100 protein-coding genes, 3 tRNA genes and 2 riboswitches (1 of these 105 cut by a window edge) are annotated in these 113,476 nt (G+C 62.0%); of the genes, 54 read left to right on the forward strand and 49 right to left on the reverse strand.

What is annotated here, in order from left to right; genetic code table 11:
• Positions 1 to 157: 157 nt before the first annotated feature.
• A riboswitch (TPP riboswitch) is annotated at positions 158 to 264 on the forward strand.
• 47 nt (positions 265 to 311) lie between these two features.
• From thiD to radC, 11 genes are read left to right on the forward strand one after another with little or no spacing between them, the layout of a single operon-like run.
• Complete coding sequence (gene thiD, locus ACXAG8_RS08985; protein WP_475223530.1) at positions 312 to 1,115, forward strand: bifunctional hydroxymethylpyrimidine kinase/phosphomethylpyrimidine kinase; 804 nt, start codon at positions 312 to 314, stop codon at positions 1,113 to 1,115.
• Positions 1,112 to 2,089, forward strand: coding sequence for a glycine oxidase ThiO (gene thiO, locus ACXAG8_RS08990; protein WP_475223531.1), 978 nt, complete (start codon positions 1,112 to 1,114; stop codon positions 2,087 to 2,089). Before thiD ends, thiO begins: the two co-directional genes overlap by 4 nt.
• Positions 2,073 to 2,267, forward strand: coding sequence for a sulfur carrier protein ThiS (thiS, locus tag ACXAG8_RS08995; protein ID WP_475223532.1), 195 nt, complete (start codon positions 2,073 to 2,075; stop codon positions 2,265 to 2,267). Before thiO ends, thiS begins: the two co-directional genes overlap by 17 nt.
• 2 nt (positions 2,268 to 2,269) lie before the next feature.
• Positions 2,270 to 3,034, forward strand: coding sequence for a thiazole synthase (locus tag ACXAG8_RS09000; RefSeq protein ID WP_475223533.1), 765 nt, complete (start codon positions 2,270 to 2,272; stop codon positions 3,032 to 3,034).
• Positions 3,031 to 3,627, forward strand: coding sequence for a thiamine phosphate synthase (locus ACXAG8_RS09005; RefSeq protein WP_475223534.1), 597 nt, complete (start codon positions 3,031 to 3,033; stop codon positions 3,625 to 3,627). Before ACXAG8_RS09000 ends, ACXAG8_RS09005 begins: the two co-directional genes overlap by 4 nt.
• Positions 3,624 to 4,589, forward strand: coding sequence for a ThiF family adenylyltransferase (locus tag ACXAG8_RS09010; RefSeq protein ID WP_475223535.1), 966 nt, complete (start codon positions 3,624 to 3,626; stop codon positions 4,587 to 4,589). Before ACXAG8_RS09005 ends, ACXAG8_RS09010 begins: the two co-directional genes overlap by 4 nt.
• Positions 4,590 to 4,608: 19 nt before the next feature.
• Positions 4,609 to 5,544, forward strand: a complete 936-nt coding sequence (locus ACXAG8_RS09015) for an ABC transporter substrate-binding protein (RefSeq protein WP_475223536.1) — start codon at positions 4,609 to 4,611, stop codon at positions 5,542 to 5,544.
• A complete protein-coding gene (gene tenA / locus ACXAG8_RS09020; protein ID WP_475223537.1) occupies positions 5,541 to 6,215 on the forward strand; it encodes a thiaminase II in 675 nt (224 codons plus the stop codon). Before ACXAG8_RS09015 ends, tenA begins: the two co-directional genes overlap by 4 nt.
• On the forward strand, positions 6,212 to 6,940 hold the full coding sequence (locus ACXAG8_RS09025; protein ID WP_475223538.1) for an ABC transporter ATP-binding protein: 729 nt from the start codon (positions 6,212 to 6,214) through the stop codon (positions 6,938 to 6,940). Before tenA ends, ACXAG8_RS09025 begins: the two co-directional genes overlap by 4 nt.
• Positions 6,937 to 7,671, forward strand: coding sequence for an ABC transporter permease (locus tag ACXAG8_RS09030; RefSeq protein WP_475223539.1), 735 nt, complete (start codon positions 6,937 to 6,939; stop codon positions 7,669 to 7,671). The genes ACXAG8_RS09025 and ACXAG8_RS09030 overlap by 4 nt, the downstream gene beginning before the upstream one ends.
• A 35-nt stretch (positions 7,672 to 7,706) precedes the next feature.
• Positions 7,707 to 8,462, forward strand: a complete 756-nt coding sequence (gene radC / locus ACXAG8_RS09035; protein WP_475223540.1) for a RadC family protein — start codon at positions 7,707 to 7,709, stop codon at positions 8,460 to 8,462.
• Between the two features lie 3 nt (positions 8,463 to 8,465).
• Here radC and ACXAG8_RS09040 read toward each other — a convergent pair whose 3' ends face one another.
• From ACXAG8_RS09040 to secA, 3 genes are all read right to left on the reverse strand, one after another.
• A complete protein-coding gene (locus ACXAG8_RS09040; RefSeq protein ID WP_475223541.1) occupies positions 8,466 to 10,022 on the reverse strand; it encodes a phosphate ABC transporter substrate-binding/OmpA family protein in 1,557 nt (518 codons plus the stop codon).
• Positions 10,023 to 10,047: 25 nt separating this feature from the next.
• Complete coding sequence (locus tag ACXAG8_RS09045) at positions 10,048 to 10,971, reverse strand: hypothetical protein (RefSeq protein WP_475224128.1); 924 nt, start codon at positions 10,969 to 10,971, stop codon at positions 10,048 to 10,050.
• Between the two features lie 110 nt (positions 10,972 to 11,081).
• On the reverse strand, positions 11,082 to 13,787 hold the full coding sequence (secA, locus tag ACXAG8_RS09050) for a preprotein translocase subunit SecA (protein ID WP_475223542.1): 2,706 nt from the start codon (positions 13,785 to 13,787) through the stop codon (positions 11,082 to 11,084).
• A gap of 176 nt (positions 13,788 to 13,963) precedes the next feature.
• Here secA and ACXAG8_RS09055 point away from each other — a divergent pair, with 176 nt between their 5' ends.
• The 5 genes from ACXAG8_RS09055 (at position 13,964) to ACXAG8_RS09075 (ending at position 20,219) form a co-directional block, all read left to right on the forward strand.
• Positions 13,964 to 14,812, forward strand: a complete 849-nt coding sequence (locus ACXAG8_RS09055) for a peptidylprolyl isomerase (RefSeq protein WP_475223543.1) — start codon at positions 13,964 to 13,966, stop codon at positions 14,810 to 14,812.
• Between the two features lie 5 nt (positions 14,813 to 14,817).
• On the forward strand, positions 14,818 to 16,044 hold the full coding sequence (gene argJ / locus ACXAG8_RS09060) for a bifunctional glutamate N-acetyltransferase/amino-acid acetyltransferase ArgJ (protein WP_475223544.1): 1,227 nt from the start codon (positions 14,818 to 14,820) through the stop codon (positions 16,042 to 16,044).
• Positions 16,041 to 16,439, forward strand: coding sequence for an 8-oxo-dGTP diphosphatase MutT (gene mutT, locus ACXAG8_RS09065; protein ID WP_475223545.1), 399 nt, complete (start codon positions 16,041 to 16,043; stop codon positions 16,437 to 16,439). Before argJ ends, mutT begins: the two co-directional genes overlap by 4 nt.
• Before the next feature lie 117 nt (positions 16,440 to 16,556).
• Positions 16,557 to 18,278, forward strand: coding sequence for a sigma-54-dependent Fis family transcriptional regulator (locus ACXAG8_RS09070; protein WP_475223546.1), 1,722 nt, complete (start codon positions 16,557 to 16,559; stop codon positions 18,276 to 18,278).
• Positions 18,279 to 18,419: 141 nt separating this feature from the next.
• On the forward strand, positions 18,420 to 20,219 hold the full coding sequence (locus ACXAG8_RS09075) for an NAD(P)/FAD-dependent oxidoreductase (protein ID WP_475224130.1): 1,800 nt from the start codon (positions 18,420 to 18,422) through the stop codon (positions 20,217 to 20,219).
• Between the two features lie 110 nt (positions 20,220 to 20,329).
• Here ACXAG8_RS09075 and ACXAG8_RS09080 read toward each other — a convergent pair whose 3' ends face one another.
• Entirely contained in the window at positions 20,330 to 20,695 is a 366-nt protein-coding gene (locus ACXAG8_RS09080; protein ID WP_475223547.1) for a cupin domain-containing protein, read from the reverse strand.
• Between the two features lie 299 nt (positions 20,696 to 20,994).
• Here ACXAG8_RS09080 and ACXAG8_RS09085 point away from each other — a divergent pair, with 299 nt between their 5' ends.
• From ACXAG8_RS09085 to ACXAG8_RS09130, 10 genes are all read left to right on the forward strand, one after another.
• A complete protein-coding gene (locus tag ACXAG8_RS09085) occupies positions 20,995 to 22,938 on the forward strand; it encodes an AMP-binding protein (RefSeq protein WP_475224132.1) in 1,944 nt (647 codons plus the stop codon).
• Between the two features lie 60 nt (positions 22,939 to 22,998).
• A complete protein-coding gene (locus tag ACXAG8_RS09090) occupies positions 22,999 to 23,817 on the forward strand; it encodes an ABC transporter ATP-binding protein (RefSeq protein ID WP_475223548.1) in 819 nt (272 codons plus the stop codon).
• Positions 23,818 to 23,846: 29 nt separating this feature from the next.
• Positions 23,847 to 24,833: a branched-chain amino acid ABC transporter permease gene (locus ACXAG8_RS09095; RefSeq protein ID WP_475223549.1), complete on the forward strand. Its 987-nt coding sequence runs from the start codon at positions 23,847 to 23,849 to the stop codon at positions 24,831 to 24,833.
• 3 nt (positions 24,834 to 24,836) lie between these two features.
• Positions 24,837 to 25,094 carry a hypothetical protein gene (locus ACXAG8_RS09100; protein ID WP_475223550.1) on the forward strand — a complete coding sequence of 86 codons (258 nt, stop codon included), beginning with the start codon at positions 24,837 to 24,839 and terminating at the stop codon, positions 25,092 to 25,094.
• A 3-nt stretch (positions 25,095 to 25,097) separates the two neighbouring features.
• A complete protein-coding gene (locus tag ACXAG8_RS09105; protein ID WP_475223551.1) occupies positions 25,098 to 26,174 on the forward strand; it encodes a branched-chain amino acid ABC transporter permease in 1,077 nt (358 codons plus the stop codon).
• 71 nt (positions 26,175 to 26,245) lie between these two features.
• Positions 26,246 to 27,529: an ABC transporter substrate-binding protein gene (locus ACXAG8_RS09110; RefSeq protein ID WP_475223552.1), complete on the forward strand. Its 1,284-nt coding sequence runs from the start codon at positions 26,246 to 26,248 to the stop codon at positions 27,527 to 27,529.
• 69 nt (positions 27,530 to 27,598) lie between these two features.
• A complete protein-coding gene (locus ACXAG8_RS09115; RefSeq protein WP_475223553.1) occupies positions 27,599 to 28,432 on the forward strand; it encodes an ABC transporter ATP-binding protein in 834 nt (277 codons plus the stop codon).
• A gap of 20 nt (positions 28,433 to 28,452) precedes the next feature.
• Positions 28,453 to 29,670 (forward strand): phenylacetate--CoA ligase family protein, encoded by a 1,218-nt coding sequence (locus tag ACXAG8_RS09120; protein ID WP_475223554.1) that lies wholly within the window; start codon positions 28,453 to 28,455, stop codon positions 29,668 to 29,670.
• Positions 29,671 to 29,792: 122 nt separating this feature from the next.
• Positions 29,793 to 31,460 (forward strand): ABC transporter permease, encoded by a 1,668-nt coding sequence (locus tag ACXAG8_RS09125; RefSeq protein WP_475223555.1) that lies wholly within the window; start codon positions 29,793 to 29,795, stop codon positions 31,458 to 31,460.
• A 76-nt stretch (positions 31,461 to 31,536) separates the two neighbouring features.
• Positions 31,537 to 31,887 carry a DUF2794 domain-containing protein gene (locus tag ACXAG8_RS09130; protein ID WP_475223556.1) on the forward strand — a complete coding sequence of 117 codons (351 nt, stop codon included), beginning with the start codon at positions 31,537 to 31,539 and terminating at the stop codon, positions 31,885 to 31,887.
• Here the strand turns inward: ACXAG8_RS09130 and ACXAG8_RS09135 are convergent.
• From ACXAG8_RS09135 to ACXAG8_RS09145, 3 genes are all read right to left on the reverse strand, one after another.
• Positions 31,884 to 32,621 carry a C40 family peptidase gene (locus tag ACXAG8_RS09135; RefSeq protein ID WP_475223557.1) on the reverse strand — a complete coding sequence of 246 codons (738 nt, stop codon included), beginning with the start codon at positions 32,619 to 32,621 and terminating at the stop codon, positions 31,884 to 31,886. The genes ACXAG8_RS09130 and ACXAG8_RS09135 overlap by 4 nt on opposite strands.
• Complete coding sequence (locus ACXAG8_RS09140) at positions 32,618 to 34,000, reverse strand: leucyl aminopeptidase family protein (protein WP_475223558.1); 1,383 nt, start codon at positions 33,998 to 34,000, stop codon at positions 32,618 to 32,620. Before ACXAG8_RS09140 ends, ACXAG8_RS09135 begins: the two co-directional genes overlap by 4 nt.
• A gap of 63 nt (positions 34,001 to 34,063) precedes the next feature.
• Complete coding sequence (locus ACXAG8_RS09145; RefSeq protein ID WP_475224134.1) at positions 34,064 to 34,453, reverse strand: hypothetical protein; 390 nt, start codon at positions 34,451 to 34,453, stop codon at positions 34,064 to 34,066.
• 141 nt (positions 34,454 to 34,594) lie between these two features.
• On the opposite strand from ACXAG8_RS09145, the gene ACXAG8_RS09150 reads away from it, so the two are divergent.
• Both ACXAG8_RS09150 and ACXAG8_RS09155 read left to right on the forward strand, forming a co-directional pair.
• Positions 34,595 to 35,245 (forward strand): carbonic anhydrase, encoded by a 651-nt coding sequence (locus ACXAG8_RS09150; protein ID WP_475223559.1) that lies wholly within the window; start codon positions 34,595 to 34,597, stop codon positions 35,243 to 35,245.
• A gap of 90 nt (positions 35,246 to 35,335) precedes the next feature.
• The gene (locus ACXAG8_RS09155; protein WP_475223560.1) at positions 35,336 to 35,872 is read left to right on the forward strand and encodes an SRPBCC family protein; all 537 of its coding nucleotides are present in this window, start codon (positions 35,336 to 35,338) and stop codon (positions 35,870 to 35,872) included.
• Positions 35,873 to 35,970: 98 nt separating this feature from the next.
• Here ACXAG8_RS09155 and ACXAG8_RS09160 read toward each other — a convergent pair whose 3' ends face one another.
• The 3 genes from ACXAG8_RS09160 to ACXAG8_RS09170 all read right to left on the reverse strand — a co-directional run bounded on the left by ACXAG8_RS09160 (position 35,971) and on the right by ACXAG8_RS09170 (position 39,325).
• Entirely contained in the window at positions 35,971 to 36,993 is a 1,023-nt protein-coding gene (locus tag ACXAG8_RS09160; RefSeq protein WP_475223561.1) for an aspartate-semialdehyde dehydrogenase, read from the reverse strand.
• 103 nt (positions 36,994 to 37,096) lie between these two features.
• Complete coding sequence (locus ACXAG8_RS09165) at positions 37,097 to 38,128, reverse strand: glycosyltransferase family 4 protein (protein ID WP_475223562.1); 1,032 nt, start codon at positions 38,126 to 38,128, stop codon at positions 37,097 to 37,099.
• Positions 38,129 to 38,152: 24 nt separating this feature from the next.
• Positions 38,153 to 39,325, reverse strand: a complete 1,173-nt coding sequence (locus tag ACXAG8_RS09170; protein ID WP_475223563.1) for an MFS transporter — start codon at positions 39,323 to 39,325, stop codon at positions 38,153 to 38,155.
• A 142-nt stretch (positions 39,326 to 39,467) separates the two neighbouring features.
• Here ACXAG8_RS09170 and ACXAG8_RS09175 point away from each other — a divergent pair, with 142 nt between their 5' ends.
• The gene (locus ACXAG8_RS09175; protein ID WP_475223564.1) at positions 39,468 to 40,610 is read left to right on the forward strand and encodes a DUF3095 domain-containing protein; all 1,143 of its coding nucleotides are present in this window, start codon (positions 39,468 to 39,470) and stop codon (positions 40,608 to 40,610) included.
• Positions 40,611 to 40,616: 6 nt separating this feature from the next.
• Here ACXAG8_RS09175 and ACXAG8_RS09180 read toward each other — a convergent pair whose 3' ends face one another.
• A complete protein-coding gene (locus ACXAG8_RS09180; RefSeq protein WP_475223565.1) occupies positions 40,617 to 41,387 on the reverse strand; it encodes an HpcH/HpaI aldolase family protein in 771 nt (256 codons plus the stop codon).
• A 36-nt stretch (positions 41,388 to 41,423) separates the two neighbouring features.
• On the reverse strand, positions 41,424 to 42,848 hold the full coding sequence (locus tag ACXAG8_RS09185; protein WP_475223566.1) for a pyridoxal phosphate-dependent decarboxylase family protein: 1,425 nt from the start codon (positions 42,846 to 42,848) through the stop codon (positions 41,424 to 41,426).
• 237 nt (positions 42,849 to 43,085) lie between these two features.
• Between ACXAG8_RS09185 and hpaR the strand changes: the two genes are divergently transcribed.
• Positions 43,086 to 43,520: a homoprotocatechuate degradation operon regulator HpaR gene (gene hpaR, locus ACXAG8_RS09190; protein ID WP_475223567.1), complete on the forward strand. Its 435-nt coding sequence runs from the start codon at positions 43,086 to 43,088 to the stop codon at positions 43,518 to 43,520.
• Between the two features lie 705 nt (positions 43,521 to 44,225).
• On the opposite strand, the gene ACXAG8_RS09195 is transcribed toward hpaR, so the two are convergent.
• The gene (locus ACXAG8_RS09195) at positions 44,226 to 45,440 is read right to left on the reverse strand and encodes a winged helix-turn-helix domain-containing protein (protein ID WP_475223568.1); all 1,215 of its coding nucleotides are present in this window, start codon (positions 45,438 to 45,440) and stop codon (positions 44,226 to 44,228) included.
• 4 nt (positions 45,441 to 45,444) lie between these two features.
• A complete protein-coding gene (locus ACXAG8_RS09200; RefSeq protein ID WP_475223569.1) occupies positions 45,445 to 46,470 on the reverse strand; it encodes a LacI family DNA-binding transcriptional regulator in 1,026 nt (341 codons plus the stop codon).
• Between the two features lie 114 nt (positions 46,471 to 46,584).
• Here ACXAG8_RS09200 and ACXAG8_RS09205 point away from each other — a divergent pair.
• Positions 46,585 to 46,661 (forward strand) — tRNA-Arg (locus ACXAG8_RS09205).
• Between the two features lie 91 nt (positions 46,662 to 46,752).
• On the opposite strand, the gene ACXAG8_RS09210 is transcribed toward ACXAG8_RS09205, so the two are convergent.
• Entirely contained in the window at positions 46,753 to 47,667 is a 915-nt protein-coding gene (locus tag ACXAG8_RS09210; protein ID WP_475223570.1) for a LysR family transcriptional regulator, read from the reverse strand.
• Positions 47,668 to 47,867: 200 nt separating this feature from the next.
• Here ACXAG8_RS09210 and ACXAG8_RS09215 point away from each other — a divergent pair, with 200 nt between their 5' ends.
• On the forward strand, positions 47,868 to 49,535 hold the full coding sequence (locus ACXAG8_RS09215; RefSeq protein WP_475223571.1) for a GMC family oxidoreductase: 1,668 nt from the start codon (positions 47,868 to 47,870) through the stop codon (positions 49,533 to 49,535).
• A gap of 152 nt (positions 49,536 to 49,687) precedes the next feature.
• Positions 49,688 to 49,763 (forward strand) — tRNA-Thr (locus tag ACXAG8_RS09220).
• Between the two features lie 32 nt (positions 49,764 to 49,795).
• Here ACXAG8_RS09220 and ACXAG8_RS09225 read toward each other — a convergent pair.
• From ACXAG8_RS09225 to ACXAG8_RS09255, 7 genes are all read right to left on the reverse strand, one after another.
• A complete protein-coding gene (locus tag ACXAG8_RS09225) occupies positions 49,796 to 50,551 on the reverse strand; it encodes an ABC transporter ATP-binding protein (protein WP_475223572.1) in 756 nt (251 codons plus the stop codon).
• Entirely contained in the window at positions 50,548 to 51,405 is an 858-nt protein-coding gene (locus ACXAG8_RS09230; protein WP_475224136.1) for an ABC transporter ATP-binding protein, read from the reverse strand. The genes ACXAG8_RS09225 and ACXAG8_RS09230 overlap by 4 nt, the downstream gene beginning before the upstream one ends.
• Complete coding sequence (locus ACXAG8_RS09235) at positions 51,399 to 52,334, reverse strand: ABC transporter permease (protein ID WP_475223573.1); 936 nt, start codon at positions 52,332 to 52,334, stop codon at positions 51,399 to 51,401. Before ACXAG8_RS09235 ends, ACXAG8_RS09230 begins: the two co-directional genes overlap by 7 nt.
• Positions 52,331 to 53,389, reverse strand: coding sequence for an ABC transporter permease (locus ACXAG8_RS09240; protein ID WP_475223574.1), 1,059 nt, complete (start codon positions 53,387 to 53,389; stop codon positions 52,331 to 52,333). Before ACXAG8_RS09240 ends, ACXAG8_RS09235 begins: the two co-directional genes overlap by 4 nt.
• Positions 53,390 to 54,985, reverse strand: a complete 1,596-nt coding sequence (locus ACXAG8_RS09245) for an ABC transporter substrate-binding protein (protein ID WP_475223575.1) — start codon at positions 54,983 to 54,985, stop codon at positions 53,390 to 53,392.
• Positions 54,986 to 55,039: 54 nt separating this feature from the next.
• On the reverse strand, positions 55,040 to 56,092 hold the full coding sequence (locus ACXAG8_RS09250) for a dipeptidase (RefSeq protein ID WP_475224138.1): 1,053 nt from the start codon (positions 56,090 to 56,092) through the stop codon (positions 55,040 to 55,042).
• A gap of 203 nt (positions 56,093 to 56,295) precedes the next feature.
• The gene (locus ACXAG8_RS09255) at positions 56,296 to 56,673 is read right to left on the reverse strand and encodes a YkgJ family cysteine cluster protein (RefSeq protein ID WP_475223576.1); all 378 of its coding nucleotides are present in this window, start codon (positions 56,671 to 56,673) and stop codon (positions 56,296 to 56,298) included.
• A gap of 143 nt (positions 56,674 to 56,816) precedes the next feature.
• Between ACXAG8_RS09255 and ACXAG8_RS09260 the strand changes: the two genes are divergently transcribed.
• A complete protein-coding gene (locus ACXAG8_RS09260; RefSeq protein ID WP_475223577.1) occupies positions 56,817 to 57,029 on the forward strand; it encodes a hypothetical protein in 213 nt (70 codons plus the stop codon).
• Between the two features lie 30 nt (positions 57,030 to 57,059).
• On the opposite strand, the gene ACXAG8_RS09265 is transcribed toward ACXAG8_RS09260, so the two are convergent.
• From ACXAG8_RS09265 to ACXAG8_RS09300, 8 genes are all read right to left on the reverse strand, one after another.
• Positions 57,060 to 58,160: a hypothetical protein gene (locus ACXAG8_RS09265; protein WP_475223578.1), complete on the reverse strand. Its 1,101-nt coding sequence runs from the start codon at positions 58,158 to 58,160 to the stop codon at positions 57,060 to 57,062.
• Positions 58,150 to 61,494 (reverse strand): ATP-binding protein, encoded by a 3,345-nt coding sequence (locus ACXAG8_RS09270; RefSeq protein WP_475223579.1) that lies wholly within the window; start codon positions 61,492 to 61,494, stop codon positions 58,150 to 58,152. Before ACXAG8_RS09270 ends, ACXAG8_RS09265 begins: the two co-directional genes overlap by 11 nt.
• Positions 61,495 to 61,793: 299 nt before the next feature.
• Positions 61,794 to 63,725 carry a 1-deoxy-D-xylulose-5-phosphate synthase gene (gene dxs, locus ACXAG8_RS09275; RefSeq protein WP_475223580.1) on the reverse strand — a complete coding sequence of 644 codons (1,932 nt, stop codon included), beginning with the start codon at positions 63,723 to 63,725 and terminating at the stop codon, positions 61,794 to 61,796.
• Positions 63,726 to 63,747: 22 nt separating this feature from the next.
• Positions 63,748 to 64,614 (reverse strand): polyprenyl synthetase family protein, encoded by an 867-nt coding sequence (locus ACXAG8_RS09280; protein ID WP_475223583.1) that lies wholly within the window; start codon positions 64,612 to 64,614, stop codon positions 63,748 to 63,750.
• Positions 64,615 to 64,857: an exodeoxyribonuclease VII small subunit gene (locus ACXAG8_RS09285; RefSeq protein WP_475223584.1), complete on the reverse strand. Its 243-nt coding sequence runs from the start codon at positions 64,855 to 64,857 to the stop codon at positions 64,615 to 64,617.
• On the reverse strand, positions 64,854 to 65,780 hold the full coding sequence (locus tag ACXAG8_RS09290; protein WP_475223585.1) for a histone deacetylase family protein: 927 nt from the start codon (positions 65,778 to 65,780) through the stop codon (positions 64,854 to 64,856). The genes ACXAG8_RS09285 and ACXAG8_RS09290 overlap by 4 nt, the downstream gene beginning before the upstream one ends.
• Before the next feature lie 69 nt (positions 65,781 to 65,849).
• On the reverse strand, positions 65,850 to 66,551 hold the full coding sequence (locus tag ACXAG8_RS09295) for a response regulator (RefSeq protein ID WP_475223586.1): 702 nt from the start codon (positions 66,549 to 66,551) through the stop codon (positions 65,850 to 65,852).
• Positions 66,548 to 67,060 (reverse strand): MarR family winged helix-turn-helix transcriptional regulator, encoded by a 513-nt coding sequence (locus tag ACXAG8_RS09300; RefSeq protein WP_475223587.1) that lies wholly within the window; start codon positions 67,058 to 67,060, stop codon positions 66,548 to 66,550. Before ACXAG8_RS09300 ends, ACXAG8_RS09295 begins: the two co-directional genes overlap by 4 nt.
• 157 nt (positions 67,061 to 67,217) lie before the next feature.
• Between ACXAG8_RS09300 and ACXAG8_RS09305 the strand changes: the two genes are divergently transcribed.
• From ACXAG8_RS09305 to ACXAG8_RS09320, 4 genes are all read left to right on the forward strand, one after another.
• Positions 67,218 to 68,084 (forward strand): branched-chain amino acid aminotransferase, encoded by an 867-nt coding sequence (locus tag ACXAG8_RS09305; RefSeq protein ID WP_475223588.1) that lies wholly within the window; start codon positions 67,218 to 67,220, stop codon positions 68,082 to 68,084.
• A 116-nt stretch (positions 68,085 to 68,200) separates the two neighbouring features.
• Positions 68,201 to 69,151 carry an AraC family transcriptional regulator gene (locus tag ACXAG8_RS09310; protein ID WP_475223589.1) on the forward strand — a complete coding sequence of 317 codons (951 nt, stop codon included), beginning with the start codon at positions 68,201 to 68,203 and terminating at the stop codon, positions 69,149 to 69,151.
• Between the two features lie 111 nt (positions 69,152 to 69,262).
• On the forward strand, positions 69,263 to 69,628 hold the full coding sequence (locus ACXAG8_RS09315) for an SPW repeat domain-containing protein (protein ID WP_475223590.1): 366 nt from the start codon (positions 69,263 to 69,265) through the stop codon (positions 69,626 to 69,628).
• Between the two features lie 266 nt (positions 69,629 to 69,894).
• Entirely contained in the window at positions 69,895 to 70,125 is a 231-nt protein-coding gene (locus ACXAG8_RS09320) for a hypothetical protein (protein ID WP_475223591.1), read from the forward strand.
• A gap of 32 nt (positions 70,126 to 70,157) precedes the next feature.
• Here the strand turns inward: ACXAG8_RS09320 and cobO are convergent, their stop codons facing one another.
• The 5 genes from cobO to ACXAG8_RS09345 form a co-directional block, all read right to left on the reverse strand.
• Positions 70,158 to 70,757, reverse strand: coding sequence for a cob(I)yrinic acid a,c-diamide adenosyltransferase (cobO, locus tag ACXAG8_RS09325; protein ID WP_475223592.1), 600 nt, complete (start codon positions 70,755 to 70,757; stop codon positions 70,158 to 70,160).
• 57 nt (positions 70,758 to 70,814) lie between these two features.
• The gene (locus ACXAG8_RS09330; RefSeq protein WP_475223593.1) at positions 70,815 to 71,750 is read right to left on the reverse strand and encodes a DMT family transporter; all 936 of its coding nucleotides are present in this window, start codon (positions 71,748 to 71,750) and stop codon (positions 70,815 to 70,817) included.
• A gap of 54 nt (positions 71,751 to 71,804) precedes the next feature.
• A complete protein-coding gene (locus tag ACXAG8_RS09335; RefSeq protein ID WP_475223594.1) occupies positions 71,805 to 72,413 on the reverse strand; it encodes an HD domain-containing protein in 609 nt (202 codons plus the stop codon).
• Positions 72,414 to 72,450: 37 nt separating this feature from the next.
• Positions 72,451 to 73,551, reverse strand: coding sequence for a chorismate synthase (aroC, locus tag ACXAG8_RS09340; protein ID WP_475223595.1), 1,101 nt, complete (start codon positions 73,549 to 73,551; stop codon positions 72,451 to 72,453).
• Positions 73,552 to 73,672: 121 nt separating this feature from the next.
• Entirely contained in the window at positions 73,673 to 74,113 is a 441-nt protein-coding gene (locus ACXAG8_RS09345; RefSeq protein ID WP_475223596.1) for a 6,7-dimethyl-8-ribityllumazine synthase, read from the reverse strand.
• A 73-nt stretch (positions 74,114 to 74,186) separates the two neighbouring features.
• Positions 74,187 to 74,336: riboswitch (FMN riboswitch) on the reverse strand.
• Positions 74,337 to 74,399: 63 nt separating this feature from the next.
• On the opposite strand from ACXAG8_RS09345, the gene ACXAG8_RS09350 reads away from it, so the two are divergent.
• A complete protein-coding gene (locus ACXAG8_RS09350) occupies positions 74,400 to 75,014 on the forward strand; it encodes an FMN-binding negative transcriptional regulator (RefSeq protein ID WP_475223597.1) in 615 nt (204 codons plus the stop codon).
• A 9-nt stretch (positions 75,015 to 75,023) separates the two neighbouring features.
• Here the strand turns inward: ACXAG8_RS09350 and ACXAG8_RS09355 are convergent, their stop codons facing one another.
• Positions 75,024 to 75,470 (reverse strand): c-type cytochrome, encoded by a 447-nt coding sequence (locus ACXAG8_RS09355; protein WP_475223598.1) that lies wholly within the window; start codon positions 75,468 to 75,470, stop codon positions 75,024 to 75,026.
• 483 nt (positions 75,471 to 75,953) lie between these two features.
• Here ACXAG8_RS09355 and petA point away from each other — a divergent pair, with 483 nt between their 5' ends.
• Genes petA through ACXAG8_RS09370 form a run of 3 tightly spaced genes read left to right on the forward strand, consistent with a single transcriptional unit; the run spans position 75,954 to position 78,696 of the window.
• Positions 75,954 to 76,538: a ubiquinol-cytochrome c reductase iron-sulfur subunit gene (gene petA / locus ACXAG8_RS09360; protein ID WP_475223599.1), complete on the forward strand. Its 585-nt coding sequence runs from the start codon at positions 75,954 to 75,956 to the stop codon at positions 76,536 to 76,538.
• A gap of 11 nt (positions 76,539 to 76,549) precedes the next feature.
• Positions 76,550 to 77,881, forward strand: a complete 1,332-nt coding sequence (gene petB, locus ACXAG8_RS09365) for a cytochrome b (protein ID WP_475223600.1) — start codon at positions 76,550 to 76,552, stop codon at positions 77,879 to 77,881.
• A 17-nt stretch (positions 77,882 to 77,898) separates the two neighbouring features.
• Positions 77,899 to 78,696, forward strand: coding sequence for a cytochrome c1 (locus ACXAG8_RS09370; protein ID WP_475223601.1), 798 nt, complete (start codon positions 77,899 to 77,901; stop codon positions 78,694 to 78,696).
• A 139-nt stretch (positions 78,697 to 78,835) separates the two neighbouring features.
• Here ACXAG8_RS09370 and mtaB read toward each other — a convergent pair whose 3' ends face one another.
• Both mtaB and dapF read right to left on the reverse strand, forming a co-directional pair.
• Entirely contained in the window at positions 78,836 to 80,092 is a 1,257-nt protein-coding gene (gene mtaB, locus ACXAG8_RS09375; protein ID WP_475223602.1) for a tRNA (N(6)-L-threonylcarbamoyladenosine(37)-C(2))-methylthiotransferase MtaB, read from the reverse strand.
• Entirely contained in the window at positions 80,089 to 80,931 is an 843-nt protein-coding gene (gene dapF / locus ACXAG8_RS09380; RefSeq protein ID WP_475224140.1) for a diaminopimelate epimerase, read from the reverse strand. Before dapF ends, mtaB begins: the two co-directional genes overlap by 4 nt.
• Before the next feature lie 208 nt (positions 80,932 to 81,139).
• Here dapF and ACXAG8_RS09385 point away from each other — a divergent pair.
• A tRNA-Lys gene (locus tag ACXAG8_RS09385) sits at positions 81,140 to 81,215 on the forward strand.
• Positions 81,216 to 81,272: 57 nt separating this feature from the next.
• On the opposite strand, the gene ACXAG8_RS09390 is transcribed toward ACXAG8_RS09385, so the two are convergent.
• Positions 81,273 to 82,925 carry a Y-family DNA polymerase gene (locus tag ACXAG8_RS09390; RefSeq protein WP_475223603.1) on the reverse strand — a complete coding sequence of 551 codons (1,653 nt, stop codon included), beginning with the start codon at positions 82,923 to 82,925 and terminating at the stop codon, positions 81,273 to 81,275.
• Between the two features lie 67 nt (positions 82,926 to 82,992).
• Positions 82,993 to 83,286 (reverse strand): I78 family peptidase inhibitor, encoded by a 294-nt coding sequence (locus ACXAG8_RS09395; protein ID WP_475223604.1) that lies wholly within the window; start codon positions 83,284 to 83,286, stop codon positions 82,993 to 82,995.
• A gap of 130 nt (positions 83,287 to 83,416) precedes the next feature.
• Here ACXAG8_RS09395 and ACXAG8_RS09400 point away from each other — a divergent pair, with 130 nt between their 5' ends.
• Both ACXAG8_RS09400 and ACXAG8_RS09405 read left to right on the forward strand, forming a co-directional pair.
• Positions 83,417 to 84,529 (forward strand): S-(hydroxymethyl)glutathione dehydrogenase/class III alcohol dehydrogenase, encoded by a 1,113-nt coding sequence (locus ACXAG8_RS09400; protein ID WP_475223605.1) that lies wholly within the window; start codon positions 83,417 to 83,419, stop codon positions 84,527 to 84,529.
• Between the two features lie 94 nt (positions 84,530 to 84,623).
• Positions 84,624 to 85,349, forward strand: a complete 726-nt coding sequence (locus tag ACXAG8_RS09405; RefSeq protein ID WP_475223606.1) for an NYN domain-containing protein — start codon at positions 84,624 to 84,626, stop codon at positions 85,347 to 85,349.
• Between the two features lies 1 nt (position 85,350).
• Here the strand turns inward: ACXAG8_RS09405 and ACXAG8_RS09410 are convergent, their stop codons facing one another.
• The 3 genes from ACXAG8_RS09410 to ACXAG8_RS09420 form a co-directional block, all read right to left on the reverse strand.
• Positions 85,351 to 86,289 carry a DMT family transporter gene (locus tag ACXAG8_RS09410; protein ID WP_475223607.1) on the reverse strand — a complete coding sequence of 313 codons (939 nt, stop codon included), beginning with the start codon at positions 86,287 to 86,289 and terminating at the stop codon, positions 85,351 to 85,353.
• Between the two features lie 156 nt (positions 86,290 to 86,445).
• Positions 86,446 to 86,859 (reverse strand): group III truncated hemoglobin, encoded by a 414-nt coding sequence (locus ACXAG8_RS09415; protein ID WP_475223608.1) that lies wholly within the window; start codon positions 86,857 to 86,859, stop codon positions 86,446 to 86,448.
• A gap of 50 nt (positions 86,860 to 86,909) precedes the next feature.
• Entirely contained in the window at positions 86,910 to 89,828 is a 2,919-nt protein-coding gene (locus ACXAG8_RS09420) for an error-prone DNA polymerase (RefSeq protein WP_475223609.1), read from the reverse strand.
• 109 nt (positions 89,829 to 89,937) lie between these two features.
• Here ACXAG8_RS09420 and ACXAG8_RS09425 point away from each other — a divergent pair, with 109 nt between their 5' ends.
• Positions 89,938 to 90,402: a DUF1203 domain-containing protein gene (locus ACXAG8_RS09425; protein WP_475223610.1), complete on the forward strand. Its 465-nt coding sequence runs from the start codon at positions 89,938 to 89,940 to the stop codon at positions 90,400 to 90,402.
• Here ACXAG8_RS09425 and ACXAG8_RS09430 read toward each other — a convergent pair.
• Positions 90,399 to 91,391, reverse strand: coding sequence for an ABC transporter ATP-binding protein (locus ACXAG8_RS09430; protein WP_475224142.1), 993 nt, complete (start codon positions 91,389 to 91,391; stop codon positions 90,399 to 90,401). The two genes, ACXAG8_RS09425 and ACXAG8_RS09430, sit on opposite strands and share 4 nt — an antisense overlap.
• 87 nt (positions 91,392 to 91,478) lie before the next feature.
• Here ACXAG8_RS09430 and ACXAG8_RS09435 point away from each other — a divergent pair, with 87 nt between their 5' ends.
• Together ACXAG8_RS09435 and polA are read left to right on the forward strand one after the other, a co-directional pair.
• Positions 91,479 to 91,658: a zinc-finger domain-containing protein gene (locus ACXAG8_RS09435; RefSeq protein ID WP_475223611.1), complete on the forward strand. Its 180-nt coding sequence runs from the start codon at positions 91,479 to 91,481 to the stop codon at positions 91,656 to 91,658.
• Between the two features lie 124 nt (positions 91,659 to 91,782).
• Entirely contained in the window at positions 91,783 to 94,584 is a 2,802-nt protein-coding gene (gene polA, locus ACXAG8_RS09440; RefSeq protein ID WP_475223612.1) for a DNA polymerase I, read from the forward strand.
• A gap of 27 nt (positions 94,585 to 94,611) precedes the next feature.
• On the opposite strand, the gene ACXAG8_RS09445 is transcribed toward polA, so the two are convergent.
• Positions 94,612 to 94,842 carry a DUF2798 domain-containing protein gene (locus ACXAG8_RS09445; protein ID WP_475223613.1) on the reverse strand — a complete coding sequence of 77 codons (231 nt, stop codon included), beginning with the start codon at positions 94,840 to 94,842 and terminating at the stop codon, positions 94,612 to 94,614.
• A 73-nt stretch (positions 94,843 to 94,915) separates the two neighbouring features.
• Positions 94,916 to 95,668 carry a hydroxypyruvate isomerase family protein gene (locus ACXAG8_RS09450; RefSeq protein ID WP_475223614.1) on the reverse strand — a complete coding sequence of 251 codons (753 nt, stop codon included), beginning with the start codon at positions 95,666 to 95,668 and terminating at the stop codon, positions 94,916 to 94,918.
• Between the two features lie 179 nt (positions 95,669 to 95,847).
• Here ACXAG8_RS09450 and ACXAG8_RS09455 point away from each other — a divergent pair, with 179 nt between their 5' ends.
• A complete protein-coding gene (locus ACXAG8_RS09455; protein ID WP_475223615.1) occupies positions 95,848 to 96,783 on the forward strand; it encodes a DMT family transporter in 936 nt (311 codons plus the stop codon).
• Here ACXAG8_RS09455 and ACXAG8_RS09460 read toward each other — a convergent pair.
• Positions 96,780 to 97,361: a DUF1285 domain-containing protein gene (locus ACXAG8_RS09460; RefSeq protein ID WP_475223616.1), complete on the reverse strand. Its 582-nt coding sequence runs from the start codon at positions 97,359 to 97,361 to the stop codon at positions 96,780 to 96,782. The two genes, ACXAG8_RS09455 and ACXAG8_RS09460, sit on opposite strands and share 4 nt — an antisense overlap.
• A gap of 64 nt (positions 97,362 to 97,425) precedes the next feature.
• On the opposite strand from ACXAG8_RS09460, the gene ACXAG8_RS09465 reads away from it, so the two are divergent.
• From ACXAG8_RS09465 to ACXAG8_RS09480, 4 genes are read left to right on the forward strand one after another with little or no spacing between them, the layout of a single operon-like run.
• A complete protein-coding gene (locus tag ACXAG8_RS09465) occupies positions 97,426 to 98,433 on the forward strand; it encodes an AAA family ATPase (protein WP_475223617.1) in 1,008 nt (335 codons plus the stop codon).
• Positions 98,430 to 99,305, forward strand: coding sequence for a DUF58 domain-containing protein (locus ACXAG8_RS09470; protein WP_475223618.1), 876 nt, complete (start codon positions 98,430 to 98,432; stop codon positions 99,303 to 99,305). The genes ACXAG8_RS09465 and ACXAG8_RS09470 overlap by 4 nt, the downstream gene beginning before the upstream one ends.
• Positions 99,302 to 102,064 (forward strand): DUF4159 domain-containing protein, encoded by a 2,763-nt coding sequence (locus tag ACXAG8_RS09475; RefSeq protein WP_475223619.1) that lies wholly within the window; start codon positions 99,302 to 99,304, stop codon positions 102,062 to 102,064. The genes ACXAG8_RS09470 and ACXAG8_RS09475 overlap by 4 nt, the downstream gene beginning before the upstream one ends.
• Positions 102,061 to 104,103 carry a hypothetical protein gene (locus tag ACXAG8_RS09480; protein ID WP_475223620.1) on the forward strand — a complete coding sequence of 681 codons (2,043 nt, stop codon included), beginning with the start codon at positions 102,061 to 102,063 and terminating at the stop codon, positions 104,101 to 104,103. The genes ACXAG8_RS09475 and ACXAG8_RS09480 overlap by 4 nt, the downstream gene beginning before the upstream one ends.
• A 12-nt stretch (positions 104,104 to 104,115) precedes the next feature.
• Here the strand turns inward: ACXAG8_RS09480 and pbpC are convergent, their stop codons facing one another.
• Entirely contained in the window at positions 104,116 to 106,152 is a 2,037-nt protein-coding gene (gene pbpC, locus ACXAG8_RS09485; protein ID WP_475223621.1) for a penicillin-binding protein 1C, read from the reverse strand.
• A 39-nt stretch (positions 106,153 to 106,191) separates the two neighbouring features.
• Complete coding sequence (locus tag ACXAG8_RS09490; RefSeq protein WP_475223622.1) at positions 106,192 to 111,618, reverse strand: alpha-2-macroglobulin family protein; 5,427 nt, start codon at positions 111,616 to 111,618, stop codon at positions 106,192 to 106,194.
• Between the two features lie 113 nt (positions 111,619 to 111,731).
• Here ACXAG8_RS09490 and ACXAG8_RS09495 point away from each other — a divergent pair, with 113 nt between their 5' ends.
• Positions 111,732 to 113,476: the 5' portion of a response regulator gene (locus ACXAG8_RS09495; protein WP_475223623.1), read on the forward strand. Its footprint extends 469 nt past the window's final position; only the first 1,745 of its 2,214 coding nucleotides appear in the window; it begins with the start codon at positions 111,732 to 111,734; its stop codon lies off the right edge, out of view.

Here is a 113,476-nt window from a genome sequence, read left to right on the forward strand (position 1 = left end):
GCTCTGCCCCCGCCGCGGCAAGCCGCGACTCCCCCGGGATATTTAGAGCCAGATGAAGCAGGGGATCCGTTCTTCATCTGGCCAAAAATATCCCGGAGCGCGAGGCAGAGCCTCGCAGATAGGTCTTGATTTTCTTCCGATCGCCTGTGATTGTCCGCGCCAACCGTTGGGGCGCCCCGTCTAAGGGGCTGAGAGGCGCAAGTGTGTCGACCCATCGAACCTGATCCGGGCAATACCGGCGTAGGGAACGGTCATATGAAATGCACACGTTTCCTACATCCGCGTTGCCCCCGTTTTGATGGAGCAACGAAATGGTGTCGATTGCACTGACAATTGCCGGGTCTGACAGTGGCGGCGGGGCCGGCATTCAGGCCGATCTCAAAGCCATGTCGGCGCTTGGCGTTTATGGCGCCAGCGTGATTACAGCCGTAACAGCGCAGAACACGCGGGCGGTTTCGGCTGTGCATGGGATTCCAATCGACGTCATCTCTGCCCAGATCACCGCGGTCTTGGCTGATTTGGATGTACAGGCGATCAAGATCGGGATGCTTGCAACGCCCGAGATTATCCGCACGGTTGCAGACGGCCTTGGCGGGTTCAATGGTCCGGTCGTATTGGACCCGGTCATGGTGGCAAAATCCGGTGATGCATTGCTGGCAAGCGATGCTGTTCAAACATTGCGAACGCACCTGTTGCCCATCGCAACCCTTTTGACCCCGAACCTGCCGGAAGCCGCCCGCCTGTTGGGTGAAACCGAGGCACGGTCCAAGGATGAGATGATCGTGCAGGGCCGTATGCTGTGCCAACTTGGGGCCCGGTTCGTGCTTATGAAGGGGGGGCACGCGAAGGGCGAAACATGTCATGACATTCTGGTTGGGCCATCGGGTGTTCTGGCCGATTACCGGGCGCCGCGGATCAAGACGCGGAACACCCATGGGACCGGGTGCACGTTGTCCTCGGCCATAACGGCCGGATTGGCCGCGGGATTGGCGCTTGAAGCCGCGGTCGCGCAGGCGCACGCCTATTTGCAGGGTGCGATTGCGCAGGCCGATGAACTGGATGTCGGGCAGGGGCATGGCCCCGTTCATCACTTTCATCAGGTGTGGGGCCGGTGACTGTCTGGTCTGTCATTGGTGCGGGTGTGGCAGGTCTTGCCGTCGCAAGCGAACTGACCGCGCGCGGGGCCCAAGTGCAGATGTTTGATCCGGGCGGACCGCCGGGGCCGCATGGTTGTTCGTGGTGGGCCGGCGGCATGTTGGCCCCCTGGTGCGAATACGAAAATGCCGAGGAACCGGTTTTGCGGTTGGGTCAAAAGGCGGCCGGATGGTGGGCAGACCGGACGCGTGTGCAGACCAATGGCACCCTGGTTGTTGCCAATGGGCGCGACTTGCCGGACCTGCGCCGCTTTGCCCGCCGAACCGAAGGTTACGAGCAGGTGGATCAGGCAAAAATCGCCGAATTAGAGCCTGATTTGTCCAACCATCGGTCCGGGTTGTTCTTTCCCGACGAAGCACATCTGAGCCCGCGGGCGGCCTTGTCTGACCTTCACCGCCAATTGCGCGAGCGGGGTGTGGAATTTCACCGCAAGCTCGCGCCATCGGGGTTGGATCACGTGATTGACTGCCGCGGGTTCCATGCGCGCGACTATTTGCACGACCTGAGGGGCGTGAAAGGCGAAATGCTGGTGATCCGTTGCCCGGATATTGGCTTGCGGCGCCCGGTGCGGCTGCTTCACCCGAGGATGCCGCTTTATATCGTGCCGCGCGGGGATGGGGTTTACATGTTGGGTGCCACCTCTATTGAATCCGAGGACAGCAGCCGCATTACCGCGCGCTCGATGCTGGAATTGCTCAGCGCCGCCTATGCGCTGAACCCGGCTTTTGGCGAGGCCGAGGTTCTGGAAATCGGCGTTGATTTGCGGCCCGCCTTTCCCGACAACCTGCCCCGCATCCGACGGTTGGGCCGGACAATCTTTGCCAACGGCCTTTACCGCCACGGATTCCTGCTGGCGCCAGCTTTGGCGCAAGGTGTGGCCGATCTGGCGCTTGAAAACAAACATTCGGAGATGGTCGATGAAGATCGTGCTTAACGGCGAGCCGCGCGAGGTGCGGGCGGCAACTCTTTCAGAGCTGCTGACGGAGTGTGGCTTTTCGGGTCGTGTTGCCACGGCAGTCAATGAAGAATTCGTGCCATCCAGCCTGCGCATCGCCCGCAAACTGGCTGTTGGCGACCGGGTCGAGGTTGTCTCGCCCATGCAGGGGGGCTGACGATGAAGACGTTTTATGGCACCGAGCTTTCCAACCCTTTGATGTTGGGCACCGCGCAGTATCCCAGCCCGGCCATTCTTGAGCAGGCCTTCCGCGAAAGCGGTGCCGGGGTTGCCACGGTTTCGTTGCGCCGCGAATCCGGGGCCGGGCAGACATTCTGGCAGATGATCCGTGATCTGGATGTGCAGGTTCTGCCCAACACCGCCGGGTGTCATACCGTCAAAGAGGCCGTGACCACGGCGCAAATGGCGCGCGAGGTGTTTGACACGCGGTGGATCAAGCTTGAGCTGATCGGCCATACCGACAGTCTGCAGCCGGATGTCTTCCAAATGGTCGAAGCCGCCCGCATCCTGACCGAGGACGGTTTTCAGGTGTTCCCCTATACCACCGATGACCTGATCGTGGGCGAACGGTTGCTTGAGGCCGGGTGCGAGGTCTTGATGCCCTGGGGCGCGCCAATTGGTTCTGGGCGCGGGTTGAACAATGAATACGCGCTGCGCGCGATGCGGGCCGAGTTTCCCGATGTGCCGCTGGTCATTGATGCGGGTATCGGGCTGCCCAGCCACGCCGCCCATGCGATGGAGCTGGGCTATGACGCGGTGTTGTTGAACACCGCCGTCGCGCGCGCCGGTGATCCGGTTCAGATGGCCTGTGCAATGATGCGCGCGATTGAGGCCGGGCTGATGGCGCACCAGGCCGACCCGATCGAGGCGCGCGATATGGCCGAACCCTCGACCCCTGTGATCGGAAAGGCGTTTTTGTCATGAAGCTGGACCGGTTCTATCCTATTTTTGACCATTCGGATTGGGTGCGGCGGATGTTGCCCCTGGGGGTAAAGCTGGTTCAGTTGCGGATCAAGGATCAGCCCGATCCGGCCGTGCGCGAACAGATCGTACTGTCCCGTGATCTTTGCCGGGAATATGGCGCTGTGTTGGTGGTGAATGACTATTGGCAGCAGGCGATAGAGCTGGGCTGTGACTGGATTCACCTGGGACAAGAAGATCTGGACGATGCCGACCTGCCCGCCATCCGCAAGGCTGGGCTGAAACTGGGCGTGTCCACCCATGACGATGATGAGCTTGAGCGCGTGCTGGCGATGGATCCGGATTACGTGGCGCTGGGGCCGGTCTATCCGACAATTCTGAAAAAGATGAAGTGGGAACAGCAGGGCCTGCCGCGTGTCACCGAATGGAAAGCCCGTGTGGGTGACATCCCCCTGGTGGGGATCGGCGGGATGAGCGTCGAGCGGGCGCCGGGCGTGTTGGAGGCAGGGGCGGATATCGTCTCGGCGGTGACCGACATTACCCTGAACGCCGACCCCGAGGCGCGCGTTCGCCAATGGATCGAGGCCACGAGATGAGCCGTTACGCCCGTCAAACCCTGTTGCCCGAGGTTGGGGCCGAAGGTCAGGCGCGACTGGCCGCAGCGCGCGTGCTGGTGGTTGGCGCGGGCGGGTTGGCGGCGCCGGTGCTGCCCTTGTTGGCGGGTGCCGGGGTGGGGCGGATCACCATTGTCGATGGCGATACGGTTGCCCTGTCGAACCTGCATCGCCAGACTTTGTTTACCGAGGCCGATTGTGACCGGCCCAAAGCGGAAATCGCAGCCGAGCGTTGCCGGGCGTTGAATGGTGAAATTGACGTAACCGACCAAAAACAGGCTCTAACAAGCGAAAACGCCAGCGCACTGGTGGCCGGGGTCGATGTGATCCTGGATTGTGCCGACAGCTATGCGGCCAGCTATATCCTGTCGGACACCTGTCTGGCGCAGGGCAAGCCCCTGATCAGCGCCTCGGTGCTTGGGCTTGCGGGATATGTGGGCGGCTTTTGCGGGGGTGCCCCATCGTTGCGGGCTCTGTTTCCGGATGCGCCTGACAGCGGCGCCAGCTGCGCCACCGCAGGCGTTCTGGGCCCGGTCGTTGGCGCGGTTGGGGCGATGCAGGCGCAGATGGCGATGAACCTCATCCTGGGGCTGCAACCGTCGCCTTTGGGCCAGATGATCCAGTATGACGGCCGCACCCTGCGCAGCACGGGATTTCGATTTGACGACGCGCCCGAGCCAAACCGGTGTTTCCGCTTTGTCTCGACAAGACAGCTGACGGCGGACGACCAGATTGTCGACTTGAGGGACGAGAACGAAGTACCCGTCCCGGCGCACCCGGATGCGCGGCGGATCACGCCCGAGAAAATATCCGAAATAGACCCTAATAAGGGTAAAAGGCTGGCACTTTGCTGTGCCAGCGGCCTGCGCGCATGGCGGGCGGCTGAACAAATTCAACCGGATTGGTCGGGCGAGATTGTCCTCGTCGCGGCCTCAACCTCGTGAACAAAAGGAAACGCGAGACATGAAGAAACTGATCGCTGCAATCGCCCTGCTGGCCGCCGCGCCAGCCTGGGCCGAAGACAAGATGACGGTGCTGCTGGACTGGTTCATCAACCCCGACCACGGCCCCATCATCGTGGCGCAGGAAAACGGCTATTTCGCCGAGCAGGGGCTTGAGGTCGAAATCGTACCGCCCGCCGATCCGTCCGCTCCGCCGCGCCTGGTTGCCGCCGGACAGGCGGACCTGGCTGTGTCGTATCAGCCGCAGCTGCACCTTCAGATCCACGAGGGCCTGCCCCTGAAGCGGGTCGGAACGCTGGTGGCAACACCGCTGAACTGCTTGCTGGTGTTGCAGGACGGGCCGATCAAGACGCTGGCTGACCTCAAGGGCAAAAAGGTCGGTTTCTCGGTTGCGGGCGTTGAAGAGGCGGTTCTGACCGCGATGCTGGATGCCCATGGCGTATCGCTGGGTGATATCGAGATGATCAACGTCAACTTCTCGCTGTCGCCGTCGCTGATGACCGGTCAGGTTGACGCGGTGATCGGCGCGTTCCGTAACTTCGAGTTGAACCAGATGGATATCGAAGGCGTCCCCGGCCGTTGCTTTTATATCGAGGAAGAAGGCGTGCCCCCCTATGACGAGCTGATCTATGTCGCCAACCCCGAAACAATGGATGCCGACAAGGTGGCGCGTTTCCTTGCCGCGACTGAGAAAGCCACCCAGTATATCGTCAACAATCCCGAAAAAAGCTGGGAAGTCTTCGCCGCCACTTCGACTGAATTGCAGGACGAGCTGAATGCGCGCGCCTGGGTCGACACGCTGCCCCGTTTCGCGCTGCGCCCTGCCGCCTTTGACGCGGGCCGGTATGCCCGGTTCGAAGAGTTCCTGAAGGACAGCGGCATGATCGACAGCCTCAACCCGGTCAGCGACATTGCCATCGATGTGACCGCGCAATGAGCGATTATGGCCAGGCCTTTGCGCTGATGCGCGCGGCGGCGGCAGAGCCGTGGCGGGATTATACCCGCCACGCCTTTGTCGAAGGGATGAAGGACGGCACCCTGCCGCGCACGGCGTTTCTGCATTACCTGCGGCAGGACTACATATTCCTGGTCCACTTTTCCCGCGCCTGGGCGCTGGCGGTGGTGAAATCCGAAACCCATTCGGAAATGCTGGCGGCCGTCGCGACGGTAAACGCGCTGGTGACCGAGGAAATGCAGTTGCACATTGGCATCTGCGAGGCCGAAGGCATCTCGGGCGAAGAGCTGTTTGCCACGGCAGAACGCGCCGAAAACCTTGCCTATACGCGGTTCGTGATCGAAGCCGGGTACAGCGGCGATCTGGCTGATCTGTTGGCCGCGCTTGCCCCCTGTGTGATGGGGTATGGCGAGATCGGGACACGCCTGGCTGGGGAAGCCACATCCGAGACCTATCGCGACTGGATCGACACCTATGCCGGCGAAGAGTATCAGAGCGCCTGTCGCGCGGTCGGAAAGCTGCTTGATCAGGCTCTAACACGACGCATTGGCGCGGATTTTGCGGCCTCTCCCCGATGGGACCGGCTGTGCCGCACCTTTCGCATCGCAACCGAGCTTGAGGCCAGTTTCTGGCAAATGGGCCTGACCCCATGACCCCGGCCCCCGATCTGACCATCAGCGGTTCGGCCAGCATTGCCGGTGCGCCCTTGTTCGCACCGCTGACCCTGTCGCTTGCGGCGGGGCAATGGACTTGCCTGCTGGGGGGATCGGGGGTTGGAAAGACAACCGTGCTGCGCCTGATTGCCGGGCTGGAAACCGGGGCCGATTTCGCCGGGTCGATCACCGCAAGTGACGCGCAGCCGGTTGCGGACCGCGTTGCGTATATGGCGCAGGATGACTTGTTGCTGCCCTGGGCGACGGTGGCGCAGAATGTCTCGTTGGGCGCGCGGTTGCGCGGCGAGACCGTCGATCAGGACCGCCGCGAACGCCTGATCCGGCGCATGCGTCTGCAAGATCACATGACCAAAAAACCGTCCGAGCTGTCGGGCGGTCAGCGACAGCGCGTGGCGCTGGCCCGCACGCTGATGGAGGATCGGCCCATCGTGCTGCTGGATGAACCTTTTTCGGCGCTGGACGCCCGTACCCGCGCCGATATGCAGGATCTGGCAGCCGAAGCGTTGCAGGGCCGTACCGTATTGCTGGTGACGCATGATCCGGGCGAGGCCGCGCGGTTGGGCCAGTCCATCGTCGTGATGACCCAAGCCGGGCTGACATCTTGTCCGCCGCCCCATGCCCCGGCACCGCGCAAGGTCGACGACCTGGAAACGCTGGAAACCCAGGGCGCCCTGTTGCGCTTGCTGCGCGAGGATGCGGCATGAAATATCTTTCAGCCCTTGCCGCCACCCTGTTTGCCCTTGCCATCTGGCAGGGCATCGTGACCGTGACAGGTCTGCCGAAGTTCATCCTGCCGGGGCCTGCCCTGGTGGCCGAGACCTGGTGGCAGAACCGTTGGCTGATCGCCGAACATACCTGGGTCACTGCCGTCGAAGTGGTGATCGGCCTGTTCTGCGGTACCGTGCTGGGCGTGGTGACCGCGCTGCAACTGGCCAGTTCCCGCGCAGCACGGGTGCTGGTGCAGCCGATGCTTGTCTTTACGCAGGCGCTGCCGGTTTTTGCCCTGGCACCGCTTTTGACCCTGTGGCTGGGCTATGGGCTTTGGTCCAAGGTGGCGATGGCGGTTCTGATCATCTATTTCCCGATCACTTCGTCCTTTTTCGACGGGCTGATGCGCACGCCTGCGGGCTATCTGGACCTTGCGCGGACCATGCAAGCCAGCAAGCGCAGCGTGTTGTGGCACATTCGCATTCCTGCCGCCCTGCCGTCGCTGGCCTCGGGGATGCGGCTGGCCGCGGTTTACGCACCCATCGGGGCGGTGATCGGCGAATGGGTGGGCTCGTCGCAGGGGTTGGGTTACCTGATGCTGCTGGCCAATGGCCGTGCCAAGACCGATCTGATGTTTGCCGCGATGCTGACGCTGGGGGTGTTTTCGATCCTCTTGCACCTGATCGTGCGCCGCGCCACGGCTCGCATGGCGGGTGAGGTTCGTTAACCTTTCAGCAACCGATTCTGCGCCAAGGTAAGCGCATGACACAGGACGCCTTTTCCGAAGCACCCATGCTGTTTGACACGGATGAAGCGCCAGCGCAGCCGCTGCCCTCTGGTCGGTTACCCTCCTACATCAAAGACCATCGCAAGCGGCTGCGCGAACGGTTCATGTCCGGCGGGTCGGCCGCGATGCCGGATTATGAGCTGTTGGAACTGGCCCTGTTCCGCTCGATCCCGCGGCAGGATGTGAAACCGCTGGCGCGGGCGCTGATGGACGCGTTTGGTGACTTCAACCGCGTCCTGACCGCGCCCGAGGAACGGCTGCGTCAGATCAAGGGCGTGCGCGATACGGTGATTACCGACCTGAAGATCATCGAAGCCTGTGCCCATCGCATGGCCCGCGCGCGGGTGATGCAGCGGCACGTGATCTCGGGCTGGGACGCGTTGGTGGATTACTGTCATACAACGATGGCCCACCGCGAAACCGAACAGTTCCGGGTGTTCTATCTGGACCGCAAGAATGTTCTGATCGCGGATGAGGAACAGGCGAAAGGCACCGTTGATCATGTTCCGGTCTACCCGCGTGAAGTCGCCAAACGGGCGCTGGAGCTGAACGCATCGGCACTGATCCTGGTGCATAACCACCCTTCGGGCGACCCGACCCCGTCGCAATCGGATATCGACATGACGGGCCGGATTCAGGATGCCTGCGTCGCGCTGGGGCTGGTGCTGCATGATCACCTGATCATCGGCAAATCGGCCGAGCTCAGCTTTCGCGCGCAGGGTTATCTGTAAGGGTCATTGCACCCAGACTTCGACCCGGCGGTTCGTCTTGCGGCCCCAATCGCTGTCGTCGCAGGCCATGGGCATGGCCTCGCCAAAGCCTTCGACCGTGACTTCGACACTGTCGGGTATCGCTGTTTCTACCGCGGCCAGAACCTCGTTTCGGACGGTCTTGGCCCGGCGCAATGCAATTTGCGCATTGCCGGCGGCGTTGCCATCCCCGTCGCTAAAGCCCGCAAAGGTCAGCCGGTGCGCGTCCAAGGCACCCGATTCCAGCGCCTGTGCCAGGATCTGGATATTTGACCGGGATTGGGCGTCGGGGCGTGAAGAACCTGGTTCGAACCGAAACGACAGTGACAGCCGCGACATCGGTCGCAGGGTGTCGATCATGCGTTGCACCTCGTCGATACCGACCTCAGAGGCGCCGGTTGTTATGGCATTTGCCAGACGGTCGCCCTGTAACCCGATGCGAATGGTCTCGGGTGCCTGATCGACAAAGCCCGCCGCCCGGATCACGTCCTGGGCCTCGTGGCTTTGGGTATAGGCCAGGAATTGGCGCGCAATCTTGGGCAGACGCCGGTCCGGCAGATACAGGAACATGGGTGCCGTCAGCGGATAGTCTTCGGTCTTGATCGACTGACGTGTTGCCGTCAGGGCATGACCGCATCCGCCCGACAGCGGCAACGCGCGCGCGGCACCGATACCTGCATGGCTTGCGATCCCAAGCGCAAACGGGTCCGCGGACACGGCGCGCACCAGGTCGCTGTTGCGTTTGTGACGCGCATAGGCGTGGTCCAGCGGCGCATTCGGGGGCACAAGCAACTGATCTTCGACAATCTGCGCCAGGCCGGACCCGGCATCCGGCAGATAGAGGGCGATTGGCGCATCCGGCCCGCCCAGATCGGACCAGTTGCCCGTTTCGCCGGTCAGAACGCGCGCCAGGTCCTGCACCGAGATCTGCCGGACCGGATTGTCCGGTGCCACGATCGGGACCATCGCGTCCAGCGCCAGAACCCGCGACCGCCGAACGCGGGTCAGATCGCCCAACCCGGCCTCGCGCGCGGCTGCAATCTCGGCCGGACGGACTTCGCGCAGCGCCAGCACGATGTCGGTTTCGTCGACCATCAGATCGGCAAAGCCCTGTTGGGTATCTGCGGTGCGAAAGATCAGCCGCCCCAGCGGTGCCTGTCGGCCCGATTGGTGCAGGGCATAGGCAAACTGCCCGTCCCCAAGATCAGAGCGGCTTGCCGTCAGGTCTTCGTGGTGGGCAAACCCGTCGATCAGGGCGGGCAAAAGTGCCTCGGCCATGACGGATGCGCCGGAGAACCGAATCTCGGCAACGAAATCGGTGAGGCTGGGGCAGGCGGGTCCGTCGCACGTGACGCCCGATCCGTCCACGGTCAGCTCTCCGAACTGGGTATCGACGCGGTAAAATTCGCCGTCATACCCCAGCAAGGTGCCAGTCACTTCGACCTTGCCGTCATGCGAGGTCAGCGCGATATCCTGCGCGTCGGCGGGGGAAATACCTGCCAGGAACGACACCGCCATGGATGCCGCGTATAGAATTCTCATTTGGGACCGTTCGCCTGCCTGCGGGTTACTTTGCGGCGATTGTCAGGTCTTGGAACAGATTATTCAACACCAGAAAGTCATTCCCTGATCCGCAGTCCGGCAGGGTCAGCGTCAGGTCGCGCGACCGCAGTCGCCGGTCGGACCGCAATTCCAGCGACTGAACGCTCAGATCGCGACCGCAATTGGCCTCGGTGATCTCGGCCTCGACGGTCAGGGCGACTGTCCCGGACCGATCTGCGCTGCCTGCGGGAAAGGAATAGAGTTCCACATTCTTGGCCTGCACCGCACCGGCCAGACCAAGATGGACAACCTGCCCGCTGCTGTCGGTATCGGAATTGGCCCAGACATGACCGGCCTGACCATAGCCTGCGCCAAATTCTAGCGCATGCAGTTGCAGGTCCGTATCGCCGTGCCATTGCAGGGCGATACGTTCAAACTCGGCGATGTCGGGGATATGCGTCGTGGCCGCGGTTCCGACCTTGTCGTCGAATGAAACAAGAAAGATGGCATATTCCGACAGGGCGGGAATGGTGACATCCAGATTGCCGCGCGCATCGGTCATGCCGGTAAAGGTCATGCCGCTGTGGTGCAGTTCGACCGCCTGGTCGCTATTGCACGGGGCCTTGACCGTCAGCCGAGCCGAGGCATTCGGCGCCGCAAAAGCGCGCGCGCTGATGGCGCAATTCACCTGTGGCTTGGCCAGCGATTGTTCGGGACGCACGCTGCGCCGTGTCGGCAAGGCCGCGCCATCGCCGCTGTCCCGCGACGGGGAAGAGGACGTCAGCACGATACCCTGAAGGCCAGCGATAACCGCGCCCTCGCCACTGGTGGCAGCCATGGCATGACGGGTTTCACCGGTGTCCGGCTGGGCGGCCGAACCGTTTTGCATCAGGTAACCGATGGCAAGGGCACAAAAGACTGTGCCACCCATGGTCACGTAGTTTCTCACAACAAACAAGACACCCTCCCCAGTTGAAGGAGCGAGTCGCACTCTCGTTAACAATCGCGGCATATATGTGGCCGCGCGACGGAGTCATTATGTCCGAATTAGGATTGACCCTAGGTCAGTCGGCCATGGCAGTGTTTGAACTTCTTGCCCGAGCCGCAGGGACATTTGTCATTGCGGGACGGGTTGCCCCAGGTCGAGGGGTCGTCTTCGACAAATCCGGGGCGCGGATCGCCCGAGGCCTCGGCCTCGGCGATGGCTTCGGCCTTGTCCGCGGCCTTTTGAACCTGGGCTTGCTGGGCCTGCATCTGCGCCAGCATTTCGCGCTGTTCTTCCTCGGTCAGCGGGCGCACGCGCGCCAGTTGCTGGGTCACGGTTTCGCGCAGGGAATCCAGCATGGTTTCGAACAGCTGGAAGCTTTCGTTTTTATATTCATTCAGCGGGTCGCGCTGCGCATAGCCGCGGAACCCCACGACCGAACGCAGATGTTCCAGCGTCAACAGATGCTCGCGCCATTTGCCGTCGATCGTGTTCAGCAGAACCTGCTTTTCGATGTTGCGCATGTTCTCGGGGCCGAAGGCCGCGGCTTTCTGGGCCATCATCTCGTCTGCGGCCTTGATCAGGCGGCTGCGCACCTCGTCGTCATCCACACCTTCTTCGGCGGCCCAGTCCTGAACCGGGACGTCGATATTCAGCTTTTCCCTGACCGCCGCGTGCAGACCCTCGGTATCCCACTGGTCGGCATAGGTTTTGGGCGGCATGAATGCGTCGATCAGGTCGTCGATGACCTGTTCGCGCATATCGGATGCGATGTCCGACAGGTCATCCGCCGACATGATCTCGCGGCGCTGTTCAAAGACAACCTTACGCTGGTCGTTCATCACGTCGTCGAATTTCAGAACGTTCTTGCGCATGTCAAAGTTGCGGCCTTCGACCTTTGCCTGCGCGCGTTCCAGCGACTTGTTCACCCAAGGGTGCACGATGGCTTCGCCCTCTTTCATGCCCAGGGTGGTCAGAACCTTGTCCAGCCGCTCTGATCCGAAGATGCGCATCAGGTCGTCTTCGAGGCTGAGGTAGAACACCGTCCGGCCCGGGTCGCCTTGACGGCCCGAGCGGCCGCGCAGCTGGTTGTCGATGCGGCGGCTTTCGTGCCGCTCCGAGGCCATGACATAGAGCCCGCCGGCCTCAAGCACTTTTTGCTTTTCTTCGGCGTGGCGTTCCGTTTCGGTGGCGCGCAGTTCGGCGGGGTCGGCATCGGGGTTCTCTGCCAGGGCCTGCAGCACTTTCATTTCGACATTGCCGCCCAGCTGGATATCCGTACCGCGCCCGGCCATGTTGGTTGCGATCGTCACGGCCCCCAGACGCCCGGCTTCGGCGACGATCTGGGCTTCTTGTTCATGCTGACGGGCGTTCAGCACGTTGTGCTGCACACCTTCCTTGGTCAAAAGCTGGCTCAGGACTTCGGACTTCTCGATCGAGGTGGTGCCGACAAGGACAGGCTGGCCCTTGGCGCTGGCCTCTTTGGTTTCCTTGATCATGGCGCCATATTTCTCGGCGGCGGTCCGATAGACCTGATCGTCTTCGTCAACGCGGGCAATGGGCCGGTTGGTCGGAACCTCGACCACGCCCAGGCCGTAGATTTCGGCAAATTCCTCGGCCTCGGTCAGTGCGGTGCCGGTCATGCCGCCCAGCTTGTCATACAGGCGGAAATAGTTCTGGAAGGTCACGCTGGCCAGGGTGACGTTTTCGGGCTGAATGGCCACGTCTTCCTTGGCCTCGATGGCCTGGTGCAGACCTTCGGACAGGCGGCGTCCGGGCATCATGCGGCCGGTAAATTCGTCGATCAGCACGACATTGCCGTCGCGCACGATGTAATCCTTGTCGCGCTGGAACAGCTTGTGCGCGCGCAGACCCTGGTTGACATGGTGTACCACGGTGGTGCTTTCGGGATCGTAAAGCGAATGCCCTTCGGGGATCAGCCCGGCCTCGAGCAGCATCTGTTCAAGGAATTCATTGCCCTCATCGGTAAACGTCACGCTGCGCGCCTTTTCGTCCACCGCATAGTGATCGTCCTGCAGCGACGGGATCAGCGCGTCAATCGCGGTATACAGATCCGACCGGTCCTGCGACGGGCCGGAAATGATCAGCGGCGTCCGCGCCTCGTCGATCAGGATCGAATCCACCTCGTCGACAATCGCGAAATTGTGGTATTTCTGATAGACCTCGTTCAGGTCCGACTTCATGTTGTCCCGCAGATAGTCAAAGCCCAGTTCGTTATTGGTGGCATAGGTCACGTCACAGGCATAGGCGGCCTTTTTCTCGGCATCGGGCTGGCCCGACCAGATGACGCCGGTGGTCATGCCCAATGCGCCGAACACCTTGCCCATCCATTCGGCATCGCGCTTGGCCAGGTATTCGTTCACCGTGACCACGTGTACGCCCTTGCCGGTCAGCGCGTTCAGGTAGGCCGGGAAAGTCGCAACCAGCGTCTTGCCTTCACCCGTTTTCATTTCCGAGATATTGCCCTGGTGCAGGAAGATGCCGCCCATCAGCTGCACGTCAAAGCCCCGCAGGCCCAGCGCGCGCTTGGCGCCTTCGCGGACATTGGCAAAGGCCTCGGGCAGCAGGTTGTCCAGGCTTTCGCCATCCAGCGCGCGTTTGCGCAGCTCGGCGGTCTTTTCGATCAGACCTTCATCCGACAGCTTTTCGAACTCTGGCTCCAGCGCATTGATCTTTTCGACCAGCGGGCGGGTCGCCTTGATCTTGCGGTCGTTCGGTGTTCCGAACACCTTTTTGGCGAGCGTTCCGAGTCCCAGCATGTTCACTCCAGCGGATCTGTTCTTGTCTTGGTTGCGACAGGCTTGCCCACCTTGCGCGCAACCCATAGATACGGGGGGAGAAAGGCGGCCCTGTCCAAGGCTTCAAGGCGATGTAAGCGGCAGGTTCTGAAGTGTCAACGCCGCGCCCTGTCGCGGCAAAGAAATAGGATGATTCCATGCCCAAAGGCCTCACTTTTCTGCCATCGCTGGCTCTGGCTGCCGTGATGGCGCTGCCCCTTGCTGCCGAAACCAAGCCCGACGCGGGCACGGTTGTCGCGCGGGTCAACGGGGATGAGATCACATTGGGTCACGTTCTGGCGGCGTCTGCCAACCTGCCGCAGGATTACCTGAACCTGGAAGACGAGGTTCTGTACGAATTCGTTCTGGAACAGCTTATCCAGCAGCAATTGCTGAGCCAGCAGCAACAAGAGCTGAGCGATCTGCACACGCTGATGCTGGACAATGAGACACGCTCGTTGCGCGCGGTTCAGACGGTCAGCGAGATTACGGCGGCCGATGTGACGGACGCGGCGATCAGGGCCGCATATGACTCCGAGTTTGCCGAATTCGAAGGGGCGCCCGAATATGACGCCAGCCATATCCTTGTAGAAAGCGAGGATGAGGCCAAGGCGATCAAGGCCCTGCTGGATGATGGCGCGGATTTCGCCGAGCTGGCCCGCGAAAAATCCACCGGCCCGTCGGGCCCGAATGGCGGTGCGCTGGGATGGTTTGGCGCAGGCCGGATGGTGCCCGAATTCGAAGCCGCCGTCGTGTCGCTGGATGTCGGCGAGGTATCCGAGCCCGTTCAAACCCAGTTTGGCTGGCATGTCGTTACCCTGAATGACACCCGCAAAACACAGGCCCCGGCCTTTGAAGACATTCGCGAGCAACTGGCCCAGAGCGTCCGCCAAAGCGCCGTCCAGGCCCGCATTGACGAGCTTGCCGAACAAGGCCAGGTCGAGCGCCCGGCACCCGAGGGGTTCGGCCCCGAAGTGGTGCGCCAGTTGGACCTTATTCAGGAGTAATCGCGGTGGCGACGATCACGAAGGTATCGCCGCTGGCACCAGCGGCCTTTCCCGAACTGCCTGCAATTGACGGGGTCCGTTTTTCCACTGTCGAGGCGGGGGTCCGTTATCAGGGTCGCACCGATGTCATGCTGGCCGTGCTGGACCCCGGCACCGCCGTGGCGGGTGTTTTCACCCGCTCGGCCACCCGCGCCGCGCCGGTTCTGGATTGTCAGGAAAAGATCGGCGGGCCCAATGATGGCCCGGCGGCGATCCTTGTGAATTCGGGCAATGCCAATGCCTTTACCGGTCACCATGGCCAGACCTCGGTGGCCGAGGTGACGCAAGCCGTGTCCAAGGCCGCCGGCGTGCCGGTCGAACGGGTCTTTACCTCGTCCACGGGTGTGATCGGCGAGCCGCTGTCCCATGACCGCATCATAGCCAGGCTGGAAGACCTGAAATCCGGTCTCAGCCGTCACGCGATCGAAGACGCGGCGCGCGCCATCATGACCACGGACACGTTCCCCAAGGGCGCATCGGCGCAGGTCGAGATCGCGGGAAAAACAGTCTCTATTGCGGGGATTGCAAAGGGATCCGGCATGATTGCGCCCGATATGGCGACGATGCTGGTCTATATCTTCACCGACGCGCAGGTGGACCAAACTGCGCTGCAGGCGCTGCTGGGTGCGCAGACGGACCGGACGTTCAACTGCATCACAGTGGACAGCGATACCTCGACTTCGGATACGCTGCTTTTGTGCGCAACCGGGGCGTCGGGGGTTGATGCAACCGGCAACGCGGCCTTTGCCGAGGCGTTGGAAACCGTCATGCTGGATCTGGCGCATCAAGTGGTCCGTGATGGCGAAGGGGCCACCAAATTTGTCGAGATACGCGTGACCGGGGCCGCGTCAGACGCCGATGCCAAGGTCCATGGTCTGGCCATCGCCAATTCACCGCTGGTCAAGACCGCGATCGCGGGCGAAGACCCCAACTGGGGCCGCGTGGTCATGGCAATCGGCAAATCCGGTGCCGCCGCTGACCGCGACCTTCTGAGTATTTCCTTTGGTGATATTCTGGTTGCGGAAAAAGGCTGGGTCAGCCCCGATTATCGCGAGGAAGACACGGCCGCCTATATGAAAGGCCAAGACCTTGTGATCAGGGTCGATCTTGGGCTTGGTTCCGGGCGTTCCACTGTCTGGACCTGCGATCTGACCCACGGATATATCGAGATCAACGCGGATTACCGGTCGTGAAAACAATCCTTGTCTCTGCCGTAGCCCTGATCGACATCGAGGGCCGCGTCCTGCTGGCGCAACGCCCCGAGGGCAAATCCATGGCTGGTCTGTGGGAGTTTCCCGGCGGCAAGATCGAACCGGGTGAAACCCCCGAGGCCGCATTGATCCGTGAATTGCACGAAGAGCTTGGCATCGACACCTGGGCGTCCTGCCTGGCCCCGCTGACCTTTGCCAGCCACAGCTATGATGATTTCCACCTGCTGATGCCGCTGTTTGCCTGCCGTAAATGGGACGGCATTCCTCAGGCCCGCGAAGGTCAGGCCCTGAAATGGGTCCGCGCAAACGATCTGCGCAATTATCCGATGCCAGCCGCGGATGTGCCGCTGATTCCGATTCTGCGGGATTGGCTGTAAGGCCGGGCGCGCCGATCTGAGGGCGCGCGGTTCCCCATAGCAGGGGGACCAGGCCAAAAGTACGCCTCTCAAAATCTGGGCAATTGTGTTACCGTGCCCGGCGGGAGGATCGACGCCTTGACCGAACGGCGGCACGTCGAGGAGATTGAGCGGGTGCTGGAGGGCACCCAGACCGGGCGCGACAGCCAGGTTTCGGCGTCGTGGCGGCGCTGTGTCGAACTGTACGGCATGGACCCTCTGCGCAACGATCCGGCCCATATCGTGACCGAAAGCGAGCTGCGCGACCACCGGCAGCAGGCAGAGTGGATGATCTCTGCGGCGCGATCGGGCCTGCAAAGCCTGTTTCGCCAGGTTGCGGGGCAGAATTACGTCCTGCTTCTGACCGATGAACAGGGCGTCTGCGTCGACTTTTTCGGCGATGACCTGTTTCTAGATGAGCTTCAGGGCGCGGGGCTTTACCTGGGCTCGAACTGGTCGGAGGACCTGGCCGGTACCTGCGGCGTCGGGGCCTGTATCGTGACCAGGGAACCCGTGACCATCCACCAGGACGATCATTTCGGCAACGCTCATACGGCGCTGTCATGTACGGCCGCGCCCATCTTTGACAGCCTTGGAAAACTGACGGCGGTTCTGGATATTTCGCTTTTGCGGTCCCCAACCGCCAAAAGCAGCCAGAACCTTGCCATGTCTCTTGTGACCACCGCCGCCCGGCGCGTCGAGATGGCCAACCTGATGGCCGAAAGCCGCCGCGACTGGGTGTTGCGCCTGTCGTCCAGCCCCGAATTCCTGGATGTCGACCCCGAGGTTGCGGTGCGGCTGGATGGCACCGGCAAGGTCATCGGGTATACGCGCGGGGTTCGTAAACTGTTTCCCGACGGTGCGCCTATTCTTGGCCAGCGCATCGACGAGGTTCTGGGGCTGACGGTGGACGATCTGCCGGACCTGATGCGCGACCGGCCCACCGAAGAGCGGATTGTCGAAATGCGCGATGGCGGGGCATTATTTGGCCACGCCATTTCCCCGCAGGTGCCACGGCGGCCGGGCGGTGGCCGCCAGCGCAGCGGTGTTCTGGCCGGTTTGGCCGGTAACGACGCCCATATGGAACGGCTTTTGACACAGGCGGAAAAGCTTGCCGGAACCGCCGTGCCGCTGCTGATTACCGGAGAGACCGGCGCAGGCAAGGGACGGCTGGCGCGCGCCATCCACATGGCCGGAAAAACGGACGGTTTCCTGACCATCGACTGCGGCGGCGCGACGCCAGAGGCTTTGCAGGCGATCTGTGACACTGCGACGGGGCCCACGACGCTTGTGCTGCGTCGTCTTGAGGAGCTGTCCGAAAAGACCGCGAATGCCCTGACCGCGATACTTGATCAGAAAACGGACCTTAGACCGGTATCCACGACCTGCCAGGACCCTGCCGAGCTTGCCTTGTCGCGGCCGCTGTTTCATCGGTTGGCCGGGGGAATTCTGGCCTTGCCGCCGCTGCGTCAAAGGCAGGATCTGGGTTGGCTGATCGACCGGTTGCTGCGTCGCCGGGCAACCGACGACATAAGGCTGTCGCCAGCGGCGCGCGTCGATCTGCTGGGGCGGTCCTGGCCGGGCAATTTCCGCGAACTTGAACAGGCGTTGGACATTGCCATTGCGCTGTGCGGCGGGACGGTGATTGATGTGCCGGACTTGCCTTCTCCGGTCGAGGCGGCGGCAGGGCCGGAAGAGTCGCTGGAACAGATACTGGAGGCGTGCGACTGGAACATGTCGCGCGCGGCGCGGCGTCTTGGTGTCAACCGGTCCACGATCCTGCGTCGGATGCGCAAATCCGGGTTGCACCCCCCGGCCTGACATGTTGCGCGGCGTTGCGTATGCAACATGCGGCAGTGCAGCACGCCCTTTTTTCGACAAACGCGGCAAATGCCAATAGCTGAAGCGCAATCCGCGCTGGAATACTCGTTTGTGCAAGACACGCTCAGAGGAGGAGACGCGATGCTTGACGCAACCGTTGTGAATCGCACGCAGGACGTGCTGGACACGTTGAACGCGGCACTGGAGAACACTGACATTGAAGCCGCCAAGGCGCTGTTTGCGACCGATTGCTACTGGCGCGACCTGGTGTCTGTTTCCTGGAACCTGAAAACCGTCGAAGGCCCGCAAGGCGTGGCCGACATGCTGTCCCGGCAGCTGGACAAGACCCGCCCCGGACAATTCGCCCTGCAGGACGGAGAGATGCCGACCGAAGAGGGTGGTATCACGACCGCCTGGATCACCTTTGAAACCAAAGTTGGCCGCGGATGGGGGCTGATCAGGATCAGGGACGGCCAGATCTGGACCTTGCTGACTGCCCTGCAAGAGCTGAAGGGTTTTGAGGAATCGCGCGGCAAGCGGCGCCCGATGGGGGCGGAACACGGCAGCCGCAAGAACCGGTCGACCTGGAAAGAGCGCCGCGATGCGGAAGAAGCCTCGCTTGGATATGATACCCAGCCTTATACGGTGATTATCGGCGGTGGTCAGGGCGGTATCGCGCTGGGCGCGCGGCTGCGCCAGCTTGGTGTTCCGACCATCGTTCTGGACAAGCACAACAAACCCGGAGACCAGTGGCGCAGCCGGTACAAGTCTCTGTGCCTGCATGATCCGATCTGGTACGACCACCTGCCATATATCAAGTTCCCCGACAATTGGCCGGTGTTTACGCCCAAGGACAAGGTCGGTGACTGGCTTGAGATGTACACCAAGGTGATGGAGATCAACTATTGGACCCGGTCCGAGGTGACCAAGGCCGCCTTTGACGCGGATGCGGGTCACTGGACCGTAGAGGTCAACCGCGACGGCGAGAAGGTCACGCTCAATCCCACGCAGCTGGTTCTTGCGACGGGCATGTCAGGCAAGATGAACATGCCCGAGTTTCCGGGTATGGACAGGTTCAAGGGCTCCATCCAGCATTCGTCCCAGCACCAGGGGCCTGATGCCTGGACGGGCAAAAAGGTCGTTGTCGTGGGGTCCAACAACTCGGCCCATGACATCTGTGCTGCCTTGTGGGAAGCCGATGCCGACGTGACGATGGTACAGCGGTCTTCGACCCATATCGTCCGGTCGGATACGCTGATGGATATCGGGCTGGGCGCGCTGTATTCCGAAGATGCCGTGGCCAACGGGGTGACGACGGAAAAGGCCGACATGATCTTTGCCTCTTTGCCCTATCGGATCATGCATGAGTTCCAGATACCGCTTTATGACCAGATGCGCGAGCGGGATGCCGCGTTCTATGACGGGCTTGAGAAGGCCGGGTTCAAGCTGGACTGGGGTGATGACGGGTCGGGCCTGTTCATGAAATACCTGCGCCGCGGGTCGGGATATTACATCGACGTAGGCGCCAGCCAGTTGATCATTGACGGCGAGGTCGGTCTGGTTCAGGGACAGGTCGATCACTTTGACGAAGACGCCGTCGTTCTGGCCGATGGCACGCGGCTTGAGGCTGATCTTGTGGTGATGGCCACGGGCTTTGGCTCGATGAATGGTTGGGCCGCCGACCTCATCAGCCAAGAGGTTGCGGACAAGGTGGGCAAGGTGTGGGGCCTTGGCTCGGACACCACCAAGGACCCCGGACCGTGGGAGGGCGAACAGCGCAACATGTGGAAACCGACCCAGCAGGAAAACCTGTGGTTCCACGGCGGCAACCTGCACCAGTCGCGGCACTATTCGCTGTACCTTGCGCTGCAACTGAAAGCGCGCCTGGAGGGGCTGGATACGCCGGTCTACGGCTTGCAGGACGTGCATCACCTGGCGTGACGGCAAATGGAAACGACGCGCCCGGTCTGGTCAGGCCGGGCGTTTTTTCATCTGGCCTGATGCGGTGTCGCGGATGGCGTATTAAGATGCGCCCGGCGCAAGTCTCGCGTTCATGCGTATTGAATGATTACGGCTTCGAAGTCTTCGGCGCTGGTCACCACCGTGTGGTGGCCCTTGCCTGATTTGTCTTCCATGTGCCACACGTCCCCCGGCCCGATCTCGCGCGTGTCGCCGTCGCTTGCCGTGACCTTCACGGCCCCTTGCAGGCAAACCAGCTTTTGAGTGACCGGGGTCGGGTGGATCGGCTCGTTCCACCCCGCTTTCAGCCGCAGGAACATCATGTTCGTGACGGGCTCTGGGTCCGAGATTTCGATTTTCTCGGCCGGGGGTGCAAAGCGGCGCTCGGTCAGGGTTACATCCACATCGACCCAATGGCTGTCGCCGTCAGGATCGCAAAACAGCTTGTGAAACTTCATTTCGAACGCCCTTCGGTTCAGGTGATATTGACCAACATGATACGCGAGGACCGCACTGGTCCAAATACCAGCGGGATCGCTGGCGCCGTCCCGCGCCTGCTAGGACATCGTTCCCGGGCTGTTACAATTCGTAAGAATTGAGAAAACATCAGGAAAAAATTGACGTTGATCGTGCCCCTGCCCCTTAATCGGGGCAATGGCGTTCGGGCTGTGGCCCATAACCGCCATTTCCGGCCCGGAGGAGGGGCCGGATGGGGAGGAGAAAAAGATTGGCTCAGACGCAGTCAGGTGCCGAAGGGATGATGTCCCTTCCGGCGCTGTTACATCGCAATGCGGCGCAGTTCGGGGATGCCCCGGCCTATCGGGAAAAGGAATTCGGGATCTGGCAATGCTGGACCTGGTCCGAGGCGGCCGCTGAAATCCGCGCCCTAGCGCTTGGTTTTCTGGAAATCGGCGTCGAAAAGGGCGACCATATCGCGGTGATCGGCCGCAACCGTCCGGCCCATTACTGGTCGATGGTTGCCGCGCAGATGGTCGGCGCGATCCCTGTGCCGCTGTATCAGGACGCGGTTGCCGAAGAAATGACCTATGTGATGGAGCATTGCGGGGCGAAATACGTCGTCTGCGGTGATCAGGAACAGGTCGACAAGGTCATCGAAATTCAGGAAAAAGTGCACCAGATCAAGCACATCCTTTATACCGACAAGCGCGGTATGCGGAAATACGACCATTCCCAGATGAACGCGCTGGATGACATCAAGGCCGAGGGCAGCGCCGGTCACGCGCGGTTCGATGCCGAACTGGACAAGCGCATCGCGGCCATCACCTATGACGATACCTGTGTGATGCTTTATACCTCGGGCACCACGGGCAAACCCAAGGGTGTGGTTCTGTCGAACCGCAACGTCATCGAAAGTGCCAAGAATTCCGCGGAATTCGACCACCTGTCGCGGAACGAGGACATCCTGTCCTATCTGCCGATGGCCTGGGTTGGTGATTTCATCTTTTCCATCGGTCAGGCCTATTGGTGCGGCTTCTGCGTCAACTGCCCCGAAAGCGCCGACACGATGATGACCGACCTGCGCGAGATCGGGCCGACCTATTTCTTTGCCCCGCCCCGCGTGTTCGAAACCCAGCTGACCAACGTGATGATCCGGATGGAGGACGCGGGCAAGCTGAAGCAGCGGATGTTCCACCACTTCATGGCACATGCCAAAAAGGTCGGTGGCCTGTTGCTGGACGGCAAGCCGGTGGGCTTTGGCGACCGTATGAAATATGCGCTGGGCAACCTGCTTGTTTACGGCCCGCTCAAGGATACGCTGGGCTATGGCCGGTTTCGCGTGGGTTACACGGCCGGTGAGGCGATCGGGCCGGAAATCTTTGATTTCTATCGCTCGCTGGGCATCAACCTGAAACAGCTTTACGGCCAGACCGAGGCGACGGTTTTCATCACTCAACAGCCGGATGGCGAGGTTCGGGCGGATACGGTTGGCGTTCCGGCCCCTGCGGTCGAGTTGAAGATCGATGACAAGGGCGAGATCCATTATCGCTCGCCGGGTGTGTTTGTCGAATATTACAACAACCCGGACTCTACCGCCTCGACCAAGGATGCCGAAGGCTGGGTGGCCACCGGCGATGCCGGGTTCATCGAGGAAAGCAGCGGCCATCTGCGGATCATCGACCGCGCCAAGGATGTTGGCAAAATGGCCGACGGGTCGATGTTCGCCCCGAAATATGTCGAGAACAAGCTGAAATTCTATCCCGATATTCTTGAAGTGGTCTTGTTCGGCAATGGCAAGGATCGCTGTGTGGCCTTCATAAATATTGACCTGACGGCGGTCGGAAACTGGGCCGAACGCAACAACGTGGCCTATGCATCTTATCAGGAACTGGCGGGGCATCCGCGTGTGTTAGAGACGATCCGGTCGCACGTCGAAGCGGTCAACAAATCGGTTGCGGCGGATGAAATGCTGTCGGGCTGTCAGGTCCATCGCTTTGTGGTTCTGCACAAGGAACTGGATGCCGATGACGGTGAGATGACCCGGACACGGAAAGTGCGGCGCGGGTTTGTTGAGGAGAAATTCCACGACATCATCGCCGCGCTTTATGACGGGTCCGAAACCGTCTCGACCACCACCGAAGTGACCTATGAGGATGGTCGCAAGGGTTCGATCAGCGCCACGCTGCAGATTGTCGATGCGCCGGTTGTGCCAGTGGGCCAGCACAAGGTGGCGGCGGAATGAGGGGCCGTTACGCGCCGCGCGGCCTGCCGTCCTGTATTTGCTCAAGTCAGGGAGTGACTGATGCTGGATAATCCCGAAGGATATGTCACCGAAGACGGTCGCAAGATCGGCGGTGTGGTGATGGAGATGAAGAACATCACCCTGCGCTTTGGCGGCGTGGTGGCGATCAAGGATATCTCGTTCGACATCCGCGAGGGCGAGATCCGCGCCATTATCGGGCCGAACGGCGCGGGCAAATCCTCGATGCTGAACGTGATCTCGGGCTTTTATGTCCCGCAGGAAGGCGAGGTTTGGTTCCACGGCGCCAAGCGCCCGCAGATGCGACCCTTTGAGGTGGCGCAGCAGGGCATCGCGCGGACCTTTCAGAACATTGCCCTGTTCGAAGGCATGAGCGTTCTGGACAATGTCATGACAGGGCGGTTGAGTTTCATGAAGACCAACATCCTTCAGCAGGCGATGTGGAAGGGGAAGGCCGAGGCGGAAGAGGTTGAAAACCGCGAGGCGGTCGAAAAGATCATCGACTTTCTGGAAATTCAGCACATCCGCAAAACGCCGGTGGCGCGTTTGCCCTATGGCCTGAAAAAGCGGGTGGAACTGGCCCGCGCGCTGGCAGCCGAACCCAAGCTGTTGCTGCTGGACGAGCCGATGGCGGGCATGAATGTCGAGGAAAAAGAGGACATGAGCCGCTTTATCCTGGACGTGAATGACGAGTTTGGCACCACCATCGCCCTGATCGAACATGACATGGGCGTGGTGATGGACCTGAGCGACCGCGTGGTCGTGATGGATTACGGCAAAAAGATCGGCGACGGCACACCCGACGAGGTGCGCAACAACCAGGAAGTCATCGACGCCTATCTGGGGGTCAGCCATGACTGACCATCTGACAGACATGAGAGGGGGCGCACATGCCTGATCAGTTGATTTTCGCGATGGAGGTCTTTCTGAACGGCCTCATGGCCGGGGTGCTGTATGCGTTGGTCGCGCTGGGTTTTGTTCTGATCTACAAGGCCAGCGGTATTTTCAACTATGCTCAGGGTGTTATGGCCCTGTTCGCGGCGATGACCCTGGTGGGGATCATGAACGGGCAGGTGCCCTTTGCGCATCTGATCAACGCGATTTTCGGCACCCATGTCCACTATTTCGGTTGGAACGTACCCGCCGTGGTGGCGATTGTCCTGACCATGGGCGTGATGGTGCTGTTGGCCTGGTGCGTGCAACGTTTCGTGATGCGGCACCTGGTCGGGCAGGAACCGATCATCCTGTTCATGGCCACGATCGGCCTGGCTTATTTCCTGGAAGGCGTGGCCGACCTGATGTGGGGGTCCGAGATCAAGACGCTGGATGTGGGCCTGCCGCAGGGCATCAACCTGTGGATCGACGAGTCGACCTTCAACATCTTTGGCTATGGGTTCTTTATCGACAATCTGGACATCGTGGCGACGGTAATTGCCGCGCTGCTGGTGGCGGCGCTGGTGGCGTTCAGCCAGTATACCAAACAGGGCCGGGCGATGCGCGCGGTGGCCGATGACCATCAGGCGGCGCTGTCGGTTGGCATCTCGCTGAACTTCATCTGGGTCATGGTCTGGTCGGTGGCCGGGTTCGTGGCGCTGGTCGCGGGCATCATGTGGGGCACCAAGTCGGGCGTGCAGTTCTCTCTGTCGCTGATCGCGCTCAAGGCGTTGCCGGTTCTGATGCTGGGCGGGTTCACCTCGATCCCCGGCGCCATCGTCGGCGGGCTGATCATCGGTGTGGGCGAAAAACTGTTCGAGTTCGCCATCGGCCCGCTGGTCGGCGGCGCGACCGAGAACTGGTTCGCATATGTGCTGGCGCTGATCTTTCTCGTGTTCCGGCCGCAGGGCCTGTTCGGCGAGAAGATCATTGAAAGGGTGTAGGCCGTGACCAAGCTGATCGCCATCATCAACGTCATCGCTTGGGCGGGGTTCTGGGCCTTTGGGTATATCGCCCTCACCTCGGACGATCTGACCAGCGGTCAGCTGACCATCGCGGCGATCCTGGCCTTTGCAGGGCTGATCATGGGCCTTCTGGCATATTTGAAACTGGTCCGCGCGTCAGAGGCGAGCGGATATGCCAAAGGGTCCAACCAACTGGACGCCGAAGCCCGCAACCGGGCGCAGGAAGAATGGGGAAAGTAAGACATGTTCTATCGTGAGGCAGGAGATTTCAAAACCTCCTACAGGGACGACAACCAGACTTTCCCGATCAAGTTCGACCGGTATCGGTATTACGTCGTGCTGGCCGTGGCGTTCGGGATCATCCCGTTCATTATCAATGATTACTGGGCCAACGCCTTGCTGCTGCCCTTTCTGATCTATGCCATTGCGGCGATCGGGCTGAACATTCTGGTGGGTTATTGCGGGCAGGTCAGTCTGGGGACCGGCGGGTTCATGGCCGTGGGGGCCTATGCCTGCTACAAGCTGATGACCGCCTTTCCCGAGGTGTCGATGTTCGTCCATGTGGTTCTGGCAGGCGGGATCACGGCCATCGTGGGCGTGCTGTTCGGCCTGCCCAGCCTTCGGATCAAGGGCTTTTACCTTGCCGTGGCGACGCTGGCGGCGCAGTTCTTTCTGGTGTGGTTGTTCAACCGGGTGCCGTGGTTCTACAACTACTCGGCCTCGGGGCAGATCAACGCGCCCGAACGCGATGTCTTTGGCATCATCATCACCGGACCGAACGCTCCGGCCTGGGCCACCTATCTGTTCTGCCTGATCTTCCTGACGCTCAGCGCGATCATCGCGCGGAACCTGACGCGGGGCACCACGGGCCGGACATGGATGGCGATCCGCGACATGGATATTGCCGCCGAGATCATCGGCGTGAACCCGTTGCGCGCCAAGCTCAGCGCCTTTGCCGTCAGCTCGTTCTTTGTGGGTTTGTCGGGGGCGCTGTTCTTTGCCATCTACCTGGGCGCGGTCGAGGTGGGCGAGGCCTTTGGCATCCAGAAATCGTTCCTGGTGCTGTTCATGGTGATCATCGGCGGCCTGGGCTCGATCTTCGGGTCCTTTGCCGGGGCGGCCTTCCTGGTTCTGCTGCCGGTGGTGCTCAAGGTTGTGGGGGCCGACTTGCTGGGCTGGCCCACCGATATCGTGGCGCATCTGCAATTGGTGATCGTGGGCGGGCTGATTGTCCTGTTCCTGATCCTCGAACCACATGGGCTGGCGCAATTGTGGCGCGTGGCCAAAGAGAAACTCAGACTATGGCCGTTCCCGCACTAGGGGCAGGCCCAATCAAAAAGCAGGGCGTCAAGCCCGGATCACATCGGACAAACCAAGGGAGGAGACACCCGATGAAGAAACAACTGGCAACCATGGCGCTGGGCGCCCTGATGGCTGCAGGTCCGGCGATGGCCGACCTCGTGTTCCCGTCGCTCAGCTATCGGACCGGGCCATATGCCGCGGGTGGCATCCCGTTCGCGGACGGCTATGCCGACTATTTCACGCTGCTGAACGAGCGTGACGGCGGCATCGGCGGCGTTCCGGCCAAGGTCATCGAATGCGAAACCGGCTATAACACCGAGAAAGGTGTGGAATGTTATGAATCGACCAAGGGCGAAGGCGCGTTGGTCTATCAGCCATTGTCGACCGGCATCACCTATCAGCTGATCCCCAAGACCACGGCCGACAACATCCCGATGCATACGATGGGTTATGGCCGTACCTCGGCCAAGAATGGCGACGTGTTCAGCCACACGTTCAACTATCCCGCCAACTATTGGGACGGTGCGTCGGGCGCGATCAACTATCTGCTGGAAGAAAACGGCGGCGACCTGAGCGGCAAGAAAATCGCGCTGGTCTATCACAACTCGGCCTATGGCAAGGAACCGATCCGCACGCTGGAAGAGCTGTCGGCAAAGCACGGTTTCGAGCTGGTCGCGCTGCCCGTGGATCATCCGGGCCAGGAGCAGAAATCCCAGTGGCTGCAAATCCGCCGCGATCGTCCGGACTATGTCCTGATGTGGGGTTGGGGCGTGATGAACCAGGTCGCGGTGCAAGAGGCCGCCAACATCCGTTTCCCGATGGAGAACTTCATCGGAATCTGGTGGTCTGGTGCCGAACATGACGTGATGCCCGCAGGCGATGCAGCCAATGGGTACAAGGCCCTGACCTTCCACAATGTCGGATCGGACTATCCGCTGTATGACGATCTGCAGAAATACGTCATCGATGCGGGCAAGGCTGCCGGTGCCGGTGATCAGGTGGGTTCGGTTCTGTATAACCGGGGTCTCTATGCTGCGATGTTGGCCGCCGAGGCGGCGAAGAAAGCGCAAGAGATTTCGGGCAAGGCCGACATTACATCGGGTGACATGCGCGACGGAATGGAAGCGCTGGAAATGACCGAAGCGAAGATGACCGAACTGGGCCTGCCGAACTTTGGTCCGACCTTCTCGGTTTCCTGCGACAACCACGGCGGTGATGCTTTGGTGGGCGTGACCCAGTGGGACGCGGCAAGCAAAACCTGGACGCTGATTTCCGAGTTCAAGCCAACCGATGGCGACGTGATCGGCCCGCTCGTTGCGGACGACTCGGCGGCCTATGCGGCAGAAAACAACATCGCTTCGCGCTGCAACTAAGCGCCTATGAAACCGGGGCGGCGGTTTGCTGCCGCCCCGACCCCGACACTCGCACGAGGACACGCGCAGATGCTGGATGCGGCTCAAACCACGGACGTGCAGGCGGAAACCCTGCTTGAGGTCAACAATATCGAGGTGATCTACAATCACGTCATTCTCGTGCTGAAAGGTGTCAGCCTGACTGTACCCAAGGGCGGCATAACCGCTTTGCTGGGCGGCAATGGTGCGGGCAAGACGACGACGCTCAAGGCGGTGTCGAACCTGCTGCATTCGGAACGCGGCGAGGTCACCAAGGGCTCGATCAAGTATCGTGGTAAGAACGTGCATGAAAGCGACCCTGCCGACCTGGTGGAAAAAGGCGTCATCCAGGTGATGGAGGGGCGCCACTGCTTTGAACACCTCACGGTCGAGGAAAACCTGCTGACCGGGGCCTATACCCGCAAGGATGGCAATGCCGCGATCCAGAGCGATCTGGAACTGGTTTACAATTACTTCCCGCGTCTGAAGGAACGTCGCCGCAGCCAGGCGGGCTATACCTCGGGCGGCGAGCAACAGATGGTTGCGATGGGCCGGGCGCTGATGTCGCGGCCCGAAACGATCCTGCTGGATGAACCTTCGATGGGTTTGGCGCCGCAATTGGTCGAAGAGATTTTCGGAATTGTCAGGGACCTGAACGAACAGGAAGGCGTGTCGTTCCTGTTGGCCGAACAGAACACGAATGTGGCTCTGAGATTTGCCCATTACGGTTACATTCTGGAATCCGGCCGCGTCGTGATGGACGGCCCCGCCGCCGAACTGCGCGAAAACCCCGACGTCAAGGAATTCTACCTCGGCATGTCGGATGAGGGCCGCAAAAGCTTTCGCGACGTGCGGTCATACCGCCGCCGCAAACGGTGGTTGTGAGCGGGATGGAGGATTTGCCGATGACCTATTTCGATGCTCTTGAAACCCGCTCGGATGATGAACGGCTGGCCGATCAGGCCGCAGCACTGAAGGCACAGATTGCGCGGGCGAAAACGGCGCCGGGCTTTGCCGCGCATTTCGCCGGGGTCGATACCGACGCGGTCGGTTCGGTTGCGGATCTTGCGGCCCTGCCGGTCCTGCGCAAGTCGGACCTGAGCGCCGCGCAGGCCGAACACCCGCCCTTTGGTGGTTTCACGGTCAAGCCTACGCATGGGTTTGCCCATGTGTTTCAATCGCCGGGCCCGATCTATGAACCGGGCGGAATGGAGCATGACTGGTGGCGTATGGGCCGTTTTCTGCACGCGGCCGGTGTTGGACCGGGCGACACGGTCCACAATTGTTTTGGCTATCACCTGACGCCTGCGGGGATGATCTTTGAAAGCGGTGCGCGTGCCGTGGGCGCATCGGTTCTGCCGGCGGGCACCGGCCAGACGGAATTGCAGGTGACGGCGGCCCGCGACGTGGGGTGCACCGCCTATGCCGGTACGCCGGATTACCTCAAAGTGATCCTGGACAAGGCAGATGAGATGGGCGTCGCGCTGAAATTCAGCAAGGCCGTTGTCGGAGGCGGCGCCCTGTTTCCGTCGCTGCGCCAGGATTATGCAGACCGGGGTATTTCCTGTCTGCAGTGTTATGCCACGGCGGACCTTGGCAATATCGCCTATGAAAGCGCCGCGATGGAAGGGATGATCATTGACGAACAGGTGATCGTCGAGATTGTCACCCCCGGAACCGGAACCCCGGTTTCGCCCGGCGACGTCGGAGAGGTGGTCGTGACCTCGCTCAACCCCGATTATCCGCTGATCCGCTTCGCCACCGGTGACCTGTCGGCGATCCTGCCCGGCACCTCGCCCTGTGGCCGCACCAACATGCGGATCAAGGGATGGATGGGGCGCGCCGATCAAACCACCAAGATCAAGGGCATGTTCGTACGTCCCGAGCAGGTCGCGGCGCTGGTCGACAAGCATGATGAAATCGTCAAGGCCCGTGTCATCGCCGCGCGGCAGGGCGAAATGGACACCATGACGGTTCAGATCGAAAGCCCGGGCGGGGATGACACGGCATATGCCAGATCGGTTGTCGAGGTTCTCAAGCTGAAGGGCGCGATCGAGGTGGTTGCCCCCGGTTCATTGCCCAGGGACGGTTTGGTGATCGAGGACCAGCGCGTCTACGAATAACGGAAAGACCCGGTTGTGCGGCAGTTTGCGCGGCAGAATAATGTCCGCACCTACTGGCGTTTTTGCAGGATTTGGTTGATGAATGGCGGACTTCAGGACACCGCCAGCCAAATGCCGGGATAATGGCCCAGATCGAGTATTCAGAAAACGGATCACGAAGCCGCGGCGCGGTCGGCACCCGGTTGCTGGGTGCGATCGCCTATTTTGTGGCCGCCGCGTGCCTGTTGCCGATGGTTGCCGTCGCACTGGCCGCGGTGACCGGTGGGACCGATACGATCGCGCATTTGCTGGACACGGTCATGCCCAGATATGCGGCGACGACGCTGATCCTTGTCCTGCTGGTGGCGGCGGGCACGTTCGCCATTGGCGTGGGTGCGGCCTGGCTGGTGACGATGACCCGGTTCCCCGGTGTCCGGCTGTTCGAAGTGGCGCTGGTTCTGCCGCTGGCTTTCCCGGCCTATGTGCTGGCCTATGCCTATACGTTTGTCCTGGATCATCCGGGTATCGTACAGACCACCCTGCGGCAGGTAACGGGCTGGGGCCCCCGCGACTATTGGTTCCCCGAGATCCGCTCGACCGAAGGCGCGGCGGCGATGCTTATCTTGGTGCTGTATCCTTATGTTTACCTGCTGGCCCGAGCGGCGTTCCTGCAACAAAGCTCGACCGCGTTCCTGGCGGCGCGCGCGCTGGGAAATACCCCGTGGGAGGCGTTCTGGCGCGTATCCCTGCCTATGGCGCGCCCGGCCATAGCGGGGGGTGTCCTGCTGGCCGTGATGGAAACCATCGCCGATTTCGGAACCGTGGCCTATTTCGGCGTGCAGACCTTTGCCACGGGGATTTACACCAGTTGGTTTTCGTTGGGCGACCGGGCCGCTGCGGCCCAGCTTGCGCTGTGCCTTTTGGGTTTTGCCCTGGTCATGGCCATGGCTGAACGGCGGCAGCGCGGCAAAGCCAAGTATTACCAGTCGGGCAAGAAACAGACCACGCTGCCGCAGGTTCAGCTTAGCGGATGGCGCAGCGGTGCGGCGCTTTTGCTGTGTGCGGTTCCGGTACTGCTGGGGTTTGTCCTGCCCGTTGTGATCCTGTTGGAGATGGGGTTGACCTCGGAACAGAACCTGCTGTCGCAGCGGTACCTGGGGTTTCTGAGCAACTCGCTGACCCTGGCCGGAACCGCGGCGGTCGTGACGGTCAGCGCGGCCATCTGCGTGGGGTTCTTTCAGCGCCTGCGGCCCGGACGCGGCGCGCAGACTGCCGGATATATCGCGCGGCTGGGCTATGCGGTTCCGGGCGGCGTCATCGCTGTTGGCCTGATCGTGCCCTTCGCCGCATTCGACAACGCGGTGGACGCGTGGATGCGCGAGACCTTCGACCTGTCGACCGGGCTGCTGATCACCGGGTCGATCTGGCTGCTTGTCGCCGCCTATATGGTGCGGTTCCTTGCCGCTGCACTCAGCGCCTATGAGGGGGGGCAAAGCACTGTGCATGCCAATATGGATGCGGCCGCGCGGTCGCTTGGGCAATCGCCGCTGGGTACCCTGCGCCGGGTCCACCTGCCGATCCTGACGCCCTCGCTGATGACGGCGCTGCTGATCGTGTTTGTCGACGTGATGAAGGAACTGCCCGCGACGCTGATCATGCGGCCCTTCAATTTCGACACATTGGCCGTTCAGGCCTATCGGCTTGCCTCGGATGAACGGCTTGAGGGGGCGGCGGTGCCGTCACTGGTCATCCTAGCGGTGGGGCTGTTGCCGGTCATCCTGATCTGCCGCCAGGTTGGGCGCCGGAATTAGGGCAGCACGGTCGCGAAATCGTGTAACCTGCTGCGTCAGGCTTGATTTAGTCGCGTTTTCCGGCAAGGCTGAGGGTATGAACATGCAGCCTCCCAGCCGGTTTTCTGCAAACTCGGCCCAGATGCCAGTCGCGTTCGACAGGCGCGAAATGTCCCTGATCCTGTCCGTATATGGCCGAATGGTCGCCGCTGGAGAATGGCGCGACTATGGCATTTCCAACCTGCGGGACATGGCCGTGTTCTCAATCTTCCGCCGAACCGCCGAACACCCTGTTTACCGGGTGGAAAAGCACCCGCGCCTGCGGTTGCGGCAGGGTATGTATTCGGTGGTCGGCATGGACGGGCGTATTCTGAAACGCGGTCACGACCTGCGTGCGGTCCTGCGGGTGCTGGAGCGTAAGCTGATCCGCGCCGTTGACCCGGATTAGAGCCTTTTTCGCGCCGTAACCGGCCCATCGCCTTGTGCGTGAATACGGGCAATGGCCTGATCCATCGGCTCATACGCGACGGCCATGTGAAAGGCGTTTGCGTGCAGCAGCAGATTGTCGCCAGCCACCAGGGCGACATGGCCTTTCCAGAACAAAAGATCGCCGCGTTGCACCGGTGACCCGTTGGGCACCGGGTGGCCCAGGGCGCGTTCCTGGTCGCCGCTGTCGCCGGGGCAGGCGATACCGCAGGCCAGCAATGCGGCCTGAACCAGCCCCGAACAATCCAGCCCAAGCCGGCTGTTGCCGCCCCAAAGATAGGGCGTGCCCAAAAACAGCTGTGCAACCGATACCGGGTCGGACAGCGTCTGCCCGACCGGCGCGGTATGAACCGACGGGACGAAACCCAGATCGGTTTCAAGAAACCCGCCCTGTTCCGACAACACCCGAAGCCTGCTGCCAAGGCTGAGCGTGGCCTGATCGGGGCTTTTTATGTCGGGGCGCGCATAGGCGTGGGTTGCCAATGCACTGACCCAGTGTGTCGTCGCGGCATCGGGGCCCAATTGCCCCTTGTGAACCCATCCCTGATAGCCGTCCTTGGCCGACGTGACCCGGCACCATTCGTCGCGGGTTTCTGAAACGGTCACCGCGTCGCCGAACAGCAATTGCCGGTCGCGTGGCCCGTGCTGGGTCCGCAACAGGTCGATGACCGGATTGGTGACAATGAGGCGGGTCATAGGCCCAGTATCCCGGGCAGAGCGTTTACCAACGCCCTTGGACCCTGGCCCAAACCGCCCTTTCCGCGCCCCGGAGCAGCCGTCGGTTGCCAGGAATAAATGTCGAAATGCACGTATCTGCTGTTGCCGACAAACCGGCGCAGGAACAATGCGGCGGTGATCGACCCGGCAAACCCGCCCGACGGCGCATTGTCCAGATCGGCAATGCCGGGTTCGATCATGGTCTCATACGGAGTGTGAAACGGCATGCGCCAGACCGGATCGGCCGCCTGCCCGCCTGCCTGCGCAACGGCGTCGGCGATGGCGTCGTCATCGGTGTAAAAGGGCGCCAGGTCCGGTCCCAGTGCGACCCGCGCCGCGCCGGTCAGGGTCGCCATCGAGATCACCAGATCGGGCGCGCCCTCATGCGCAAGGGCCAGTGCATCGGCCAAAACCAGCCGCCCCTCGGCGTCGGTATTGTTGATCTCGACCGTCAGCCCGTTGCGCGCGGTCAGAATGTCACCGGGGCGGAAGGCATTTCCGGCGACGGCGTTCTCGACCGCCGGGATCAGGACCCGCAGGCGAACGGGCAGGTTCAGCGACATGATCATCTGGGCCAGTCCCAGCACGTTGGCCGCGCCGCCCATGTCCTTTTTCATCAGCCCCATCGAGGCGCCGGGCTTCAGGTTCAAACCGCCAGTGTCAAAACATACGCCCTTGCCAACCAGCGTCAGCAACGGCCCCTGATCGCCCCAGGTCATTTCGATCAACCGCGGTGCCTGTTCGGCCGCGCGGCCGACCGCGTGGATCATCGGAAAATTCTGGTCCAGCAATTCAGGCCCGGTAAGGGTCGTGCAGGTCGCGCCAAATGCACGCGCCAATGTCTCGACGCTGCTCTGCAGCTGGGCGGGGCCCATATCCGACGCGGGCGTGTTGACCAGATCGCGGGTCAGGGCCTCGGCCCGGGCCATGGCCTCGACCCGTGCGGCGTCCACACTTTCGGGCGCGACCAGCGTAGCTGCGGCCGGGGATTGCGCTGCGTATCGGTCAAAGGCATAGCCGGTCAGCAGCCAGCCCAGACACTCGGTTTCCAGTTGATCTGCCGGAACGCCCGATGCGATGTGGTACTGGCCCGGCGGCAGCGCTTTGGCCGCCGCAGCCAGCGGAAACCGCTTGCGTGCCCGCCCGGATGCCGAGCCATAGCCCGCAAGCGCCATCACCGACGTCGCGTCGTCGTCCGGCACCAGCAGGGTCTGGCCCAGTTCGGCCGTGAACCCGTTGGATGCGACCCAGCGTTGAACGCTGGCGGTCTGACCTTCCAGCCATTGCGCCAGCCTGTCTTTTTCCAAGACCACCAAGGGCATGGCGTGATCGGCGGCTTTGGCAAAGGACAGGGGCATGGATGTCTCGGCTGGTTGGTTCAGCGCCCAGACTAACCCCGCGTGGCCTGTCCGCAACCCCCGTCAGACGGAAAGGTCCTGTTGATCCCAGATTGCAGTCAGAGACCGTTCACCGACCCGGATCAACCGGGCCAGCGTAGCCCCGGTTGCGACCGCATCCCCGGTATCCACCGTTTGCGCAACATCCCCCGCGACGCGGGCCAGCGCCGTCATGCCGACCTGCTCGGAAATCGCAACAAGCGACCGCGCGCATTTGCGAAGCCCGGTCCAATCGCGTTGCCGCCAGTGCCGTTCGCAGTTCGACAGGCGCACGGCCAGCTCTTCAACCGTGCGGCACAGCACGTCCAGCGCGTTGGAATCGCCCAACTGGCGGCAAAGCTCGTTCAAACGTTCCGGATCCAGCCGAACAGATTCCTTTTGTTCAAGTGTTATTACGTTATCCACCACATTCACCCATTCTGTTTGCCCCCACGGCATGGCCGACACTGCCCCAAAGACCCTTTGCATTTCCTTGCCGCAGAACAGGATAATGTCTCGAATTTTGTGCGAATTCGGGTTACAGCACCCGTCAGAGTGAAACACGGGGACATGCGAATGGACTTAGCGAAACCTTTGCCAGCCTATCTGGTTCAGCGCTATCACGGATGGAAAGCCACGACCTATGCCGAAAATCAGGTTTGGTACCGGCGATTGGCAACCGAAGGTCAGCGCCCGCGCGCAATGGTCATTTCATGTTGCGACAGCCGGGTGCATGTGACTTCGATCTTCGGGGCGGATCAGGGCGAGTTCTTCATTCACCGCAATATCGCCAATCTTGTCCCTCCCTATGCGCCGGATGGTGATCACCACGGCACAAGTGCGGCGATCGAATACGCGGTTACGGCGCTGAAAGTCGCGCATCTGATCGTGCTGGGCCATTCGCAATGCGGTGGCGTGCAGGGCTGTATCGACATGTGCAAGGGGCAGGCGCCCCAGCTGGAAGCCAAGGAAAGCTTTGTCGGGCGCTGGATGGACATCCTCAAACCGAAATACGAACTGGTTGCAGATGTGGATGACAGCGCCGAACAGGCGCGGCAGTTCGAACGCCAGGCGGTTGTCGCATCGCTGGAAAACCTGATGACCTTTCCTTTTGTGTCCTCGGCGGTTCAGGACGGATCGCTCAGCTTGCACGGGTTGTGGACCGATATCGGCGAAGGCGGCCTGCAGTGCTATGACCCGAACGACAAGAAATTCGTGATCGTCTGACGCCGATCGCAAAATACGCGGGCCGGGACACTGACCCGCGTATTTTTCTGCTATGGTGGCCCCGGACCAACACCGGAACAGGAGCTTGCCATGAAAGTAATCAAACGCATCGTTCTTGGGCTGATCGTCATAATTCTGGCGGCGGTCGGTGCGTCTTTTCTGTTGCCTGGCACCGCCGTGGTGTCCCGCAGCATCACGATCGACGCTCCGGCGGGCAAGATCTTTCCTTATGTGAACTCCATGCAAGAGACCGAGAAATGGTCGCCATGGTTGTCGCGCGACCCCGAAACCGAACTCAGCTATGGGGGGCCGGATGCGGGGGTCGGCAATACCCTCAGCTGGAGCTCGGACCACAAGCAGGTGGGCAGCGGGACGCAGACAATCACCCAAAGCATCGAGAACCAGCAGGTCACAACCGCGCTGGATTTCGGGGATATGGGCACGGCTTCGGCGTCCTTCACGCTGGAACCCGAAGGCGACCAGACACGGGTCACCTGGGGGTTTTCCTCTGACCTTGGGGCCAACCCGGTGATGCGCTGGATGGGCCTGATGATGGATAAATGGGTTGGCGCCGATTACGAGCGCGGATTGCAGAACCTGAAAACCGTGGTCGAAGGGCAGGGCTGACCCAGACCGGAACGCCGCCCAATGTGCGCGCAGACAAAAAGACCCCGCTGAATGTTCAGCGGGGTCTTTTGTTTCAAAGATCCGGGTGACGGGCCGGATCAGCCTTTCTTGAGAACCTCGCGGCCCAGAAGCTCGGCGATCTGAACCGCGTTCAGCGCCGCGCCCTTGCGCAGGTTGTCCGAAACGCACCACAGGTTCAGACCGTTTTCCACGGTCGAATCCTGACGGATGCGGCTGATGAAGGTGGCGAAATCGCCGACGCATTCAACGGGCGAGACATAGCCACCGGCCTCGCGCTTGTCGATCACCATGATGCCCGGTGCCTCGCGCAGGATATCGCGGGCCTCGTCTTCGTCCAGGAACTCCTCGAACTCGATATTCACGGCCTCGGAATGGCCGACGAATACCGGAACGCGGACACAGGTGGCCGTGACCTTGATCGACGGATCGACGATCTTTTTGGTCTCGACGACCATCTTCCATTCTTCCTTGGTCGAGCCGTCTTCCATGAAGACGTCGATCTGGGGAATGACGTTGAACGCGATCTGTTTCTGGAACTTGTTCGGTTCAACCTCGGTGGTCGGGTTGTAAACGGCCTTGGTCTGATCCCAAAGCTCATCCATGCCGTCCTTGCCCGCGCCCGAAACCGACTGATAGGTCGACACGACAACGCGCTTGATCTTGGCACGGTCATGCAGCGGTTTCAGCGCGACAACCATCTGCGCGGTCGAGCAGTTGGGGTTGGCGATGATGTTCTTGTTCTTGTACTCGTGAATCGCCTGCGGGTTACATTCCGGCACGATCAGCGGAATGTCCGGGTCATAGCGATACAGCGACGAGTTATCGATCACCACGCAGCCAGCGGCCGCCGCCTTGGGGGCATAGACCTTGGTGGCCTCGGAGCCCACGGCGAAAAGCGCCATGTCCCAGCCGGTGAAATCGAACGTGTCCAGGTCTTTGGTTGTGAGGGTCTTGTCGCCAAAAGTCACCTCGGTGCCCAGCGAACGACGGCTTGCCAGGGCGGCAAGTTCATCGACGGGGAATTGGCGTTCCGCCAGGATGTTCAGCATTTCGCGGCCCACGTTACCCGTGGCGCCGACGACGACGACGCGATAGCCCATTTCATGTCTCCAAAGTTAAGGACGCGCGTTCATAGCCGCGCGACCGGAAAGAAAAAAGGGCTTTCAGAGTCAATTTCCGCATTTGGCACCGATTTGCGGCGGTTCAGCCATCCAGAAGCTGCTTGTACAGCGCAACCAGCGCCCGCGCCTCGCCGTCAATGTCGAAATTTGCCTCGACATGGGCGCGCGCCGCATGTCCGCAGGCGGCAAGGGAATCGCGGTCAGCCAACATTTCTGCCGCCGCATCGGCCAGTGCCGGAATGTCGCCGGGCGCAACCACGCGGCCCAGCGACGGGTCGGTGACGATCTCGGAAAACGCGCCCACATCGGTGGCCACGACGGGAACACCGCAGGCCATCGCCTCAAGCGGGGTGAGGCCGAAGCCCTCCCACCGTTGCGGGGCGGTGAACAGGTCCAGAACCTGATACCATTCGGCAATCTGGTCGACCGTCACCTCGGGCATGAACAGGATGCGGTCGGACAGGCCCGCCTTGGCGACCTTGTCTTTCTGCTCGGCCAGAAAAGCTGTGTGTTTTTCCGTCGCGCGGCCCATGACGATGCCCGAAGCGTCGTCGAATCGGCTGCACAGGTCGATCATGGCGTCAACGAAAGCGTCGGTGCCTTTTTGGTGCCGGATGCGGCCGTAGCATCCCAGCAGAAGGCCATCGGGCAGCCCAAGCTGCGCCCGCAGCGCGGTCTTGTCGGCGGGCGGCACGAAATCTTGCAGGTTGATGCCATGCATGATCACCTGCGCGTCGCGGTCAAGATATCCTGCCGTCTTGCGCGAGGTCGCAACCAGCGCGTCCATCTTGCCGATCAGCCATTTGGTGTACCCGGTATGGGCGCGTTGCGAGGCACTGGTGAACAGAAGCTTCAGCTTCAACCGAAACACATTGCGCAGGACCAGACCCAGCAACATCTCGGTATTGCGCCGCGCATGCCAGACCCGCAGCGTACGACGGGACAGAAAGGGCAGGCGGCCCAGCGGTATATGGGGAATGTCGCCCGGCAAACCCGGCCCGGTTGCGGCGATGTCGATCTGTTGCGCCTGCAGCGGCACCAGCCGGGCGATTGTCGCGGTTACGCCCGAAAGCCTGCGTTTCAGATTTGGGGCGATGACAACAGGGTCGTTCACAAGGGTCTCCTGGCGGATCAGGTATCAGTCCATGCTGTCCCGGCTGAACAGGTAAATCACGCAACCGATGGCAACGGTAACGGCGAAAAAGCCGAATATCGCTGTGTAGGGTGCCGCTGGCCCCATGTCCACCGTTGCCGCGTGGATGCGTCCGGTGGCGAATTGCGCCAGCCCCACGCCACCGATCCCGAACAGGTTCAGCAACGTTACACCGCGACCGACCAGGTGGGCCGGAATGAAGGCGCGCCCATGCGCCATGATCACCGGGAAGGACGCGCCCAGAAACCCGATCAGCGCCATCAGCAGAACCGAAAGCCAGACGGCGTTGGCAACCCACATGCCCAGCAGCCCCAGCGCCAGCACCGCCAGCGCGTTGCCGCCAAAGATCACCCATTTGCGTGTGTTCAGCAGCCGGTCCAGCGGGCCATAGGCAAAGGTGCCGGCAATCATCGCGGCCCCCATGACCAGCGTGGCCTGGCCGATCTGGGTGGCGCTCAGCCCGAAGACATCCAGAAAATAGGGCCCCGCCCAAAGCCCCCTCAGCGCCGCCGAGGGCGCATAGGCCACCAGCATGAGCGGCATGATCACAATCAGGGCCGGTTGCCGCAACAGGTCCAGGACCGAACCCTTTTGTTCGGACACCACGCGCGCGGGGTCTTTCACCGTCACCCAGATACCCGCCGCGACAGCCGCCGAAACAGTGGCCAGCCCGATCAGCGTGGCGCGCCAGCCCATCGCCTCGACGGCCAGCGCGGTCGGGTAGGACGCCACCAGGTTTCCGACCGAGCCGACACCCAGCATCACCGCCGCCAGTGTCGCAAACCGGGCCGGTGGGTATTCGCGCGCGAAAATGAAATAAGAGGCCATCAGAACCGGCGAACATCCGACACCGATCAGCGCCATTGCAACCGCGACATGAAGCGGCGTGGTGGAGGCTGCGAAAACGGCGGCCCCTCCGGCCCCGCCAATCATCAGCAAAACGGCGGATGTCCGGCGTGGCCCGACCCGGTCCAGCGCCCAGCCAACCGGGATTTGCATTGCTGCAAAAACCAGGAACCACAGGCCGGACGCAAAGGCCAGGTCTTCGGGCGTTGCGCCGATGTCCCGACCCAGATCAGCGGTCAGAACCGCAAGAAAGGCGCGGAAAAACTGGCTGAGGACATATGCCAGACACAAAACCACCAAGCCTGCGCGCATGTTCCCCCCCTTGCCCGGCTGCCCTGACAGGATGCTTGGCATGTCTGGGGGTCATGCACAAGCGCGTGTGCAATGTTGCAGACTAACCATACCGGGTGTGAATGGTCTATCGTCGACGCATGTCGCACAGACCGGAGGGACAATGACATCTGCACATGCCGCGTTTTATGACTCTGTTCCGGTGTCGCACGACTTTTTGTCCCTGGCCGACCCGGCCAAATTCGTCCCGGTGCCCGAGGGATGGGTCCTGGGTGTTGCGGATATCGTGGATTCGACCGGTGAAATCGCCAGAGGGCGTTACAAGACGGTCAACATGGTGGGGGCGGCCGTTATCTCGGCGATGATCAATGCGCTGGGCGGGCGGGTGTTTCCTTATGTTTTTGGCGGCGACGGCGCAGCTTTTGCCATTGACGGTGGCGAGGCGGGCAAGGCGGAAACGGCGCTGGCGGCGTTGCGAAGCTGGGCGAAGACCGAGTTTGACATCGCATTGCGCGCGGCCTTGGTGCCGGTTGCGGATATCCGCGCCGCTGACCGTGATCTTCGGGTGGCCCGCCATGCCCCGTCCTCGGGTGTTGATTACGCCATGTTTGCAGGGGGCGGGCTGCACTGGGCCGAAGAACAACTTAAGGCAGGTGCTTATGCGGTGACGCCCGCCGGCCCCGGCACGCAGCCCGATCTGACCGGACTGTCGTGCCGCTGGTCCAACAGCCCGGCGCGACATGGCCAGATTGTCTCGTTGGTCATACAGCCCACGCAGAATGCGTCGGAACAGGATTTTGCCGACCTCGCGCAATCGGTCCTGTCTGCGGCCCAGGGGCTTGAACGCGGCGGTCACCCGGTGCCGCGTGATGGGCCGCCGCTGCGGTGGCCTCCGCCGGGGATGCGACTGGATGCCCAGGTATCGCGGGCCGGGCGAAACCTGTTTGTGCAACGTGTCAAAATGCTGGTTCAGAACCTGCTGATCTGGCTGTTGTTCAAATCCGGCAGGAAACTGGGCGAGTTCGAGCCGGACCATTATAAGCGCATGGTTTCCCGCAACGCGGATTTCCGCAAATTCGACGATGGGCTCAAGATGACGCTGGATTGCGATCAGCCGACCCTGCGGCGCATTACGCAGGCACTCGATGCCGCGCGGGCCGGTGGCAAAATCCGCTATGGGATTCACAGCCAGCAAGAGGCAATGATGACCTGTTTCGTCCCCTCGGCCACGCGTGATGACCATGTGCATTTCGTTGACGGCGCTTCGGGCGGGTATGCCCGCGCCGCCGAAACCATGCGCGGCTAGGCCGTTTCAGGCCGTCTTCCACCTGTGCGCCAGGGCGCGGGCGCTGTCCGACAGCAGCTTGACGTCCAGGCCGACCGCCAGGAACTGGGCCCCCATCTCAAGATAGGCCTGGGTTGACTCGTCAGTGGTGGCCAGAATGCCAGGGGCTTTTCCGGCGGCGCGAATGCGGGTCATGGCATCCGCAATGACAGCGCGCACTTCGGGCCTGGTACTGTCGCCCTGAAACCCCATATCCGTTGACAGGTCCGCCGGGCCGACAAAGACGCCATCCACGCCATCGACCTGAAGGATGTCGTCCAGTTCGGCCATGCCTGCGCGGTTCTCCACCTGCACCAAAAGGCAGATCTGCTGATCGGCGGTCTGCATGTAATCGTCAACAATGCCGAACATCGTGGCCCGCGATGCGGATGCCCCGACACCGCGCGTTCCCTCGGGGGGGTAGCGGCAGGCCCGGACAAGCGCCCGCGCCTGGTCGGCGCTTTCGACCATGGGCACCAGAACCGTCTGTGCGCCAGCATCCAGAACCATCTTGATCATCCATGTTTCGCCCACCGGAACCCGAACCACCGGATGCGAGGTGCTGGAGGACAGCGCCAACAGCTGATCCCGGATCGAACGGATGTCGTTTGGTGCATGCTCTCCGTCGATCACCAGCCAATCGAACCCGGCGGTGCCCATGATCTCGGCCGAGACGGCCTCGGCGAAATTCATCCAGCACCCGATCTGGCGATCGCCCCGGGCCAGGGATTGTTTAAAGCGGTTGACGGGTGCGGGCATGGAAAAGGCTCCTTGGGGTCAGGGTCGGGGATTAGGTCAGGCGGTCAGGCTTGCGCCAATTTGGGTGATCACGTCATAGGCCATCATCACGTCGGCGCGGGTCGTTTCAAACTGTCCGGCCTGAAACCGGATCGCCAGTTTCCCACCTGTTCGGGTCTGCGTCAGGTAGATACGGCCATCATCGTTGATGGCATCCACCAAGCGCTGGTTCAGCGCATCCAGGTCCGCGGCGCCGTGCGATCCGGCCGGCACCAGACGGAAGGTCCACAGCGACCACATCGGAGCGGTCACGATGTCGAAATCAGGGTGCGCGGCCAGCTTGTCATGCAACGCCTGCGACCATGCGATATGATTGCGCATCCTGTCGCGCAGACCTTCAAGGCCAAAGGCGCGGATCACGAACCACAGTTTGAGCGCCCGGAACCGGCGACCCAACGGGACGGACCATTCCGAATAGTTGATGATCCCGTCCTTGCCGTGTGTCCTGAGGTATTCGGGGCTGATCGCAAGCGTTTGCACAAGATCATCGGGGTTTTTCAGGAAATGGGCGCAACAGTCGAACTGAACCCCAAGCCATTTGTGCGGATTGAAGACGATACTGTCGGCCTGTTCGACCCCCGTCCAGTAGTGGCGGAATTCGGGGCATATCATGGCCGACCCGGCCCAGGCGGCATCGACATGGCTGAAAAGCCCGTATGCCCGGGCAACCTGCAGGCAGGCATCCACCGGGTCGGTCGCGCCCGTGCTGGTGCTGCCGACACACAATACCACACCCGCGGGCTGAAACCCGGCGTCCAGATCAGCCCGGATCGCATCCTCAAGCGCCGCAGGATCCATCCCGCGCCAGTCGCCGCTGGTGGGAATGCGAACAAGGTTGTCCTGCCCGATACCGGCAACCCAGATCGCGCGGTCCACGGATGTATGGACCTCGGCCGAGCAATAGACGCGCAGCGGCTTCTGCCCGAACAGGCCCTGTTGGTTGCCGCGCCAGTTCAGCGCTTTTTCCCGCATCGTCAGGACAGCGGCCAATGTCGCCGACGAGGCCGAATCCTGAATGACCCCGGCAAAAGGCTGTGGCAGGTCCAGCGCCTGCCGCAACCAGTCCATCATCCGGGTTTCCATCTCGGTGGCGGCGGGCGATGTCTGCCACAGCATGCATTGCGGTGCGATTGCACTGGACAGGAATTCAGCCAGGACCGATGGCGCCGAAGCGTTCGAATTGAAATAGGCGAAAAAGCGGGGGTGTTGCCAATGGGTGATGCCGGGCATGACGATCCGCTCGAAATCGTCAAAGATCTGTTCCATCGCCTCGGCCTTTTGCGGCGGCGAGTCGGGCAGGGCGTTCAGGATCTCGCCGGGTTCGGTGCGGGCGCGAACGGGTCGGTCACCGACCGTCTGGTGATAGTCCTGCGCCCAGTCGGCAACCTTGTGGCCCCACTCCGAGAATTCACCCCACTGCATCCAATCCCTCGCTTGGTCCAAGACCGCAAAACCGGTCGAAACTTTATGGGGCTCAGTGAGGGTCAATGGCCCAGCAAGGTCAATGAGTTTCTGCGCCAGCGGGGCGTGCGAAGGTGTGTTCATGAACCCCTACCCACTGCGATTAGTCTCTAATAAGGCGAATTCCAACGATTTGCGGGGATGGCATGCGAAGCCTTGTCACCTTGCGGAGATGGCGGAATTGCGCGAAGATTCCGCATGACCGACGACATGCCCCTGACTTCGCGATCCCTGCCCATTGCGCTTTTGCGTGCGCGGGAAAAGGTCATGGCGCCCATTCGCACCATCCTGGCCGATGTCGGTGTGACCGAACAGCAGTGGCGTGTTCTGCGCGTCCTGAACGAGGAAGGCCCGCAAGAGCCGACGCGCATCGCCGAACGGGCCTGCCTGTTACTGCCAAGCCTGACCCGAATTCTGCAAAAGCTGGAAGACAAGAAGCTGATCAAGCGTCAGCCGGACCCGAAAGACGGTCGGCGGCAGATCATCGAAATCACGTCAGGGGGCATGACGATCATTCACCAGAACCTGAAGGCCTGCACGCAAGCCAGCGAGAACCTGCGTTCCCGGTTGGGGCAGGACAGGCACGAATTGCTGTTGGATCTGCTGAACGAGGTCGGCGAACCCGGTCAATAACCCATAGGTGTCCCCGCCGGAGAAGAAGGGGGGAATCTCCGGCGGGACGGCCAGACGCGCGTTAACTGGCGTGTCTGACCAAAGACCGAAACCGCCTGACGATTGCAGGGCTTCCGGTCACTTTTCGGAGAATGGGCTGATCTGAAAATGCAGACACACCCAAATGGCCATACGCCTCGGGGGACGGGGCGATGGTCAGGGTCTCCGAAAACCTTTTGTTCTGTTGCAGATGCGCAGGGTCGTTGGCGTGGTGTATTGCCAAGTCACCACAGATGGCAGAGCGGCTGGACATTGCGGATCTGTCGAAATCTTGCGCCTTGGGTGCGCAATTGCGATGCGGTGCATCGGGTTGGGTGGTGCAACTTACATCCCTTGTGACACTTGACCTAGCGCGATCTGGACGGATTCCAAGCCCAGCCGCGGCCCAGCGTATGGCCGTGGTTCGCGTGTGCCGTTGTGATGGCCGCTGTACCGTGCCAGCCATGATCCTGCCCTTTCGGCCCTATTGCCCAGTGGGATTGTGATGCAATTGCGATCATATGGATCAGCTCGCCTGATGATTGAAACGGCAATTTCCGATCCTGCGGGAATTGGGCAGGATTGCGCTTATGAGTTTTGTGCCGGGTGGCGAAAATCAGCGTGACGCGGCGCACTTCTTCCTTGGGCTACGTCTTTGGGCGCGTGGGTGACCCTGCCAGACCAGAGTCAGACGGCATCTTTCATCCAATTATCCGCAAATTCGACCTGATCCAGTTCCGCAAAGCGGCGCACGCGGTCCAGTTCGGCATTCAGACGCCCGGTCCGGGCCTTGGACCAGCGGACCGACCGCTCGGGCCAAAGCGCCTCGACCCGCAGCGCTCCGCGGTCGCGATGGGCCTTCATGTCGATCCGCCCGATCAATCGATCACCTTCGAGCAGCGGAAATACGTAATACCCGAACACGCGTTTGGGCGCGGGTACGAAAATCTCGATCCGGTAATGGTATCCAAACAGGCGTTCGGTTCGGTTGCGATCCCGGATCATCGGGTCAAACGGGCTGAGAACGCGGATGCGTCCGGGCATGGGTCCGATCTGTCCAACCGTGTCGCATGTGCCGGGGCGGGTCAGGACCTTGCGGGTCTTTCCATCGGCCAGTTGCACCTGGATTTCGGTCAAATCGCCCCGAGTCAGAGCCGTTTTTGCCCAGTCCCGGGCCTCGGCCGGGGAGACCGTATCCCAGAACGCGGCCAGCTCGCCATGGGTGGCAAAACCCAACCGGTCCAGGGCTGCATTGCACAGCCAATCGACCGTTTCCGCCGTATCGCAGGGTATCGCGCCGGGGCACAGGGCGGTATCAATGACACGTTCGGTCAGGTCATAGCGTTTCTGGAAACCGCTCCGCCCGGTCACCGTCAAAGCCCCCGAGCGCCACAGATATTCCAACGCCGTTTTCGACGGGTGCCAGTCCCACCAGCCGCCCGGTGATTTCTTTTCGTCCTTGCCGATGTCAGAGGAACTGACCGGCCCGTGGTCACGAATATGATCCAGGACGGTTTGAAATCGCTGTTCATACCCGTCGCGACGCCAGTTCTTCCACCGCGCCTTGAGCACGTCCGCATCGCGGCGGAACCGCAGGTGCCAATGGCGGTAAAACTCCATCGGGATCACGGCCGCATCATGCGTCCAATGCTCGAACAGGGCCTTGTCACGTTCGTACAGCGTCTTGAGGTTGCGCGCGCGGTATCCGGGACTGCGGGAATACAGGATCATGTCATGCGCGCGTGCGACCGTGTTGATGCTGTCCAGCTGCACGAACCCGAGGCTGTGAATCAGGCCCAGCAACCCGCGCCCGCGGGCCGCGCCAACAGGCTGGGCCGCCAATCCGTGGCGCTGCATGAACAGGGCGCGCGCGGCCGTGTTGTCCAGGGTCTGAAGGCTCATGCTGTTAGCGCCGTTTGAGCGTATCCCCATAGCTGATGGTCGGGGTCAGGGTGATGCGCGTTTCCTGATCGGATTCGGGGTTTTTCAACTGTTCCGCGATGATCTCGGCAGCCTTGCGACCGATCTCAAGCCGGCAGGCATCCATCGTCGCCAGTTTGCGCGGCAGACCTTGCAGCAATTCCACATTGTTGAAACCGGCCAGGCCGATCTGACCCGGTATGTCGATCCCCTGATCCAGCAGGTACAACAGCCCCCCGGCGCCGATCATATCGTTGGAATAATACAGAAAATCCAGTTCCGGCGAACGGGTGAGCATGGCCTCGGTCATTTCGCGCCCCTTGGCCAGCGCGGACCCGCCCGAGTAAAACTCGCGGTCTTCAATCTCGATCCCGTGCTTGCCAAGAACCTCGGTAAAGCCCTCAAAGCGTTTGCGGGCGCGATGGTCCAGCGGCATCTTGGTGCCCATGAAACCGATATGCTCGTACCCCGCCTTCAGGATGGCTTGGGCCATTTCGCGCCCGGCGCGGCGGTGCGAGATGCCGACCATCGAATCCACCGGCTTGCCATCGGTATCCATGATCTCAACCACCGGAATCCCGGCCGAATCCAGCATGGCGCGGGCGGCATCCGTGTGTTCCAGACCGGCAATGATTACCCCGGACGGACGCCACGAAAGCATCTCGTACAGCACCTTTTCTTCTTTCTCGGGAAGATAGTCGGTGACGCCGACCACAGGCTGAAGCTCGGTATCCTCAAGCACCTGGTTGACCCCTGTCAGCACTTCGGGAAACACCATGTTGGACAGCGACGGAATGATGACGGCCACAAGGTTGACCCGGCTGCTGGCCAGCGCGCCCGCGATCTTGTTCGGGACATAGCCCAGCTCTTTCGCGGCGGCCAACACGCGGGTGCGCGTGGCGTCGGACACGTCACCCCGGTTGCGCAACACCCGGCTTACGGTCATTTCCGACACTCCCGACGCTTCGGACACATCACGAAGGGTTAGCGGGCGTTTTGTTTCTGTTGTCACCGGGATACCTGCATGGTTGTTTTGCCCGATGGTAGCGTGAACAGGGCGATCTGTTCAACTGTTACGCAAACCCGATGACAAGCCCCGAAAAGCCCGCTACAGAAGGCGGCACGCGGCCCCGTGGCTCAACTGGATAGAGCAGCCCCCTCCTAAGGGGCAGGTTGCAGGTTCGAATCCTGCCGGGGTCGCCATCCGCGCGATGCAACCCGCTGTGTTTCAATCTGATTTGGCCACGCGCCCTGCTTTCACCCTTGGTTGTTCAGGGCCCGCATACGCGGTCGGTCAGGACCATGATTGCCGCAGCAACCCAAGCAGCGCGGCGATGGTGGGGTTGCGCTTGTTCTGGGACAGGGTGACAAAGCTCAGGCAGGCGGGAACAGAGACCGAGTCGCATATGGCCAGGCCGAATGTCTGTCTTTGGTGCAACGCGATCGAGTCCCGGCACAGGCTCAGCCCGATGCCCGAGCGCACCATTTCAAGCATGGACGCCTCTTGGTCAACCAGGGCGACGGCGTTCTGCCTGCATCCGTGTCGTTCGAACTGCCGCGTCAGCAGGCGGTGGTGAACCGAGGTTTCCGGCGTGCCGATCCACGGCAGCGCGGCCAGATCGGGCCAATCGGCATCCTTGATCCTGTTTTGCCACCCCGCAGGCGCAACGACCCGGTAGGAAAACCCCGCCAGCGTAAGGGCGTGCAGGGTTTCATCATCGCTTACCGTTCCCCCGGATACCTCTTCCGGAGCGCTCAGATAGAAACCGCCATCGATCTGGCCCCGTTTCAGCCAGGTCAGAACATCGCCGCTGACACCGTGCACAAGTTCGGTCTCGATACCGGGATAGTCGCTGCGCAATTGCCTGAGAAGCTGGCCCAGCCGAATGAACTCGGGGTCGACAATGGTGCCGATCTTGAGCTTGCCACTGACGCGACCGGCCTGTTGCCGGACGCTGCGGCGAAACTCGGCCATTGCGTCCAGCACCTGCTGCGCCTTGTGCAGCAATGCGGCCCCTTCATGGGTGATCTGTACCCCCGTCGGCGTTCTGGTGAACAGCGTAAGGCCGGTTTCGGTGCTCAGCCGCTTGATCTGGTGGCTGACGGCCGGTTGCGTTAGGTTCAACACCTCGGCCGCGCGGGAAACGCTGCCTTCCCGGGCCACGGTCACGAAGGCCAAGATCGTGTTTATGTTCGAAAATCGGTCCATATAAAAGTTGCTAATATAGCAGAGTGAGATTTGTCATTAGATTTTTCGCGCCAACACGGCAAGGATCGGCGCAGCCCGCATCCAAGGCGGGCGATCCGGGCCGGTTATGGGCGGGGTCTTGCATCAGGCAGATCAGGACACGGTGGATCGGCGACCGCCCCGGTGCGAAAGTGATGACAAAGTGACAGAGGATAGGCCAAATGCCGGAAGGTTCGACCAGGTTCGACTATATCGTGATCGGTGGCGGCTCGGCCGGGTGCCTGATGGCCAACCGGCTGAGCGCTGACCCGAAGAACCGGGTATTGCTGCTGGAGGCTGGCAAGCCCGATACCTATCCCTGGATTCATATCCCGGTCGGCTATCTGTATTGTATCGGCAATCCGCGCGCGGACTGGATGTACAAGACCCAGCCTGCCAAGGGGTTGAACGGGCGCAGCCTGCTGTATCCGCGCGGCAAGACGCTGGGCGGGTGCTCATCAATCAATGGCATGATCTATATGCGGGGGCAGGCCAGGGATTACGACAACTGGGCCGATCTGACCGGCGACCCGGACTGGAGCTGGGAAAACGCGCTGCCAGACTTCAAGGCGCATGAAAACCATTACAAGCTGGACGGGGGGGCCGATCCGGCCACGGGCGACAACAGCCGGTTTTCCGATCTGCACGGGCATGGCGGCGAATGGCGCGTGGAAAAACAGCGCCTGCGCTGGGATGTTCTGGACAGTTTCGCCGAGGCGGCGGTCGAAAACGGCATCCCCAGAACCGATGATTTCAACGACGGTGACAATCTGGGCGTCGGGTATTTCGATGTGAACCAGCGATCGGGGTGGCGTTGGAACACGTCCAAGGCCTTTCTGCGCCCGGCCAAGTCCCGTCCGAACCTTGTCATCTGGACTCAGGCGCAGGTCGAAAAGCTGACCTTTGGCAAGGATGGCGACGGGCGGTTGCTGTGTACCGGGGCGGTCGTTTACCGCAAGGGTCAGCGGATCGAGGCGCAGGCGAGCAAAGAGGTCGTATTGTCGGCCGGCGCCGTGAACTCGCCCCAGATCCTTCAGTTGTCGGGGATCGGTCCGGCCGCCCTGTTAAAGCAGCACGGCCTTGACGTGGTGATGGATGCGCCGTTCGTGGGTGAAAACCTGCAGGACCATCTGCAAATCCGCGCGGTCTACAAGGTCAAGGGCACGCGCACGTTGAACACGCTGGTCAATTCGCTGGCGGGCAAGGCGCGGATCGGTCTTGAATATATGCTCAAGCGTTCAGGCCCGATGAGCATGTCGCCCAGCCAGCTGGGGGCGTTCAGCAGATCGGACCCCTCGCGCCCGCATGCCAACCTTGAATACCATGTTCAGCCGCTGAGCCTTGAGGCCTTTGGCGAAGACCTGCATGATTTCCCGGCCATGACGGTCAGCGTGTGCAATCTGAACCCCACCAGCCGTGGCCATGTGCGGATATCGTCGCCCGATTTCCGCCAGGCCCCCGAGATCACGCCAAACTACCTGGACACCGAAGAAGACCGCAAGATCGCCGCCGAAAGCCTGCGGCAGGTGCGCGAGATCATGGCCCAGCCCGCGATGCGCGCCTACGAGCCCGAGGAATTCAAACCCGGTATTCAATACCAGACCGATGATGAACTGGCCCGATTGGCCGGGGATATCGCCAGCACGATCTTTCACCCGGTCGGTACCGTAAAGATGGGTCACCAAGACGACCCAACCGCCGTGCTTGATCCGCACCTGCGCATGAAAGGCGTGGCGGGCCTGCGCGTGGTTGATGCGTCGATCATGCCCGAGATCACCAGCGGCAATACCAACTCGCCAACGATCATGATCGCCGAAAAAGCCGCGCGCTGGGTGCTGGATGGTCAATAGGGTCCGGTAAGCTGTGCCCCCCATGGACCCCGTGCGGGGCCCACATTGATCCATTGCCATTCATCCGCCACGGGGTGCGGCAAAAGACGGCAATTGCCCAACGAAAGACCCTTGAACGGGTCGATCCTTCAGTTTAAACGAGCGGTCGCATCGCCTCAATAGCTCAGCTGGTAGAGCAGGTCCTTCGTAAGGACAAGGTCGGGGGTTCGAGTCCCTCTTGAGGCACCATTTTCCTTTTCAACGTCCTTTGCCCGGCCCGTTCACGAACTTGCGTAGTTCAGGGAAACATCCAGCAGGTGCTTTGTATAGGCGTTGTCGGGTTCCATGCGCCGCATCTTTTCGATGCCCAAGACCTCGACCACCTCACCGTCGCGCATTACGGCGACGTTGTCGCACATATGGCCAACAACCGACAAATCATGGGAAACCATGACGAAGGTCAGCTTGTGTTCCGCCCGCAGGTCGCTCAGCAGGTTCAGGATTTCGGCCTGAACCGATACGTCCAGGGCCGATGTCGGCTCGTCCAGCAGCAGAATTTCCGGTTCCGGGGCCAGGGCGCGGGCAATCGCCACGCGCTGGCGTTGTCCGCCCGACAGTTGATGGGGATACCGGAACCGGAAGGCGGCCCCAAGCCCGACATCATCAAGCAGGCGGTTCACTCTGGCGTCGATGTCCTTGAACCCGTGCAACTGCAGCGTCTCGGACAGAACCTGATCCACGGAATGGCGCGGGTGGAGCGAGGCATAGGGGTCCTGAAACACCATCTGGAGCATCTTGTAGAACGCGCGGCCCCGCTTGGGAAGAACAGGCGCGCCGTCGATTTCGATGTCGCCGGACCAGGTCGGAACAAGTCCGGTAATGGCGCGCAAAATGGTCGATTTGCCGGACCCCGACTCGCCCACCAGGCCGAAACTGCCGCCGCTGGCCACGTCGAAAGAGGCCGCTTTGACAGCATCGACACGGTCCGGGCCCTCGCCAAACCAGACATTCAGGTTTCTGACGGATAGAGATTTCATAGCAGGCCACTCACGCTGGGTTGTTGACGCCATTCGGGATCGCGCACCAGCGCTTCCAGCCGGGCCTTGGGTTCGTCAAGGCGGGGCAGAGAGTTCAACAGACCCTGGGTATAGGGGTGTTTGGCCTCGTGCAGCTTGTCGGCTTGGCAAACCTCGACGATCCGCCCGGCATACATGATCAGGACACGGTCGCAGAACTCGGCCACCAGGTTCAGGTCATGGCTGATAAAGATCAAACCCATGCCGCGGTCCTGGACCAGTTGGTTCATGATACCAAGAACCTGCCCCTGAACGGATACGTCCAGCGCGGATGTGGGTTCATCCGCAATCAGGATCTGGGGGTTGGGTATCATCATCATCGCAATCATGATCCTTTGCCCCATTCCGCCCGAAACCTCGTGCGGATAGGCGCGCAGCACCCGTTCGGGGTTGCGGATCGAAACCGCTTCGAGCATTTCAATTGCCCGCGCGCGGGCATCGCGCCGGCTTGCCTTGTTGTGCAGCCGGTAAGCCTCGATGATCTGGTCGCCCACCGTCATCACCGGGTTGAGCGAGAATTTCGGGTCCTGCATGACCATCGAAATCCGTGACCCGCGCACCGCCCGCATTTCCTTGTCAGAGGCGTTCAACAGCGGCTGCCCCTGCAGGTCGATCCGTTTGGCCTCGATCCGCCCCGGCGGTCGGATGAGTTGCAGGATCGCCCGGCCTGTCATGGACTTGCCAGACCCGGATTCGCCAACAATTCCCAGACGTTCGCGCCCAAGCGAGAAGGAAATGCCCCGGACCGCGTCAAATACGCCGCTACTGGTTGGAAACCTGACCCACAGGTCTTCGACATCAAGAAGGTTCATGATTTGCCATCCTTGGGGTCCAGTACATCGCGCAGGCCGTCACCCAGCAGGTTGAAGGCAAGCGAGACGGTGAAAATGGCAAGCCCCGGAATCGTGGCAACCCACCAGTGATCCAGCAGGAACCGGCGCCCCTCTGATATCATCGCCCCCCATTCCGGTGAGGGGGGTTGCGCCCCGAGGCCAAGAAAGCCAAGCCCTGCGGCGGTCAGGATGATGCCTGCCATATCAAGCGTCACCCGCACGATCAGGGATGAAATGCACAGGGGCCAAATGTGCCTTGTTATGATCCGGACCGGACCTGCCCCCTGCAGCCGGATCGCACTGATAAAGTCCGATGACCGGATTGTCAGTGTCTCTGCCCGGGCAAGACGCGCATAGGGCGGCCATGCGGTCAGTGAAATCGCCAGCACGGCATTCTCGATACCTGCGCCCAGGGCTGCGACGAAGGCCAGCGCCAGAACGAGCTTGGGGAAGGCCAGAAAAATGTCGGTGATCCGCATCAGGATCGTATCGGTCCAGCCGCCCACATAGCCTGCGATGGTTCCAACCATCAATCCGGCAACCGGGGCGATCAGCGCAACAAGCGTCACGATGTAAAGCGTGATCCGCGACCCATAGATCAGGCGGCTCAGGATATCGCGCCCCAGCGAGTCCGTGCCCAGAAGGTGCCCCTCGCTGCCGATTGGCAGCAGGCGGTCGGACAGAACCTGTGCATAGGGATCATAGGGCGCCAGCCAGGGCGCAATGGCTGCGATAATGACCAGCGCAACCAGAATGCCCAGGCCGAACATTGCCATGTGGTTCCTGCGCAGCCGCAGCCAGCCCTTGAAGGCCGCAGACAGCCTTGCGTGACGCCGCGATGACGGCGTTTCGCTTAGCAGCCATTCCCGAAACGACTGTTCGGCGCGCGAATTGGTTGATTCAGTGGTCATCGCGCCCTCGGGTCAAGGACCTTGTAGAGAAGGTCGCAGAAGATGTTCAGAAGGATGAATACCAGGCCGACAACCACGGTGCCCCCCAGGACGGCGTTCATGTCTGCCGAAAGCAGGGCCGTCGTGATATAGGAACCGATCCCCGGCCAGGAAAAGATGATCTCGGTCAGAACGGACCCTTCCAGCAGGTTGGCATAGCTTAGCGCGAAAACGGTGATCAGTTGCACGCGGATATTGCGGAACGCATGCCCCCAGATCACGGCGCGTTCGGACATGCCCTTGACCCGTGCGGTGGTGATATATTCAGCCGAAAGCTGTTCAAGCATGAAGCTGCGGGTCATGCGGCTGATATAGGCAAGCGAGTAATAGCCCAATATGGATGCGGGCAGGATGATATGGCTGAAGGCATCGCGGAACACGGTCCAGTTTCCGTCAAGCGCCGCGTCGACAAGCATCATGCCGGTAACGGTCGGCACCATGCCTTCGTAAAAGATCGAAACGCGTCCGGGCCCGGCGACCCAGCCGAGGATGCCGTAAAACACCAAAAGCCCCATCAGGCCCATCCAGAATACCGGCATCGAATAGCCGACAAGCGCGACCACGCGGGCAATCTGGTCAATCCATGACCCCCGGTGCACGGCGGCCATCACCCCAAGGGGAACCCCGGCAAAGATGCCGATCAATGTGCCAATGGTTGCCAGCTCGAATGTTGCGGGAAACACGCGCGCGATGTCTTCGCTTACGGGCCGTGCCGTCAGCAGGGAATCTCCGAAATCGCCGTGCAGGACGTCCCAGATGTAATAGCCGAACTGGACCAGCAGGGGCTTATCCAGCCCCATCGCCTTATATGCCGCATCATAGGTTTCCTGTGATGCACGCTCGCCGACCACGGCCAGAACCGGGTCAATCGGCATGACGCGACCGATGATGAAGGTGATGAACAACAGCCCCAGCATCGTGAATGCAACCGAGGCAAGTGTGGTCGCGGTGGTGCGCATCCAACGCGGAAAGGGCGGGCTGACCCGCCCTTTCACTTGTTTTTCAGCCAGTGCCATTTACTTGGTTACCGCCCAATACGAAACTGCCGTGATGGCGCCGCCCAGGCTCAGACCTTCGACGGCTTCGTTCATCCCGGCCTGTTCGGTTTGCTGGAACATGATGGCAAAGGGCGCTGTTTCGCGGAAAGTTGCCTGAATATCGTGATACATCTTCTCACGTTTTGCGGTGTCACCTTCGACGACGGCTGCGGCGGTTTGCTCGGTCAGCCCGCCAGTGTCCCAGCTGTTGCGCCAGGCCAACAGACCGGTTGCGTTCGCTTCGTCCGAGTTGTCGGGGTTATAGGCAAACGTGCCCGCATTGGTTTGCGGGTCGGGGTAATCAGGGCCCCAGGCACCCAGATAGATGTCAAGCTCGCGCGCCCGGTACTTGGCCAGGATCTGCTTGCCGGTGCCCACCTCAAGATTTACCGTGACCCCGGCCTGACCAAAGGTGTTTTGCAACGATTGCGCGATTTCCAGACGCTCTTGCGCCTCGCGCACGCCGATGGTGACTTCGAGGTTTTCAACACCCGCAGAGGCCAGAAGTTCCTTGGCCTTGTCAACGTTCAGCGAGAACGGGTTTTCATCGACCGCACCAAGATATGTGCGCGGCAGGAAGTTCTGATGCGTCACGTACCAGTTCTTCAGAAAGCTGTTCTCCATCCCGTCATAGTCGATCAGGTATTTCAAAGCCTGACGGACTTCGGGTTTGGACAGTTCCGGGTGTTTCTGGTTGAAGGAAACATACATCAGGCGGCCGCGCATTTCGCGCATGATTTTAACGCCTTCCACGCCTTCCAGGCCATCGACATCCGACGGCGTCAGGTCGCGGGCCACATCGATATCACCGCGTTCCAGCATCAGGCGCTGGGTGGCGCTTTCCTGCACATGGCGGACCACCACCCGCTCCATCGCAGGGGCGCCCAGATAGAAATCGGCATTGGCATTCAGCATGACGCTTTCTTTCGGCTGCCAAGCCCCCAGAACATAGGCACCGGATCCGGCCGAGTTGGTCTTGAGCCACTCGTTGCCAAGATCGCCGTCTTTTTCGTTCTCCATCACCAGTTTCTCATCGACGATGCTGCCGAGGGTTGCGGTCAGGCAGTTCAGGACAAACGAGATCGCATAGGGCTTGTCGGTCGTGACCGAGACCGTGTTGCCGTCAACCTTGATGGTGTCGTTGATGTTTTCCGGGGTAAAGCCAAACTGGGTCAGGATGAAGGCCGGTGTCTTGTTCAGCAGGATCACACGCCGCAACGAGAACGCGGCATCTTCGGCGCGCACCGGGTTGCCCGAGGCAAATGTGACCCCCTCGCGCATGGTAAAGGTGATGGTCTTGCCATCTTCGGAAACGACCCAGCTTTCCGCAAGGTCGGGCTGGTATCCCGCTTCGAGGTTTGCCGGGTCAAAATTCACCAGCTTGCCATACATGTTGCGGATTACGTCGGCGCCTGCAAATTCAAAGCTTTCGGCCGGATCAAGGGTCGTGATGTCGTCAATCCGGTTTGCGATCACCAGCATGTTGTCCGGTGTTTCCGCCATGGCGGGCAGCGCGGTCAGCCCCATTGCCACGCCCAGCGCGGCCGAAGTCAAAAGCTTACCTAGATTGGTCATTTTCAAATCTCCTGTTGGTCGATATCTTTGTCGTTCTGTTGGTGGGCTGCCGGGTTATTCATTCCAGCTGGACCGCAGCACCCTGATCCAGTTGCGATTGCAGATTTTCTCGACAAGCGGTTCGTCATACCCGTGACGGCGCATGGCCGCGCGCAGGTTCGTCAGGCCCGAGACATCCTTGATGTCTTTCGGAATCTTCGCCCCGTCGAAATCAGACCCCAGCCCCACACGATCTTCGCCCAGTTTTTCCAGCAGATGGTCCAGATGGCGGATCATCATCTCTAACGGCGTGTTTTCGTCCATGCGCCCATCTACGCGCAGAAAGGCGGTTGCAAAATTCAACCCGACCATGCCGTCCGTTTCGGCAATTGCCGCCAACTGTTTGTCCGTCAGGTTTCGCGCCGATGGTGTCACCGCGTGCGCGTTCGAATGCGTGGCGACAAGCGGCTTGGTGCTGTGGCGGGCGACGTCCCAGAAACCGGCCTCGTTCAGGTGCGACAGGTCCAGCATGATCCCCAATTCATTGCAACGGCGCACCAGCCGCACGCCATCATCGGTCAGGCCGGGGCCTATGTCCCCGTCCGAGGGGAACCGGAATGGCACGCCATGACCAAAAATGGTCGGGCGGCTCCAGACCGGACCAAGCGAACGCAGACCGGCGGCATGAAGCACCTGCAAAGTGTCAAGATCGGGGTCGATCGCCTCGGCGCCCTCCATGTGCAGGATCGCGGCGATCTTGCCGTCTTTCATGGCCGCTTCGATATCTCCGGATTTGCGTGCAATGCGCAGCAGGCCGTCTTCCTCAAGCTTCAGAAGGATCGCCGCCTGAGACAGCGCCACGGGCGCGGCCTCCTGCCAGCCAATCGGGTCGGGAAGAGGCAGGTCAAAAGGCGGGTTCTGCATCTTTTCATCTTCGCCGACATCCGATGTGGAAGAGGGGACAAAAATGGCAAAGAACCCACCGCCGAACCCGCCGCTTTTCGCCTTGGCAAGATCCAGATGACCATCGCTGCCTGATTCGAACATGCCACGCGCCGAAACGCCGCCCGCACGGTAGATCTTGAGAAGCAGATCGTTGTGGCCGTCGAAAACAAGGGGGTTTGTCATGTCCGGCGCTGTGGTGGTGCCCGAGGATTTGGTGTTCATGGGCCGCAGGCTATCAGTGAATAAGAATTAGGCAATCGGGTTCTGTATCCCGTGATCCATAAATCCTGATGGCATAACCGCTTTTCACTGAAGCAAGATGAATTTTTACGCACCGGCCCTGAACCGCTGACCGCTGCGCCTTGTTCGCCTTGCGCGGCAGAATATCAGGTCACGGCGACATAGGTGTCGTCATCCTGCAGCCGCCGTTCGAATTGAAGGAATTCGAAATAGCCGCATTTGGGTCCGTGCGGATAATCGCGACAGGCTGCGGGGCGTGCGGCATAGATCGTGCATCGGCGCAGATCGGTGTCGAAGAACGTGCAGATCGTTCCGAAATGTTTGTCGGCCTTGTGCTTGAGCATCAGCGGATACCTGCTTTTGCCTTTGTACATGCCGTATTTCGTGAAACGCGTTATCACCCCTTCGGCATCGGTCGAGAAGTGTTCGCCCAGCCGCGCCAGGTCTGCATCGGTCAGGAAAATCTCGTCATAGGAACAGCAAAAACCGGGGCAGGTTTCGCAGGAATAGGTTTTTGACGGCACGCGCGCGTCCCCCGGAAATGACAAACCCGCCGAAAATGCCCCTGAATCAGATAAGTGTCGTCAGGCCATTTGATTAACGGTATTAAGAATTTGGCCAGATTGTCGGCCGACTGCAATATGAAATAATTTCTGGGGAGCGTACCATGAGTGATCTAACACTGTTCGTGCTGGAAGCTGATCTTAAGGATCTGTCGACGAAGCAACTGAACAAGATTGAAGAAGTTCTGCTTCGTTCGCAAAACAGCGCGGTGCAGCAGATCGAGGATATTACCTCGGCGTTGAAGGTTCTCAACGACGCCCGTCAGAGCCGCGGTGACGACGGTCCAACGACCAAGAAAAGCCCGCAGCCGAAATAACCGGCAGGCGTATCGCCATGGCCTGTGGTTTCAGGCCGTGGCGTCCGGCCCGCGCATCCTGTCTGCTGCGCGGGCAAGGTCTTGTGTCACCGCGACGCCCGCGCGGGCCGTCCAGTGATCGAAATGTGCAACCGACGCCGGCAGTGCGGCCCATCCGTACCGGGCCTGATCCTGCGCCGGGGCGTTTCTGAGGCGTGTCAGCGCGGCCAGACCGTCCGCCAGCAGGCGGTCTGCCATTTTGGGCGATCCGGGCTCATCCCACAGCGACCCGCGCGCCGTCCACCGCCCCGCCGTATGCAGCAGGTTTGCAAGCGCAACGTAGAAACTGCCGACGCCGATATAGTTTTCCAGCGTATAGACCCGGTGCGTGAACTTGCCCGGCAAAAAGATCGTTTCGCCGGGTTCGACCAGAAACCAGTGGGCGCTGGGCAGGGACAGGAAGGTCTGCAGATCGAACCGGGCCTTTGTGTGGACCGACACCCGTTCAACATCTTCCAGACCGGCCTCCAGCCCCTCATAGGTTTCCCAGGCCAGCCAGAGTTTGCGGCCGTGAAAACAGTGGTTGCAGACCGCCATGTCGTCGGAATGGGAATCCGTCAGTTTCCCGGCGGTGCTGAAGACGGCTGTCAGCACCTCAAGCCGCTGCAATTCAGGCGCCGCGCCCGGCATCAGGTTCCAGGGTGCCAGGAAATCCACATCGAACAGATCGGACAGGTCCTTGTCGCGGACGGGCAGGTCGGTGATACCCAGAACCGCTCCGGGAACCTGCCAGCGCTGCATGATTTCCCGGATCGTCAGGTTGCGCTTGGCGTCGCTGCTTCCGAAGCGCACCGGATAGGTGTCCTGGCCGCGGCTGGCCCGCAACGCGCCGATCAGCGCGTCGGGCGCGGCCAGGTCGTCCCGGCGCAGCGGCGCGGGGAAATCTTTGAACAATATGGGCGATTGCGTCGCGATACTGTCAAACAGGGTTTCGGGCCGAAAGCTGACGGGCCGCAGGCGCGTGTCCTCCAACTGGTTCTGGATGGTGTCGGGGGCGTGCAGGCTGCGGTCGCTGCGTGCAAGCCGCTGAAACATCGCCAGGGGCGAGACCTCTGCGCCCTGTTTGCCGCGTTCAAGAAGGCTAGGCTGCATCTGTCGGCTCCTGCACTGACATGGCCAGCAATTCCCGCGCCAGCCTTTGGTCTTTGGACGGTTCATAGGTCTTTACGCAGGCAACGACCTGTTCCAGCAATTGCACAGTGTCGGCAGTCACCCCGGACGCTATTTCGGACCGGGCCAGGCTGTTCACCGCCTTGAGGCTGAGCGACACCGCGCATTGCGTGTTGGCCAGCTCAAGCGCCTGGAGAAAGCACTGGCGGGCCGCCGTGGGTTGCGGGTCAGGCCCGATCAACAGCAATTCACCGCGAATGCGGCGCGCTTCGGGGGCAAGCCAGGGCTGTTCGCGAATGATATCGTCGACCTCGGACAGGCCCGCATCGCGGCGTCCGATATGCAGGTTGACCTTTGCGATCAGCAGCGCCGAGAACCCCTGTCGCCACTTGTTGGACATCAGCGTCAATCCCTTTTCAGGGTCGCCGTTCTCGCTCAGGGCCCATCCTTTCAGGTTGCGGCCCCATTCGACAAAGAACGGGTAATCCTGCTTTTTGGACAGGCCGACAATGTCGTCCGCGACATCCAGCAATTCGTCGGGATGACGGGACATATGCAACAGGACACCGCGCATCAGAAGCGAATACAGAACCGAGTGCTTGTATGCGATTTCCTGCGCCAGTTTCATCGACCGGTCGGCGGTCTCGATGGCGGATTTCGTATCCCCCAGATACCATTGGTTCAGCGCCAGGTAGGACAGGCTTTCGACGCCGGGGTCCTCGCCCGTACTCAGCGCCAGCGACTGAAACCGCACCGGGTCATAGATTTCGACGGATTTCAGCAGGTGTTCGCGCGCATGTTCATGTTCCCCGCGCAGCGTCGCGGTAACCCCGCACAGGCTGTGGGCCACCAGCCGGGATACGTCATCTTCCTGTTTCTGCGAGAAAGTCAGGCACATATTGGCAAGCGCCTGCGCGCGGTCATAATCCGACCCGACCTGTGCCGAATTCCACATGCCATAGATGATCTCGTGGAAATGGGTGTCCTTGTCGATTGTTTCCGACAATTTCCACGCCGCATCATAGGCGGCGACGGTTTCCGGCGCGGTGTATCCCTTGACGCTGGTCAGAGCCGCGCCATAGGTCGTCAGCAACGCGATTTTCTTGTGATCCGTCTTTTGATCTCGGGGCAGGGCATCCAGCAGGGCCAGGGCCTGGTCCAGATGCGAAAGGGCCTCGGTCGTTGCGGAATGTTCCATCGCCAGCCTGCCGGCCTGTTCCCAGTAATGCAGCGCCTTGTCCTGGTCATTGGCCAGAAAGAAGTGCTGTGCCAGGATTTCGGGCGATTGCTTGACCACCGTTGGAAAAGACGATTCCAGCTTGCAGGCTATGTCGCCATGCAGGTCGCGCCGGGTGTCGCGGGTCATGCTTTCGTATATCGCGTCATGCACCAGCGCGTGCTTGAACATAAAGCTGGCTTCGCCCTTGCGCGGGTTTTCGACAAACAGACCGGCCTTTAACAGGATACGGATGATGCGCCGCGTTTCGGCGGGGTCCATGCCCAGAACGCCAAACAGCAGCGTGTCCGAGAATTCCGAGCCGATCGCGGCGGCGCAACCGGCGACGTTGCGCGCCTCGGGGTACCTGTCCAGCCGGGACAGCAACGAATCATAAAGGGTCGCCGGGATCGGAACATAGGTTCGCGCGCCCGGTCGGTTCGGGTTCTGGGCACCGCTTTCCGAGTAGTTGTTGCAGACCGTCTTGGTCAGTTCCTCCAGAAACAGCGGAATACCGTCCGACTTTTCCAGGATCTGGTCGACAAGACTTACCGGCAGTTCCAGGCCGGGCGACATGTTGCGAACGATCTGAAAGCTTTGCGATTTTGACAGGCGGCTCAGGCGCAGGCTTGAAACATTGGGCAGGCGCTTGATCGGCATCGCGTCGTCATCGCGGGTGGTGATGATCACCAGGACCCGCAGGTCGGCCACTTTTTCGGCCAGCAGTTCCAGCAATTCGATGGATGTCGGGTCTGCCCAATGCGCGTCTTCGAACAGGATGATCGCAGGGTGCTTGTCGGCAGTGCTCAGCAGCAGGCGGGCAATGCAGTTCAGCATCTCTTTTTTCTGCCGTTCCGACGACATCACCGGCATGGACTGATCGCCCGTCCCGATCTGCAACAGGCCGGACATCAGCGCCTGGTCCTTGGCGCCGGTGATCCCGCGGCGGTCCAGGAACCGGCCAAGTTTTTCCAGCTTGGCCTCGGATGTGTCCGTATCGCTCAGCCCGGCGCAGGACTGGACGAATTCGACAAAGGGCCGCAACGAACTGTTGGCGTAATAGGACCAGCATCCCAGCCGGAACCGCACCACAGCCGGGCCCTTGACGCGCTCATAAATCGTGTCGGCCAGCCGGGATTTTCCGATCCCGGCCTCGCCGGACACCAGGATAACGCGGCCGTCACCTTCGCGCGCCGCGTCCCAGCGATCTTCCAGCAGGCCGATCTCGGGGGTGCGCCCGACAACGCCGCGGTCATGTTCGTCATCCTGCCACGGCGTCCGTTCGCCGCCCTTGACCTGTCCGATCACCTCGCAGATGCGCAGGGGCTGTTCGACCCCTTTGACCATGACACCGTCCTGAACGGCAAAATGGAAACGGTGGCGGGCAAGGTCGGCAGTCGTGGAACTGACAACCACCGAATTCGGCTTGGCGACATTCTGCAACCGCGAGGCAAGGTTGGGCGTGTAGCCCAGCACATCGACCTCTTCCAACTGGCCCGACGTCGTGGTGTTGACCAGCACCTTGCCGGTCGCAATCCCGACCCGAACAGACAGGTGTTTGGCGATTTCGCTGGTTGCCGTCCTCGTGAGGCCTTCCATCGCTTCGGTGATATCAAGCCCGGACAGGATCGCGCGTTCGGCGCCGTCCTCATAGGCGTGCTGGTGGCCATAATAGGCCATGACGCCGTCGCCATGGGTGCTGGCGACAAACCCGTCATACCGCTCGATCGCCTGCGACCAGATTTCACGGCATTCGGAAATGGCCTCGCTCAGGTCTTCGGAATCGAACCGGGTCGACAGGGCGGTCCATCCGATAAGGTCGCAAAACAGAACGGTAATCTGCCGATGCTCGGCCTTGGTCACCGGGGCGGGGGCCTGGTCCGCGTCCCCGGACCCCGCACCGGTTTGCGGGGGGGTGGCCTTGAGGTGCTGCCAGAACCGTCGCCGATCGCCCAAGGGCAGACCCAGTTCGACAAGATCGCTTTCGGTCAGATCGCCGATGACATCCAGATCAACCGCAGCGTCGCGAAAAGCGTCCGCATGACGGCCCAGCTTGGCATCTTCGAGCCATGTGTCGAGTTGAGGTTGATCCTGTGACATGTGGGGGGGACGATCCGGGTTCGTGTGTCAGTTCCTTGAGCTTTTGCCACCGATATGGTCGCAGGCATGGCTGGCGTTCAGTCCGTTATACCAGATTCGCGCGTGAAACGCTGAAAATCATCCCGGATGACGGATCGTCTGCGGCTTTGCGCATTGATGGCGAACGAGTCACACCAATCCCGCAAGGATGTCAATTCTTGTTTTCCGCCTAAGCCTTAGCGCGTTTGGCCAGCCCACCCCGGTCACGGCGCGGTGTCAGAACGGCGGCCAAAATGGGCGCGATGCCCCCCCGGGTGCCGCTAGGCGCGTTTTTCCCGGATCGACGCCACACCCAGAACCGACAGGACCTTTGCCTCGATCTGGTCAGCGTTCATCCCGGCCTCGGCATACATGTCCGCCGGGCTGGCCTGGTCGATAAACGTGTCCGGCAACACCATCGACCGGTATTTCAGCCCCGTGTCGAATACGCCCTCATCGGCCAAAAGCTGTGCGACATGGCTGCCGAACCCGCCAATGGCGCCTTCTTCTATGGTAATCAGCGCCTCGTGGTCTTCGGCCAGCGCCAGGATCAGGTCCCGGTCCAGAGGTTTGGCAAAACGGGCATCGGCTATGGTCGGTGTTATGCCCCGCGCCGCCAGCGCCTCGGCCGCCTTGCGGACCTCGGCCAGCCTTGTGCCAAAGGACAAAAGCGCAACCCGGGTTCCGTCCTGGATCATGCGGCCCTTGCCGATTTCCAGAACCTCGCCCTGTTCCGGCAGGTCCACACCCACGCCTTCGCCGCGCGGATAGCGAAAGGCGATGGGCCCGCTGTCATGGGCGGCGGCGGTCGCGACCATATGCATCAGCTCGGCCTCGTCGGCGGCGGCCATGACCACCATTCCGGGCAGGTTCGCCAGATAGGCGATGTCAAACGACCCCGCATGTGTCGCGCCGTCGGCCCCGACCAACCCGGCCCGGTCGATTGCAAAACGCACCGGCAGCCGCTGGATCGCGACATCATGCACGACCTGATCGTAACCGCGCTGTAAAAAGGTCGAATACATCGCACAGAACGGTTTCATCCCCCCGGCCGCCAGCGCGGCGGAAAAGGTGACGCCATGCTGTTCGGCAATGGCCACGTCAAAACACCGCGACGGATAGCGTTCAGCAAAAAGCCCAAGCCCGGTTCCGTCCGGCATGGCCGCGGTCACGGCCACGATCTTGTCGTCCCGTGACGCCGCATCGACCAGCGTTTTCCCAAATACCGACGTATAGGACGGCGCGTTCGACGGCGCCTTTTGCTGTTTGCCGGTCACGACATCGAATTTCGCGGTTGCATGGCCCTTGTCGCGGGCCTGCTCGGCGGGGGCATAGCCCTTGCCCTTTTTGGTCAGGACGTGGATCAGGATCGGCCCGGCGGCGCGCGCCTTGACGGTGCGCAGCACCGGCAGCAGCTGATCCAGGTCGTGCCCGTCCAGCGGCCCGATATAGGAAAACCCAAGCTCTTCGAACAGCGTTCCGCCCATGGCCATGCCCTTGAGCATTTCCTTGGCGCGCTTGGCGCCTTCGCGGAAGGGTTCCGGCAGCAGCGACACCGCCCCCTTGGCGGCTGCCTTCAGGTCGTGAAACGGTTCTTCGGTATAGATGCGCGACAGGTAGCTGGACAGCGCCCCAACCGGCGGAGCGATGCTCATGTCATTGTCGTTCAGGATAACGACCAGGCGCTTTTTCAGGTGCCCGGCATTGTTCATCGCCTCAAAGGCCATGCCGGCCGACATCGACCCGTCACCGATGACGGCAATCGCATCACCCAGCCCCTCGGGCGTGACGCCCCCCAGATCGCGGGCAACAGCGAACCCCAACGCCGCACTGATCGAGGTCGAGCTATGCGCGGCCCCGAACGGGTCATAGGGGCTTTCGCTGCGTTTGGTAAACCCGCTCAGCCCGTCCTTTTGACGCAGAGTGCGAATCCGGTCGCGGCGCCCGGTCAGGATCTTGTGCGGATAACATTGGTGACCGACGTCCCAGATCACCTTGTCGCGCGGCGTGTCAAAGACCGAATGCAAGGCCACCGTCAGTTCAACAACGCCCAGACCCGCGCCCAGGTGACCGCCGGTGACAGACACCGCGGAAATGGTCTCGGCCCGCAATTCAGCGGCCAGTTGATGCAGCTGCGCATCCGAAAACTGCTGCAGGTCCGCGGGGCGGCTTACCAGGTCCAGAAGCGGTGTGTGCGGTCGATCAGACGTCATGGTGTGGCGCGTTCCTTGCGGCTTAGCTGTCCCGGGCAATAACGAAGCGTGCGGCGTCCTTCAAGGTTTCGGCCCCTGTCCCGTACCCATCCAGTGCAGCACAGGCCTGATCCACAAGATCGGCAGCCCGGCGTTTCGCCGCCTCAAGACCCAGAAGCGATACAAAGGTGGCCTTCCCTGCGGCGGCATCTTTTTGCAGGCGCTTACCGGCTTTTTCGGCATCTCCCTCGACATCAAGAATGTCGTCCGCGATCTGAAAAGCAAGCCCCAGCGCGCGGGCATATTGGCGCAATGGCGCGGCGTCGGCCTGGGCAAGCCGTGCCCCGGCGCAAGCCGACCATTCGATCAGCGCGCCGGTCTTGCCCTCCTGCAGCTGGGTGATATCCGCCAGCCCAAGCGGCGCATCTGCGGTTTCGGCGGCAATATCCAAAGCCTGCCCAAGAACCATCCCCTGCGCCCCGCTGGCCCGGGCCAGCGACAGCGCCAGATCGGCGCGCACGTCGCCGCCGCCAAGCTCGGGCCGGGTGCATAATTCGAACGCCAGTGTCTGCAGCGCATCCCCGGCAAGAACGGCCGTTGCCTGATCCCATTTCACATGAACGGTCGGGCGACCCCGTCGCAGGTCGTCGTCATCCATACAGGGCAGATCGTCATGGACCAGGGAATAGGCATGCAACGCCTCGATCCCGGTCGCAGGCCAGATCGCGCGATCGGTCCCGATACCATGCAGCCGCGCGCTCTCCAGCACCAGGAACCCGCGCAGGCGCTTGCCGCCCTGGGTGGCATAGATCATCGCCCGGGTCACATCCAGATGGTCCAGCTCTCCCAGAACCAGGCCGAACTGCTGCTGTATCCGCGCAGCGTCCTGCGCAAGTATTTCCCGGAACATCTACTGGCTTTCGACAGGTTTCGTCCCGGTCGGCTGGCCGCCCGCATCCAAGGTGATCGCGGCCACTTTTTCCTCGGCGCGTTTCAGCTCGCTCTCGCAGCGCTTTTTCAATGCTGCGCCACGTTCGTAAAGGTCAATGGACTGGTCCAGCGCGACATCCCCGCGCTCCAGTTGGCCGACCACGGCCTCCAGCTCCTTCATCGCCTGTTCGAAACTCATCTCTTCAACAGGAGTATCGGTCATCGTGCTGCCTTTATCAGTTGTTCCACATGGGCCCGCGTGGCCCCGGCCAACGCGTTCAGATCATAGCCGCCTTCCAGAGTCGAGACGATACGCCCGCCGCAAACGTCCTCGGCAATGGCACAAAGCTCTGCGGTCAGCCAGGCGAAATCCTCGGTCGACCAGTTCAAATTGGCCAACGGGTCGTCCTGATGCGCATCGAACCCGGCGGAAATGATCAAAAGCTCGGGCCTGAACGCCCGCAACCGGGCAAAGGCCCGCGCCTGATACGCCGCCCGCATCTCGGCCCCGCCGGTCCCGGGGGCCAGTGGAATGTTGACAATTGTATCATGCGCACCGGTTTCATCGGCGCGCCCGCTGCCGGGCCACAGCGGCATCTGCTGGCTTGTAATCACCAATGCCCGGCCTTCATCCCACAGCAGGTCCTGCGTGCCATTGCCGTGATGGACATCGAAATCCACCACGGCAACCCGGTCCAGGCCATGATGATCCAGCGCATGTTTCGCCGCCAGGGCCGCGTTGCCGAACAGGCAAAACCCCATGGCCGTATCGGATTCCGCGTGATGCCCGGGCGGGCGAATGGCACAAAACGCATTGGCCGCAGCGCCGCCCAGAACCATGTCCACCGCGCGCACCGCCGCCCCCGCCGCACGATAGGCGGCGTCCAGTGATCCCGGCGACATGAACGTGTCCCCGTCGATCTGCGCAAAACCCTCAACCGGTAGGCTGGCGCGCAGGGCCCGGACATGGCTTTCCGGATGGATGCGCAACAGGTCGTCATCCGCGGCCATCGGCGCGGTAACCCGGTTCAGGTCCAGCGGTTCAAGCGCGTGCAGCACATGCTCCAGCCGGGCCACCTGTTCCGGGTGTCCCTGCGGCGTCACGTGCCCCAGACAATCCGCATGGGTCAGTAAGGCGGTCTTCATGAAGGTCCCTTGTTCATCTGGCCAGAAATATCCTCGCCGAAGGCAAAAAAACGCCGCGCAGCGGCCCCGTCAGTCGGGCGCCAGCATATAGCCTGCGCCGCGCACCGTCTGCAGATAGCGTGGCTGTTTCGGATCCTGTTCGATCTTCCGCCGCAACCGCGTGATCTGAACGTCGACGGCCCGTTCCTGGGCCTGACCCTTGTCGCGGCCCAGATCCTCGACCAGCTTTGCGCGGGTGATCGGCTCGCCGGGTTGGGCCGAGAAAATCTTCATCAACTGGCTTTCCGTCGCGGTCAGCCGAACCGGGCTCTCGCCCTGCCACATCTCGCCCCGCTCAATGTCATATCGGATCGGCCCCAGGTGCAGGACCTTGGCGATCACGTCCTGCAAGGGCGTATCGGGCATGCGCCGCAATATCGCGTTGATCCGCAACAACAATTCCTTGGGCTCGAACGGCTTGGCCAGGTAATCATCGGCCCCCGCCTCAAGCCCGGCGATGCGGTGCTCGGTTTCGCCCCGCGCCGTCAAAAGAAGTATCGGCGTGGCGTGGGTTTCGCGCAGCGCGCGCGTCAGGCTGACGCCATCTTCGCCCGGCATCATGACATCCAGTACGATCAGATCGAAATCCAGCCCCGACAGGACCCTGCGGGCGTGGGCCGCATCGCGGGCCGCGGTGACCAAAAAACCGCTGCGCATCAGGAATTTCTTGAGAAGATCACGAATGCGCTCGTCATCATCGACGATCAGCAGGTGGGCGTCCATTTCGTTCATGAGGTCGTGTCCCGCAGCTTCGTATAGGCCCGACGCATATCAGCATCCATCATTGCTTCAAGAACTTTGCGAAACCCGGCCACGGCCTCGGGGCCTGCATCCTTGTATGCCGCGCGCATGCGCTCGCGCTGCGCATCCGACAGCCGCGCCTCCAGCAGATTGCCCTTTTCGGTCAGGAACAGATGGCGCTCGCGCTTGTCCACCGTCCCGACCCGGCTTTCGACCAGCCCGTCGGCGATCAGGGTGCGCAGCACCCGGTTCAGCGATTGTTTGGTCACGCCCAGGATGGCCAGCAGGTTGTTCACCGTCGTCCCCGGCGCCCGATTGATAAAGTGAATGGCCCGGTGATGCGCCCGCCCATATGCCATCTGGGACAGAATGCGGTCGGGATCGGCGGTAAACCCGCGATAGGCAAAAAACATGGCCTCGATGCCCTTGCGCAGTTGTTCGTCGGTCAGGAACAACAGGCTTTCGCCATCAAAGACCGGCGCAGGACGGATTTCCGACATTTCAGGCCTCATGCGTTACTTTGGTCGACTTTATGTCAGCGTTATTGACATTCCAAGTGCGGAGGAGTATCGAATCGCAGTTTTTGCGCAATAAAGTATCCACATCGGACCTAATTGGCGCAATATTTGAAAAACTAACCCGGTTCAGGAGGTTCGCATGGCGGGGTATGATGATCGTGATGGTGTCATCTGGTTGGATGGCAAGCTGGTGCCCTGGCGCGAGGCCAATGTTCATATTCTGACCCACGCCATGCACTATGCCAGTTCGGTATTCGAGGGCGAGCGCGCCTATAATGGCAAGATATTCAAAAGCCGCGAGCATTCCGAACGGCTGGTCAAATCGGCCGAGGCGCTGGACATGCCGATGCCCTATTCGATCGACCAGATCGAAGCCGCCAAGGACGAGGCGCTGAAGGCCAGCGGACTGCAGGATGCCTATGTCCGCGTTCTGGTCTGGCGCGGGTCGGGCGAGGATATGGGCGTGGCATCTGCCAAGAACCCCGTTCGTATGGCCGTCGCGGTCTGGCCCTGGGGCGCCTATTACGGGGATGCCAAGATGCAGGGTGCCAAGCTGGACATTGCAGAATGGAAACGCCCCAGCCCGGAAACCATTCCGGTACACGCCAAGGCGGCGGGGCTGTACATGATCTGCACCATCTCAAAGCACAAAGCCGAGGCCAAGGGATGTTCGGACGCCCTGTTCATGGATTATCGCGGCTATGTCGCCGAAGCCACCGGCGCCAACGTGTTTTTCGTCAAGGACGGCGAGGTTCATACGCCCCTGCCTGACTGTTTCCTGAACGGGATCACGCGCCAGACGGTCGTCCAGATGCTTAAGGACAAGGGCATCGCGGTGCATGAACGGCATATCCAACCCGAAGAAATGGCTGGTTTCCAGCAGTGCTGGCTGACCGGCACCGCCGCCGAGGTTACGCCGGTGGGCCAGATCGGCGACTATACGTTCGAGGTGGGCGCGCTGACCCGCGAGATCGCCGAAGATTACGAAAAGCTGGTCCGCGCCTGATCTGCCATTCCCTGAAACCCCCGCCCTAGCGGGGGTTTTTGTTGCAGATCGTGCAACTTTCTGTGCAGATCGTCCCCGACCATGGACGCGGGGCACGCATGGCGTATCCTTGAGGGATGTTGGACCTTCTCAGCGATATCCTTACGCGTCTGTCCCTGCGGGGCACGTTCTATTTTCGCACATCTTTCACGCCTCCGTTCGGGGTTCAGGTGCCCGGGTTCGAAAACGTGGCCCGGTTTCATTTCGTCCAGCGGGGCGAGGTGAAAGTGCATGTCCCATCGACCGGCGAAACCCTGCGCCTGAAACAAGGTGACCTGATCTTGATCCCGCACGGTGCGCCGCACGCATTGCTGTGCAACGAGGTCAGGCCAACCGACGCGCTGCCGCTTGAGCAGGTGCTTGAACGCGCAGGGTACAAGGGTGACGGTGTCCTGGTCTATGGCGGCGCAGAGGATGACCGCGACACGCAACTGATCTGCGGCCATTTCTCGTTTACCGGTCCGGCCGGGCGCAGCAGCACCGGCCACATGCTGATCGACCGCTTGCCACCTTATATCCTGATCCAGAACTATGGCGAAGAGGCCGGAACCTGGATCGAGGCCACCCTGCGCATGATCGGTTCCGAGGTCGCAGGCGCGCGGATCGGTGGCGACCTTATCGCGCTGAAGCTGTCCGAGGTTCTGTTTGCCCAGGCAATCCGCGCCTATCTGGAACATCAAAGCCCCGACGATGCATCGCTTGCCGGTTTTGCCGATCAGCGCATCTCGCGCGCTTTGACGGCCTTTCACCAGTCACCGGCCCAGGATTGGAGCGTTGCGCGACTGGCGCGCGAAGCCGCCATGTCACGCACGGCCTTTGCCCAGCTTTTCGCCGAGAAGATGGGGACAACCCCGATGCAATACCTGACCGACTGGCGGATGCAGATCGCCTGCCATGGCCTGACCGAAAGCCGCTGGAACGTGGCCGATGCCGCGGCCGAGGTCGGCTATGCCTCCGAGGCGGCCTTTTCGCGGGTTTTCAAGAAACAGCTTGGCATTTCCCCCGCTGCCTATCGGGCGATGCACTGAATCGCCCAAACCTTGGGACGATCTGCAAGGTTTTCAAGACGAACTGGGCTGCTGCGTTCGGGTGGCACCTCTTATCCTTGGGATATCGCTGACCAAGGAAAGGAAAATCAAATGTCCCTGCGTTTCGTAACCCGAACCGTTCATGCCTATCTCGATTACCCCGTCGCAATCGCGCTTGTGGTGCTGCCCTTCGTTCTGGGCCTTGGGCAGTCCGGAGCCATGGCGTTGTGGTTGTCGGTAATCACCGGTGTCGCGGCCTTTGTGCTGACGGTGCTGACCGATCATCACCTCGGCATCTGGCGCGTTCTGCCCTACAGGTTTCACCTGGCCGTGGACCTGTTGGTTGGCATCACCTTCCTGTTCGCGCCCAGCCTTTTCGGGTTCACCGGGATTGATGCGCTGTTCTATTGGCTGAACGGGGCCGCGGTTGTCGCCGTGATCTCGCTGAGCGCACCGGAACAGGCTGCCACGGCCTGATCGGGGTGGATAGCTGCAAGGGCAAACTGCAAAGATCATCGCAGTTTGCCCTTGTTAGAGCCTGAATTCCGCATGGCAGACCCCAATTTTGCACACCGATGAGTTTTCACTTGATTAATCTGATAAAAACAATCAGAAAAAGGCAACGCCAGATGCGATGCCATCAAGCCCAGGGTTTCGAGGTGGCCTAGCGGGCTTAGCGCATGATAAAGTGAGAGCGCGCCGCCGCCTCGGAAACGAATGCAGTGGCGGTGGAAGGGCCGGACATGAAGGACTCTGTTGACGAACTCATCTCAAGACATGACGCGGCGACGGCATGCGGATGTTCTTGCTGCGACGATGATTTTGCCGCCTATGTCGAACAGAGCCAACAGGAACAATCCAAGGATCGCGACGGATTGTCCGACGCGGCGGATGCAAGCGACACCAATCGCAGGCGGTCGGTCCGCTATGTTTTCGAAACCCTGTTTGACAGACCTCGCACTACGAAAGAGTAGGCGCCGAAAGACGGCGCCCTTTTATTTCTGGCTCAGAAATCCACGCCGCGCTGGGCCTTGATGCCAGCTTGGAACGGGTGCTTTTCCTCGGTCATTTCCGTGACCAAATCGGCATAATCGCGCAGCGCTTGCGGCGCATCGCGCCCTGTCAGAAAGACGCTGGTCTTGTCCGACCGCGCTTTCAGGCCGTCAATCACCGCGTCAACGGACAGGTATTCATAGCGCAGGGCGATATTGATTTCGTCCAGAACAACCAGGTCGTAATCTCCGCTGCGCATCAGGTCACAGGCCTTGCCAAAGGCGGCGGTCGCGGCGGCAATATCGCGGTCGCGATCCTGCGTGTCCCAGGTGAAACCCTCGCCCATCGTGTGCCATGTCACCAGATCGCGGTCCTCGAAAAACCGCCGCTCGCCGGTTTTCCACTTGCCCTTGATGAACTGAACCACGGCAACCTTCTGGCCCCAGCCCAGCGCCCGGATCACAACACCGAACGCGGCCGAGGATTTGCCCTTGCCCTTACCGGTGTTGATCAGGACCAGGCCGCGCCCGGGATCGGTGGCCTCGGACACTTTCTTGCGGTGCTTGGCCTGCACCTGTTGCATCTTGTCCTTGTGATCCTGCGCGTCGCTCATGGGGAACCCTCTGTGTTTGTACGGCCCAACCTATGCGAAGATCGCAAAAGGTAAAGGTCAGGCTTTGGGGTCGGTGACGGCCCTGGCCTTGCCGCGTTCAAGGCCAAGCTGATGTTCCCGCCAGATCACGACGACATTGCCCGCGATCACCAGTGTGGCTCCGATCAGAATGGCAAGCGTCGGCAACTCGTCGAACCAGAAATAGCCGATGACCACGGCAAACAGCATGCTGGTATAATCGTAAGGCGCCAGCATCGAGGCCTGTCCGAACCGATAGGATGACGTGACAAGGATCTGGGCAACCCCGCCGGTAATACCCGTCGTCACCAGAATGGCGGCCTGGTCCCAGCTTGGCAGTTTCCAGCCCCAAAAGACCGTCAGCGCCGACAGCAGCGTTGCGGTCAGCGAGAAATAGAAAACGATGGCCGCCGGATGGTCGACCTGGACAAGCTGGCGCAGGTGAATTTGCACAAAGCCACGGGCGACGGTTGCGGCCAGAATACACAATGCGCCAATGGTGGCGGTCAATTCCATCTGGCTGCTGCCCAGCCGAGGCCAGATCATGATCACGACACCCAGCAGCCCCAGCGCGACCGCGCCGATGCGGATCATGCGAATCTTTTCGCCCAGCATCAGCGCCGCGAGGATCAGCGTGAAAATCGGTGTCGCATACCCGATTGCGGTGACCTCGGGCAGGGGCAGCAGGCTGAGGCCGGTAAAGGTCAGCGCCATCGCGCTGGTCCCCAGAACGCCTCTCCAGAAATGTCCGACGGGCTTTTTGATGACGAACATATGCGCCAGCTCTCCGCGCGATATCAGCCAGATCACGATAACCGGTATTGCAAAGAGCGACCGGAAAAAGACCAGCTCTCCGGGCGGGAAATCGTCAGACAGGGCCTTGACCAGCGCAGCCATGACCGTGAACAGGAACACGGCGCACAGCTTGAGCAGCACGGCAAGGACAGGTCGATGCGATGTTAAGGATTTTGCCATCGGCGCGACCCTGCGCTTTTGCCGGCGAAAGATCAATGGCCGTCCGCCGGTGGTTCAGACCTCTGTCCAATTTTCCGGCAAGGGCGCGCCGATTTCATCCGCGAAGGCGTCCAGAAAACGGATCATGCGCCGGGCCCGTCGCAACGCGAGCTGTCTTCCGGTTTCGGTCAGCATGCCGTCCGGCAGGCTCAGCAGTTTGACCTTCCAATGATCGAGCGAGAATTGCAGATCGTCCAACGCCCGGTTTGCCGCAAAGGGATCGGCGGGATCGTAAAGCGCGCGCCCCAGCGCACCCGAGACCGAAAAGTTCCGGGCAATGCCAATAGCCCCCAGCGCATCCAGCCGGTCGGCATCCCGCAGAATGCGGGCCTCGGGCGTTTCGGGCGGGATGTTGGCCGAGAAGCTATGGGCGGCGATTGCATGCTGAACGGCGCGGAATTTGTCGCTGTCAAAGCCCAGATCGCCCAGAATAGGCTCTGATTCCACGGCGGACCTGCGTGAGGCCAGGTGGCGGTCGGGATCGTCCTTGGACAGGTTGACCAGATCGTGCAGGTAGCAGGCGGCCAGCAGCACAGTCTTATCGGTTGAGTCATCCGCGATGGCCTGCGCGTTGACCCAGACCCGGTCCAGATGCGCCAGATCATGCGCCGGGTCCGTCGTCATGCGTTGACGGACAATCGCCCGCAGACGGCTGCGCAATTCAGCCGACCCGGCCACGGTTTTCGCCGATCTGGCCCCGGTGCAGCAGCAGGTGGTCAAGGATTACGCAGGCCATCATCGCCTCGCCCACGGGAACGGCGCGGATGCCGACGCAGGGGTCGTGGCGGCCCTTGGTGATGATCTCGGTTTCCTCACCCGATTTGGTGATGGTCTTGCGGGTGGTCAGGATCGATGAGGTTGGTTTGACCGCGAACCGCACGACGATGTCCTGCCCGGTCGAGATGCCGCCCAGAATGCCGCCCGCGTGGTTCGAGCTGTATTGCGGGCCGTTCTGACCCATGAATATCTCGTCGGCATTGGCCTCGCCGGTCAGTTCTGCCGCAGCCATGCCTTCGCCGATTTCAACACCCTTGACGGCGTTGATCGACATCATCGCGGCGGCGAGATCAGTGTCTAACTTGGCATAAACAGGCGCGCCGAGCCCGGCGGGAACGCCGCGGGCGACGACCTCGACCACGGCTCCGACCGAGTTTCCGGATTTGCGCAGGTCGTCCAGATAGGCGGCCCAGTCACCGGCGGCCTGTGCATCAGGTGTCCAGAACGGGTTCTGTTCGATCTGCGACCAGTCGAAATTGGCGCGGTCGATCCTGTGCGGCCCGATCTGGGTCATGTAACCGGTGATCTGCACGTTTGGCGCAATCTGTTTGATCGCCTCGCGCGCCAACCCGCCTGCCGCGACGCGCGACGCGGTTTCGCGGGCGGAACTGCGCCCGCCGCCGCGATAGTCGCGGATGCCGTATTTCTGCCAATAGGTGATATCGGCGTGGCCCGGACGGAACTTTTCCTTGATATCGCCGTAGTCTTTCGAGCGCTGGTCGGTGTTTTCGATCATCAGTTGCACCGGGGTGCCCGTGGTCTGGCCTTCGAAAACGCCGGACATGATCCGGACCTGATCGGGTTCGCGCCGCTGGGTGGTGAACTTGTTCTGCCCCGGTTTGCGCTTGTCCAGCCAGTGCTGGATCATCGTCTCGTCAATCGTGACGCCCGGCGGGCAGCCGTCGACCGTGGCGCCCAAGGCGGGACCGTGGCTTTCGCCCCAGGTGGTGACGCGGAAGAGGTGTCCAAAGCTGTTCATCGACATGGGGCGTGCTCCTTTGCCGGTTGTGATTAGCGGGCGCGGGGCTTGGCCTCAAGCAGATTTGCGGCGAGGGGGCGCGCCGCCTGGTCGGCGACGCGTTTGAGTATTTGTGAAAAGATGAAGATCAGGCCGCGTTCAGAGCCCTGACGCGGGTTTCGGTGATGCTGAGCGCGGCTTGTGCGGCCTCGCGACCCTTTTGGACGAAGTGGGCGCGGTAGATGGCGTTGTGGTGGTCGGTTTCCTGGTATTGATGTGGTGTCAATGAAACCGAAAGAACCGGAATGCCGGTATCCAGGCCGGCGCGCATCAGGCCGTCGACTACGGCTTGTGCCACGAAATCGTGCCGGTAGATACCGCCATCCACGACAAAGGCCGCGCAGGCGATGGCGGCATAGTTGCCGGTTTGGGCCAGATCGCGCGCCAGCAGGGGCATTTCGAACGCGCCGGGCGCGTCGAAGATATCAACCTGTTCGGCGGGAATGTATTCAAGGAACCCATCCAATGCGCGGTCGACGATATCGGAGTGCCAGTTGGCTTTGATGAAGGCATAGCGGGTGTGTGTCATTTGGATCTCCTGAGGTTGCAGACACGTCACCCAAGGCGATCACGAGCAAACGCGCCGTGTCACCGGCCCGTTTGCGCGTTCTCTTTCATCCGGACTGTAACCGTCGGCTCTGGCTTTTCACCAGATCTGCTGACACCCCGGATCACCCGAGGCCGCTCGCGGGCTTACGGGGCAATGCCCGCATACCGCCGGTGGGGAATTTCGCCCCGCCCTGAGAACGAGGCGGAACTTGCCAAGTGTTGTGCGGTTCTGCAAGAGGCAAAAGGAGTGCAACGAGGAGAATGCCATGCACCCCAATCCCGCATTTCGCGGCGCAGGTCCGGACCGCAACATAGCCTTTGCCCGCAGCCGGGCCTTTGGCGTGCTTGCCGTATCGACGCAGGGTGCGCCGCTGCTGAGCCATGTGCCGTTTCTGCTGGCCGAAGACGGGTCGACGGCGGACTTGCATCTTGTACGGTCCAACCCGATTGTCCGGGCTCGGTCAGGCTGGGGCGGGGCCCGGATCGCGGTGTCTGGACCGGATGGATATATTTCGCCCGATTGGTACGGCGTTGCCGACCAGGTGCCGACATGGAATTACGTGGCCGTTCATCTGACCGGGCGTTTGGAGCAACTGCCGGACGGGGATCTGCCCGAGCTTTTGGGTCGTCAGTCGGCCTTTTTCGAAACTCACCTGGCGCCCAAACCCCCCTGGAATATGGCGAAGATGTCGCAAGAGGCGTTGGCCAAGATGTTGCGCATGATCGTGCCGTTCCGGTTTCATGTCGATGACATCCAGGGCACCTGGAAGCTGGGCCAGAACAAACCCGACGCGGTGCGTCTGGCGGCGGCCAGCCATGCCGATGGTGTCGATCTGGGCAGCGAAAACGGGCAGCTTGCCGGGTTGATGCGAAATCCCTGACCGCCGGGGTCAGGGTGCCGAGAATGTCGCCAGGTAGGCGGCAATGTCGTCCGCGCCTTTCTTCAGTTTTACGCTCATGTTCGGTCGGGCCGTTTCGTCGCCCAGATAGGCGCGGATGAAACCGATCGGGTCCCTGGAATAGGCCGCGATATTCTCGGTCGTCCAGACAAGACCCTGGTCGCCCGCGCGGATCATGTCATCGGTGAACATTCCGATGGGCAGGCGCGGGCCGCCGTACCGATAGTCGTTTTCCGTGCCGGCCACCCGGCCAACGACGTCGTACAGATTCGGGCCCGTGATGCCGCCCTTTACCAGAACCTCGTCATTGCGGATGACCGCATGACAGGGCGTACACCGGTTGAACAGCTTTTCGCCCTTTGCCGGGTCGCCGGATGCAAGGGACTGGGTTGCCGTGATCGCGATGAGAATGACCGCAAGGGGTGTTTTTCTGGGCATAGGGTATCTCCGATTGGGCGGGGGTATCGGTGCCCCAATCAGCCTTTCCCGTAAAAAGTGCAATCATCCCGTGTGCCCGGCGTGCCGCGTCAGAAATATCTATGTAAAATAAGTGATTTACGCGCAACGAAATCGCGTTAATGGGGAAATTAGGTGGTGGAATTGTGGCGCAATGCGCGCCACTATCGTGTGGCGGCTGTGGACACATCGGCGGCAGGGGCGAAATCCTGGGCTGCCGCAGGCGCGCGAATCATTGGTCGGCGCGGGTTTGCGTGGGGCCGCAACGGTTTGGTTCCCACGGGGCGATCCCCCGAGAATCGGGGCTTGTGTTGTGACATAATGCCCAGATGCGGCGTATTGCGCGCCTATGAACGCTGGACGAACCGTATTCTCCCCGATAGATAGCGCGTTTAAGACACCGCGTTCGCGCGGTGCGCGAGCTATATGCCCGTCCGCGGGCGCCAGAGAATCGGAGAAAACCTCGTGTCCCACGCAGAAGACCACGAAGGCACCCGCAGAGACTTCCTTTACTACGTCGCAGGCGGCGCGGGAGTCGTTGCCACCGGGGCCGCCGTATGGCCCCTGATCAACCAGATGAACCCTTCGGCAGATGTTCAGGCGCTGTCGTCGATCCGCGTGGATGTAAGCGGAGTTGAACCCGGAACGCAGCTGACCGTTAAGTGGTTGGGCAAGCCCGTGTTTATCCGTCACCGCACCGGCGCGGAAATCCAGGAAGCACAGGAACAGGACGCAGAAGGCGTTGATGCGCTGCCAGATCCGCTGGCGCGTAACTTCAACCTGAGCGCGGATGCCCCGGCGACCGATGCCAACCGCGTGATGCCGTCGCCCGAAGGCGAGGCGGCCGGTGCATGGATCGTGCAGATGGGCGTTTGTACCCACCTTGGCTGTGTGCCGCTGGGCGATGCCGGCGACTTTGGTGGCTGGTTCTGCCCCTGCCACGGTTCGCACTATGACCTTGCCGGTCGTATCCGTAAGGGCCCTGCGCCTGAAAACCTGCCTGTCCCGCCCGCTGAGTGGACGGACGCCAGCACCATCAAACTCGGCTAAGGGAGACCCAGATGTCCGGAATTCCCCATGATCATTACGAGCCGAAGACAAACGGCGAAAAGTGGCTGAACAGCCGCCTGCCGATTGTCGGCCTGCTCTATGACACCCTGATGATCCCCACGCCCAAGAACCTGAACTGGTGGTGGATCTGGGGCATCGTCCTGGCGTTCTGCCTGGCGCTGCAGATCGTCACCGGTATCGTTCTGGTGATGCACTACACCCCGCATGTCGATCTGGCCTTTGCCAGCATCGAGCACATCATGCGCAATGTGAATGGCGGCTATATGCTGCGGTATCTGCACATGAACGGCGCCTCGCTGTTCTTTGTTGCGGTTTACATCCACATCTTCCGCGGTCTGTTCTACGGATCGTATAAAGCCCCGCGTGAAATCACGTGGATCATCGGGATGCTGATCTATCTCTGCATGATGGGCACCGCCTTCATGGGCTACGTTCTGCCCTGGGGTCAGATGTCCTTCTGGGGTGCGACCGTGATCACCGGCCTGTTTGGCGCGATCCCGTTCATCGGCGATGCGATCCAGACCTGGCTGCTGGGTGGACCGGCGGTGGACAACGCCACGCTGAACCGCTTTTTCTCGCTGCATTACCTGCTGCCGTTCGTGATTGCGGCACTGGTGATCGTGCATATCTGGGCCTTCCACACCACTGGCAACAACAACCCCACGGGGGTTGAAGTGCGCCGTGGCTCGAAAGCCGAGGCCGAGAAAGACACGCTGCCGTTCTGGCCTTACTTCGTGATCAAGGACCTGTTCGCACTGGCCGTGATCCTGGTTGTCTTCTGGGCGGTTGTCGGCTTCATGCCGAACTACCTGGGTCACCCGGACAACTATATCGAAGCCAACCCGCTTGTTACGCCTGCGCATATCGTGCCTGAATGGTACTTCTTGCCGTTCTACGCGATCCTGCGTGCCTTTACCGGCGAAGTCTGGGTTGTGCAGTTCGCCAGCTTCATCACCGGCGGCATCGTTGATGCCAAATTCTTTGGTGTTCTGGCGATGTTCGGCGCGATCCTGGCGATGGCCCTGGCGCCGTGGCTGGACACCTCGACCGTGCGTTCGGGCAAGTACCGTCCGATGTTCAAATGGTGGTTCTACCTGCTGGTCATCGACTTCTTTGCCCTGATGTGGCTGGGTGCGATGCCCGCCGAGGAGCCCTATGCGACCTTCTCGCTGATCGCGTCGGCTTACTGGTTCGCCTATTTCTTCGTGATCCTGCCGATCCTGGGTGTCATCGAGAAGCCCGAGGCGCAGCCGGAAACCATCGAAGAAGACTTCAACGCGCATTATGGCAAGGCTGACGCCGACGCCACGCCGGCCGAGTAAGAAGAGGGACCGGAATCATGTTCAAGAAACTTGCAATCGGTGCCGCGTTTGCCCTGGCCCTTGCGCCCGCCTCGACCTTTGCGGCAGGTGGCGGTGAGCAACATATCGAGGACTTCGACTTTTCGTTCGAAGGCCCCTTCGGCACCTATGATCAGAACCAGCTGCAACGCGGCCTGCAGATCTATACCGAGGTCTGCGCGGCGTGCCACGGCCTGAAATACGTGCCCCTGCGCACTTTGTCCGACCCCGACGGGGTAGGCATGCCAGAGGACCAGGTTCGGGCCTATGCGGCGGGCAACTTCGAGGTGTTCGACCCCGAGCTGGACGATTTTCGCCCGGCAATTCCAACCGACCATTTCCCGGCCAACACGGCGGCTGGCGCACCTGACCTGAGCCTGATGGCCAAGGCGCGTGCGGGTTTCCACGGGCCCTATGGCCTGGGGATCAACCAACTGGTCAAAGGCATGGGCGGGGCAGAGTATATTGCATCGCTGCTGCACGGTTATACCGGTCACGAAAAGGAAGAGGCTGGTGCGGTTCTGTATGAAAACACCGCCTTTCCGGGTGGGTGGATTTCCATGGCGCCGCCGCTGTTCGACGAGCAGGTCGAATTTGCTGATGGCCATGAAAACACGGTCGAGGCCATGGCGCAGGACGTTGCCGCGTTTCTGATGTGGACAGCCGAGCCGCAGATGATGGGACGCAAGAACGCGGGCTTTGTCGGCGTGATCTTCCTGTCTGTCCTTTCGGTGCTGCTGTACCTGGTGAACAAACGCCTGTGGGCGCCGCACAAGGGCAAGATCCGCAAGGACTGAGGTCTTTGAAAGCGTGAAAAGAAACCCCCGCGACCTGATGGAAGCGGGGGTTTTTCTTTGGGCGGGGATAAGGGGCCAGCCCCTTCTTGGCCTTTGGCCAATTCAACCCCGGGATATTTCTGGCCAGGTGAAGAGCGGATCAGGCCTGTAACTGCGTATTGCCGGTACCGGTGATCGTAGCGGTCACGATCTGACCTTCGGGTTGGGGCGCGTCAAAGGTCACTTCGGTGAATTGTTCGGTGCGGCCCATGTTTTGGTTTTCCATCAGGATGCGATGGGTTTTGCCGATCTGGGTTGCAAGGTGATTGGTGACCTGCAGGTCACCGGCGGCACGCAGGCGTGCGGCGCGCTGTTTTATGGTCTGGCCGTTGACCTGTTGCGGAATGCGCGCCGCGGGCGTGCCCTCGCGCCGGGAGTAGGGAAAGACATGCAGCCATGTCAGGTCGCAGTCGGTAACCAGTTTCAGGGAATTTTCGAACTGTGCTTCGGTTTCGGTGGGGAACCCGGCGATGATATCGGCCCCAAAGGTCATGTCGGGGCGCAGTTTGCGGGCCTCTTGGGTGAAGCGGATGGCGTCGTCGCGCAGGTGGCGGCGTTTCATCCGTTTCAGGATCAGGTCGTCGCCATGTTGCAGTGACAGGTGCAGATGCGGCATCAGGCGCGGTTCGGTCGCGATGGCCTGCATCAGGTTTTCGTCCACTTCGATCGAATCGATGGAACTGATGCGCAGCCGTGGCAGATCGGGGACCAGTTTCAGGATGCGCATGACCAGATCACCCAGTTTGGGACTTGCCGGCAGGTCGGCCCCCCACGAGGTCAGGTCGACCCCGGTCAGGACAACCTCGTTATAGCCCCTGTCCACCAGGCGTTTGATCTGGTCAACAACGACCCCGGCCGGGACGCTGCGCGAGTTGCCGCGGCCGTAGGGGATGATGCAGAAAGTACAGCGGTGGTCGCAGCCGTTCTGGACCTGTACGTAAGCGCGTGAGCGTGTGCCAAAGCCGTCGATCAGGTGGCCTGCCGTTTCGGTGACCGACATGATGTCGTTGACCTGAACGGATTCGGTCTTGCCGATGAAATCCGCGGCCATGCCTTTCCAGGTTTCGGGCTGCATTTTTTCGGTGTTGCCGATGACCACGTCGACTTCGTCCATGCGGGCGAAAGTTTCGGGTTCGGTCTGGGCGGCGCAGCCCGTAACGATCAGCCGGGCATGGGGGTTTTCACGCCGCAGCTTGCGGATCTCTTGCCGGGCCTTGCGTACCGCTTCGGCGGTCACGGCGCAGGTGTTTACGATAACCGCATCGGTGACGCCCGCCTGTTGCGAGAGATCCTTCATCGCTTCGGTCTCATAGGCGTTCAGGCGGCACCCCAGGGTGGCGAATTTGGGGGCGCTCATTCCAGCGACTCCAGGAATTCGGGTGTCAGGGTGCCCGAGAATACATGGCGGGTGGGTCCGGTCATCCAGACACCGTCATCCTGCCAGTCGATCTGGATACGCCCACCGTCCAGCTCGATCTGTACCGCCCGTCCGGTCAGGCCGCGCCGGGCGGCGGCCACGGCCGTCGCGCAGGAAGATGACCCGGACGCCAGCGTGATGCCGACACCGCGTTCCCAGACGCGCATGCGGATATGGTCGGGGCCGATGAGCTGGGCCACCTGCACATTGGTTCGTTCCGGGTACAGGGGGTGGTGTTCATAGCGTGCACCGAATTCCGCAAGCGGGATGGCCTCGGCATTGTCGACGAAGAAGGTGCAATGGGGGTTGCCCATGCCGGTGGCGGTCGGGCCGCCTTCGATCGGAAGCTCAAGCGTGTCGATCGCCTCGGACAGGGGGACCTCGTGCCAGTCAAGCTGCGGCTGCCCCATGTTCACCGATGTCAGGCCATTGCCCGCGTCACGCGCATAAAGCGTGCCGCGTTGTGTGGTCAGTGTCAGTTGGGTCTTGCCGCTTTCGGTCATCAGGTGGCGCGCGATGCACCGGGTGGCGTTACCGCAGGCGGCCGAGGTCGACCCGTCGGCGTTGTAGAATACCAGGTGGGCGTCCGCTGGGCCGGTTTCGATGACCGCCAGTTGATCGAATCCCACGCCGAAATGCCTGTGCCCGATTCCACGGGCCAGCGCAGGTGTGACCGGGACGGGCCGCGCACGGGCGTCCAGTATGACGAAGTCATTGCCCAGCCCGTGCATCTTCATGAAGGGCAAACCGATATCCTGCGCATGTTGCATGGCGGGCATATAGCGCCGCTCTGGCGATGAATCCACCCTGCCGGGAAGATTCCTGAAAAAAGGGGTTGACCCCCCCGCACCACCTGCCTAATTAGGCCGCCTATCGGGACGCCGGAAACAAGTTAAATCTGGCGAAACGGAGTGTGATTTAAGGGCTTGAACCCGAACGGGGAAATACCTTAGAGAGCATCGCGGATCGACATGATCCGGAAAGAGTGGGCCGTTAGCTCAGTTGGTAGAGCAACTGACTTTTAATCAGTGGGTCGCAGGTTCGAATCCTGCACGGCTCACCACTTTTACCGATTTGACGGAATTCGAAAAACCGCTGGGCGAAAGCTTGGCGGTTTTCGTCAGCCGAACTGCCCCTGGCAGAACCAGCCCGCCGACATCGTGCCGCCGTGGCCGTAAAACAGCCACAGCCGTTCGCCCTGTTCGGTCACCACAACCCAATAATCCCGCACGCCGCTGCGCCAGTTGGGGTCGTCGAGCCACCATTCCGGCGCGATGCGTTCCGGCCCCGTCGCCTGTGCCAGATGCCAGTTGCGCCCGCGCCAGCGAAAGGCGGTCGGAACATCCGGGGTTTCCGGGGCCGTCACCGGCTCGGGCTGCCACATCTGCAGGGGCCGGGGGCGTGGCGGGGCGGGCCAGTCGCGCGCGGGCTCTGACCATGCCGCCGCCAGGGTCTGCGCCGTTTTCTCGGGGATATGCGAGGCCGCCGGGTGGCGCCGCGTGATCGCTTCGAGCCCGACCCGCGCGCCCAGTTTGGCCGTAAGGTCGTCGACGGCGGTGTTGCCCTCAAGACGGTTGCGGGCGACCTGCCGGGCCTCGGCATGGCCAGCCATGGTACGGGCGTGGATGGGTTCGGTCTGGACCGCCGCAAGCCGCAGCATGTCGATGCCATATCCTGCGTCGATCTTGTCGATTTTCATCTCTAACAAGGGGCGAATACGGTGTTTGTCATGAGTTGGCCGGGCCAGGCCAACCTCGATGATTTCGGCCGCCAGATCGGCGCGATGCGCCTCGCACCGCAGGGTGCGCACCCCGCGCCCCTTTTCTTCGAGCTTGGCACATAGCGTCGGCAAGATCCGGTCGATGGCGGCCATCACGTCCTCGGTCAGGCCGATTGGGTTGGGCAGGGTCATCCGCACCGCAAAGTGATGCGGCGCGCGCGCGGGCGAGACCGGCTCGGGGGCGCTGCCCATGGCCTGATCCAGCCGCAGCACCAGCCCGCGCCCGAACCGGCGGGCGAGCGAGGCGCGCGGCTGCCCCAGCAGATCGCCGATCCGGCGCAGGCCCAGCCGGCTCAGTTGCGCCACGACGGGATCATCCAGCCGCAGCGCCGCGATGGGCAGGGGGCTGAGCGCGCCATAGGACTGCCCCGGCGCCGCAATCCGCGCGCCGCCGCCCAGGGCCGCCACCTGCGGCGCAGCCCCGCCCCTGGTCCAGTGCCGCCGCTTGCCGGCGCGTGCGCGGGTGGCGCGGGCCTCTTGGCTGATGGCGTCGCCGTTGCGGTCCGAGCTGGCCTCTTGCCCGGCGTATCGCGCCAGCGCCCAGGCCGCGCCCAGCGTGTCGGCGATGCCCATCTGAACGCTCAGGCCCATATCGGCGCAGTCGGTTTCAAGCACGCGCAGCAGCGCCTCTTCTCCGCCGAACAGATGCGCGCAGCCCGACAGGTCGACGACCAGACCGTCCGGCGATTCTTCGGCGACCCAAGGGCTGAACTTGCCCGCCCAGCGGCGCAGCGCGGTCAGAAACGCGGCCTCGGCCGGGGCGTTGCGGGGGCGGGTCACAAGGGTGGCGCACATGGCATGGGCATCGCGCACCGGCTGTCCGACACGCAGCCCGGCGGCCTGTGCCTCGGTATTCAGCGAGGTGATGACCTGCATGTTCGATTGTTCGGCCACCACGGCCAATGGGCCTGCTTGCAGGCCCCGCGCGGCGCGGATCAGCCGTTCGGCCCCAAGACGGGGGAACCACAGCGAAAGTATTCGGCGTTTGGGCATTGGGCAGACATCAAAATGTTCTCATTTTGTTCTTACCGTGGAATCATGCCCCGAGTCGAGTCCGCCCTTATCCGCAGGTCAGCCGCTGAATGATCCCGGCGCCGTTCACATAGACGTTCAGCCGGTCGATCCGGTAGTCCTGCGTCGCAATGTCGTTGGGGCCAAGCACACGGGACCGTTCCGGCAGATCGGCCTGAATGGCGGATACCGGTTGGCCGACGGTGTCGGCAAAGGGCTCGCCTTTGCAAAAGGCCAAATCGACCGGAGCGGCATCAGCCGTGGTCGTGGTTTCCTGGGGGTCCACCGTTTCGGCGCAGGCTGCCAGCAGGATCAGGATCGGGATCGGGAAAAAACGGTGCATTGGCGTTCCTTGTTCTGGCAATGTCGTTTCTGCAATATCAATTATTTAGCCAGCCTGCCATGAAAGCGCAGTTGAAAACACCCTGTATTTGCCGCAGGGTCAGGGCAAAACCGACTGGGAGATGTGAAACATGCGTACCCGTGCCGCCGTCGCCGTTCAGGCGGGCAAACCATTGGAAGTGATGGACGTAAACCTCGAAGGCCCCAAGGCGGGCGAGGTTCTGGTCGAGATCAAGGCCACCGGCATCTGCCACACTGACGAATTCACCTTGTCGGGCGCTGACCCCGAGGGGCTGTTTCCGGCCATTCTGGGCCATGAAGGCGCGGGTGTAGTGGTCGAGGTCGGGCCGGGCGTGACCAGCCTGAAACCGGGTGATCATGTCATTCCGCTTTACACACCTGAATGTCGTGAGTGTGAATACTGCCTGCATCCCAAGACCAACCTGTGCCAGGCGATCCGCGAAACCCAAGGTCAGGGCCTGATGCCCGACGGCACCTCGCGTTTTTCGACGTTGGATGGCGACCCGATCCTGCATTACATGGGCTGCTCGACCTTCGCCAACCACACGGTCCTGCCGGAAATCGCGCTGGCCAAGGTGCGCGAGGACGCGCCGTTCGACAAGATCTGCTATATCGGCTGCGGCGTGACCACCGGTATCGGCGCGGTGATCAACACCGCCAAGGTGGAAATCGGCAGCCGCGCCATCGTGTTCGGCCTGGGCGGCATCGGTCTGAACGTGATCCAGGGCCTGCGTCTGGCCGGGGCTGACCAGATCGTCGGCGTTGACCTGAACCCGTCGAAGGTCGAGATGGCCACCAGGTTCGGGATGACCGATTTCGTCAACCCGGCCGAGGTCGAAGGCGATCTGGTCCCCTATCTGGTCAATCTGACCAAGGGCGGCGCGGATTACACATTCGACGCTACCGGCAATGTCGGAGTGATGCGCGACGCGCTGGAATCGGCGCATAAGGGCTGGGGTGAATCGATCATCATCGGTGTCGCACCTGCGGGGGCCGAAATCTCGACCCGTCCGTTCCAGCTGGTCACCGGCCGGTCGTGGCGCGGCACCGCCTTTGGCGGCGCGCGCGGTCGCACGGACGTGCCCAAGATCGTCGACTGGTACATGGACGGCAAGATCGAGATCGACCCGATGATCACCCACACCATGGGTCTGGCCGATATCAACCACGGCTTTGACCTGATGCATAAGGGCGAAAGCATTCGGTCGGTGGTTGTTTACTGACCGCTTTAGATTTCCTGGAAGGGTGGGCTTGTGCCCGCCCTTTTCCGTTTTTCCATATGTTTTCCAGGTTATAGCTATCAGTTGAGGATTCGAGTTGACCACGAACTCCACAGACCGCCTTGCGGTTCTGATTGACGCCGACAATGTTCCGGCAAAACACGCCGCCGAGATTTTCGAGGAAATCGCCACGTTGGGTGAAGCGGGCTTAAGGCGGATCTACGGAGATTTCTCCAATGGTTCGCCGCAAGGATGGGACGCCAAGACCCTGGCCGAATATGCAATCGTTCCCCATCAACAATTCGCCAACACGACGGGAAAAAATTCCAGCGATATCGCACTGGTTATTGATGCGATGGACATCCTGCATTCTGATCGCTTTGGCGGATTTGTACTGGTGTCCTCAGACAGCGACTTCACACGCCTTGCAAGCCGCATTCGCGAACAGGGGCTGGATGTTTTTGGCATTGGTGAGCGCAAGGCCCCCAAAGCGTTCGTGAATGCGTGCAACAGGTTCATTTACATCGAGAATATTAAAAAACCTGCGCAAAACGCACAAACCGCAGGGGGCGCCAATGCGCAAGAGGGAAAGCATGATCTGAACCATGCCTATCAGTTGATCTGCAATGTTGTTGAGAAAACGAATGAGCCCGACGGTTGGGCCGGGCTGGCCTTTGTCGGAAGCCAATTGCGCAAGATTTACACTGACTTCGACCCCAGAACCTATGGGTTCAAAAGGTTGAGCGACCTGGTTCAGGCCATCGGGCGGTTCGAGCAGGAAGGCGCAAACGGAAACCTCAAGATCAGGGTCGCCGAGAAATAGATCACTCTCCCGGTCGCGATGCCCCGGTATCCGACCGCGGGGACCGTACCCGTAGCACCGGGGTGTTGGTCGAGGTGGTGTTCGAGCGGCTTTCACGCCAGACGACGAATACGCCCGATGCGATAATGATGCTGGCGCCGACGGCAACCCAGGCATCGGGGTTTTCACCAAAGAACACAGCGCCGAAAATCGTGGCCCAGATGATCTGGCTGTACTGGCTGGGCGCGACAACGCCCGCCGGAGCCGCGCGATAGGCCAGGATGATCAGGTGCTGGGCGATGACCGAGAACAGCCCGACCAGCGCCATCATGCCCAGATGCAACAGGGACGGGGGCTGATAAACGGCGGGCTGCGCAAGGCTCATGGTTACGATGGCCAGCAGCATCGGGTAAAGGATCAGGACGGCCGAGCGTTCCTCGTTGCCGATCTTGCGGACCAGGACCGAGGCGAAGGCGCTGCAGAATGCGGCCGTCAGGGCGGCGACATGACCTGCGGTTATGTCCGTCGCGCCGGGTCGCAGGACGATCAGAACCCCGATCAGCCCTACGCCGACAGCGGCCCACCGCTGTGCGCGGACCACTTCGCCCAGAATCGGGATCGACAGGACCGTTACGATCAGCGGAAAGGAAAACAGCAGCGAATAGACCTCGGCCAGGGGAAGGACCGAAAAGGAATAAAAGGCGCAGGACATCGCCGTGACCATCAGGCCAGATCGCAACAGGACCAGCCACGGATGATGCGGCCGGAAATTGCTGGGCGTTCTGTCGGCCAGCATCGAAACGGCCATCGGGACAAAGGAAAACAGCGTGGCGAAAAAGATGATCTGCATCACCGAATAGGTCGCGCCCAGCACTTTGATCAATGCGTCATGGCTGGCAAAAACCGCAAAGCCCAGAAATGCATATCCAAGGCCCCGAAGGATCGTGTTCTGTGTGCTCATCTGTCTGGCCTCGGTCTTGGGGTCAGCCCTGGTCACAGGGTCGGGGCGGCGGGCTGCGCGCTTTCCCTTGGTTAAACCCATTTTCAAAAGGCGCATAGCCCCAATTTTACCGCTAACACTGTTGCCAGCAGCGCTGATACCTTGCCCGGATTGCGGCTATCTCAGAACTGGCGGGGCATCTTTGGGTTGGCGGGCGGATTGAACGCCGGCCTTCATGCCCACGCCGATACGGCGCGCCAATGCCACCCAAGGCGTGGCGGTGTCCGGCGGCAGGGTCTGGGTGGCGACCTCTTCGAACAGGTCCAGCCAATGGGCGAAAAGCTCGGGCCTTACGTCGGGCCGTTCGATATGGACCCGCTGCGGATTTCCGTCATAGCTGCGCTCGTACAATATGGCATTGCGCCAGAAGGCGGCGATTTTGGCCTCATGTGCGGGCCAGTTGTCGACATGGTTGGCAAAGACCGGCCCCAGCAGCGCATCTGTTCGGACACGGGCATAGAAGGCATGAACCTGCGCGTTGATCTGTGCAGGCGTCGCGGGAAAACGCGGGGGCAGGGTTGGTCTGGACATGGGTGGTCTCGGGTTTCGGCTCTGTTCAAGGGCAATACCCGTTTGCGCGGTCATGCTACAGGGGTGGTTTTGTCGCGCTGTCCCGGCGTCAGCAAATGCCGCAACAGGGCCACCGGGTGCGCGCGAAGGCTGAGACGGGTGGCGACGTAATCCTCGACCACCTGCTCGCCCAGCGTCATCTGTGGCAGATGGGCCTCGGGCTCGTCCAGATACTCGCCCTCAAGATCCTGTGAAAACAGGGGCAGGGGTTTGACGGTGGCAATCGCCTTGGCCTGCCACAGAGCCTCGCGCCGGGTCAGGTCGCAGGCAGCAAAGGCATCGGCCTCGGCCAGACGTTCGATCACCGACGGGCCCAGCCCCGCACGGCGCCAGACGTCATCCACTTGGGTATAGCCGTTGCCCCGCGCGGCGGTCAGCCAACTGGCGTCCTCCTCGCTGAGGCCCTTGATCTGGCGGAACCCCAGCCGCAGGGCCAGACCGCCATGGCCGTCGGGTTCCATCACATTGTCCCAGAAACTGGCATTGATGCAGACCGGGCGCACCTGAACGCCGTGTTCGCGGGCATCCCGCACGATCTGGGCCGGCGCATAAAACCCCATCGGTTGCGAGTTCAGCAGGGCGCAGGCGAAAATGCCCGGATGGTGGCATTTGATCCAGGCCGAGGCATAGACCAGCAGCGCAAAGCTGGCCGCGTGGCTTTCGGGAAAGCCATAAGACCCGAACCCTTCGATCTGGCTGAAGCACCGCTCGGCAAAGTCGGCGTCATAGCCGTTGCGCCGCATCCCCCGCAGAAACAGGCTGCGGAACTCGCTGACGGACCCATGTTTCTTGAACGTAGCCAGCGACCGCCGCAGACGGTCTGCCTGTTCCGGGGTGAAGCCTGCGCCAACAATGGCGATCTGCATCGCCTGTTCCTGAAACAGCGGCACGCCCAGCGTCTTGCCCAGCACATCACCCAGCGCGTCCGAGGGGAAGCTGACCTCCTCCTCTCCGTTCCGGCGGCGGATATAGGGGTGGACCATGTCGCCCTGGATGGGGCCGGGGCGGATGATGGCGACCTCGATCACCAGATCATAGAAATTGCGCGGCCGCATCCGGGGCAGAAAGTTCATCTGCGCCCGTGATTCCACCTGAAACACGCCAACGCTGTCTGCCTTGCACAGCATGTCATAGACCGCCGGGTCCTCGGGCGGCAGGGTGGCCAGCGTATAGCCGGTCTGATGATGCTGTCCGATCAGGTCAAAGGCCTTGCGGATGCAGGTGAGCATGCCAAGGCTCAGGACATCGACCTTGAGGATGCCTAAGGAGTCGATATCGTCCTTGTCCCAGCAGATGACCGTGCGGTCCTCCATCGTGGCGTTTTCGATCGGGACAATCTCGTCCAATCGCCCCTCGGTGATGATGAAACCACCGACATGCTGCGAAAGGTGACGGGGGAATCCATTGATCTCATACACCAATGTTAGAGTCTGCTTCAGACGCCTGTCTTCGGGGTCAAGGCCAATCTCGCGCATACGTTCGGCCTCTAGCCCGGCGGCCGAGAAGAACCCCCAGAGCTGCGAGCTGAGCGCCGAGATCGTGTCTTCGGTCAGGCCCATGGCGCGGCCGACCTCACGAATCGCGCGCTTGCCGCGATAATGGATTACGGTGGCGCATAGCCCCGCGCGGTGACGGCCATAGCGTTCATAGATATGCTGGATCACCTCTTCGCGGCGCTCATGTTCGAAATCGACGTCGATATCGGGGGGTTCGTCGCGGGCCTCGGACACGAAGCGCTCAAAGACCATCGTGCCCATCTCGGGGCTGACCTCGGTGATGCCGAGGCAGAAACAGACCACCGAATTGGCCGCCGAGCCGCGCCCCTGGCACAGGATGCCGCGCGCGCGGGCGAAATGGACAATGTCGCGGACGGTCAGGAAATAGGGCTCATACTTCAGCTTGCCAATCAGTGTCAGCTCATGCGCCAGCATGTTTTGGGCCTTTTCCGACGCCCCCGCCGGATAGCGCCAGGCCAGCCCCTCATGCGCCAGACGGTGCAGGCGTTGGGTCGGGGTTTCCTGTTCACTGCCTTCGCTGGGGTATTCATAGCGCAATTCATCAAGCGAAAAGGTGAGCTGTTCGCTGAGGTCATGGGCGCGGGTGACGGCCCCCTCGTGACCCTTGAAGATACGCAGCATTTCCCCCTCGGACCGCAGCCGCTGTTCGCCATTGGCAAGTGCCGCACGGCCCAGGTCATCCACCTTGCGGCGCAGGCGGATGGCGGTCAGCACATCCGCCAGCTTGCGGCGGGTGCCGTGATGCATCAGCGGCGTGGCGCTTGCGAGGGTGGGGATGTCGAGTTGCTTTGATTCAGTCTCTAACAAAGAGAAATACGTACCATCCGCGCCATCGTACCGAGGGTGCATCAGCAGATGCATCCGCCCACCAAAGCGGCGCGTCAACTGTTGCGCCTGTGTCCGCCACGCGCTCGCGCCGCCCTTTGACCGGGCCGCCTGTGGCCAGAGCAGCAGGTGCAGGCCGTCGGAAAACGCCAACAGGTCCGACAGGTGCAGGATGCAATCGCCTTTTTCGGCGCGCAAACGGCCGGTCGACAGGATACGGCACAGGTTGGCCCAGCCCTGCCGGTTGAGCGGCAGGGCTGTGACGGTGGGCGCGTCGGTAAAGATCAGCCGCGCCGCCGGGATCAGGCGCGGCACCGCATGGATCGGATACGAGGGCGGTTTGGGGATGTGATCGGGGCAGGGCGGGCCGATCAGGGTGTTCTGCGCCTCCCACTCCAGCCGTTCGCGCACCTTGCGGGCGATCTCGCGTCCTTGGGTATGGGCGCGCACGATTCCGGCAACCGAGTTGTCATCGGCAATCGCGATGGCGGGCAGGCCCAGGGTGACGGCACGCTCCATATACTCCTCGGGGTGTGAGGCCCCGGTGAGAAAGGTGAAATTCGACGTGATGGACAGTTCGGCATACATGGCGATTCCATATTATATTCACGTTTTGTTCTTTTTCGAGTCCTTTGCGCAGGAAACGGGTCGATTGGGGTGTGCCGGGCGGGCATGGTCGCAAAAAAGGAGCCCCGACATGTTCAAGATCACCGCCCTGCCCACCGCAGAGGTCCGCGCCCTTCAGGCCGGGCACCCGGACGCATATGGAGCAACGCCGGAACGCGCCGTTTCGACCGGCGCTGGCAACCCGTGCCGTCACTGTCTGAAGCACGTTCCCGAGGGTGCCGAAATGCTGATATTGGCACATCGCCCTTTTTCAGAGACACATCCATACGCGGAAACCGGCCCGATATTTCTCTGCGCCGCGCCATGTGAACGCTTTGACGGCACAGAGATGCCCGAGATTCTGACCACGTCGCCGGACTATTTGATCAAGGGGTACGGCAAGGATGACCGGATCGTTTATGGCACGGGCCTTGTTACCCCCACGGACCGGTTGAACGCGGCGGTGGCAGGGATATTCGCCCGCCCGGATGTGGCCTATATCCATGTCCGATCGGCGCGGAACAACTGCTATCAGGCGCGGATCGACCGCGCCTAGAGTTTGACCCGGTGTAGTCCGCGACGCGGCTGGTCCTGATCTTGGGCCGGGGTTTCCGCGGTGCGGGACGAGGTGAGCGCAAGAAAGACGTCTTCGAGGTCGGCTTCTTCGGTGCGGACGTCGCGAATGCGGATATTGGCGGCGCGCACGGATTCCAGCACTTGCTCGGCGCTGGTCTGGGCCGTTTGGTATTGCAGAACAAGGGTGCCATCCTCGCGCAGCGCGGTTTCGACGCCCGGCGCAACCGGCAGGTCGATCACGGGGCTGTCGGGCACGATCACCATCGAGCGGCTGTCCATGCGCCCCAACAGGTTGGCGGTGCTGTCCTGCGCAATCTTTTCTCCGTGGTTGATGATGGCGATCTCGTCACACATCTCTTGCGCCTCTTCGAGGTAATGCGTGGTCAGGATAATGGTCATACCCTGTTCGTTCAGCCGGCGCACATTGGTCCACAGCATCCGGCGCAGCTCGATATCGACGCCGGCGGTGGGTTCGTCCAGAACCAGAACTTTTGGATGGTGCACCAGCGCCTTGGCCAGCAGCAGCCGCCGCCGCATGCCACCGGACAGGGTGCGGGCATAGGCCTCGGCCTTGTCGCTGAGGCCGACAAGTTCAAGAATCTCGTCGCTTTTGCGCTGGGACCTGGGGACGCCGTAGAGGCCGGCCTGAACCTCGAGCGCGCCGCGGGGGGTGAAGAACGGGTCGAGGTTCAATTCTTGCGGCATTACGCCGATCGCGGCGCGCGACTGGCGCGGGTTCTGGTCCTGATCGAACCCCCAGATCGACACATTGCCCGAAGATTTGACCACGAGACCGGCGAGGATGTTGATCAGGGTCGATTTCCCGGCGCCGTTGGGGCCCAAGAGGCCAAAGACCGACCCGCGAGGGATGGTGAGGTCAATCCCCTTGAGCGCCTCTTTCCGGGGCTGCCCCTTGCCGCCCCGATAGGTCTTGCGCAGCGCTTCGATCCTGATTGCCGCATCGTTCATGTGGCTCTTGCCCCCGGTTTGCTCATCGCTCATAAACGCACCTAGTACATGCCCGCGAGGCCGACAACCGAAGAAGGATCGCCAGCCGTGACCATCAAAGCGCCGGAAACCAAGATCGTCGAAACCTCTCGTGTCGCCTGTGATGGTGGCGAAGGGGCTTTGGGGCACCCGCGCGTCTGGCTGCAGATCCCCGAAGATACCGGTTGGGTCGAGTGCCCGTATTGCGATTGCAAATACGTTCTGAAGGGCCATGAGGCCGACGTCTGAGCCAGTGGTTCGGGCCGGGGTTCGAGTATTTTTGAAAAGATGAAGTTCTGAGAGGCGTTCACGGGTGGCCCCGTGGGCCGGGCCGTGGCATTAGTGGTGTCGGGCGGATAAGGAAGAGGGCGCGATGACCATGGCATTTGGCAAAGGGTGTCACCTGCATCTGATCGATGGGTCGGCGTTTATCTTTCGCGCTTATCACGCCCTGCCGCCGTTGACGCGCAAGTCGGACGGGTTGCCGATTGGTGCTGTTTCCGGGTTCTGCAACATGTTGCAGAAATATGTCGAGGACAATGCGGGCCCTGATGCGCCGACCCATGTTGCGGTGATTTTCGACAAGGGGTCGCATACGTTTCGCAACGATCTGTATGACCAGTACAAGGCCAATCGCGAGGCAATGCCCGAGGATTTGCGCCCCCAGATGCCGCTGACCCGCGCGGCGACGCGCGCGTTCAACATCGCCTGCAAGGAGCTTGAGGGCTATGAGGCCGACGACATCATTGCCACCCTGGCGGTTCAGGCGAGGGATGCGGGGGGGCGTGTGACCATTGTCAGCTCGGACAAGGACCTGATGCAGTTGGTCGGCGGCGGCGTGGAAATGCTGGATGCGATGAAGAACAAGCGCATCGACCGGGATGGGGTGTTCGAGAAATTTGGTGTCGGCCCGGAGCGGGTGGTGGATGTGCAGGCGCTGGCCGGGGATTCGGTGGACAACGTGCCGGGCGCGCCGGGCATCGGTGTGAAGACTGCGGCGCTGTTGATCAATGAATACGGTGATCTGGAAACCCTGCTGGATCGTGCCGAGGAAATAAAGCAGCCCAAGCGCCGTCAGACGCTGATTGAAAAGCGCGCGCAGATCGAGCTGTCGAAGAAGCTGGTGCAGTTGGATGAGAACACGCCGCTGGACTTTACGCTGGATGATCTGGAGGTGATGGAGCCCGAGCCAGAGGCACTGCTTGGGTTCCTGGCCGAAATGGAGTTTCGGACGCTGACCAAGCGTATTGCCGACAAGCTGGGGGCCGAGGCCCCGGTGATCGCCGACGCCCCGGCACAAGCGGCAGATGAAAGCGAAGCGGTTGCCATTCCGTTTGACGCATCGAAATACGAATGCGTGCGCGATGCGGATGCGTTGCAAAAGTGGATTGATCAGGCTTATGAGCGCGGTTGGGTGGCGGTGGATACCGAAACCACCGGGCTGAACGAAATGATCGCCGGTCTGGTCGGTATCTCGCTATGCGTTGAGGCGGGCGAGGCCTGCTATGTTCCGTTGACCCATCGCGAGGGGGCCAGCGACGATCTGTTTGGCTCGGACGCGATGGCCGAAGGGCAAATGCCGCTGGATGCGGCTTTGGCCCTGTTGAAACCGATGTTGGAGGATCCTTCGATCCTGAAGATCGGGCAGAACATGAAATACGACGCCAAGATATTCAGGCGCTATGGCGTGGACGTCGCGCCCATAGATGACACGATGCTGATGTCCTATGCGATGCATGGCGGCGAGCATGGTCATGGCATGGATACGTTGTCGGAACGGTATCTGAGCCACACGCCGATCCCGATCAAACCGCTGTTGGGCTCGGGCAAATCGGCGATCACCTTTGACAAGGTGCCGATTGACGAGGCCACGGCCTATGCCGCCGAGGATGCGGATATCACCCTGCGTCTGTGGCAGTTGTTCAAACCGCAACTGCATCAGGTGCAGGTAACGACCGTATATGAAACGCTGGAACGTCCGCTGGTGCCGGTTCTGGCCGAGATGGAGATGCATGGCATCAAGGTCGACCGCGATGTGCTGAGCCGCATGTCGAACGCCTTTGCCCAGAAAATGGCCGGGTTAGAGGCTGATATACACGAGCTGGCGGGTGAAAGTTTCAATGTCGGCTCGCCCGCGCAACTGGGCGAGATCCTGTTCGACAAGATGGGGCTTGAGGGCGGCAAGAAGGGTAAGACCGGCAAGTATTCGACCGGTGCCGACATCCTGGAAGACCTTGCGACCGAGCATGAATTGCCGCGCCGGGTGCTGGACTGGCGGCAGCTTTCCAAGCTGAAATCGACCTATACGGATGCGTTGCAGACCCATATCAACCCCGATACGGGGCGCGTGCATACGTCTTATTCGATCACCGGGGCCAATACGGGGCGTCTGGCCTCGACCGATCCGAACCTACAGAATATTCCCGTTCGGACCGAGGAAGGGCGCCGCATCCGCGAGGCGTTTATTGCCGAGCCGGGCAATGTGCTGGTCAGCCTCGACTATAGCCAGATCGAGCTGCGGATATTGGCGCATATCGCCGATATTCCGGCGCTGAAACAGGCGTTTGCGGATGGGCTGGACATTCACGCGATGACCGCGTCGGAAATGTTCGACGTGCCGCTGGACGAGATGACGCCGGATATCCGCCGTCAGGCCAAGGCGATCAACTTTGGTGTGATCTATGGCATCTCGGGCTTTGGGCTGGCGCGTAACCTGCGTATCCCGCGGGCCGAGGCGCAGGGCTTTATCGACCGTTATTTCGAGCGGTTTCCGGGTATCCGCCAGTACATGGACGACACTGTCGCCTTTGCCAAGGAACACGGGTATGTTCAGACCCTGTTCGGGCGCAAGATCCATACGCCCGAAATCAATGCCAAGGGGCCGCATGCGGGATTTGCGCGGCGGGCCGCGATCAACGCCCCGATCCAGGGGACAGCTGCGGATGTGATCCGGCGGGCCATGGTGCGGATGCCGGACGCAATCGGCGGATTGCCCGCGAAAATGCTGCTGCAGGTGCATGACGAATTGCTGTTCGAAGTGGCCGAGGATGCGGTTGACCCGGTGATCGGCATCGCGCGGGACGTCATGGAAGGAGCGTCTGACCCTGCGGTCAGGCTGGATGTCCGCCTTGTTGTCGACGCGGGCCAGGGCGCCAACTGGGCCGAGGCACATTAGCCCCGTCCACCGCCACGAGCAGGCTGGTCAGGGTTCTGACCGGACCAGCAAGGCCACAAGCCGCCGGGTCAGGGGCGCCACGAAAAGGACAACGATGAAAGCCACGGGCCAGCTGAGGCTCCAGGCTCCCATCCAGCTTGCGAGGGTCTGCGGGCCCAGGCCAATTTCTTTTACCGTGGCGATGCATGTCACGATGCACGACATGAAGCCGGACAGAAGCAAGCCAAACAGAACCGGTGCGAAACGAGCAGGCAGCATGAGGATTTCCTTATGACGGTTTGGCTTCATATGCGATAAAACAGATATGAATTCCAGTGCCATTTGCGCGCATTCAACCCATCCATTGCAAAGATGATTTGGTGAGTGCGGTTGTGGGTGTGTATTCGGCAGTGATCCAGCCGTCATACCCGGTCTGCGCCATGGCCGCGCGGAGGGCCGGAAAGTCCAGTCGTCCCTGTCCGGGTTCGGTGCGATCCGGCGCAGAGCCGATCTGAACATGGCAGACCAGTTCACTGTAGGCGTCCCAGACGGCCACGGGGTCGCCATGGATCATGTCGGCGTGAAAGCTGTCAAATTGCAGCCCGACATTGGGCCGGTCGACCTGCTGCAAGATCTCGGCCGCTTGCGCATAATCGTTCAGGAAATACCCGGGGTTTGAAACGGGGTTGAGCGGTTCGATGGTAAAGGCCTGTGCGGGCGCGTGATCGGCGGCCCATTGCAGGTTGCGCACAAAGCAATCCAGCGCCGCCGCGTCTTGGGTGTAGCCAGCCATCAGATGAATGAAGGCCGGGCGCAGCATTTCGGCATAGCGCAGAACGCGGCGCGTGTCGGATTGAAACCGGCCTTCCTGGTCTGGCAGGGCCGCATAGCCGGGCGTTCCGCCCGCGTAATTCGGCGGAGGCGCGTTGATCAGGACCAGATCAAGCCCGTTTGACAGCAACGCCCTGCGGGTTTCCTTGGCGGGAACGTCATAGGGGTACAGGATTTCCACCGCCTCGAATCCGGCCTCGGCCGCTGCGCGAAACCGGTCAAGATATGGCAGTTCGCCAAAAAGCAGGGAAATATTTGCGGCAATTCTGTGCATTGAAACCTCGGTGCGTGGCGATCGGACATTAGTCTTGGAAATTTCCGCGCGAAAGAGACTGAAAACGACAGATTGTCGAAAATCGGCCAGATCACCCGGTTCAGATCAGTGACCTTTGGGCCATCACGGCGAATCATTTCAAAGCCGCCGTGCCAACAGAAGGTTTGATTTCAATGGCCATGAGCCCAGACCCCGCGCGCGGGAATACCCTTTTTGCGTCTGGCCGACAGCGGTCTGCCCTGTCGGGGAATGGGCTGGCGATGGCGTCGATGCTGACATGGGCGGCGGGGTTCCCGGCGGCCGAGGTTCTGTTGCAAAGCTGGCCGCCTGTCGCTTTGCTCACCGCGCGGTTTGCCTTTGCGCTGCTGTTCATGATCCCGATCTGGGTTCTGATCGACGGGCCCGAGCGGGTCTTGCGGGCACCTTGGGGGCGGGCTTTGCTGGTCGGTGGCGGCCTGGGATCGGGGATGTTCCTGATCATCGTGGCCCAGAAACTGACCGACCCCGTTACCGTGGCGATCATTGCGTCGTGCGCGCCGCTGGTTGCGACGCTGCTTGAGCTTGCGTCGGGCACCCGTCGTTTACGGTGGAATTTTGCGCTGGGCGTTGTGGTGTCGATTGTTGGCGGGGTGATTGCCACCAGCGCGGTTGCGCCCGCACAACTGGGGCTGGGTGCGGCTTGTGCAGTGGTGTCCACGGGCCTGTTTTGCTGGGCCAGCATGGCAACGGCGCGCGACTTTCCCCGGCTCAGCCAATTTGGCCGAACCACGATTTCGCTGTCCGGTGGTCTGGTCGTCGCAACCCTATTGATGCTGGGGTCCGCCCTGGCCGGCGTCGACGTTATGCCGAGGGGACCAATTGATGGGCAACAGCTGGGGATGCTTGCGATCTTTTCGCTGTTGGCAATGGGCCTGAGCCAGGTCCTGTTCATTGCCTCGGTGGGGCGGCTGGGCGTCGCGCTGGCCTCGTTCCATATCAACGTGGCGCCGTTCTATGTCATGGTCATCATGCTGGTGCTGGGCGATGACTGGAACTGGACCCGTGCCCTGGGGGCGGGGATTGTGGCCATGGCCGTGGTTCTGGCGCAAGATCGCGAACGGCCCTGTCCGGCCTAGAAACCGTTCATCTCGTCCGAGCGAACAAGGGCAAAAAACGCCCCCCGGGACCAGACCCCGAACCAGCCGTCATGGTCCACGCCAAGCTCGGAAAGCCTGTAAAAGCTTTTGCGATCAACCCGCGCTTCGAGGTTGCGGCGGATCAGGACATAGGGAACAGGCGTGCCCGTTTCAGGGCTTGTCACAATTCGGATTGGGTGATCCGCTCCGGCGATGGCCGTATCGCCGACCTGCGTGGTGAAGGTCAGAACCTGCGCGATGCCATCCCCCTGCACGTCAAAATCAACGGCGATGAATGGCGCATCCTCGACGGTGATTCCCACCTTTTCGACGGGCGTCACAAGAAAGTACTGGTCGCCCTCTTTCTTAAGAATTGACGAAAAAAGCTTCACAAGCTCGAACCGGTTGATCGGCGAACCCATATAAAACCATGTCCCATCCTTGGCGATGCGCATGTCCAGATCGCCGCAAAACGGAGGATTCCACAGGTGAACGGGCGGCAAACCCTTGGTTTTGGCCGATTTGACCGAGGCCGCCAGACCATCGGGCGAAGGTGTCACAGGTTTTTGTCCGCTCATTGCTTTTGCCATTTCCTCTCAGCGCGATACACTTCAATCATATTAGTCCACGGAAGGGAAAGTCATGACCGAACCTGCCGACCTCGTATCCGAGATCGAAGCGCTGGAAGACAAGCTGCAAGAGGCCAAGACCTCGATCACCCGCCGCTTCATCGGGCAGGAACGGGTCGTGGACCTGACCCTGACGGCGTTGCTATGCGGCGGCCATGCTTTGCTGATCGGGTTGCCGGGGCTGGGCAAGACACGGCTGGTCGAAACCCTGTCCACGGTGATGGGCCTGCACGGAAACCGCATCCAGTTCACGCCGGATCTTATGCCCGCCGATATCCTGGGATCCGAGGTTCTGGATACCGGCGAGGATGGCAGCCGCCATTTCCGGTTCATCCCCGGCCCGATCTTTTGCGAGTTGCTGATGGCCGACGAAATCAACCGTGCCAGCCCGCGAACGCAATCGGCGCTGTTGCAGGCGATGCAGGAACGCACCGTGACTGTCGCGGGCGAAGACCGTGCCCTTGATCAGCCCTTCCATGTTCTGGCAACGCAAAACCCGATCGAACAGGAAGGCACCTATCCCTTGCCCGAGGCGCAGCTTGACCGGTTCCTGGTTCAGATTGACGTGGATTACCCCGACCGCGAAACCGAGCGGGACATCCTGTTGGCGACAACCGGGGTCGAAGAAGACAGCGCGCATGAAATCTTTACCAAGGACGAGTTGTTGGCGGCGCAGGTGCTGTTGCGCCGTATGCCGGTGGGCGATTCGGTCGTGGAGCTGATCCTTGATCTGGTGCGCGCATTCCGCCCGGACGAGGCGGGCGTTTCCGAAAGGGTCGCCGAAACCGTGGCCTGGGGCCCCGGCCCGCGCGCGGCGCAAGCCCTGATGATGACGGTGCGTGCCCGCGCGATGTTGCAGGGGCGTCTGGCGCCAAATGCCGAAGACGTGCTGGATATGGCCCGCCCGGTTCTGAGCCATCGCATGGCGCTGAACTTTGCGGCACGGGCCCGTGGGGACAGCCTGGCCGAGCTGATTGACAGCACCGCCGCCGGTCTGATCCGCACCGAGGCTGCGGCGTGAATGCGGCGCTGACCCTTCGCGAACGGTCCGAGGCCGAGGCGTCCCGGCTGCCGCCATTGCTGGCGCGGGCCGAGCATCTTGCGGGCACGGTGTTGCTGGGCGATCACGGGCGCAGGCGGTCGGGTCTGGGCGATGATTTCTGGCAATACCGCCCGGCGCAGATCGGTGACAGCCGCCGGATGATCGACCATCGCCGCTCTGCCCGCGGGGATCAGCAATTCGTACGCGAGCGGGAATGGCAAATTGCGCAATCCATCATGCTGTGGGTCGATCAGGGGGCATCCTTGCGGTTTGCCTCGGGTCCGTCGCTGCCGACCAAGGCAGACCGCGCGCGGCTGCTGGGTCTGGCCACGGCGATTCTGCTGGTGCGCGGGGGCGAGCGCGTTGGGCTGACGGGAACAACCTTGCCCCCGCGGCGTGGCAATGCCCAGATCGTTCGCCTTGCACAGGCCTGGTCCGAAGATGCCGCGCCGGATTATGCGCCGCCGGAACATCGGGCCATGATCCCCCATGCGCGCGCGGTGTTCATTTCCGACTTTCTCGGGCCGTTGGACGAGGTTGAGCTGGCACTGACCAAAGCCGCCGACCGGGGCGTGCGCGGTGTCCTGATGCAGGTTCTCGATCCGGGCGAAGAAACTTTTCCCTATCAGGGCCGGACAATCTTTGAAAGCGTGGGCGGAACCGTCCGTCACGAAACCCTGAAAGCCGGAGAGCTGCGCGAACGCTATCTGGACCGGATGGCGCGCCGCAAGGATGCCCTGTTGCAGCTTTGCCATGCGACGGGATGGCAACTGGGGCTGCATCACACGGGCGACAGCGCGCAGATGGCCATGTTGTGGCTCTATCGTGCGCTGGATGGGGGAACGCGATGACGGTTCTGGCTGGTATCGGCTTTACCGCGCCGTGGGTTCTGCTGGGTCTTCTGACCCTTCCGATCCTGTGGCTGGTTCTGCGTGCGGTGCCGCCTGCGCCGATCCGGCGTCTGTTCCCTGCGGTCACGCTGTTGCTGGGGTTGAAGGACGACGAAAGTGTCTCGGACCGGACACCGTGGTGGCTGTTGCTGCTGCGGATGCTGGCCGCTGCGGCGATCATCATAGGGCTGGCCGGTCCGGTCCTGAACCCTTCGCGCGATCAGCAGGGGTCGGGTCCGCTTTTGCTGGTGCTTGATGCCAGTTGGGCGGGCGCCGGGCGCTGGGCGTCCACGCTGGACCAGATCGACGCGCAACTGATCGAGGCCGGCCGGTCGGGCCGTCCGGTGTCGATCCTGCCTCTGACGGAACCCGAACCGCCGGTCTTTCAGGCGGCCGAGGCCTGGCGGGGGCGTCTGCCCGGCCTGGCCCCGATGCCCTGGCAGCCGACCGAATTGCAGGTCGACCAGGTGCTGCAGGCGCTTGAACAGGTCGAAGGCGGTTTCGACACCAATTGGTTCAGCGACAAGATCACATTCGCGGGGCACGAGGCGATCGTGTCGGCGTTGCAGGCGCGTGGCGGGGTCACCGTCTATCAGTCCGCCGCACCGGTGATGGCCGTTCTGCCCGCAACCTACAAGGACGGGGCCATCCAGCTGACGGTGATCCGGTCCGCGCCGGGCCCGGCCGCCACTGTCAATCTGCTTGCCATGGGCCGCGACCCCGCAGGCACAATGCGCAGGCTGCAATCCACGGCGCTTGCCTTCGAAAGCGGCGCAACGCGGGCCGAGGTCGAACTGGCGCTGCCATCGGAATTGCGCGCCCGGATCACCCGGTTTGAAATCGAAGGCACCCGCTCGGCCGGGGCGGTGACGCTGACCGATGACAGCCTGCGCCGCCGCGAGGTCGCCCTGATTGCCGGAACCCGCAACCGCGAGGGCCTGGAACTGTTGTCGCCGCTGCATTACCTGACCCAGGTCCTGGTCCCGACCGCCGATTTCCTGGACGGCGCGCTGCCGGATGTCCTGCCGGCCAATCCTGACGTTATCGTTCTTGCCGACGTGGCCAGTTTGTCACCGGCGGAACAGGACGGCCTGGTGGACTGGGTCGAACAGGGCGGGTTGTTGCTGCGCTTTGCCGGGCCGCGCATGGCCGCCAGCGATCTGGGGCGCGACAGCGAAGACGCCTTGCTGCCGGTCCGCCTGCGCAGCGGCGGGCGATCTGTCGGCGGCGCCATGAGCTGGGGTGAGGCCAAGGGTCTGGCGCCGTTTGACGAGGACTCGCCGTTTTACGGCCTCGGTATCCCGGCCGATGTCGTGGTCAGCACGCAGGTGATGGCACAACCAGACCCTAACCTTGCGGATCGTGTCATCGCGTCGCTGTCAGACGGCACGCCGCTTGTCACCCGCAAGACGCTGGGATTGGGCCAGGTCGTTCTGTTCCACGTTACCGCAGACGCGGAATGGTCCAGCTTGCCACTGTCCGGTCTGTTTGTCGAAATGCTGGACCGCCTGGCGGTCGCCTCGGCGGCGAAGACCCGGCAAGAGGCGCAGCTTCAGGGTACGACATGGGAACCGATCCAGATCCTGGACGGGTTTGGTGCCCTGTCCGATGCGGGCAATCTTGCGGGGGTGGACGGCGTTGACCTGCTGACCGGCCCGGTCGGACCCGACCTTAGGCCCGGACTTTATGAAAGCGGCAAGCAGAAACTGGCGCTGAACGCCGTATCCGGCGACGCGGGACTGACCCCGGCGACATGGCCAGCCAACGTGCCGGTCAAAGGACAGGAAGTCAGCACCGAAACCCCGCTTGGCGGCTTGCTGCTTGGCCTTGCCCTGCTGCTTTTGACGGCGGATGTCGTTGCGTCGCTGGCTTTGTCTGGCCGGTTGGGGCTGGCACGCGCGGCGACCCTGGTGCTGGGCGTGCTTCTGGCCGTGCCACAGGCGCAGGCCCAGGATGCCGCCGATACCGAATTTGCGCTTGCTGCAACCCACGAGCTTGTGCTGGCGCATGTCCTGACAGGCAATGCCCAGGTGGACGATGTCGCACTGGCCGGGATGCGCGGGCTGGCGCAAACCCTGTATTTCCGCACTTCGGTCGAGCCTGCCGACCCGATAGGCGTGGACCTTGAACGCGATGAACTGGCCTTTTTCCCGCTGTTGTACTGGCCGATTACGCCCGATCAGCCGCAACCATCGGCGGCGGCTTATGCCAAGCTGAACGCTTATCTGCGGTCGGGCGGGATGATTCTGTTCGATACGCGGGACGGCGACATCGCCGGTTTCGGCGCCTCAAGCCCCAATGGCCGCAAGTTGCAAACCCTGGCCGGGCCTCTGAATATCCCCGCGTTAGAGCCTGTTCCGCGTGATCACGTCCTGACACGAGCCTTCTATCTGTTGCAGGATTTTCCGGGCCGTTACGTCGGCACCGAGGTCTGGGTCGAAGCCGCCCCGCCGGATGCCGAACAGATCGAGGGGATGCCGTTCCGAAACCTCAATGACAACGTCACGCCGGTGGTGATTGGCGGCAATGACTGGGCCGCGGCCTGGGCTGTTGACCGCAATGGCCAGGCCTTGCTGCCCGTCGGGCGCGGCTACGCCGGAGAACGCCAGCGCGAATTGGCGAACCGGTTTGGCGTCAATCTGGTGATGCATGTGCTGACCGGGAATTATAAGTCCGACCAGGTCCATGTGCCTGCTCTTTTGGATAGGTTGGGCCAATGACCGGAACCGTCATATTCGACCCGCTGATCCCGTGGCCCGTGTTGATTTCCATCGCCGGGCTGGCCCTTGGCGGCATAGTGCTGGCGCTGTGGCGCGGGTTGTCGGGCTGGGCCTTGCGCGGGTTGGCCGTCGCGGTGATCGTCGCCGCGTTGTCGGGGCCGGTTTATCAGGTCGAGGATCGTGCCCCGCTGACGGATATCGTTCTGATGATCGAAGATGAAAGCGCCAGCCAGACGCTTTCGGACCGGGCCGAGCAGACATCCCTGGCCGCCGAGGCGCTGGCCGATGCGATCCTGACGCGGGACAATACCGAACTGCGCCATATTCGCGTCGGCGACGGCGAGGGCGACGAAGGTACACAGGTGATGACCGCGCTGAACACCGCCCTGGCGGAAGAACCGCGCGCGCGGATCGCTGGCATCCTCGTGATATCCGACGGGATTGTTCATGATGCCGACCAGGCGCCAGAGCTGCCCGCGCCGATGCACCTGTTGCAGACCGGCCGCGCCGCCGACTGGGACCGCAGGCTGATCGTGCGAAATGCACCCGCCTTTGCCATCATCGGAGAGCCGGTGACCCTGACCCTGCGGATCGAGGATAGCGGCGCGGCGCCGGTCAGTGCCGCCTCGGCCCCGCTTGAGATATCGGTGGGCGGCGGTGCGCCGCAGCAGGTCACCATCCCCGTCGGCGTGGATGTCGAATTGCCGGTTACCCTGCCGCATGGCGGGCGCAACGTCATCCGGTTCTCGGTGCCCGAAGCCCAGGGAGAGCTGACCGATCGCAACAACACGGCCTTGATCCAGATGAACGGGGTCCGTGACCGGCTGCGGGTGCTGCTTGTCTCGGGCGAACCGCATCCTGGCGGGCGGACCTGGCGCAACCTGTTGAAATCGGACAGTTCGGTCGATCTGGTGCATTTCACCATCCTGCGCCCGCCCGAAAAGCAGGATGGCGTGCCGGTTGACGAATTGTCCCTGATTGCCTTTCCAACGCGCGAGCTGTTTCTGGAAAAGATCAACGACTTTGATCTGATAATCTTCGACCGCTACAAACGGCGCGGCATTCTGCCTGCAATCTATCTGGATAACGTCAACAACTATATCAACGATGGTGGCGCGGTTCTGATTGCGGCGGGGCCGGATTTTGCCACCGCCGACAGTATCTTCCGTTCGCCCCTGGGGCCGGTCGTGCCCGCCCATCCGACGGCGCGTGTCATCGAGGACCGTTTTGTCCCGATGGTTACCGATCTGGGCCAGCGCCACCCGGTCACTGCGGATCTGGGACAGTCCGACACATGGGGGGCGTGGTTGCGCCAGATCGACGTGATCCACCGGTCCGGCGCGTTGCTGATGACCGGCAAGGATGACCGCCCGCTGCTGGTGCTGGACAGGGTGGGCAAGGGGCGCGTGGCCCTGCTGGCCTCGGATCATGCTTGGCTTTGGAGCAGGGGCTTTGACGGCGGCGGGCCTCAGCTGGAACTGCTGCGCAGGCTGGCGCATTGGATGATGAAAGAGCCCGAACTGGAAGAAGAGGCGCTGTGGGCCGAGGCCAACGGGCAAACAATGCGCATCATTCGCCAGTCGCTTGAAAACGAGGTCGGGCCGGTCACCATCACGCTGCCCAATGGCGAAACGCGCGAGATCACCCTGACCGAAGTGTCTCCGGGCCGGTTCGAGGCCCTGTTCACCGGCCCCGAGATCGGGCTTTACCGTTTGCAGGAAGGTGAACAATCCGCCGTGATCGGCCTGGGGCCAGCCGCCCCGAAAGAGTTCGAGCGCACGATTGCCACCGGCGAAATTCTGGACCCGGTCCTGTCGCCCTTGCGTGGGGGTGTCATGGCGCTGGAAGACGGCGTACCTGCCATCCGCAACACTCGCGCCGGGCGGCCCGCGGCGGGGCGCGGCTGGATCGGAATTACGCCCCGCAACGCTTATGAGACACGCGATGTCACACAGGCCGGGTTGCTGCCGCCCTGGCTGGTTCTGGTCTTGGCGGGCGGTTTCCTTCTGGGCGGATGGCTGCGCGAAGGCCGCAGCTAGGCGCGCCCATCGTCAGTCGATCCGCACCCGCACCCTGTCGGACCGCCCGGTGGCGTCCACGACCACCAGCGCAGCAAATCCCGGCCCCGGATTGGGGATCTCAAATTCCCGCTGCCGCTGTCCGGTCACGACCGGCACGCCATCTGCCAGAACCGAAAACGGGCCGGTTCCGCCGCGCAGTTTTACGGTCAGTGGCGCGCCTTGTGTCTCTAACACGGCATTTTCGGGGGGAAACAACATGCGAGGGGCCGCAGCGGCGCTGTCGAATGCGGTGGTTCGGGGGCGAAAGCGTTGCAGGGGTGGCGGCAGTTGCGCGGCGCCGACAAGCAAGGTCGCGGGCGGTGGCGGTGGCAGGGCCGTGAAATCCGGGGCGATGTGGCCAAAAGCGTCAAACAGCAGCGGAGCGGCCAGATCGCCGCCAAACGCGCCCGGAACCGGTGTGCCATCCGCGCGGCCCAGCCACACGCCGATCACATGCCGGCCGTCAAACCCGATGGCCCAGGCGTCCCGGTGCCCATAGGACGTTCCGGTTTTATAGGCCAGAATGTCCGGCCGCGCGCCGGGCGGCGGTGCAAGGCCCGTCAGGATATCCGCCACTTGCCATGCGGCGGTGTCTGAAAGGATACGCGCGGTCGGGGCTGTCTGGGCCAGTGCCAGATGGTGCAGGCCGGGGCCCTGCCCCCCGGCTGCGATTGCCGTGTAAAGCTGGACGAGGTCATGCAGGCTGATCCCCACGCCGCCAAGGGAAATGGCCAGCCCCGGCGTGCCGCCCGGTAATTGCGGATCGGTTCGCGCGTTGCGCAGGGCCGCCATGACGCGGGCAGGCCCCAAGGCGTCGGTCAGCCTTACGACAGGAATGTTCAGCGACATTTGCAGCGCGTCCCGTACCCGAACATCCCCGCGAAAAATGCCGTCAAAATTGCGCGGGGCATAGCGGCCAAACATCACGGGGCTGTCGCTGATCAGCGTTTCGGGGTGGGCCAGCCCCTGATCGAAGGCCAGCCCATAGACCAGAGGTTTCAGGGTCGAGCCGGGCGAGCGCAGGGCGCGGGTCATGTCCACGAACCCCTGCCGCGCATCCGCATACCCCGCCGACCCGACCGAAGCCAGGATTTCGCCGGTGTGATAGTCGACCGCGATCAGCGCTGCGGATACCCGGTCGCCTGCATCGAATGCGGTCTGTGCCACCAGCGGCTCTAACCGGGCCTGGAGCCCGGCATCCAGGGTCAGGTCGTGGGGTCCGGCCTGCGGCAGCATCTGGCGCGTGCGTTCTGTCAGATGGGGCGCAAGCCGGGGGAAAGACCTCATCCGCGCGGGCACAGGGTCGGTCTGGGCGGCGCGGGCTTCCTGTTGGGTCAACTCACCCTGCCGGGCCATGCGTTGCAGGACGCGGTCACGGGCGGTTCGGGCGGCGCGCGGGTGCCGGTCGGGCCGTCGTGCCTCGGGCGATTGGGGCAGGGCCACCAACAGGGCGGCCTGGGCGGGCGTCAGGCGAACGGGGTCTTTCCCGAACCACGCCCGCGCCCCGGCCCGGACCCCTTCGAGATTGCCGCCATAGGGCGCGTGGGTCAGGTAGAGGGTCAGGATCTGATGCTTGGTAAAGCGCCTTTCCAGCGCCAGGGCCACGCGGATCTGGCGCAGCTTCCCGCTCCAGCGTCCGGTCGGACCGTCTTCGATCAGCCGCGCGACCTGCATCGTCAGGGTCGAGCCGCCGGACACCGTACGTCCGGCCCGCAGCGACTGCCCCGCCGCGCGCAGCAGGGCGGTGGGGTCCACGCCGTTATGGGACCAGAACCGCTTGTCTTCATAGCGCACCAGCATGTCGACAAACTGCGGGTCGACCGGGCCGGGGCGAAGCCGCCATATGCCGTCGGCCATAGGAAATGCGCGCAGCAAGGCGCCGTTCCGGTCGCGCATCTCGACCGAGGTTTCCGCCAGCACCGGCGGCAGCCGGGTTGCGGTGATCCAGTCGTCGGCCCGATCGCGCGCAAAGCCTGCAATGTACAGGGCCCCGGCAAGGGCAAGCAACAGGCGCGCGGGCCTAGGCATGGCGCTGGTCCGCCGTCACGGGAACAGGGCCAGCCCTGGTCATTCGATCGATATCCGGCCGGTATCCGTGCGCGCCCGGTTTTGCGGGCGATACATATCTTCGACCGACGCGGCCGGATGATGGAATTCGCCTGGCGTGACCGCTCGGGCGACATAGGCCAGCGTTACCGGGCCGCGACCAAAGGCGTCGACCGCCGCCAGGAACCGGTCCGACCGGAACTCGGCATGGAGGGCGGGCGTCAGGTCGAGCCAGTCCAGCGACCGAACATCGCCTGAGCGCAGAAGGCTGGGGTTGTCGATCTCGATCCCGGCGGCAAGCGGGTCGTCGATCATCAGCCTTGCGCCGCCATCCTCGAACGGGGTGACGGTCAGAACCGTGACAAACCGGTCCCCGGTGTCAAAACCCGTCGGGTCCAGAACCGCGCCGTCCAGCGAATAATACTCCCGCTCGATCTGGAACCCCGAGCCGCCGGCAGCGGGCGGAACGTCGGGGATACCGGTGACGGTCAGGGTGATATCGGCAGGCTGCGCACCCTGGGCCGAGATGTTCAGGACATCGTTCTGCCCGGTTTGCAGAACCTGGACAAAGGGTCCGTCAACCGGGGCGCCATTTACCAAAAGGCCCGAATGTTCGGGGTCCGAGATCAGCGCATGCGCGGCCAAAAGGGACCATGCGGCCTCTTGCGTGGACAGATGCGCGCCACCGGCGCTGACGCGTTGGATCAGCGCGTCGCGGTCGATGGCCTCGGTGCCGGAATGGGTTGCAAGCGTCAGCAGGCCCGCGGCATCGCGCAGATCGGTTCCATAATCGGCCCGCCAGGCGGATTGGTTTTCTGCCGGTGCACGGGTCAGCATCGCGCTGGCCCGGACAAACATCTCGTCTGCGCGGGTCTGGTCGCCATAAGACGCCAGCGCCGCGCCAAGCTGCGCTGCGGCCATCGGGGTGTCAAAGGCATCCCCTTTGACGTCAGCGTAATACCGCAGATCACCCATCGAGGCGCCGCCTTCGCGCGCCAGGACCATCAGCGCATAGGCGATATCCTGTCCGCCCGCGTCGAAATCGGGGGCATAGTTGATGCGGTTGCGCAGGTTGTCCATTGCCTGCGCAAACGCCCGGTCCGGGACGTCATGGCCGCTGGCGCGGGCGCGGGACAGGAAGTCCGTAACATAGGCGTCCAGCCAGAAATCGCCGCTTTGGGCATACCACAGGCCAAAGGCTCCGTTGGCGGCCTGCCGGGTCAGTACGGACCGGATTGCCGCGCCGATGCGCAGGTCGATGGCCGGGCCAGAGCCCAGCCCAGAAGCCTCGGCAACCGATGACAGGTACAGCAGCGGCATGGCCTGGCTGGTCACCTGTTCGGTGCAGCCATAGGGATAGCGGTCCAGTTGGTTCAACAGCCCCGGCGTGTCGAATTTCGCCAAGGGCCCTGCCGTAAGCGTTGCACGGGCTGTGCCCGGCTGAAAGCCGTCGAACACATCCTGCGAGAACAGGAAGCTGTCGCCCGACCCCAGCGCAAACCGGCGGGTCTGTGCCACAACAGGGTCGTTTGCCCGCACCGGCAGGCGGAAGGTCTGCGCCAGGTCGCGCCCATCCGGCGTGGTCAGCGCAACGGTGATTTCGGGGTCCGAGACCGCGTTTGCCTGCAAAGGAACCTCGAAAACCGCCTTGCCGCCGGGTTGCAATTCGACACGGGTTGGAACCGGTCCCAGGTCAAGCCCGCCGGAACTGGAAATGCCCAGTGTCATCTCGCCCGCCGGGCCGTCGGCGTGCACGATCTCAAGCAGCATCCTGCTTTGATCGCCGGGGGCCAGGAAACGCGGCAGGCTGGCGGTGACGACAACCGGATCGCGGACGATCATGTCGGCCTGCGCCTGCCCCACTGCCGTGCCGGACCATGCGACAGCCATCAGGCGCACGGTTCCGTTGAAGGCGGGCAGCGGAATGTCCAACTCGACCGTGCCGTCCGACCCAAGCTGAACCGGACCGCTGAACACCGCCATCAGGTCCTGTGTCGGGGGCGGAGATTGCCGCCGCATGCCGGCATCATTGTCGCCGCCCGACCGGACCGAGCCCATTGCCCCGTTCATCCCGTCGATGAGGCGCCCGTAAACGTCGCGCAGTTCAACGCCCAACCGCCGTTGGCCAAAGTAATAGCCTTGCGGGTCCGGGCTTTCGAACCCGGTCAGGTTCAGAATACCCACATCGACCGCGGCCAGTGTCAGCCATACCGGATCACCCGGTGTGGCATTTTCGACCCTGATACGGGCTTTTTCGGTCTTTCGTGGGCTGGCGGTTTCAGGAACATCGATAACCACGTCCAGCTTTTGTGCGGCCGCGTCGATACTGGCATGGGCAATCCCCATGGCGCGGCTGGGGTTCTGACCTGCCGTCGGGTCCATGGGTCGGATCACAGTCGCCGTGACATAGGCCCCGGCGCCCCAATCCTCGGTCACGTCCAGCGGGATCACGGTCTCGCCGGCCTGAACTTCGACCATCTGACGGTGGATCAACCGGTTTGACAGGACCTCGATCTGTGCAACCCCGGCAGCGCGGGGCACGATCCGCAGCTGAGCGGTGTCTCCGACCCGGTAGCTGTCGCCATCCAGCGACATTTCCAGCCGGTCCGGCGTGGTCGAGGCGTCTGCCGCCTGGTACCACCCGGCATAGAAATCCACCGCCGATTCAGCATAGGTTCCGTCGACGCGCTGCACGACCAGTTCATAGCGCCCCCAGTCTACCGGCTGGCTCAGCGACAGCGGCTCGGTCCCCAGGTCGACCTCGCCGGTTGCAATCCGCGTGCGGCGGGTTGTCGGTTCCCAGTTCCAGTTTCCGTAAAGCTGATACCACTGATAGCGCGTTTCCACGCGGTTGAGGGTCCAGCGCAGGCGCATCGGGCTCGCGGTCAGATCGGGGGCCAGGCCAACGATCTGAAACGCCGCTTCGGTGCCTTCGGGGATCACGTCGTCAAACAGCGGCTTGATACCGATGACCGGCTGCGACGGTAGAACGGGAACGGACAGGCGGCGTTCGACCGGGCGGCCGGACCCGTCGGCCAGCCGCGCAATGACGGTGGCTTCGATCGGTGTGCCTTCGGTTTTCAGTTCGGGGATTTCAACCGCCACCGTTGCCGCGCCCGAGGCATCCGTCCGCGCATTGCCGAAATAGCTGCTTTTGGTGGTCAGGTCGGCGTCATAGCGACCAAAGCGGTATCCGGTGAAACCGGGCACGGACTGAGCCGGGCGCGCGGTGACTTGCCCATCGATGCTCAGGTCCGATCCGGGCGCGCCGAACAGGTAGCGTGCCGTGATCTGCAGCGGCGGGCTGTCACCGGGACGCAGAGGCGCGTCGGGCAGGGACAGGTCGAAATCAATCCGCTCCGGCAGGAAATCCTCGACCAGAACGGTCTGACGGGCCAGGGCCGCGGCCTTTGGGTCGGATTTGAGCTCGATCCGCCATGCGCCGCGCGGGACGTCAGCGGCGACCGGCAAAGCAAAGACATGCCCGCCCGCGACGCCTCCATCGGATACGATCCGGCGATATTCGACGCCGTCAGGACGATAGAGGATGGCGGTCAGCGGCAGGCCTTCGACCGCATTTGCCCGATCATCCCGCGTCAGCGCCGTCACATTGATGGTCTCCCCCGCGCGATAGGCCCCGCGATCGGTGGTCATGAAGACATCGACCGGTCCGGCTGGTGCGCGCCCTTCGACACCCCTGTCGGACAGGTCAAAGGCGGGGTCGGTCAGCGACAGAAAGCTGAAATCCGCGTCCTGACCCTGAGCCATGACCAGGGCCGGCGCGCTTGCGCCTTTGCCGCGGGTCAGGCCGGGGTCGAACCGGGCATAGCCGGCGGCGTCGGTCTCGGCCGTGCCAAGCACCGCATTTGCGTTGGATATCAACGAAAGCGTGACGCCCTCGCGCGCGGTTGCGTTCTGAAGGCTGCGCACCGTGACATGAAGCCCGTCCGTGCCCAACGCGGTGCTGAGGCCCAGGTCCGACAGGACGAACCACTGCGTGGCAGCAGGCGCGTCATCGGGGTCGCTGCCCGGAATACGGGCGGTCAGCGCGTATATCCCCGGCGGCTGGTCCGCGATGGCCTGCGCCATGGGCAGGCGCGCGGTCATGTCCTGGTTCAACTGCATGGCAACCGTCGCAGTCCCGGTCCAGATGTCCTGTGCGATCTGGTCCGAAAATTCGTCTTCTTCCCACGAACTGAGCGGTCGCCCAAAGAAATCCTGCTGTACCGCGCGCAGCAGGTTACGGTCGCTGACGCGGCGCAGCGTCAGGTCCAGACCCGTCGTGTTGACCGTCTCGACCGGCAAGGCCGCCTCTGCCGTTCTGGGAAGGACATAGCTGCGGCCCGGGAACCGGACCGAAGGCGCTCGGTCCCGAACGTAATGTGTCAGCTCGACATCGCGGTGCAGCGCTTCGCCCGAGGCCGATGGCAGCCCCGCGCGCAGCGTCACGCGGTACCGGCTGCCATGCGCGACACCGTCAACGCACAATTGCCGCTGGTCGACCTGAACCACCAACCCGCTGTCAGCGCGCTGAACATAGGGGTCGTAATCCACCCCGGCCTTGACCAGAGGTTCTGAAAACTCGATGCAGATTCGCGGCGCTGCGGCGTCGCTTTCGACGCTGCTGTCGACAACGCGGAACCCGTATTTGGCAATCGCACGGCCCAGCGCGGCCTGCACGTCCTGGCGCGGTTGTATCGCATCCGCCAGCCGCAACGCGGGTATCATGTCCCGCCCGCGATCCGCCGCGTCCAGCGCATCGGCCAGCGTCATCAGCGCGGCGATCTGAGCCCCGTCCGTATCCGAACGCAGATACCCGTTGATCGCAGCGCTGAGCGCGCGGTTGCGCATTTCGCGTTTCTCGGACCAGCCTGACGGGTCTATCGCCAGCAGCAGGCGGGCATATTCCACCCAAAGATCGGCCCGGTCGCTGAACGCCACGGCGACACCCGCCCATTGCATCGCCTGTGTCGGGCCTGAAGCCGCCCGCATTGACGCAAGAACGGTGTCCAGATCATAGCCACCTGCCATGTGCAGGAACCCCAGGTCGCGGGCTTGCTGCGTGGCGCGCTTTAGGTCCGCGTCGCCCAGCACCTCCAGTGCCTGTGCCCGGTCGCGGGCCAGGTTTCGCACGGCCGCCGGAGTGGGCAGCTTGAGGGCGGACAGCGCGCCCGAATACGCCTCTTGCCGGTTTACGCCGCTTTTGGGAAAACAGGCATCGGACCGGGTGTTATAGGTGAAGGCCGTGCAGCGGTCATTGGCGGCACAGGCCTGGATACATGACCGCAGATCAGTGTCGAATAACGCGTCCAGGTCCGACCCGTAAAAATCGGTGTCGCGGGTGCTGAGAAAACGGAACTCGGGCGCGGCTTGCTGGGCCATGCCTTGGGTGACCTGAACGGCAAGCATCAGAATAAAAGTGATTGAAATCAAAACAAAGCGGCGCATGACGACCTCCTATTTCGGGCAGGGTTGCACGGGGCGGCGGCTTATTGCAACGGCTTAAGCACTTTTTCACGCAATCCGGGAATGCTGCCTGCAAACGACCCGGGATCACGATCATGAGCCTTGCTGAAAAATTGGCGCAGGAAAGACGCGCCCGTCTTGCGGCCGAGCGGATGCTTGACCTGAAACAGGCCGAATTGTCGGCAGCCAACCGCAAGCTTGGCCGCCACGCCATCGCCCTGACCAAACGCATCGGCGAAACCCAGGCCGAGGTTGAAACCGTCCGGGGCGAAAACGAAAAGGTAAAATCCGACCTGACCGTCGCCCATGCCAAGGTCGAAGTCGCCGAACGCAGGCTGTGGCATTCGATCCAGACCATTCAGGACGGGTTTGCCTTTTTCGACGGCGATGGCCTTCTGATCAGCGCCAACACCGCGTATCTGAGCGTTTTTGAAGGGCTGGAAGAGGTCGCGCCGGGCATATCCTATGCGCGAATTCTCGAACTTCTGACCCATGAAGGGATCGTGGATATCGGCTCGGACTCGGTGCGGGACTGGCAGGACCGGATGGCGCGCCGCTGGGCCTCTCCGGCCCCTGATCCGGTCGTGATCCAGCTGTGGAACGGGCAATATATCCGCCTGATTGATCAACGCGGACATGGCGGTGACGTGGTCAGCCTGGCGCTGAATATCACATCATCCGTCCGGCACGAGGCCGAGCTGCGCGCCGCCCGCGAACGGGCCGAGGCCGCGAACCGGGCCAAATCGGCCTTTCTGGCCAATATGAGCCATGAGATCCGAACCCCGATGAACGGGATTGTCGGGATGACGGAACTGCTGACGGAAACCCCGCTGGGCGAAGAGCAGCGACTATATGTCAACACGATCCGCAATTCGGGCGAGGCCCTGTTGGTGATCATCAACGACGTTCTGGACTATTCCAAGATCGAAGCGGAGAAGCTGACGCTCCACCCCGAACAGTTCGACCTTGAAAGATGCATTCTTGAGGTTGCGATGCTGTTGCAGCCCAGCGTGCGCGACAAGGGGCTGACCTTGCTGGTCGATTATGACCTGTTCCTGCCGACGCTGTTTGTCGGCGATCCGGGGCGGGTACGGCAGATACTGACGAACCTCGTTGGGAATGCGGTGAAATTCACGTCAGACGGTCATGTGCTGATCCGGGTGACCGGTGTCCCCAGCGCCGAGGCGCAGAGCTGTGACATTCACGTGGCCATCGAAGACACCGGGATCGGGATCGACCCGGACAAGATCGCCCATATATTCGGCGAGTTCAATCAGGTTGAGGATGCACAGAACCGGCAGTTCGAAGGCACCGGCCTTGGCCTTGCCATCACCAAACGTCTGATCACGATGATGGGCGGCACGGTCTGGGTCGAAAGCGATCCGGGCGTCGGGTCCTGCTTCGGGTTCCGGGTTCAGTTGCCAACCGCCGAAGGGCCGCAACCGGCGCCGCCGGATTTGGCCGGGCGGCTGCAACATGTCGTCGTGGTCGAGGATCTGGCCGTCAACCGGGCCATTCTGACCAAGCAACTCAGCCGCTTGGGGTCACGCGTCACCGTGTGCGCATCGGGGTCAGAGGCGCTGAAGGCGGTGGATGACACGGTCGGCCTTGTGCTGTGCGACCATGACCTGCCCGATATGGACGGGTTGGAGCTTGCAACGACGCTGCGGGATCGGGGCTGGGGCGATGTTCCGATCGTGATCATGTCGGCCAATCCGGGTCTGATCCATGCCGACCCTGCACATCGCCTGATCGAAGGTGTCCTGCAAAAACCCATTCCGCGGGCCGAGCTGTATTCACGCCTGATGGCGCTGGACACACCCTTGTTTGCGCCGGGGCA

It is taken from the genome of Ruegeria sp. ABD4_443, from assembly GCF_056160865.1.

Bases quoted from the DNA above. Each gene is read 5' to 3' on its own strand.
- ACXAG8_RS09180 (WP_475223565.1), bottom strand. From the start codon at position 41,387: ATGCCCGCACCCGTCAACCGCTTTAAACAATCCCTGGCCCGGGGCGAT.
- ACXAG8_RS09055 (WP_475223543.1), top strand. From the start codon at position 13,964: ATGCCCAAAGGCCTCACTTTTCTGCCATCGCTGGCTCTGGCTGCCGTG.
- ACXAG8_RS09000 (WP_475223533.1), top strand. From the start codon at position 2,270: ATGAAGACGTTTTATGGCACCGAGCTTTCCAACCCTTTGATGTTGGGC.
- mtaB (WP_475223602.1), bottom strand. From the start codon at position 80,092: ATGAGCGCCCCCAAATTCGCCACCCTGGGGTGCCGCCTGAACGCCTAT.
- ACXAG8_RS09315 (WP_475223590.1), top strand. From the start codon at position 69,263: ATGTCCCTGCGTTTCGTAACCCGAACCGTTCATGCCTATCTCGATTAC.
- ACXAG8_RS09195 (WP_475223568.1), bottom strand. From the start codon at position 45,440: ATGAGCCTTCAGACCCTGGACAACACGGCCGCGCGCGCCCTGTTCATG.
- ACXAG8_RS09445 (WP_475223613.1), bottom strand. From the start codon at position 94,842: ATGCTGCCTGCTCGTTTCGCACCGGTTCTGTTTGGCTTGCTTCTGTCC.
- ACXAG8_RS09175 (WP_475223564.1), top strand. From the start codon at position 39,468: ATGACATCTGCACATGCCGCGTTTTATGACTCTGTTCCGGTGTCGCAC.
- ACXAG8_RS09245 (WP_475223575.1), bottom strand. From the start codon at position 54,985: ATGACCAATCTAGGTAAGCTTTTGACTTCGGCCGCGCTGGGCGTGGCA.
- ACXAG8_RS09410 (WP_475223607.1), bottom strand. From the start codon at position 86,289: ATGAGCACACAGAACACGATCCTTCGGGGCCTTGGATATGCATTTCTG.
- dxs (WP_475223580.1), bottom strand. From the start codon at position 63,725: ATGACGTCTGATCGACCGCACACACCGCTTCTGGACCTGGTAAGCCGC.
- ACXAG8_RS09370 (WP_475223601.1), top strand. From the start codon at position 77,899: ATGTTCAAGAAACTTGCAATCGGTGCCGCGTTTGCCCTGGCCCTTGCG.
- ACXAG8_RS09225 (WP_475223572.1), bottom strand. From the start codon at position 50,551: ATGAAATCTCTATCCGTCAGAAACCTGAATGTCTGGTTTGGCGAGGGC.
- ACXAG8_RS09395 (WP_475223604.1), bottom strand. From the start codon at position 83,286: ATGCACCGTTTTTTCCCGATCCCGATCCTGATCCTGCTGGCAGCCTGC.
- ACXAG8_RS09460 (WP_475223616.1), bottom strand. From the start codon at position 97,361: ATGAGCGGACAAAAACCTGTGACACCTTCGCCCGATGGTCTGGCGGCC.
- ACXAG8_RS09210 (WP_475223570.1), bottom strand. From the start codon at position 47,667: ATGGACCGATTTTCGAACATAAACACGATCTTGGCCTTCGTGACCGTG.
- ACXAG8_RS09170 (WP_475223563.1), bottom strand. From the start codon at position 39,325: ATGCGCGCAGGCTTGGTGGTTTTGTGTCTGGCATATGTCCTCAGCCAG.
- ACXAG8_RS09455 (WP_475223615.1), top strand. From the start codon at position 95,848: ATGAGCCCAGACCCCGCGCGCGGGAATACCCTTTTTGCGTCTGGCCGA.
- ACXAG8_RS09350 (WP_475223597.1), top strand. From the start codon at position 74,400: ATGCACCCCAATCCCGCATTTCGCGGCGCAGGTCCGGACCGCAACATA.
- radC (WP_475223540.1), top strand. From the start codon at position 7,707: ATGACACAGGACGCCTTTTCCGAAGCACCCATGCTGTTTGACACGGAT.
- ACXAG8_RS09270 (WP_475223579.1), bottom strand. From the start codon at position 61,494: ATGTCACAGGATCAACCTCAACTCGACACATGGCTCGAAGATGCCAAG.
- ACXAG8_RS09320 (WP_475223591.1), top strand. From the start codon at position 69,895: ATGAAGGACTCTGTTGACGAACTCATCTCAAGACATGACGCGGCGACG.
- ACXAG8_RS09015 (WP_475223536.1), top strand. From the start codon at position 4,609: ATGAAGAAACTGATCGCTGCAATCGCCCTGCTGGCCGCCGCGCCAGCC.
- tenA (WP_475223537.1), top strand. From the start codon at position 5,541: ATGAGCGATTATGGCCAGGCCTTTGCGCTGATGCGCGCGGCGGCGGCA.
- ACXAG8_RS09260 (WP_475223577.1), top strand. From the start codon at position 56,817: ATGAGTGATCTAACACTGTTCGTGCTGGAAGCTGATCTTAAGGATCTG.
- ACXAG8_RS09125 (WP_475223555.1), top strand. From the start codon at position 29,793: ATGGCCCAGATCGAGTATTCAGAAAACGGATCACGAAGCCGCGGCGCG.
- ACXAG8_RS09430 (WP_475224142.1), bottom strand. From the start codon at position 91,391: ATGAACGATGCGGCAATCAGGATCGAAGCGCTGCGCAAGACCTATCGG.
- ACXAG8_RS09110 (WP_475223552.1), top strand. From the start codon at position 26,246: ATGAAGAAACAACTGGCAACCATGGCGCTGGGCGCCCTGATGGCTGCA.
- aroC (WP_475223595.1), bottom strand. From the start codon at position 73,551: ATGTCGATGAACAGCTTTGGACACCTCTTCCGCGTCACCACCTGGGGC.
- ACXAG8_RS09335 (WP_475223594.1), bottom strand. From the start codon at position 72,413: ATGACGACGGACCCGGCGCATGATCTGGCGCATCTGGACCGGGTCTGG.
- ACXAG8_RS09490 (WP_475223622.1), bottom strand. From the start codon at position 111,618: ATGCGCCGCTTTGTTTTGATTTCAATCACTTTTATTCTGATGCTTGCC.
- ACXAG8_RS09155 (WP_475223560.1), top strand. From the start codon at position 35,336: ATGAAAGTAATCAAACGCATCGTTCTTGGGCTGATCGTCATAATTCTG.
- ACXAG8_RS09330 (WP_475223593.1), bottom strand. From the start codon at position 71,750: ATGGCAAAATCCTTAACATCGCATCGACCTGTCCTTGCCGTGCTGCTC.
- ACXAG8_RS09450 (WP_475223614.1), bottom strand. From the start codon at position 95,668: ATGCACAGAATTGCCGCAAATATTTCCCTGCTTTTTGGCGAACTGCCA.
- ACXAG8_RS09305 (WP_475223588.1), top strand. From the start codon at position 67,218: ATGGCGGGGTATGATGATCGTGATGGTGTCATCTGGTTGGATGGCAAG.
- ACXAG8_RS09290 (WP_475223585.1), bottom strand. From the start codon at position 65,780: ATGAAGACCGCCTTACTGACCCATGCGGATTGTCTGGGGCACGTGACG.
- hpaR (WP_475223567.1), top strand. From the start codon at position 43,086: ATGACCGACGACATGCCCCTGACTTCGCGATCCCTGCCCATTGCGCTT.
- ACXAG8_RS09010 (WP_475223535.1), top strand. From the start codon at position 3,624: ATGAGCCGTTACGCCCGTCAAACCCTGTTGCCCGAGGTTGGGGCCGAA.
- ACXAG8_RS09425 (WP_475223610.1), top strand. From the start codon at position 89,938: ATGTTCAAGATCACCGCCCTGCCCACCGCAGAGGTCCGCGCCCTTCAG.
- ACXAG8_RS09390 (WP_475223603.1), bottom strand. From the start codon at position 82,925: ATGCCCAAACGCCGAATACTTTCGCTGTGGTTCCCCCGTCTTGGGGCC.
- ACXAG8_RS09465 (WP_475223617.1), top strand. From the start codon at position 97,426: ATGACCGAACCTGCCGACCTCGTATCCGAGATCGAAGCGCTGGAAGAC.
- ACXAG8_RS09135 (WP_475223557.1), bottom strand. From the start codon at position 32,621: ATGACCCGCCTCATTGTCACCAATCCGGTCATCGACCTGTTGCGGACC.
- ACXAG8_RS09095 (WP_475223549.1), top strand. From the start codon at position 23,847: ATGCCTGATCAGTTGATTTTCGCGATGGAGGTCTTTCTGAACGGCCTC.
- ACXAG8_RS09265 (WP_475223578.1), bottom strand. From the start codon at position 58,160: ATGCAGCCTAGCCTTCTTGAACGCGGCAAACAGGGCGCAGAGGTCTCG.
- ACXAG8_RS09185 (WP_475223566.1), bottom strand. From the start codon at position 42,848: ATGCAGTGGGGTGAATTCTCGGAGTGGGGCCACAAGGTTGCCGACTGG.
- ACXAG8_RS09115 (WP_475223553.1), top strand. From the start codon at position 27,599: ATGCTGGATGCGGCTCAAACCACGGACGTGCAGGCGGAAACCCTGCTT.
- ACXAG8_RS09240 (WP_475223574.1), bottom strand. From the start codon at position 53,389: ATGGCACTGGCTGAAAAACAAGTGAAAGGGCGGGTCAGCCCGCCCTTT.
- ACXAG8_RS09025 (WP_475223538.1), top strand. From the start codon at position 6,212: ATGACCCCGGCCCCCGATCTGACCATCAGCGGTTCGGCCAGCATTGCC.
- ACXAG8_RS09160 (WP_475223561.1), bottom strand. From the start codon at position 36,993: ATGGGCTATCGCGTCGTCGTCGTCGGCGCCACGGGTAACGTGGGCCGC.
- ACXAG8_RS09080 (WP_475223547.1), bottom strand. From the start codon at position 20,695: ATGAAGTTTCACAAGCTGTTTTGCGATCCTGACGGCGACAGCCATTGG.
- ACXAG8_RS09415 (WP_475223608.1), bottom strand. From the start codon at position 86,859: ATGTCCAGACCAACCCTGCCCCCGCGTTTTCCCGCGACGCCTGCACAG.
- ACXAG8_RS09085 (WP_475224132.1), top strand. From the start codon at position 20,995: ATGATGTCCCTTCCGGCGCTGTTACATCGCAATGCGGCGCAGTTCGGG.
- ACXAG8_RS09120 (WP_475223554.1), top strand. From the start codon at position 28,453: ATGACCTATTTCGATGCTCTTGAAACCCGCTCGGATGATGAACGGCTG.
- polA (WP_475223612.1), top strand. From the start codon at position 91,783: ATGACCATGGCATTTGGCAAAGGGTGTCACCTGCATCTGATCGATGGG.
- cobO (WP_475223592.1), bottom strand. From the start codon at position 70,757: ATGAGCGACGCGCAGGATCACAAGGACAAGATGCAACAGGTGCAGGCC.
- ACXAG8_RS09105 (WP_475223551.1), top strand. From the start codon at position 25,098: ATGTTCTATCGTGAGGCAGGAGATTTCAAAACCTCCTACAGGGACGAC.
- ACXAG8_RS09250 (WP_475224138.1), bottom strand. From the start codon at position 56,092: ATGACAAACCCCCTTGTTTTCGACGGCCACAACGATCTGCTTCTCAAG.
- ACXAG8_RS09030 (WP_475223539.1), top strand. From the start codon at position 6,937: ATGAAATATCTTTCAGCCCTTGCCGCCACCCTGTTTGCCCTTGCCATC.
- ACXAG8_RS09355 (WP_475223598.1), bottom strand. From the start codon at position 75,470: ATGCCCAGAAAAACACCCCTTGCGGTCATTCTCATCGCGATCACGGCA.
- ACXAG8_RS09150 (WP_475223559.1), top strand. From the start codon at position 34,595: ATGGACTTAGCGAAACCTTTGCCAGCCTATCTGGTTCAGCGCTATCAC.
- ACXAG8_RS09400 (WP_475223605.1), top strand. From the start codon at position 83,417: ATGCGTACCCGTGCCGCCGTCGCCGTTCAGGCGGGCAAACCATTGGAA.
- ACXAG8_RS09140 (WP_475223558.1), bottom strand. From the start codon at position 34,000: ATGCCCCTGTCCTTTGCCAAAGCCGCCGATCACGCCATGCCCTTGGTG.
- ACXAG8_RS09475 (WP_475223619.1), top strand. From the start codon at position 99,302: ATGACGGTTCTGGCTGGTATCGGCTTTACCGCGCCGTGGGTTCTGCTG.
- ACXAG8_RS09295 (WP_475223586.1), bottom strand. From the start codon at position 66,551: ATGAACGAAATGGACGCCCACCTGCTGATCGTCGATGATGACGAGCGC.
- thiD (WP_475223530.1), top strand. From the start codon at position 312: ATGGTGTCGATTGCACTGACAATTGCCGGGTCTGACAGTGGCGGCGGG.
- ACXAG8_RS09300 (WP_475223587.1), bottom strand. From the start codon at position 67,060: ATGTCGGAAATCCGTCCTGCGCCGGTCTTTGATGGCGAAAGCCTGTTG.
- ACXAG8_RS09280 (WP_475223583.1), bottom strand. From the start codon at position 64,614: ATGTTCCGGGAAATACTTGCGCAGGACGCTGCGCGGATACAGCAGCAG.
- ACXAG8_RS09040 (WP_475223541.1), bottom strand. From the start codon at position 10,022: ATGAGAATTCTATACGCGGCATCCATGGCGGTGTCGTTCCTGGCAGGT.
- ACXAG8_RS09215 (WP_475223571.1), top strand. From the start codon at position 47,868: ATGCCGGAAGGTTCGACCAGGTTCGACTATATCGTGATCGGTGGCGGC.
- ACXAG8_RS09075 (WP_475224130.1), top strand. From the start codon at position 18,420: ATGCTTGACGCAACCGTTGTGAATCGCACGCAGGACGTGCTGGACACG.
- ACXAG8_RS09005 (WP_475223534.1), top strand. From the start codon at position 3,031: ATGAAGCTGGACCGGTTCTATCCTATTTTTGACCATTCGGATTGGGTG.
- ACXAG8_RS09235 (WP_475223573.1), bottom strand. From the start codon at position 52,334: ATGACCACTGAATCAACCAATTCGCGCGCCGAACAGTCGTTTCGGGAA.
- ACXAG8_RS09420 (WP_475223609.1), bottom strand. From the start codon at position 89,828: ATGTATGCCGAACTGTCCATCACGTCGAATTTCACCTTTCTCACCGGG.
- ACXAG8_RS09310 (WP_475223589.1), top strand. From the start codon at position 68,201: ATGTTGGACCTTCTCAGCGATATCCTTACGCGTCTGTCCCTGCGGGGC.
- pbpC (WP_475223621.1), bottom strand. From the start codon at position 106,152: ATGCCTAGGCCCGCGCGCCTGTTGCTTGCCCTTGCCGGGGCCCTGTAC.
- dapF (WP_475224140.1), bottom strand. From the start codon at position 80,931: ATGCCCGCCATGCAACATGCGCAGGATATCGGTTTGCCCTTCATGAAG.
- ACXAG8_RS09345 (WP_475223596.1), bottom strand. From the start codon at position 74,113: ATGACACACACCCGCTATGCCTTCATCAAAGCCAACTGGCACTCCGAT.
- secA (WP_475223542.1), bottom strand. From the start codon at position 13,787: ATGCTGGGACTCGGAACGCTCGCCAAAAAGGTGTTCGGAACACCGAAC.
- petB (WP_475223600.1), top strand. From the start codon at position 76,550: ATGTCCGGAATTCCCCATGATCATTACGAGCCGAAGACAAACGGCGAA.
- thiS (WP_475223532.1), top strand. From the start codon at position 2,073: ATGAAGATCGTGCTTAACGGCGAGCCGCGCGAGGTGCGGGCGGCAACT.
- ACXAG8_RS09285 (WP_475223584.1), bottom strand. From the start codon at position 64,857: ATGACCGATACTCCTGTTGAAGAGATGAGTTTCGAACAGGCGATGAAG.
- ACXAG8_RS09480 (WP_475223620.1), top strand. From the start codon at position 102,061: ATGACCGGAACCGTCATATTCGACCCGCTGATCCCGTGGCCCGTGTTG.
- ACXAG8_RS09130 (WP_475223556.1), top strand. From the start codon at position 31,537: ATGAACATGCAGCCTCCCAGCCGGTTTTCTGCAAACTCGGCCCAGATG.
- ACXAG8_RS09090 (WP_475223548.1), top strand. From the start codon at position 22,999: ATGCTGGATAATCCCGAAGGATATGTCACCGAAGACGGTCGCAAGATC.